Annotated in this window: 91 protein-coding genes, 1 tRNA gene and 1 rRNA gene (1 of these 93 cut by a window edge); 41 read left to right on the forward strand and 52 right to left on the reverse strand. The window is 49.7% G+C overall.

The genetic code is table 11. The features are described 5' to 3' along the window. The 11 genes from porK to BM318_RS07645 all read left to right on the forward strand — a co-directional run. Positions 1 to 317: the 3' portion of a T9SS ring complex lipoprotein PorK/GldK gene (gene porK, locus BM318_RS07595; protein WP_092981905.1), read on the forward strand. Its footprint begins 1,033 nt before the window's first position; only the last 317 of its 1,350 coding nucleotides appear in the window; its start codon lies beyond the left edge, outside the window; the stop codon is at positions 315 to 317. A gap of 79 nt (positions 318 to 396) precedes the next feature. Next, positions 397 to 1,047: a type IX secretion system motor protein PorL/GldL gene (porL, locus tag BM318_RS07600; RefSeq protein ID WP_092981906.1), complete on the forward strand. Its 651-nt coding sequence runs from the start codon at positions 397 to 399 to the stop codon at positions 1,045 to 1,047. A 59-nt stretch (positions 1,048 to 1,106) separates the two neighbouring features. Further along, on the forward strand, positions 1,107 to 2,675 hold the full coding sequence (porM, locus tag BM318_RS07605) for a type IX secretion system motor protein PorM/GldM (protein WP_092981907.1): 1,569 nt from the start codon (positions 1,107 to 1,109) through the stop codon (positions 2,673 to 2,675). Between the two features lie 76 nt (positions 2,676 to 2,751). Next, positions 2,752 to 3,654, forward strand: a complete 903-nt coding sequence (porN, locus tag BM318_RS07610; RefSeq protein ID WP_092981908.1) for a type IX secretion system ring subunit PorN/GldN — start codon at positions 2,752 to 2,754, stop codon at positions 3,652 to 3,654. 68 nt (positions 3,655 to 3,722) lie between these two features. Then, entirely contained in the window at positions 3,723 to 4,781 is a 1,059-nt protein-coding gene (locus BM318_RS07615; RefSeq protein ID WP_092981909.1) for an NAD(P)/FAD-dependent oxidoreductase, read from the forward strand. Between the two features lie 15 nt (positions 4,782 to 4,796). Then, a complete protein-coding gene (locus BM318_RS07620) occupies positions 4,797 to 6,773 on the forward strand; it encodes an ABC-F family ATP-binding cassette domain-containing protein (RefSeq protein WP_092981910.1) in 1,977 nt (658 codons plus the stop codon). Between the two features lie 111 nt (positions 6,774 to 6,884). Next, positions 6,885 to 7,775 carry a leucine-rich repeat domain-containing protein gene (locus BM318_RS07625; RefSeq protein WP_092981911.1) on the forward strand — a complete coding sequence of 297 codons (891 nt, stop codon included), beginning with the start codon at positions 6,885 to 6,887 and terminating at the stop codon, positions 7,773 to 7,775. Positions 7,776 to 7,940: 165 nt separating this feature from the next. Then, entirely contained in the window at positions 7,941 to 9,089 is a 1,149-nt protein-coding gene (locus tag BM318_RS07630; protein ID WP_092981912.1) for an efflux RND transporter periplasmic adaptor subunit, read from the forward strand. Positions 9,090 to 9,095: 6 nt separating this feature from the next. Continuing rightward, complete coding sequence (locus BM318_RS07635; protein ID WP_092981913.1) at positions 9,096 to 12,380, forward strand: efflux RND transporter permease subunit; 3,285 nt, start codon at positions 9,096 to 9,098, stop codon at positions 12,378 to 12,380. Next, on the forward strand, positions 12,377 to 13,759 hold the full coding sequence (locus BM318_RS07640) for a TolC family protein (RefSeq protein ID WP_092981914.1): 1,383 nt from the start codon (positions 12,377 to 12,379) through the stop codon (positions 13,757 to 13,759). The genes BM318_RS07635 and BM318_RS07640 overlap by 4 nt, the downstream gene beginning before the upstream one ends. A 12-nt stretch (positions 13,760 to 13,771) precedes the next feature. Next, positions 13,772 to 13,954 (forward strand): CPXCG motif-containing cysteine-rich protein, encoded by a 183-nt coding sequence (locus tag BM318_RS07645; RefSeq protein WP_092981915.1) that lies wholly within the window; start codon positions 13,772 to 13,774, stop codon positions 13,952 to 13,954. A gap of 20 nt (positions 13,955 to 13,974) precedes the next feature. Here the strand turns inward: BM318_RS07645 and BM318_RS07650 are convergent, their stop codons facing one another. Continuing rightward, on the reverse strand, positions 13,975 to 15,021 hold the full coding sequence (locus BM318_RS07650) for a metallophosphoesterase family protein (protein WP_245759767.1): 1,047 nt from the start codon (positions 15,019 to 15,021) through the stop codon (positions 13,975 to 13,977). A 42-nt stretch (positions 15,022 to 15,063) separates the two neighbouring features. On the opposite strand from BM318_RS07650, the gene BM318_RS07655 reads away from it, so the two are divergent. Further along, complete coding sequence (locus tag BM318_RS07655; RefSeq protein WP_092981917.1) at positions 15,064 to 16,089, forward strand: formylglycine-generating enzyme family protein; 1,026 nt, start codon at positions 15,064 to 15,066, stop codon at positions 16,087 to 16,089. Between the two features lie 42 nt (positions 16,090 to 16,131). Next, positions 16,132 to 16,941: an NIPSNAP family protein gene (locus tag BM318_RS07660; RefSeq protein WP_092981918.1), complete on the forward strand. Its 810-nt coding sequence runs from the start codon at positions 16,132 to 16,134 to the stop codon at positions 16,939 to 16,941. Positions 16,942 to 16,948: 7 nt separating this feature from the next. Here the strand turns inward: BM318_RS07660 and BM318_RS07665 are convergent, their stop codons facing one another. Together BM318_RS07665 and rpiA are read right to left on the reverse strand one after the other, a co-directional pair. Beyond that, entirely contained in the window at positions 16,949 to 18,190 is a 1,242-nt protein-coding gene (locus tag BM318_RS07665) for an aminotransferase class V-fold PLP-dependent enzyme (protein ID WP_092981919.1), read from the reverse strand. A 79-nt stretch (positions 18,191 to 18,269) separates the two neighbouring features. Continuing rightward, complete coding sequence (gene rpiA, locus BM318_RS07670; protein WP_092981920.1) at positions 18,270 to 18,953, reverse strand: ribose-5-phosphate isomerase RpiA; 684 nt, start codon at positions 18,951 to 18,953, stop codon at positions 18,270 to 18,272. A 40-nt stretch (positions 18,954 to 18,993) separates the two neighbouring features. On the opposite strand from rpiA, the gene BM318_RS07675 reads away from it, so the two are divergent. Then, entirely contained in the window at positions 18,994 to 19,737 is a 744-nt protein-coding gene (locus BM318_RS07675) for an HAD family hydrolase (RefSeq protein ID WP_092981921.1), read from the forward strand. On the opposite strand, the gene galK is transcribed toward BM318_RS07675, so the two are convergent. After that, positions 19,706 to 20,824 carry a galactokinase gene (gene galK, locus BM318_RS07680; RefSeq protein WP_092981922.1) on the reverse strand — a complete coding sequence of 373 codons (1,119 nt, stop codon included), beginning with the start codon at positions 20,822 to 20,824 and terminating at the stop codon, positions 19,706 to 19,708. The genes BM318_RS07675 and galK overlap by 32 nt on opposite strands. Positions 20,825 to 20,928: 104 nt before the next feature. Between galK and BM318_RS07685 the strand changes: the two genes are divergently transcribed. Beyond that, positions 20,929 to 21,882, forward strand: a complete 954-nt coding sequence (locus BM318_RS07685) for a hydroxypyruvate isomerase family protein (protein WP_092982119.1) — start codon at positions 20,929 to 20,931, stop codon at positions 21,880 to 21,882. Positions 21,883 to 21,909: 27 nt separating this feature from the next. Here BM318_RS07685 and BM318_RS07690 read toward each other — a convergent pair whose 3' ends face one another. The 3 genes from BM318_RS07690 to BM318_RS07700 form a co-directional block, all read right to left on the reverse strand. Next, positions 21,910 to 22,200, reverse strand: a complete 291-nt coding sequence (locus BM318_RS07690; RefSeq protein ID WP_092981923.1) for a hypothetical protein — start codon at positions 22,198 to 22,200, stop codon at positions 21,910 to 21,912. A gap of 116 nt (positions 22,201 to 22,316) precedes the next feature. Beyond that, positions 22,317 to 23,951: a phosphoenolpyruvate carboxykinase (ATP) gene (pckA, locus tag BM318_RS07695; RefSeq protein ID WP_394333328.1), complete on the reverse strand. Its 1,635-nt coding sequence runs from the start codon at positions 23,949 to 23,951 to the stop codon at positions 22,317 to 22,319. A 10-nt stretch (positions 23,952 to 23,961) separates the two neighbouring features. Further along, positions 23,962 to 24,753: a universal stress protein gene (locus tag BM318_RS07700; RefSeq protein ID WP_092982121.1), complete on the reverse strand. Its 792-nt coding sequence runs from the start codon at positions 24,751 to 24,753 to the stop codon at positions 23,962 to 23,964. A gap of 159 nt (positions 24,754 to 24,912) precedes the next feature. Here BM318_RS07700 and BM318_RS07705 point away from each other — a divergent pair, with 159 nt between their 5' ends. Next, a complete protein-coding gene (locus BM318_RS07705; protein WP_092981924.1) occupies positions 24,913 to 25,638 on the forward strand; it encodes an energy transducer TonB in 726 nt (241 codons plus the stop codon). 69 nt (positions 25,639 to 25,707) lie between these two features. Here BM318_RS07705 and BM318_RS07710 read toward each other — a convergent pair whose 3' ends face one another. Further along, a complete protein-coding gene (locus tag BM318_RS07710) occupies positions 25,708 to 26,862 on the reverse strand; it encodes a succinylglutamate desuccinylase/aspartoacylase family protein (protein ID WP_177218271.1) in 1,155 nt (384 codons plus the stop codon). Continuing rightward, on the reverse strand, positions 26,862 to 28,709 hold the full coding sequence (locus BM318_RS07715) for a CBS domain-containing protein (protein WP_092981926.1): 1,848 nt from the start codon (positions 28,707 to 28,709) through the stop codon (positions 26,862 to 26,864). Before BM318_RS07715 ends, BM318_RS07710 begins: the two co-directional genes overlap by 1 nt. A 144-nt stretch (positions 28,710 to 28,853) precedes the next feature. Here BM318_RS07715 and hemN point away from each other — a divergent pair, with 144 nt between their 5' ends. Both hemN and BM318_RS07725 read left to right on the forward strand, forming a co-directional pair. After that, positions 28,854 to 30,212, forward strand: a complete 1,359-nt coding sequence (hemN, locus tag BM318_RS07720) for an oxygen-independent coproporphyrinogen III oxidase (RefSeq protein ID WP_092981927.1) — start codon at positions 28,854 to 28,856, stop codon at positions 30,210 to 30,212. A gap of 18 nt (positions 30,213 to 30,230) precedes the next feature. Then, positions 30,231 to 31,061 carry a universal stress protein gene (locus tag BM318_RS07725; protein WP_092981928.1) on the forward strand — a complete coding sequence of 277 codons (831 nt, stop codon included), beginning with the start codon at positions 30,231 to 30,233 and terminating at the stop codon, positions 31,059 to 31,061. 9 nt (positions 31,062 to 31,070) lie between these two features. On the opposite strand, the gene BM318_RS07730 is transcribed toward BM318_RS07725, so the two are convergent. The 9 genes from BM318_RS07730 to BM318_RS07770 are packed head-to-tail and all read right to left on the reverse strand — an operon-like array spanning position 31,071 to position 39,991. Beyond that, the gene (locus BM318_RS07730) at positions 31,071 to 31,343 is read right to left on the reverse strand and encodes a heavy-metal-associated domain-containing protein (protein WP_092981929.1); all 273 of its coding nucleotides are present in this window, start codon (positions 31,341 to 31,343) and stop codon (positions 31,071 to 31,073) included. 9 nt (positions 31,344 to 31,352) lie between these two features. Beyond that, a complete protein-coding gene (locus tag BM318_RS07735; RefSeq protein WP_092981930.1) occupies positions 31,353 to 32,060 on the reverse strand; it encodes a sulfite exporter TauE/SafE family protein in 708 nt (235 codons plus the stop codon). 15 nt (positions 32,061 to 32,075) lie between these two features. Beyond that, positions 32,076 to 32,522 (reverse strand): FixH family protein, encoded by a 447-nt coding sequence (locus tag BM318_RS07740; protein WP_092981931.1) that lies wholly within the window; start codon positions 32,520 to 32,522, stop codon positions 32,076 to 32,078. 5 nt (positions 32,523 to 32,527) lie between these two features. Then, a complete protein-coding gene (gene ccoG, locus BM318_RS07745) occupies positions 32,528 to 33,943 on the reverse strand; it encodes a cytochrome c oxidase accessory protein CcoG (protein WP_092981932.1) in 1,416 nt (471 codons plus the stop codon). Positions 33,944 to 33,945: 2 nt separating this feature from the next. Continuing rightward, the gene (locus BM318_RS07750) at positions 33,946 to 34,953 is read right to left on the reverse strand and encodes a cbb3-type cytochrome c oxidase N-terminal domain-containing protein (protein WP_092981933.1); all 1,008 of its coding nucleotides are present in this window, start codon (positions 34,951 to 34,953) and stop codon (positions 33,946 to 33,948) included. An 11-nt stretch (positions 34,954 to 34,964) separates the two neighbouring features. Beyond that, on the reverse strand, positions 34,965 to 35,141 hold the full coding sequence (locus tag BM318_RS07755; protein WP_092981934.1) for a CcoQ/FixQ family Cbb3-type cytochrome c oxidase assembly chaperone: 177 nt from the start codon (positions 35,139 to 35,141) through the stop codon (positions 34,965 to 34,967). A 12-nt stretch (positions 35,142 to 35,153) separates the two neighbouring features. Next, entirely contained in the window at positions 35,154 to 37,349 is a 2,196-nt protein-coding gene (ccoN, locus tag BM318_RS07760) for a cytochrome-c oxidase, cbb3-type subunit I (RefSeq protein ID WP_092981935.1), read from the reverse strand. Between the two features lie 3 nt (positions 37,350 to 37,352). Then, positions 37,353 to 37,544 carry a cbb3-type cytochrome oxidase assembly protein CcoS gene (gene ccoS, locus BM318_RS07765; protein ID WP_092981936.1) on the reverse strand — a complete coding sequence of 64 codons (192 nt, stop codon included), beginning with the start codon at positions 37,542 to 37,544 and terminating at the stop codon, positions 37,353 to 37,355. After that, entirely contained in the window at positions 37,541 to 39,991 is a 2,451-nt protein-coding gene (locus BM318_RS07770; RefSeq protein WP_092981937.1) for a heavy metal translocating P-type ATPase, read from the reverse strand. The genes ccoS and BM318_RS07770 overlap by 4 nt, the downstream gene beginning before the upstream one ends. Before the next feature lie 132 nt (positions 39,992 to 40,123). Here BM318_RS07770 and BM318_RS07775 point away from each other — a divergent pair, with 132 nt between their 5' ends. Both BM318_RS07775 and BM318_RS07780 read left to right on the forward strand, forming a co-directional pair. Beyond that, complete coding sequence (locus tag BM318_RS07775; RefSeq protein ID WP_177218272.1) at positions 40,124 to 40,813, forward strand: Crp/Fnr family transcriptional regulator; 690 nt, start codon at positions 40,124 to 40,126, stop codon at positions 40,811 to 40,813. 95 nt (positions 40,814 to 40,908) lie between these two features. After that, positions 40,909 to 41,808 carry a universal stress protein gene (locus BM318_RS07780; protein ID WP_092981938.1) on the forward strand — a complete coding sequence of 300 codons (900 nt, stop codon included), beginning with the start codon at positions 40,909 to 40,911 and terminating at the stop codon, positions 41,806 to 41,808. Here BM318_RS07780 and BM318_RS07785 read toward each other — a convergent pair. Beyond that, positions 41,805 to 42,029, reverse strand: a complete 225-nt coding sequence (locus BM318_RS07785) for a hypothetical protein (RefSeq protein WP_092981939.1) — start codon at positions 42,027 to 42,029, stop codon at positions 41,805 to 41,807. The genes BM318_RS07780 and BM318_RS07785 overlap by 4 nt on opposite strands. A 132-nt stretch (positions 42,030 to 42,161) precedes the next feature. Between BM318_RS07785 and BM318_RS07790 the strand changes: the two genes are divergently transcribed. Both BM318_RS07790 and BM318_RS07795 read left to right on the forward strand, forming a co-directional pair. Continuing rightward, complete coding sequence (locus BM318_RS07790) at positions 42,162 to 42,677, forward strand: (2Fe-2S)-binding protein (protein ID WP_092981940.1); 516 nt, start codon at positions 42,162 to 42,164, stop codon at positions 42,675 to 42,677. Between the two features lie 3 nt (positions 42,678 to 42,680). Then, entirely contained in the window at positions 42,681 to 44,858 is a 2,178-nt protein-coding gene (locus BM318_RS07795; RefSeq protein ID WP_092981941.1) for a xanthine dehydrogenase family protein molybdopterin-binding subunit, read from the forward strand. Between the two features lie 45 nt (positions 44,859 to 44,903). On the opposite strand, the gene BM318_RS07800 is transcribed toward BM318_RS07795, so the two are convergent. The 3 genes from BM318_RS07800 to BM318_RS07810 form a co-directional block, all read right to left on the reverse strand. Next, a complete protein-coding gene (locus tag BM318_RS07800; RefSeq protein WP_092981942.1) occupies positions 44,904 to 46,211 on the reverse strand; it encodes a Kelch repeat-containing protein in 1,308 nt (435 codons plus the stop codon). Positions 46,212 to 46,309: 98 nt separating this feature from the next. Beyond that, complete coding sequence (locus BM318_RS07805) at positions 46,310 to 46,522, reverse strand: hypervirulence associated TUDOR domain-containing protein (protein ID WP_092981943.1); 213 nt, start codon at positions 46,520 to 46,522, stop codon at positions 46,310 to 46,312. 4 nt (positions 46,523 to 46,526) lie between these two features. After that, entirely contained in the window at positions 46,527 to 46,979 is a 453-nt protein-coding gene (locus BM318_RS07810) for an arsenate reductase family protein (protein ID WP_092981944.1), read from the reverse strand. A gap of 225 nt (positions 46,980 to 47,204) precedes the next feature. On the opposite strand from BM318_RS07810, the gene BM318_RS07815 reads away from it, so the two are divergent. Further along, positions 47,205 to 48,284 carry a DNA topoisomerase IB gene (locus BM318_RS07815; RefSeq protein ID WP_092981945.1) on the forward strand — a complete coding sequence of 360 codons (1,080 nt, stop codon included), beginning with the start codon at positions 47,205 to 47,207 and terminating at the stop codon, positions 48,282 to 48,284. Here the strand turns inward: BM318_RS07815 and BM318_RS07820 are convergent. Beyond that, on the reverse strand, positions 48,269 to 49,513 hold the full coding sequence (locus BM318_RS07820; protein WP_092981946.1) for a hypothetical protein: 1,245 nt from the start codon (positions 49,511 to 49,513) through the stop codon (positions 48,269 to 48,271). The two genes, BM318_RS07815 and BM318_RS07820, sit on opposite strands and share 16 nt — an antisense overlap. Before the next feature lie 116 nt (positions 49,514 to 49,629). Here BM318_RS07820 and BM318_RS07825 point away from each other — a divergent pair, with 116 nt between their 5' ends. After that, the gene (locus tag BM318_RS07825) at positions 49,630 to 50,730 is read left to right on the forward strand and encodes a hypothetical protein (RefSeq protein ID WP_092981947.1); all 1,101 of its coding nucleotides are present in this window, start codon (positions 49,630 to 49,632) and stop codon (positions 50,728 to 50,730) included. Positions 50,731 to 50,734: 4 nt separating this feature from the next. Here the strand turns inward: BM318_RS07825 and BM318_RS14415 are convergent, their stop codons facing one another. The 5 genes from BM318_RS14415 to BM318_RS07845 form a co-directional block, all read right to left on the reverse strand. Next, the gene (locus BM318_RS14415) at positions 50,735 to 50,875 is read right to left on the reverse strand and encodes a hypothetical protein (protein WP_177218273.1); all 141 of its coding nucleotides are present in this window, start codon (positions 50,873 to 50,875) and stop codon (positions 50,735 to 50,737) included. A gap of 158 nt (positions 50,876 to 51,033) precedes the next feature. Further along, the gene (locus tag BM318_RS07830; protein ID WP_092981948.1) at positions 51,034 to 52,773 is read right to left on the reverse strand and encodes a glycoside hydrolase family 9 protein; all 1,740 of its coding nucleotides are present in this window, start codon (positions 52,771 to 52,773) and stop codon (positions 51,034 to 51,036) included. Further along, entirely contained in the window at positions 52,770 to 53,645 is an 876-nt protein-coding gene (locus BM318_RS07835; protein ID WP_092981949.1) for an AraC family transcriptional regulator, read from the reverse strand. Before BM318_RS07835 ends, BM318_RS07830 begins: the two co-directional genes overlap by 4 nt. A 7-nt stretch (positions 53,646 to 53,652) precedes the next feature. Next, entirely contained in the window at positions 53,653 to 54,822 is a 1,170-nt protein-coding gene (locus tag BM318_RS07840) for a glycoside hydrolase family 130 protein (RefSeq protein WP_092981950.1), read from the reverse strand. Further along, the gene (locus BM318_RS07845) at positions 54,819 to 56,219 is read right to left on the reverse strand and encodes an MFS transporter (protein ID WP_092981951.1); all 1,401 of its coding nucleotides are present in this window, start codon (positions 56,217 to 56,219) and stop codon (positions 54,819 to 54,821) included. Before BM318_RS07845 ends, BM318_RS07840 begins: the two co-directional genes overlap by 4 nt. A 141-nt stretch (positions 56,220 to 56,360) precedes the next feature. Between BM318_RS07845 and BM318_RS07850 the strand changes: the two genes are divergently transcribed. After that, positions 56,361 to 57,149, forward strand: a complete 789-nt coding sequence (locus BM318_RS07850) for a phytanoyl-CoA dioxygenase family protein (protein WP_218154992.1) — start codon at positions 56,361 to 56,363, stop codon at positions 57,147 to 57,149. 232 nt (positions 57,150 to 57,381) lie between these two features. Here BM318_RS07850 and BM318_RS07855 read toward each other — a convergent pair. Next, positions 57,382 to 57,454, reverse strand: a tRNA-Met gene (locus BM318_RS07855). Between the two features lie 70 nt (positions 57,455 to 57,524). After that, complete coding sequence (locus tag BM318_RS07860; protein ID WP_092981953.1) at positions 57,525 to 58,289, reverse strand: SDR family NAD(P)-dependent oxidoreductase; 765 nt, start codon at positions 58,287 to 58,289, stop codon at positions 57,525 to 57,527. Between the two features lie 135 nt (positions 58,290 to 58,424). On the opposite strand from BM318_RS07860, the gene BM318_RS07865 reads away from it, so the two are divergent. After that, a complete protein-coding gene (locus tag BM318_RS07865; RefSeq protein WP_092981954.1) occupies positions 58,425 to 59,789 on the forward strand; it encodes an alanine/glycine:cation symporter family protein in 1,365 nt (454 codons plus the stop codon). Further along, positions 59,789 to 60,727 carry a GTPase Era gene (gene era, locus BM318_RS07870; protein ID WP_245759769.1) on the forward strand — a complete coding sequence of 313 codons (939 nt, stop codon included), beginning with the start codon at positions 59,789 to 59,791 and terminating at the stop codon, positions 60,725 to 60,727. Before BM318_RS07865 ends, era begins: the two co-directional genes overlap by 1 nt. On the opposite strand, the gene BM318_RS07875 is transcribed toward era, so the two are convergent. Beyond that, positions 60,699 to 61,229 carry a GTP-binding protein gene (locus BM318_RS07875; protein ID WP_092981955.1) on the reverse strand — a complete coding sequence of 177 codons (531 nt, stop codon included), beginning with the start codon at positions 61,227 to 61,229 and terminating at the stop codon, positions 60,699 to 60,701. The two genes, era and BM318_RS07875, sit on opposite strands and share 29 nt — an antisense overlap. An 81-nt stretch (positions 61,230 to 61,310) precedes the next feature. Here BM318_RS07875 and der point away from each other — a divergent pair, with 81 nt between their 5' ends. After that, the gene (gene der, locus BM318_RS07880) at positions 61,311 to 62,612 is read left to right on the forward strand and encodes a ribosome biogenesis GTPase Der (RefSeq protein ID WP_092981956.1); all 1,302 of its coding nucleotides are present in this window, start codon (positions 61,311 to 61,313) and stop codon (positions 62,610 to 62,612) included. Positions 62,613 to 62,659: 47 nt separating this feature from the next. On the opposite strand, the gene BM318_RS07885 is transcribed toward der, so the two are convergent. The 6 genes from BM318_RS07885 to BM318_RS07910 all read right to left on the reverse strand — a co-directional run bounded on the left by BM318_RS07885 (position 62,660) and on the right by BM318_RS07910 (position 66,465). Then, entirely contained in the window at positions 62,660 to 63,124 is a 465-nt protein-coding gene (locus BM318_RS07885) for a hypothetical protein (RefSeq protein WP_092981957.1), read from the reverse strand. A 46-nt stretch (positions 63,125 to 63,170) separates the two neighbouring features. Further along, a complete protein-coding gene (locus tag BM318_RS07890) occupies positions 63,171 to 63,941 on the reverse strand; it encodes a TPM domain-containing protein (RefSeq protein WP_245759770.1) in 771 nt (256 codons plus the stop codon). Positions 63,942 to 64,050: 109 nt separating this feature from the next. Next, positions 64,051 to 64,488 (reverse strand): TPM domain-containing protein, encoded by a 438-nt coding sequence (locus tag BM318_RS07895; protein WP_092981959.1) that lies wholly within the window; start codon positions 64,486 to 64,488, stop codon positions 64,051 to 64,053. Positions 64,489 to 64,491: 3 nt separating this feature from the next. Beyond that, positions 64,492 to 65,091: a LemA family protein gene (locus tag BM318_RS07900; protein WP_092981960.1), complete on the reverse strand. Its 600-nt coding sequence runs from the start codon at positions 65,089 to 65,091 to the stop codon at positions 64,492 to 64,494. A 67-nt stretch (positions 65,092 to 65,158) separates the two neighbouring features. Continuing rightward, positions 65,159 to 65,488 (reverse strand): MerR family transcriptional regulator, encoded by a 330-nt coding sequence (locus BM318_RS07905; RefSeq protein WP_092981961.1) that lies wholly within the window; start codon positions 65,486 to 65,488, stop codon positions 65,159 to 65,161. Continuing rightward, on the reverse strand, positions 65,488 to 66,465 hold the full coding sequence (locus tag BM318_RS07910) for a M23 family metallopeptidase (RefSeq protein WP_092981962.1): 978 nt from the start codon (positions 66,463 to 66,465) through the stop codon (positions 65,488 to 65,490). Before BM318_RS07910 ends, BM318_RS07905 begins: the two co-directional genes overlap by 1 nt. 93 nt (positions 66,466 to 66,558) lie before the next feature. On the opposite strand from BM318_RS07910, the gene alaS reads away from it, so the two are divergent. From alaS to BM318_RS07925, 3 genes are all read left to right on the forward strand, one after another. Beyond that, on the forward strand, positions 66,559 to 69,171 hold the full coding sequence (gene alaS, locus BM318_RS07915; RefSeq protein ID WP_092981963.1) for an alanine--tRNA ligase: 2,613 nt from the start codon (positions 66,559 to 66,561) through the stop codon (positions 69,169 to 69,171). A 57-nt stretch (positions 69,172 to 69,228) separates the two neighbouring features. Beyond that, positions 69,229 to 69,846 carry a DUF4230 domain-containing protein gene (locus BM318_RS07920; RefSeq protein ID WP_092981964.1) on the forward strand — a complete coding sequence of 206 codons (618 nt, stop codon included), beginning with the start codon at positions 69,229 to 69,231 and terminating at the stop codon, positions 69,844 to 69,846. 64 nt (positions 69,847 to 69,910) lie between these two features. Continuing rightward, complete coding sequence (locus BM318_RS07925; protein WP_092981965.1) at positions 69,911 to 71,599, forward strand: M1 family aminopeptidase; 1,689 nt, start codon at positions 69,911 to 69,913, stop codon at positions 71,597 to 71,599. Here BM318_RS07925 and BM318_RS07930 read toward each other — a convergent pair. From BM318_RS07930 to BM318_RS14420, 3 genes are all read right to left on the reverse strand, one after another. Next, positions 71,589 to 73,361, reverse strand: a complete 1,773-nt coding sequence (locus BM318_RS07930) for an aromatic amino acid hydroxylase (protein WP_092981966.1) — start codon at positions 73,359 to 73,361, stop codon at positions 71,589 to 71,591. The two genes, BM318_RS07925 and BM318_RS07930, sit on opposite strands and share 11 nt — an antisense overlap. A 35-nt stretch (positions 73,362 to 73,396) precedes the next feature. After that, positions 73,397 to 73,960 carry a DUF4136 domain-containing protein gene (locus BM318_RS07935; protein WP_092981967.1) on the reverse strand — a complete coding sequence of 188 codons (564 nt, stop codon included), beginning with the start codon at positions 73,958 to 73,960 and terminating at the stop codon, positions 73,397 to 73,399. A gap of 71 nt (positions 73,961 to 74,031) precedes the next feature. Beyond that, the gene (locus BM318_RS14420; protein WP_177218274.1) at positions 74,032 to 74,205 is read right to left on the reverse strand and encodes a C1orf53 family protein; all 174 of its coding nucleotides are present in this window, start codon (positions 74,203 to 74,205) and stop codon (positions 74,032 to 74,034) included. Between the two features lie 75 nt (positions 74,206 to 74,280). Here BM318_RS14420 and BM318_RS07940 point away from each other — a divergent pair, with 75 nt between their 5' ends. Genes BM318_RS07940 through hemL form a run of 4 tightly spaced genes read left to right on the forward strand, consistent with a single transcriptional unit; the run spans position 74,281 to position 77,599 of the window. Then, complete coding sequence (locus BM318_RS07940; RefSeq protein WP_092981968.1) at positions 74,281 to 74,625, forward strand: hypothetical protein; 345 nt, start codon at positions 74,281 to 74,283, stop codon at positions 74,623 to 74,625. Further along, the gene (locus BM318_RS07945; RefSeq protein ID WP_092981969.1) at positions 74,606 to 75,508 is read left to right on the forward strand and encodes a 1-aminocyclopropane-1-carboxylate deaminase/D-cysteine desulfhydrase; all 903 of its coding nucleotides are present in this window, start codon (positions 74,606 to 74,608) and stop codon (positions 75,506 to 75,508) included. The genes BM318_RS07940 and BM318_RS07945 overlap by 20 nt, the downstream gene beginning before the upstream one ends. After that, a complete protein-coding gene (locus BM318_RS07950) occupies positions 75,505 to 76,311 on the forward strand; it encodes a glucosaminidase domain-containing protein (protein ID WP_092981970.1) in 807 nt (268 codons plus the stop codon). Before BM318_RS07945 ends, BM318_RS07950 begins: the two co-directional genes overlap by 4 nt. 1 nt (position 76,312) lies before the next feature. Beyond that, positions 76,313 to 77,599, forward strand: a complete 1,287-nt coding sequence (gene hemL / locus BM318_RS07955; RefSeq protein WP_092981971.1) for a glutamate-1-semialdehyde 2,1-aminomutase — start codon at positions 76,313 to 76,315, stop codon at positions 77,597 to 77,599. A gap of 9 nt (positions 77,600 to 77,608) precedes the next feature. Here the strand turns inward: hemL and BM318_RS07960 are convergent, their stop codons facing one another. The 3 genes from BM318_RS07960 to BM318_RS07970 form a co-directional block, all read right to left on the reverse strand. Further along, positions 77,609 to 78,064, reverse strand: coding sequence for a hypothetical protein (locus BM318_RS07960; RefSeq protein WP_092981972.1), 456 nt, complete (start codon positions 78,062 to 78,064; stop codon positions 77,609 to 77,611). Between the two features lie 77 nt (positions 78,065 to 78,141). Further along, positions 78,142 to 78,567 carry a hypothetical protein gene (locus BM318_RS07965; protein WP_092981973.1) on the reverse strand — a complete coding sequence of 142 codons (426 nt, stop codon included), beginning with the start codon at positions 78,565 to 78,567 and terminating at the stop codon, positions 78,142 to 78,144. 637 nt (positions 78,568 to 79,204) lie between these two features. Next, positions 79,205 to 80,635, reverse strand: coding sequence for an SLC13 family permease (locus BM318_RS07970; protein ID WP_092981974.1), 1,431 nt, complete (start codon positions 80,633 to 80,635; stop codon positions 79,205 to 79,207). A gap of 148 nt (positions 80,636 to 80,783) precedes the next feature. Here BM318_RS07970 and BM318_RS07975 point away from each other — a divergent pair, with 148 nt between their 5' ends. Further along, positions 80,784 to 81,632 (forward strand): tetratricopeptide repeat protein, encoded by an 849-nt coding sequence (locus tag BM318_RS07975; protein ID WP_092981975.1) that lies wholly within the window; start codon positions 80,784 to 80,786, stop codon positions 81,630 to 81,632. Here the strand turns inward: BM318_RS07975 and lysS are convergent. The 3 genes from lysS to BM318_RS14490 form a co-directional block, all read right to left on the reverse strand. Beyond that, positions 81,622 to 83,313 carry a lysine--tRNA ligase gene (lysS, locus tag BM318_RS07980; protein WP_092981976.1) on the reverse strand — a complete coding sequence of 564 codons (1,692 nt, stop codon included), beginning with the start codon at positions 83,311 to 83,313 and terminating at the stop codon, positions 81,622 to 81,624. The two genes, BM318_RS07975 and lysS, sit on opposite strands and share 11 nt — an antisense overlap. Before the next feature lie 97 nt (positions 83,314 to 83,410). Then, positions 83,411 to 84,010, reverse strand: coding sequence for a TlpA family protein disulfide reductase (locus tag BM318_RS07985; protein ID WP_143099939.1), 600 nt, complete (start codon positions 84,008 to 84,010; stop codon positions 83,411 to 83,413). A 91-nt stretch (positions 84,011 to 84,101) separates the two neighbouring features. Then, a complete protein-coding gene (locus tag BM318_RS14490) occupies positions 84,102 to 85,160 on the reverse strand; it encodes a helix-turn-helix domain-containing protein (protein ID WP_092981978.1) in 1,059 nt (352 codons plus the stop codon). 83 nt (positions 85,161 to 85,243) lie between these two features. On the opposite strand from BM318_RS14490, the gene BM318_RS07995 reads away from it, so the two are divergent. The 3 genes from BM318_RS07995 to lipB are packed head-to-tail and all read left to right on the forward strand — an operon-like array spanning position 85,244 to position 86,901. Beyond that, the gene (locus BM318_RS07995; RefSeq protein WP_092982124.1) at positions 85,244 to 85,399 is read left to right on the forward strand and encodes a YqaE/Pmp3 family membrane protein; all 156 of its coding nucleotides are present in this window, start codon (positions 85,244 to 85,246) and stop codon (positions 85,397 to 85,399) included. Positions 85,400 to 85,403: 4 nt separating this feature from the next. Next, positions 85,404 to 86,168: a hypothetical protein gene (locus tag BM318_RS08000; protein WP_092981979.1), complete on the forward strand. Its 765-nt coding sequence runs from the start codon at positions 85,404 to 85,406 to the stop codon at positions 86,166 to 86,168. Positions 86,169 to 86,199: 31 nt separating this feature from the next. Further along, positions 86,200 to 86,901 (forward strand): lipoyl(octanoyl) transferase LipB, encoded by a 702-nt coding sequence (gene lipB / locus BM318_RS08005; RefSeq protein ID WP_092981980.1) that lies wholly within the window; start codon positions 86,200 to 86,202, stop codon positions 86,899 to 86,901. Here lipB and BM318_RS08010 read toward each other — a convergent pair. From BM318_RS08010 to BM318_RS08035, 6 genes are all read right to left on the reverse strand, one after another. After that, positions 86,898 to 87,632, reverse strand: coding sequence for a TapB family protein (locus BM318_RS08010; RefSeq protein WP_245759771.1), 735 nt, complete (start codon positions 87,630 to 87,632; stop codon positions 86,898 to 86,900). The genes lipB and BM318_RS08010 overlap by 4 nt on opposite strands. Positions 87,633 to 87,641: 9 nt before the next feature. Then, a complete protein-coding gene (locus tag BM318_RS08015; RefSeq protein ID WP_092981981.1) occupies positions 87,642 to 88,997 on the reverse strand; it encodes an OmpA family protein in 1,356 nt (451 codons plus the stop codon). A gap of 107 nt (positions 88,998 to 89,104) precedes the next feature. Then, positions 89,105 to 91,558: a hypothetical protein gene (locus BM318_RS08020; protein WP_092981982.1), complete on the reverse strand. Its 2,454-nt coding sequence runs from the start codon at positions 91,556 to 91,558 to the stop codon at positions 89,105 to 89,107. Positions 91,559 to 91,575: 17 nt separating this feature from the next. Continuing rightward, entirely contained in the window at positions 91,576 to 92,172 is a 597-nt protein-coding gene (locus tag BM318_RS08025; RefSeq protein ID WP_092981983.1) for a ribonuclease HII, read from the reverse strand. A gap of 35 nt (positions 92,173 to 92,207) precedes the next feature. Further along, positions 92,208 to 92,924: a hypothetical protein gene (locus BM318_RS08030; protein ID WP_092981984.1), complete on the reverse strand. Its 717-nt coding sequence runs from the start codon at positions 92,922 to 92,924 to the stop codon at positions 92,208 to 92,210. After that, positions 92,921 to 97,213: a thrombospondin type 3 repeat-containing protein gene (locus BM318_RS08035; protein ID WP_092981985.1), complete on the reverse strand. Its 4,293-nt coding sequence runs from the start codon at positions 97,211 to 97,213 to the stop codon at positions 92,921 to 92,923. Before BM318_RS08035 ends, BM318_RS08030 begins: the two co-directional genes overlap by 4 nt. Positions 97,214 to 97,374: 161 nt before the next feature. Between BM318_RS08035 and BM318_RS08040 the strand changes: the two genes are divergently transcribed. Together BM318_RS08040 and BM318_RS08045 are read left to right on the forward strand one after the other, a co-directional pair. Then, positions 97,375 to 99,387 carry a putative porin gene (locus tag BM318_RS08040; protein WP_092981986.1) on the forward strand — a complete coding sequence of 671 codons (2,013 nt, stop codon included), beginning with the start codon at positions 97,375 to 97,377 and terminating at the stop codon, positions 99,385 to 99,387. A gap of 491 nt (positions 99,388 to 99,878) precedes the next feature. After that, positions 99,879 to 99,987 (forward strand): 16S ribosomal RNA (locus BM318_RS08045); the annotation flags it as partial.

Consider the following 99,987-nt stretch of genomic DNA (forward strand, 5'->3'; position numbering starts at 1 on the left):
CTGATGCTGCCCTCTATACTGTAGAGGCCAAGTCTTACGAGCCGAACGATTTTAACCTGTATAACATGGCCGGGAATGTTTCGGAGTGGACCAACTCCAGCTACTTCCCCGGATCTTATGAGTACGCCTCTACCATGAACCCGAATGCCGATACGCAGAACAATACGCGTAAGGTTATTCGAGGTGGATCCTGGAAGGATGTGGCTTACTTCCTGCAGGTGAGTACAAGAGATTATGAGTACCGGGATTCCGCGCGAAGCTATATCGGCTTCCGTACGGTTCAGGATTACATGGGAGAGGAAGATTCCACCCAATAATAAAACCATCACGAGGACCTAAACCGTTTAAACTTTAACCCAACACTTATTCTTAACTTTTTTTATTAAACTTCAAATTATGGCACAGTCAAAATCAACTAAAAAGCTCTTTAACATGGCCTACGGCCTGGGTGCTTCGGTGGTAATCATCGGGGCCCTGTTCAAGATCCTGCACTGGGAATTCGGACCACTTACCGGTGGATTGCTTCTCGCAGTAGGTCTTATTACCGAAGCCTTGATCTTCGCGATCAGTGCATTCGAGCCCGTAGACGATGAATACGATTGGTCTTTGGTTTACCCGGAACTTTCCGGAGGACAATCCAAAGGAGGTAAAAATGCAGCTCAGGAAGCTAAAGAAGCCGAAGGTCTGCTTTCCAAGAAACTGGATGAAATGCTCAAGGAAGCTAATATCGACGCTAACCTTATGAGCTCTCTGGGAGAAAGCATCCGCAACTTCGAAGGTGCTGCTAAAGGAATTGCTCCTACTGCCGATGCGATCCAATCTACTAAGAAATACTCAGAAGAACTGACTCATGCAGCTTCTCAGATGGAGTCTCTGAACAGCCTGTACAAAGTTCAGCTCGAGAGCGCCAGCCGTCAGGCCAGCATCAACGAGGAAGTAGTACAGAATGCCGGAGCCTTGAAAGATCAAATGGAATCTTTGGCCAGCAACCTGTCTTCTCTGAACGGAGTATACGGTGGAATGCTGTCTGCCATGGCTAAAAGCTAATTAAGTTGTTGAAGGCTTAATCCCAAATCAAAGTAACAAGTAACAACTAATTAGATAAAATGGCATCAGGAAAAGCAACGCCACGTCAGAAGATGATCAACCTTATGTACTTGATCTTCATTGCGATGTTGGCATTAAATATGAGTAAAGAGGTTCTGGCCGCATTCGGATTAATGAATGCAAAGCTGGAGGCTTCTAACGTAAAAGCAAGCGAGAATAACCAAGCGTTCCTCGCTAGCCTCGAAACTAAATCCCAGGAGGATGCTGCCAAGTATGCTGAGCTCTACAAAGACGCGAAGCAAATTAAGCAGCTCTCTCAGGAATACTTCGATTGGCTCGAAGCCTTGAAGGCTGAGATGGTCGAAGGTATCGAAGACCCTACCGATTACCAGGTAATGGACAAATCTGATTATCTCGATCAGAAGTTCTTCCAGGGAGACAACCTCGGACCAACAGGTAAGGAGTTCATGGAAAGGATCAACAACTACAGAACTGAGGTAGTAGCGATCCTGGGTGATGGATTCCCAGATGTAAAGGATGCGGTTGAGACGCGTTTCCAAACCGGAGACGAGAACGGGAAAGTAGAAAAGCGTGATGGAACCAAGCAAGATTGGATCAATTACCACTACGAAGGTTTCCCACTGATTGCTTCTTTGACCAAGCTCACCTCCCTGCAATCCGATATCAAGGCTACTGAAGAAGCAGCTTTGAAATCCATGCTGCAAGGAGAGCTGACCAGCCAGGTTAGCCTGGAGAACTTTTCTACATTGTTAGAGTCCGAAAAGTCGGCCTTCTACGCTGGTGAAAAGTTCCAGGGAGATATCGTACTGGGTAAAACCGACAAGTCGGCTAAGCCGGTTCGCGCTGAGCTTACCCTGGACGGTCGCAAATTGTCTGAAGGTTCAGATTACCGCCTGAAAGAAGGTGGTGTAGAGATGCTGATCGGAGCCGGGAACCCTGGAGATCATACGATCGCTGGTACCCTGATCTATATGCAGGATGGGGAAGAGACTGAAGTTCCTGTGAAGAACTCTTTCTCTACAATCTCTAAGCCTAATGCGGCAGTGATCTCTGCTGATAAGATGAATGTGGTTTATCGCGGGGTTGCTAACCCAATGACGATTTCCATCCCAGGTATTCCTGACAATAAGGTTAATGCTTCTGCCGCCGGACTTTCCCGACGCAGTGGTAGCAACTATGTCATGAACCCGGGTACCGGACGTACGGTTACGATTACGGCTAGTGGTACACTGCCTGATGGTCAGAGCATCAGTACCCGTAGCGAATTCCGTATCAAGGATATTCCACGCCCAACCGGTTCCGTTCGCGGAGAAACTGGTTCGGTTAAAATCCCAAGAGGAAACCTCGAAGTGGCTACTATCGGCGTATTGCTGGAAGATTTCGACTTTGACCTGAACCTCGGTGTAAGCGGATTTAAATTTAAGGTTGCCGGACAGCCTACAGTTAGCGTAAATGGCAATAAGCTGGATGCGCGAGCTAAGTCTGCCCTGAAACGCGCCCGTCGCGGAGATGCTATTCAGATCTTCGACATCCAGGCGTACATCACCAACAACCGAAGCTATAAATTGAAGAAGGTATCTCCCGTATTTGTGGAGCTTACCAACTAGAAAGTGAAGATTACCGGGCGGTTTACGCTTAAAGTACGCTGCCCGGTTTTTATAGAATTCGAAATATCGCATGACAATGAATTGGAAGCATAGTTTAATCATCGGAGCGCTAGCCGTGTTACCTGTCTCAGGATGGGCACAGGCCAACATCCTGAATGCCAAAACGCCAGACCAGATCGGTCAACGGACTGAAGAGCAGAAGGGCCTTGACAATGACGCTCCCCTGGATTACGGATACGTAGATGACCGGGATATCCTCTGGTCTAAGACCGTTTGGGAAACCATCGATCTGGACGAGCGGGTAAACTTCCCCCTCTACTATCCAACGGATACCATCGATATCGGAGCAGACAGACGTTCGCTCTACGATGTATTCATTAAAAACATTAAGAATGGGAAACTCACGGATGTTTATGTGGATTCCTATTTCACCGAGAAGCGGAAATTCGAGGACCTCAGGGCTACCCTGAGTAAGATCGATACCACGGACCTCGGTTACGAGCAATTGAATGCCGGTGAGCAGATCTCTGCTGAGTTTATCAACAAGCGAGACCTGACAGCCGCCGACATCGAAGAGTATCGCATTAAGGGAATCTGGTATTTTGACAAGCGTCAAGGCGAACTCAAGTACCGCATGCTGGGAATTGCCCCGGTTGCTCCCGACGTAAACTTTATCGATGACGAAAGCATGGCCCCTGAGGATGCATTAGTTGAACTGTTCTGGGTATGGATTCCTTCTGCCCGTCAGATCCTGCACGATGCCAAGGTTTTCAACCAACGCAACTCAGCACAGCCGATTTCTTTTGATATGCTGTTGAACGCCCGTCGTTTTAATGCAGTGATCTATAAAGAAGACAACGTACACGGAGACCGTAAAATCCGCGATTATATCGCAGATAACGCACTCTTCCAGTTACTGGAAGCTCAGCGAATCAAGGAGCAAATCCGCGATCGCGAACAAGATATGTGGGCGTACTAAATAAACTGCCCTCCAATTCAAGCGAATAGACAAACCCGGCCCAGCGCCGGGTTTGTTATTTTTGTGCCATGCTCGATTACCTCATTGTCGGTTGTGGCCTTTCCGGAATGGCCCTGGCAGAAAAGCTCCGCCAGCGTGGCCGCAGCTTCAAAGTCGTGGATCAGGGTGGCAGTGGGGCGTCGCAGGTGGCGGCCGGACTTTATAACCCCGTTGTACTCAAAAGGCTGAACCCGATTTGGGAGGCGCACCGTCAGATGGCTACCTCCCCCGGATTTTACCAGGAATTGGAAAAACGATTGGGTATCCACGCCGTACACCGGGTGCCGATCTTACGCCTGCTCCACAATCCTGCCGAACAGAATGCCTGGTTTGAAGGGGCCGCTTCCACTAAATTACAGGCTTTCCTTGATCCTCAACTCGAGACCGTCCAGAACGGATCCATAAAGGCTCCCATGGGTTTCGGCAAGGTGCTGGGAACGGGATGGGTAGATACCTCCCTGCTGCTCAATGCCTTTGCGGAATGGTTGCTGGGCCAGGGTCACTTGTTGCGGGAACGCTTTGAGCATGATGCCCTGCAACCTGAGGACAATTCGGGAGGGGCTTCCTGGTCCTATCGCGAGCTAAAGGTCAGGAACATTATTTTTTGCGAGGGTTTTGGGCTCAAGGCCAATCCATATTTCAATTACCTTCCGCTCCAGGGAACCAAGGGGGAATATCTGACCATTCACGCTCCGGAATTACAGGAGCAACACATTATCAAGAGTTCCGTCTTTCTCATCCCTCTGGGCAATCATCGCTATCGGGTAGGGGCCACCTACAGCTGGAACGATTTTGAGGCGACCCCCACCGCAGCAGCGCGAAAAGAACTGCAGGAGAAACTCGAACGCTTTCTAACCTGCGGGTATACTATTGAGGGGCAAACTGCGGGTATCCGTCCTACGGTTCCGGACCGGCGTCCGCTTGTGGGGAAACACCCTGAAAAACCAGGACTTTATGTGATGAATGGCATGGGTTCCCGCGGGGTTCTTATAGCTCCTTTCGCCGCCGATGAACTCCTGCAGCATATTGAGAATGGAGCAACACTTCCACCTGAGATGGATATCCTACGTTTTCCCGGATATTTTTAGGATTTTTGCACCGCTATGCTCAATGTCCACAATCTTAGTGTCGGCTTTGCCGGTGAATACCTTTTCGAGTCGATTTCCTTTATGCTGGGCCCCGGGGACCGGGTTGGCCTTATCGGAAAAAACGGGGCCGGTAAGTCTACCTTGTTGAAGCTGTTGGCCGGCGAGCTCTCGCCTTCCTCCGGGACGATTGCCACGGACAAGGGCTTGACCCTGGGCTATCTGAAGCAGGATCTTGATTTTGAACAGGGGCGTACAGTTTTGCAGGAGGCTTACCAGGCCTTTGAAGAAATCCGGGAGCTGGAACAGAAGCTCGAGGAGATCAATACGGCCCTGGCCGAGCGCGACGATTATGAAAGCGAGGCCTATCACGATCTCATGGTTGCCCTCAGCGATTTAACGGCACGCTATGAGCTGATTGGAGGATATACCTATCAGGGGGAAACCGAAAAGATCCTCTTGGGGCTTGGTTTTCGCCGGGAGGATTTTGATAAACCCACCCATACTTTTTCAGGTGGATGGCGCATGCGCATAGAACTGGCTAAACTCCTCTTGCAGCAAAACGACCTGCTACTGCTCGATGAGCCTACCAACCACCTCGACATTGAATCGATAATCTGGCTCGAGGAATTCCTTAAGCAGTTTCCGGGGGCAGTGATGCTGGTTAGCCACGACAAGATGTTCCTGGATCAAATGACCAATCGTACGATCGAAATTTCCCTGGGCAGGATCTACGATTATAAAAAGCCCTATTCCGGTTTTATGGAATTGCGGGAGGAAATACGCGAGCAGCAGATGAGCGCTTTCAAGAACCAGGAGCGCGAAATCCAACAGGCGGAGCGCCTGATCGAGCGATTTCGGGCCAAATCCTCCAAAGCTTCCATGGCGCAATCCCTGATCAAGAAGCTCGACAAGATGGAGCGAATTGAAGTAGACCAGGAGGATGCCACCCGGATGAAACTGCGCTTTCCGATATCTGTTCAACCGGGGAAGGTGGTCGCGGAGATCAATAACCTGAGCAAGGCTTACGGCGAAAAGCGGGTACTGGATAATATAGACCTGCTCTTGGAACGGGGGAGTAAAATTGCCTTTGTGGGCCAGAATGGTCAGGGGAAGACTACCCTGGCTCGCATCCTTGTCGGGGAATTGGAGTATCAGGGGAAATGTAATTTGGGCCACAATGTACAGCTCGGGTACTTTGCCCAGAACCAGGCCGAATTCCTGGATGGGGAGAAAACAGTAGAAGACACCATGCTCGATGCGGCCAATGCCCAGACGCGTCCACGGGTACGGGACATTCTCGGAACTTTCCTTTTTCGGGGGGAAGAGGTTGAAAAGCAGGTAAAGGTCCTCTCCGGGGGCGAACGCAACCGCCTGGCGCTCGCGCGCATGCTCTTGCAACCCTTTAACGTCCTGGTCATGGATGAGCCCACTAACCACCTGGACATCCCCTCCAAGGAAGTCCTGAAGGAGGCCCTGAGGCATTTCGAAGGCACGCTGATTCTGGTCTCCCACGACCGGGATTTTCTCCAGGGGCTTACGGACACCGTTTATGAATTCCGGGACCGGAACATTAAGGCTTTCCTAGATGATATCGATGAATACCTGCAAACCCGGATGGCCGCTGATTTTCGGGAAATAGAAAGAGGTAAGCCGGCAGCTGCCGGTAAAGGCTCCGGAGCAGGTGAGACTAATTCGGTCGAATCCGGTGACGGGAACCCGGATAAAAAGGGCCAGAGCGGGGCTGAACAGCATAAGCTTCGCAAGAAAAAGAAGTCGCTGAGTAATCGCTTAAGCAGCACAGAAAAGAAGATTACAGCTTTGGAGCAAGAATTGTCAGAAATAGACCACAAATTGCTGATGAATTACGAGGAAACCATCGCCGAAGAAGGCTTTTTTGACAATTATCAACGTAGGAAAGACGAATTATCGGCGGCCATGGAGCAGTGGGAAGAGATATCTGAGGCCCTGGAGGCGCTCAGTTTCGACGATTAACCACAGGTTTTGTGCAATTCACAACAAATATTGGCGTTCTATACAAAATAAGCATGGCAGAAATTGGGGCAACTGCTATATTTGTAGGAAAATACGTTATAGTTGTAGGACATGCCATACAAAGCTCCCAAACTACTTAGCCTGATTACCTGCACCTTGCTCACTGCTTTTAGCCTTTTGGCCGAAGTACCTGCAGCAGAGCGTCAGGCCCTGCTGGATCTGCATGAGAGCACCAATGGTTTACATTGGGTTCACAAGTGGGATACTAAGAAGCCGGTGGCCTCCTGGCATGGTGTCACCGTAAAGAATGACCATGTTGTAGCGGTGGAACTCTTCCACAATAACCTCATGGGTCCCTTACCTAAAACGCTTTCCAATCTTAAAGAGCTACAAACGCTTAATCTGGCCTTTAATAATATCACCGGAGATTTACCTGAGGAGCTGTTCGAGTTGCGCAAATTACAGGTGCTGAAGCTGGAAATGAATCGCTTAAAAGGCGGTATTCCGGATACCCTGGGCGCTATGGCCGACCTTAGGGAATTCTCGGCCTTCAATAACTTTTTATCGGGCCGTATTCCTTCCAGTGTGGGGATGCTCAAAAAGCTGGAGGTACTCAACCTCTCAAGTAATCAGCTATTCGGGCGTATTCCTACCTCGTTGGGAGAAGTGAGTAGCCTGGAGGCACTGGGCCTATTCGACAATCAGCTATTCGGGGACATTCCCGAAAGCATAGGTAACCTGACCGCCCTTAAAGAACTGGTGCTGTCTAATAATGAACTAGGGGGGGCTATCCCGGAGAGTTTTGGTAACCTCGCCCAACTGGAAATCCTGCAACTGCAAAACAATCAATTCGATTCTTACGAGAATCTTGGGAAAATCAACAGTAAGGGCCTGCTGGTTTTTGACTATGATGTAGAGAAATCCGAAATCGATTACCGCAATTTGAATTTCAGCAGAACGCGTATGGCTGAAACCATTTTTGAAGACGATAATGACAATTAAGTTAGGTTAGTTAGTTTGGTTACAACGTAGCTGTTGGGGGTGCTTTCGGGCACCCTTTTTTTTGGCTTCCCCCTGACTACGGGGCCTTTTATGATAAGTTTAACGAAGCACCGTTAAACTTATGGATAATTTTACGGTCTTAAGCCTACCACCTAATACGGCTATATGCGAAAAATAATACTCTACATCCTCGGGGTGCTCGTTCTCGTGCTCTCCGGTTGGATTTCTTACCTTCTCGTAACTCAGGAAAAAGACAAACGCCCCGCCCCGAAATTGCAAGCCAAAACCGTTTTTGTTGACACGGTCAGAAATGGCTCTATTCCGGTGCGTCTCAGTGCCAACGGGAACCTAATGGCCAAGCAGCGCGTTGCCCTGTTCTCTGAAGTTCAGGGGATTTTCCTGGGCAGTGCGCATCCCTTTAAACCAGGCCAGGCCTATCGCAAAGGAGAGGTGCTTCTACGCATCGATGCTTCGGAGTATCAGGCCAGTGTGCAATCGGCCAAGAGTAACCTTTACAACCTTATCACCGCGGCCATGCCCGACCTGCGTCTGGACTACCCGGAAATCTATCCCAAGTGGCAGGCTTACCTCAACGGCTTTGACTTAAACAAAACAACACCCGTCCTGCCAGAAATGGCTTCTGAAAAGGAGCGTTACTTCATCAATGGCCGGAATATCGTAACCACGTATTACAACGTCAAAAACCTCGAGCAGCGCTTGGGCAAGTACGTTATCCGGGCACCATTTAATGGGGTCCTGACCCAGGCCGATGTCACTGAAGGCACCCTGGTACGTTCCGGACAATCCTTGGGGACGTTTATAAACACCTCCATTTACGAGCTGGAAGTAGCCGTTAATAAGAGTTATAGCGATTTCCTCAAAGTGGGCCGTGAAGTACAACTGGAATCCCTGGAAGCTTCCCAGTCCTTTACCGGGAAGGTTAGTCGCATCAACGCGGCTGTAAACCAGCAATCTCAGACCGTAACCGTATTCATCGATGTGGCCGATCCCAGCCTCAAGGAAGGCATGTATCTGGAGGCGCTCATCGCCGGAAGAGAAGAGGAAAATGCCATAGAAATCCCGCGACGCCTGCTTACGGAGCAAGGGGAAATCTTTATTCTACGGGACAGTGTCCTGGACCTGGCCGAAGTGGAGACCATTTTCTTTACCGATCAGACCGTGATCCTGCGCGGACTTGAGGACGGGACAACCTACCTTTCGCGCTCCGTACCGGGGGCTTATCCGGGTATGGTCGTGAAACCTTACAGCGACGAAAAGCCGGCTGAAGAAGTGAGTCAGAACCTCCAGAACTAGAACAGGATGCGCAAGATCATCAGTTATTTTATTCGCTACGACGTTGCGGTCAACGTCGTGATCATAGCCTTTGCAGTCTTCGGTATCATCGGAGTATTGCGGATGCGTTCGTCCTTCTTCCCCCTGATCGAATCCCAGACGATTACGATTAACATCAATTATCCCGGGGCAGCTCCCCAGGAAATTGAGGAAGGGGTAGTCCTGAAGATCGAGGACAACCTGAAAGGGCTGGTTGGTGTTGAACGATTTACATCGACCTCCCGTGAAAATGGGGGTTCTATTGTAGTCGAAATCGATAAGGACGAGGACATCGATGTCATGATCACCGAGGTCAAGAATGCGGTTGACCGGGTACCTAATTTTCCCGGGGGTATGGAACCCCTGGTGGTTGCCAAACAGGAAGCCATTCGGCCTACCATTAGCTTTTCGGTTAGTGGGGAAGGGGTGAATCTGAAAACCCTCAAGCAAATTGCCCGGGAAATTGAATATGACCTGCGGGCCATGGACGGGATTTCCCAAATCGAGATCAGCGGATACCCGGAGGAAGAAATTGAAATAGCCGTACGCGAAAGCGATCTTTTGGCTTATGAACTGACCTTTCAGGAAGTTGCCCAGGCCGTTGGTCAGGCGAATATCCTAACCACTGGCGGGGATATTAAAACCGAGGCTGAGGATTATCTGATCCGGGCCAGGGCCCGTTCGTACTATGGGGATGAGCTCAATAACCTGGTGGTACGTTCGGATATTTCAGGGAACATCATACGACTCGGCGATGTGGCCGATGTACGCGATCGCTTTTCTGAGAACCCCAACACCCTTTACTTCAACGGAAACCTGGCGGTAAACGTAGAGGTCAGTAACACCAACAGTGAAGACCTGATCCCTACGGCAGAGAAGATCAATGCCTATATCGAAGATTTTAATGCGACCCACAACAACATTCGCCTGGATGTGGAGTCGGACCGCTCCATTACGCTGAACCAACGGACCGAGTTGCTGCTGGAGAACGGGGCAGTGGGAATTTTGCTCGTACTCATATTTCTGTCCTTCTTCCTCAATACCCGCCTGGCCTTTTGGGTAGCCTTCGGATTACCGATCGCCTTTTTAGGGATGTTTATGTTTGCCGGCAGTTTTGACGTGACTATTAACGTGCTCTCGCTCTTCGGGATGATTATCGTAATCGGGATCCTGGTCGACGACGGAATTGTTATCTCGGAGAATATCTATCAGCATTATGAGGAAGGTAAGTCGCCCATACAGGCGGCCATAGATGGAACCATGGAGGTAATTCCACCGATTATTTCTGCGATCCTGACCACCGTACTGGCCTTCTCTACATTCTTATTTCTCGACAGTAGAATTGGGGAGTTCTTTGGCGAAGTATCTACCGTTGTGATCTTAACCCTCGTGGTATCCCTGGTGGAAGCCCTGATTATCCTCCCTGCCCATATTGCCCACTCCAAGGCTCTGGTTAAAGAAACGGAGGAGGATAAAGCGAAAAAGAAAGGGCCCATAGAGAAAGTCTTTGCCAAACTGCGCAGTTTTAATGTGCTGGGAGATCGTATTATGAATTATCTGAGGGAAAACCTCTATGCCCCCAGCCTTCGTTTTGTGCTGAATAACCGGTTTTTGTCCTTTGCCATTTTCCTGGGTCTCTTTATGGTGACTATCGCCTCTATTGGGGCAGGCTTAATCCGGATTACCATCTTCCCCAGTATTGCCAGTGATCAGGTGAACATTAACCTGCTCATGCCTGAGGGAACAAACCCGGAAAAGACCGCTGAGATCATCACTATGGTCGAAGCTGCAGCCTGGCGGGTAAATGAAGATTATACGGCGCGCCAGACAGAAAATAAACAGGTGGTGGAGAACATCATCAAGCGGGTAGGTCCGGGAACCAACAAGGCGTCCCTTCGGGTGAATCTCCTGCCCGGGGAAGAACGGGATTTCCCCAGCCCGGAAATTACCAATGCCATTCGCGAGGAAGTTGGCCCGGTTTACGGGGTAGAACGACTCACCTTTGGTTCCGGGGGGAACTTCGGGGGTAGCCCGGTATCCATTGCCTTACTCAGTAACGATAGTAAACAACTCGAAGCCGCTAAGGAAGAACTGCGCGCCTATCTGGAGAACAATCCTCGGCTGACGGACGTGACGGATACCGATCCTGAGGGGATTAAGGAAATCGATATCAAACTCCGGGAGAATGCGTATGCCCTGGGGCTTAACCTGCAATCGGTAATGTCGCAAGTCCGAGCCGGATTCTTCGGTACCCAGGCACAACGTTTCCAGCGCGGCCAGGACGAGATTCGCGTATGGGTACGCTACGACCGTTCCAACCGCTCATCGATCAACGACCTGGACGATATGCGGATCCTGACGCCTTCGGGTCAACGGGTTCCCTTCTCGGAGATTGCTACCTATTCCATTTCCCGCGGAGACGAATCCATCAGCCACCTCGATGGGCAACGTGAGATTCGGGTAGAGGCGGATATGGAAGACCCCAACGATAGCGCCACGGAAATCATACAGGATGTACAATTCAATTTTATTCCTGAGCTGCAATCGCGTTATCCCGGCCTTAAAGTGGCCTTTGAGGGTCAGAACCGGGAGGCCCAAAAGCTCTTTAATTCTCTGAACCGGGTTTGGCCGGTTATCCTCTTCCTGATATTTGCGGTGATTGCCTTTACCTTCAGGACCTACAGCCAGCCTATTATCCTGATTCTGATGATTCCATTCAGTATTATTGGAATTGCGTGGGGCCATTACCTGTTAGGATTCCCGATTAATATCCTATCCTTCCTTGGAATTATCGCCCTGATTGGGATTATGGTGAACGACGGCCTGGTACTAATCGGCAAGTTCAATTCGTATTTGAGGAAGGGAATGAAGTTTGAAGACGCGCTGTTTGCCGCGGGGAATTCCCGTTTCCGCGCAATCTTCCTAACTTCGCTGACCACCATCGCCGGATTAGCCCCGCTGCTATTGGAAAAGAGCCGTCAGGCCCAATTCCTGATACCCATGGCCATTTCTATCTCCTTTGGAATTGCCATAGCCACGGTTCTCACCCTTTATCTCCTTCCGCTATCGCTCTCTGTAGTGAATAATGCCAAGGCGCGAATCAAATGGTTAAAGACCGGAGAAACGGTCAACCGGGAGGAAGTGGAGCGCGTAATCAAAGAGATCAAAATGCAGGAGGATTTGGAAGGCGAACTCAGCGAGGCGAACAACGTGGCCCGGGATACAAAAAGGCGCCGTCAAAAAACTCAAGCATACCAACACCAGGACAAATGAAGCAATTTGTTTCACTGACACTTTTATTGATTAGCGTTGCATTTCCCGCCTTAGGACAGGAAACCAACGCAGTTCCCGGCGGACCTTCATCAGAAGAAGAACTCCGGGAAGCCGTGCAGATACCACTCTTAACCCGGGAAGATGCCGTAGGATTTACCCTGGAGAATAACCTGGGTATCCAGGTGAGCCGGAACCAGCGCGAGATCGACGAGAACAACGCAAGTTTGCTGAATTCGGGCTATCTCCCTACCGTGAGTGCCATCGGGGGCGGAAGTATCGATGTGCAGGATACCGAAGGGGTCCTTGCCAACGGGGAAACTCGTACGGCCGATGGCGCAGAAACCCGTCGGTACAATGCTTCTCTGAATGTTAATTATACCTTATTTGACGGGTTTGGTCGCTGGTACGATTACAAGCGGTTTAAGGAGCGATCTGCCCAATCGGAACTAGAGGTTCGGCAAACCATAGAAACGACAGTCCTACAACTGTTTTCGGTATATTATGAGGTCGCCCGCCTGGAGGAAAACGCCGCGAACCTGCAGGAGGCGCTTACCATATCCCGAAACCGACTGGAACGGGCCCGGTATCAGTTCGAATTTGGACAGAATACAGGGCTAGATGTACTCAATGCTGAGGTCGATGTGAATACGGACAGCGTAAACCTGCTCAACGCCCAGCAGTTTTTGCGCAACACCAAACGCGACCTGAACCTGATTATGAATCGGGAACTTACCACCGCTTTTGCGGCAGATACTACGGTCACTTTCCTGCCTCAATTGCAAATTGAGGACATCATGTCGGCGGCCCGGGAAAATAACATCCGGATGCTGCTGGCCGAAAAGGATATCCTTATTTCCGAGTACTCCATGAAGGCTACACGTAGCGGCTACCTGCCTACTATTGGGCTTACCGGAAGTTACGGGTGGAATGAATCCAATAACAACAGCCCGCTGGCCTTTGTACTCCAGAACACTTCCACCAATATCAACGGGGGGGTGAATGTTACCTGGAACCTCTTCGATGGCGGTAGTGCCATCAACAATGCGCGAAATGCGCGTATCACTTTTGAGAACCAGGAACTGATCCGCCAGCAGACCGAGTTGGAAGTGGAGCGCGATATCCAGAATGCTTACGGGGATTACCGCAACGCACTCTTTGTCCTCGACGTACAGGACAAGAACCTGCAAACTAACCAGGACAACTTTGAGCGTTCCCGGGAGCGGTACCAACTGGGACAGATTACCTCTATTGAATTTCGCCAGGCGCAGCTCAATTTGTTGCAGGCCGAACTGGCCCGCAGCCAGGCTAAATACAATGCGAAACTGGCCGAGCTACAGTTGTTACAGGTGAGCGGGGAATTGCTGAATCAGGAGTTTTAGTTCGAAACCTCCATGCTGGAACACTTCTTTCAATGTCCGTATTGCTGGGAAACGATCTCTATTCTCGTAGATACTTCCGTATCGCAACAGCAATTTGTTGAGGACTGTGAAGTCTGCTGCAACCCCATTGATTTTACGGTAAATTGTTCCGCCGACGCCCTCACCGCTTTTGAGGCCCAGCCCCTGGGACAGTAGTTCGTACGACACCCTGAATTTTATTCCATTTTCGGATCGATTGCCGGATTAATACGCCCGTCCGATTCCAGGATTCCGTCCATTTTTATATGAAGGATTTCAGGCTTTTCGGCCATACGTACCAGGGTAATGTGGTCGATGGCGGTGGAGTCATTTGGCCGTTGGCTTCCCCCTGTTGTCCCCAGGATCATATATTCCATGCCGTGACGCTCCCGGTGGGAGAGGCGGTGAAAGTGACCATTGAAGACCGTGTAGTTCCTTCCGGCCAGAGCCGTTTCCAGCGGTTCTAACGGGATATCTTCACGCTGCAGGATGTCCCCATCGTCATTGAGCCATAGCGGTTTATGCATGAGCAGGAAGGTCCAGCGTACATCCTGATTTTGGGTGAGTACCTCTTTGAAGTATGCGATTTGCTCTTCGCTCATGCCCCCAAGGTTGCGCTCGGGCATAAAGCGATAGGTAGAAGTGGCATAGTCGCCTTCCATCAGGCCGTCTAGAATCCGGATTGCCGTATCCCTTGCCTGGTAGATTTCTTCCATTCGCTTTTCGGTGTAATCCTCCGAGTCGAGCATCAGGAAAAGGACATCATCGTAGCGAAAATGATAGAAGCGTGGGCCAAAACGACCCTCCCAGAATTCCCGCATGGTCTTGTTGGTGAGGTCGTGGTTTCCACCTACGTAGAAAAAAGGCATATGCAGCGCACGCGCCCGTTGGTCAAAGAAATCCCACTCCCGTTTGAGTTGGTCCGTATCCGTAGTACCCCCGTCGATAAGATCTCCCACGCTCAGGACAAAAGTTGGATCGAGGTGGTTGAGCTGGGCTACCGCCTTACTAAAAATATGGGGTCGCTCGCCGCCATTCAGGTCGGAAATGATGGCGAAGGTAAAATCGGTTTCGGTCTCCTCGAAATGATCGTGGGTCCAGGGGAGTACTTCCCCGGTAAGCTCGTGGGTAAAGCGCGTGGTCTCCTGAGGTGCTTCCCGGGTATATTTGCAGGAAGTGAGCAGGATTAAAATAAGGAGTACACGAGAAAGCGGTTGGTATTTCATAAGATCAAGATAGCTCAATTTTAAGTATTTTGGATCAGAATCTGATCTATGCCCGCTCCAATGCCTGTGATTTTACGCCCCCTGGTTTTACTGATTTTATTTTGCGTAACGGGATGTAGACCGCAAGGGGAGGAGGTCGCGGATATGGAGGAGATGGTCCTGATTCCGGGGGGAACCTTTACAATGGGCGGAAAAAGCCCGCAGGCCGATCCGGATGAACTTCCCAGGAGGCAGGTTCAGGTAGCCGATTTCCTGATGGATAAAACGGAAGTAACCAACGCTCAGTTTTTAGAGTTTGTGGAGGCTACGGGATACATAACAGTGGCGGAGCGCGATGTCGATTGGGATGAGCTTCGCAAGCAAGTTCCACCCGGAACGCCGAAACCCCCGGATTCTGTATTGCGTGCGGGTTCCCTGGTATTCGTGCCAACTACAGGCCCTGTAGACCTTCGGGACTACAGCCAGTGGTGGGCCTGGACCATCGGGGCAAACTGGAGACACCCGGAAGGCCCCGGTTCGGACCTGGAAAACCGGATGGACCATCCCGTAGTGCATATTGCCCTTCAAGATGCCCGGGCTTATGCGGAATGGGCGGGCAAACGCCTCCCAACCGAAGCAGAGTGGGAGTGGGCAGCCATGGGCGGTCTGGACGACCCGAAATATCCCTGGGGGAACGAATCTATTGCCAATGCGACCGGTAAAGCCAATTTCTGGCAGGGAAACTTTCCCTATCAGAACAGTGTGGCCGACGGCTATCCGCGCACGGCTCCTGTTCAGAGTTATCCGCCCAATGGTTACGGGCTTTATGATATGGCCGGCAATGTCTGGGAGTGGTGTCAGGATAAGTATCGGGCCGATGCCTACAGACAGAAGTCATCAACAGCTGTTTTGGTAAACCCCCAGGGTCCGGCAAGGGCCTACGACCCCCTGGAACCCTATGCCGAAAAATACGTAATCCGTGGAGGATCTTTTTTATGTAGTGAAAGCTATTGCAGTGGGTATCGCGTTGCCCGCCGTATGCGTTCGACCCCGGATTCCTCCTTTGGCCATACAGGCTTTCGCTGTGTCCGCGATCCCGGTCCCTAGATTTTTCATACTTTGTAGGGTAATCTTCTCGAATTCTCCGACATGAAAGTTTCCAAGTACACCAAGGCTTCGTTTCTCCTGGCACTCTTTTTACTGCTGGTCCTGAGTTGCAAACAGGAAAAAAAGGCCGATGAAGCCCTTGAGGAAGAAGAAATGGCTGCGGCCCTTCCGGAAGCCAGCTTCTTTGAAATGCGTACCTACTACTGCGCCCCGGGACGACTGGATGCGCTGCAAACCAGGTTTCGCGATCATACCATGAAGCTCTTTGAGAAACACGGGATGACGAATTTGGCGTATTGGATACCTGTGGAGAACCCGGATAATAAGTTGGTTTACATTATTGGATATCCCAATGAAGAATCTCGGGATGCCATCTGGAATTCCTTTGCCGAAGATCCGGATTGGAAACAGGTTTGGGAAGCTTCTACCGCCGACGGGCCCATCGTGGATTCGGTTGAGCAGGTCTTTTTGCGGTATACGGATTATTCCCCCAAGATCGTTGCCGGCGATGGGGGACCCAGAGTCTTTTCCCAGCGCACCTATTTCACTCCTGAAGGTAAATTACCCAATCTGCACGCGCGTTTCCGGGATCATACTCTTAAGATTTTCGAGAACAACGGAATGACCAACGTGGCCTATTTTGATTTGGACGACCGGCATGAAATGGGAGATCGCACCCTGATCTATTTTATCACATTTCCCGATACCACGGCGCGAAGCACAAGTTGGGCCACCTTCCTGGAGGACCCGGATTGGTTGGAGGCCCGGGCCAATTCTATCGCCGATGGCCCCATCCTCGATTCCCTGAAGTTTGAGTTGTTTACCGCAACGGACTTTTCGCCTCTGAAATAAGTGAGTACTATCCCAGAGCCGATTCCAACCCTGCGATCAATTGCTGTATTTCGGCTGGGGAGGTATAGTGCACAAAGGATAAGCGGATAACTCCTGGATCACGGGGGATATCCATATCGATTAGCGGTCTGACGGCATAAAAATGCCCGTATCCAGCCATGATCTGGTTTTTGGTAAGTCCGTCATATACGGTTTTCAAATCTTTTTTAAGCGGGAGGAAGGAGACGATTGGAGCCCGATTCTCCAGTGACGAAGGACCTATTATCCTCAGGTCCTTACGCGAACCCAGAAACTCCAGTAGCGGCGCCAGAAGTTCCATTTCATGACCTCGAAATAAGTCGTTCAACAGCTCTCGTTTTTGGTTTGCCTCAGCCTGACCGGGCTTTGCAGTATCCCTGTGGTGTTCATAAACAGCATCCCAGTAATGGGCCATCCCCGCCGCTGCCGCTACCTGCGCATGATCCGGTCCGGCAGGGGTTAAGCGGTGCCGCGGACTTCCATCTTTGAAGAAATGACTTTGGTTGGCCATTTGAAGATTGAGCTCATGACGAACGTACATGACCCCAAGATGCGGTCCAAAGGTTTTATAGGAGGAGAACAAATAAATGTCCGCACCGAGTGACTTGAAATCCGGGATTTCATGGGGCGCCCATCCTACACCGTCTACTACACATAATGCGTCGTGATAATGTGCCAGGGAGGCAATTTTACCAACTGGGTTTACGTGGCCGATGACATTAGAGCAATGGGGAAAGGCTACCATCCGGGTACGTTTGGAGAAAAGCTTACTGAGGTCCTCTATGGGCAAAACTCCGGTTTGCTTGTCTACGTGCCATTCCACGATTTTGATCCCGGTAGCTTCCAGGCGCCTCCAGGCACCAGCGTTGGCTTCATGATCCTGGCAGCTTACAATGATTTCGTCCCCTTCATTCCACATCGACCGCAAAGCGTGGGAGAGCACATAGGCATTCTGGGTGGTGGAAGGACCGAAATGAATCTCCAGCGGATCGGCTCCCAGGTAAGAAGCCATAGACGCATAGGCCTCATCCATCTGCTCACCGGCCTTAATGGAGGCCGGATAGGGATAGTAAGGCTGTACTTTGTGGTGCGTGTAAAAATGATGCAAGCGGTCTACCACCTGTTGACACGGATAAGACCCTCCGGCATTTTCAAAAAAGGCCCAACCCTTGAGGTCAGGGTCTCGAAACGCGGGGAATTGGGATCGGATGAAACTGAGATCAAGTGCCATGGTTAGGGGTTTTTTCAAAGTAAACAGATTGTAAAAAGATAAGAAAAACAACCCAGTTGCCCCGAGCCCGTCAGCAGGGTTATTTCGGATTCTCCAGGATTCCAGCCCCAGTCAGGTTGCCGACGATGAGCACATCGACATAATCCAGGAATAACCCGGTTTCCACGATACCCGGAATAGCTAGTAATCGCGAGTTGAGCCTTTGGTAATCCGAGAACCCACGGATATCTGCGTCGAGGATTGCATTGCCCTCATCAGTTTTGAAAGGAGCGCCATTTTGCAACCGTAACTGCGGGTTCAAGTCTATTTGTTGTAGCTGAATAACTACGCTTTCCAAAGCGAAGGGTACGACTTCCAGGGGAAGTGGAAAAGCCCCCAGTTCATGCACCTGTTTCCCCTGATCCACAATAAAAATATTGCGCTTCGCACTTTGGGCCAGGATCTTTTCCCGAAGGAGTGCGCCACCCCCGCCTTTGATCATATTAAACTGCGGATCCACTTCATCGGCACCATCGATGTTCAGGTCAAGGACAGGGGATTCTTGCAGCGAACTAAGGGGAATACCCAGTTCTTGAGCCAGCTGGGCCGATTGATCGGATGAAGGTACCCCGGTGATGTCGAAGCCCTGGGCGACCTGCTCCCCCAGCAAACGAATCAGTTCAGCGGCTGTAGATCCCGTCCCCAGACCGAGGATCATCCCGGGTTCGACGTACTTCAGGGCGGCCTTCGCGGCTTGTTGTTTGGCCTGGGTGGTGTGATCCATTTACTTACCTTTAGCAGAGGTCCTAAAATATCCAATTTAAATGATACGAGCAGTGATTTTTGATCTGGATGGTACCCTGATCCAGACCGAAGTACTCAAGGCTGAGTCGTACGCCCGAGCCATGTTCACGCTAACAGCTGGCCATGTTCCCAAAGAACAGACGATGGGGGTGTTTGATCGTTTTGTAGGCCTATCCCGGCAGGAGGTGGTCCATGGACTTGCAACGCACTTTCGAAGTGAGCTCCAGGCCGCTCTCGGGGAATCCAATATGGCCACCTTGGGGGAAGCACTCATTGAGAAACGGCTGGAGATTTACCACGGCATTCTGGACAATGAGGAGCTGCTGTCCCGGCATTTTTGCTCAAATACCCTCGGCTTGTTCCACCGGCTTGGTCAGGAAGGGAAGACCCGGGTTCTGGCGACCATGTCGCATTTACCGGAAGCCAGGAAGGTAACTACGGCCATGGGCATTTTCGGAGACTTTGATTTGATCTGTACCCGGGACGACGTGGAAAACGGGAAACCGGCTCCGGATATCTATCTGAAAGTACAGGAGCATTTTGGTCTTAAAACGGAAGAATTCCTGGTAATCGAGGATTCTGTAAATGGGATCAAAGCAGCACAAAATGCGGGGATGCCTGTTTTTGCGGTTACCAATGCAATTACCCGGAAATCTGTTCACGATTGCAAATTGCTCCCATCCGAATTCGTGGTCGACGACCTGACCCAATTGGAAGCCCGGGTAATTGCCTTCATAACAAACGGGTCCCTGCAGAAGGAGTAGCTTCAAACCAGTTTAAATCTAGACTAAAACGATTTTTATAGGCCGCTGCAGCCCTGGAGACAAAGGCTTCGATGGCTTCCTGGTGGATCAGGTTCAGGGTACATCCTCCAAATCCTCCCCCCATCATACGGGCACCGGCAATACATTTGTTGTTACGAGTGAGATCCACAAGAAAATCCAATTCCGGACAGCTTACCTCATATCGGGTACTCAGGCCTTCATGACTCTGATACATCAAGGCTCCGAATTCCTCCAGGTCGTTCTCCCGAAGGGCTTGCACGGCCCTACGCACCCGTTCAATTTCTGCCACTACGAAAGTGGCACGCTTGTACTGGTTCGGCGATAACAGCTGCTGGGCTGCTTCGATTTGCGCCCGGGTTAAGGCGCGATAACTGGGGGGTGATTCGTAGTAATCCGAAAGCAAGGTAAGTGCAGTGGCACTTTCTTCCCGCCTGCTATTGTAGCCACTGGACGCCAGGTTATGCGAAACATTCGAATTCAGCAGCAGTAGTTTGTAGGACCCGAAAGCAGCAGGCACATATTCGAATTCCAGACTTTTACAATCCAGCAGCATGCAATGCCCTGATTTACCCATTACCGAGGCAAATTGATCCATAATCCCGCATGCCGTGCCTACAAAATTATGTTCGGCATCCTGGCCAATATGGATGAGGTCCCAGGGGCTGAGGCCCAGATCAAAGAGTTCATTCAGGCCAAAGGCAAGTCCGCTTTCCAGGGCCGCGGAAGAGCTCACCCCGGATCCCACCGGGATTTCGCTGTGCAGGGTACAGCTAAAACCCCGCAGGCCATCGGATCGTTTCCGGATTTCACTTAGGACCCCCAGAATATATTGGTGCCAGCCCGCACCGCCCTTTTCAAGTTGGTCCAAATCCCCACTAAAGGTACTCCCGAAGTCCTCGCTGGTGACTGTAAACGAGGTGTCATCTCCGTTGGCCGTCATGGTGAGGTATATACAGCGGTCAATTGCCGCAGGCAGTACCCATCCGTCGTTGTAGTCTATATGCTCCCCAATAAGGTTGATCCTTCCCGGGGCAGCTACCCGAATTGTTCTGGACTTATTCGCCATGGGGTTTTGGTTTGCAAGCCGAAAATTACAAAATCCGGGCTTCCGCCACGGGTACGTTTGGTTTTGATTATCTTTTGGGACGAAACATATTTTGTCGGGAACCTATGGAACGAAGAAAATTTATTCAGAATAACGTGATGGCCTCAGCCGCTTTGGGACTGGCCGGTTTGGGGACGGCCCAGGCAGCCGCAGCTGTAAATGGAGCTTCCCGGGAGGAAAACCTGAAGCCTTCCCTGTCCAAAACAGATTTTAAGTTGAAATACGCACCGCACCTGGGGATGTTCCGGCATTCGGCAGGGGAAGACCCACTGGATCAGTTAAATTTTATGGCCGATCGGGGGTTTACCGCGTTCGAGGATAATGAAATCAAAGGGCGAACAACTGCTTTGCAGGAGTCTATGGCTAAAGTGATGGCCGACCGCGGGATTGTCATGGGGGTCTTCGTAGCCCATGAAATTTACTGGACCGAACCCAACCTGGCCAGTGGGGATGCGGCTTTACGAGAAAAATTCCTGAAGGAAATAGCGGAATCCGTGGAGGTGGCCAAACGGGTCAATGCCAAATGGATGACCGTTGTCCCGGGCCATGTAGATTTGAGACTCAATATGGCCTATCAGACGGCTAATGTGGTCGAATCCCTGAAACGCGCTTGTGAAATACTGGAACCCCATGGACTCGTCATGGTACTCGAACCCCTGAATTTCAGGAACCACCCCGGCTTGTTCCTGGCCGAAAGCCCGCAGGCCTATCAAATATGCAAGGCCGTAAACAGCCCCTCCTGCAAGATCTTATTTGACATCTACCACCAGCAGATTCAGGAAGGGAATCTAATTCCGAATATTGAAGCATGTTGGGAAGAAATCGCCTATTTCCAGATCGGTGACAATCCGGGAAGGAACGAACCAACAACCGGGGAAATCAATTATGCCAATGTTTTCAAGTTTATCCATTCCAAAGGCTATCAGGGAATTCTGGGAATGGAACACGGGAACAGCCGGCCCGATAAAGCCGGGGAGGAGGCAGTAATTGAGGCCTACCAAAAAGTGGACACCTGGTAGGAATGTAATACCTTCCTCCCGGCTATTTTAGAGCTGCAGTAAATAGGCGCCCAGGATAATTGCGAGATTAACCAGGGTGCTGACCACCAAAAGGCGATAGATCATAGTAGGCTTTTGCACCGTAAGTATGGCGGCGTTATGCGCACTACAAACCGCAACGGTCAGCAGGACAATGCCCATTTGCAACAATCCGTTACCAAAACTCAGGGTCATCATAATGGCGAATGCCCCGAGGCATGTGGAAAGCAGGATACCCATGGAAGAATATCCGGCGATATTTCGTGTGAAATCGTTTTTGATATTGGTTAAAGCACTCATAGCTCAATGATTTAATTACGCTTAATTACTGATCCAAAAATAGGGCCACGGCTATGGGGATTCTATGACATTTGTCAGCTCCCGCAGTATAGCCGTGGCCTTAATTATTTACTGGTTTATATGTGATCTTCCAGTTCGTGGTGGGAATCGATCAGCGGTCCGCCGTTGATGATTTCCTGCGAAGCCTCCCGGGCAAACTTGTCAAAGTTCAGGTGGAAGGAGTGCGCCAATTGTATAGCCTTACTGATATAGGCACCTTTTTGGAGCCAGGTATTCATGGGATCCAGCATTTCAGTCGGTACCCCGGGACAGTATTTAGGCATGTGCAATCCAAAAATCGGGTGCGCCTGATATTCGACATTGTCGAGTTCATCATTCAGGATGGCACTGATCATGGCTCGGGTGTACTTCAGTTTAATCCGCGATCCTACCCCGTAAGGTCCGCCGCTCCAACCGGTATTGATCAGCCAGACCCGGGCTCCGGATTCTTTCATTTTATCGCTTAGCATTTCCGCGTAAATGGTGGGATGCAGGGGCATAAATGGCTCCCCGAAACAAGCCGAGAAGGAGGGAACAGGCTCATTAATGCCTGCTTCCGTACCCGCCACCTTGGCGGTATAGCCGGAAATAAAGTGGTATGCCGCCTGTCCGGGAGTCAGTTTAGATACGGGAGGTAGTACCCCAAACGCATCACAGGTCAGGAAAAAGATGTTCCTGGGATTCCCGGCCCGGGAGGGCACCTGAATGTTATCGATATGTTCAATCGGGTAGCTTACCCGGGTATTCTGGGTAATACTGCTGTCGAAAAAGTCAACTTCCCCGGTGCCAGGTTTAAAGACAACGTTCTCGAGGAGGGCGCCGGGTTTAATTGCCCGGTAAATATCGGGTTCGGATTCTTCGGTCAGATCGATGACCTTGGCATAACATCCCCCTTCGAAATTGAAGATCTGGTTATCCGCCGTCCATCCGTGTTCGTCGTCTCCGATGAGTTTGCGATCCGGGTCTGCGGAGAGGGTAGTCTTCCCGGTTCCGGAGAGTCCAAAAAAGATGGCTGTATCCCCGTCCTGACCTACATTGGCGCTGCAATGCATGGGCAATACATTCTTTTCAGTGGGGAGGATGAGGTTCAGGGCTGAAAAGATACCCTTCTTCATTTCTCCTGTATAGGCAGAACCGCCTACCAGCGCCACTTTTTCGGTGAAATTTAAGATGGAAAAATTACCGGCAATGATTCCGAATTCTTCCGGATTTTCCGGCTGGTATCCGGGGGCACAGAGCACGAGCCATTCCTCTTCGAAATTAGCCAGCTCCTCCTCAGAAAGCCTCAGAAACATGTTCTTGATAAAGAAATTGGACCAGGGATATTCGGTAATCACCCGAACATTCATCTGATACCTCGGGTCGGCACATACTGCAGCATCCCGGACATATACAGTTTTATCTGAGAGATAGTTAATGACTTCCTTATGTAAAGCCTGAAAATGCTCCGTACTGATGGGTTTATTGATGCGTCCCCACCATACCAGGTCGCGGGTATAATCGTCCCGGACCAAAAAGCGGTCTTTGGGAGAGCGACCGGTGAATTTTCCGGTATTTATCGCAAGGGTTCCTTCTGAGGTTTCCACCCCCATTCCCAAATCCAGGGTAATTCGCTGTAATTCTTCTCCGCTGAGGTTCCAATGGGCATCGGCATTGCCCAATCCGTATTTTTCCAATGATCTCATCGTTGTTTTCAAAGTTTTCATATTCATTATTTATGCGTTAATCAAGGCTTAAGATTGGCACCCGTGAATGCAGGGTCAGCAATTTTGTCAAGCGTCCGTCGGAAGGTTCCGTTTTGCGAGCATGGTTCCTGGGGATAATGACAAGCAGGTCTATATTCTTATCTTCCAGGTAGTTGTATATGCCCTGCTCAACATCCTGGTTTTTCTCGAAACTGTGCTCCACATAGAAGTTTTCCAGATAGTACTCCAGGGAATCCTCGTTGGAGGCCACCTCAACTTTTTCTGCATAGACCGATTCGGCGTAAATGGTCAGGACGTGTACTTTGGCATTGAAGCTGCGGGCCACTGCCAGGAGGAAATCCAGTACGCTAGCATCCTCTATTTCCTCTTTCCCCAGTACCAGAGCGATTTCTTCCGGCCGCTTGGACTCACTGCCCATAGGGACTGAAATAACCGGGCACTCTGCTTCCAGGACCAGGTTGGAGGTATTGGTTACGTGCTGATCCAGACTGGTATCGCCCATGGTCCCCATAATGATCAAATCGGCTTCGGATTCCGTCTGAAGCTCCAGCAGGGCGCTTGGTAGCGCTCCCTCGGTTACCCGGAGTGCCGGTGAAATCATAGGTTTCTTATTAAGGTCTGCTACAATATTCCTAAAGGAGGTTTGGGTCTCTTGTAATTCGTATTCGGAAACCGGTTTTGAACTGAGGTAAACTGCAGTAATGGCAATGGGTTTATCGTAGCCAGCAAATTCCAGGGCATAGTCCAGGGCATTGATGGCGGCCTCGGTGAAATCGAAAGGAATCAGGATCTTATTTATGGTCTTCATGGCGAAGGATTTTAATGGATTAATACCCCAAATGTAGGTGCTGAAAACAGTATAAAACATGATGATTGTCAGTTTGTTACCAAAGAATCAAACCTGATTTATATCATATTTTTTACGTGGGGATCGCTTTACATTTAAGAGAATTTAATCCAGAAGATCATGGAACTAAAGAAGAACCCTCAGGCAGATTTAAATAGGAATAGCCGACTCTATTTTTTGATCGGGCTTGCCCTTGTATTATTTACCACTTGGCGCCTCCTGGAGCACAAGACCTATGATACCGTAAAGACTTACGATACCAGTTTCAACATGGAAGAGGTACTATTGGAGGAGGTCCCACAGACCCAGACGGTGAACACCCCGCCACCCCCAGCTCCACCAACGGCACCAGCAGTTATCGAAATCGTGGATAACCTGGAGGAAGTGGAGGAATCCATAATAGAAAGTACCGAGAGTAGTCAGGATATGGCCGTCGAAGAAGTGGTTTACCGCCCCGACGATATCGAGGTAGAGGAAGTGGAAGAAGATGTAACCGTTCCCTTCGCCGTTATTGAAAATGTACCGGTGTTTCCCGGATGTGAAGGATTGAGTTCAGAAGCTGAGCGCAAGGCTTGTTTTAATCAAAAAATGCAGGAACACGTTCAGAAGCAATTCAAGTATCCGGCTACCGCTCTTGAACTCGGTATCTCTGGAAAAGTCTTTGTGCTGTTTTCCATAAACTCCGACGGGTATGTTACCAACATTAAAACCCGCGGCCCGGATAAATTACTGGAGGAAGAGTCTGTGCGAATAATCACAGCGCTTCCCAAGATGAAACCTGGCATACAGCGCGGAATTCCTGTAAAAGTGGGATACAGCATCCCGATTACTTTTAAATTGGAATAAATAGTTTCAGGATGTGAACCTCTTGGGATAATTCTTTGAGCCCCGGACGATATTTTCGTTCGGGGTTTTTTAGTACCAGGGGGCTGCTGCATAGGACTTTGTTCGCGCATTGCGTTCCCGGCTGCGAAGTAACAGATGGTCGGCATCTTGCTTACGAGCCCGATATCCCAATAAATGGAAGAAGGATTTGGCCATAAACCGCGCGATTCGCGTATTGGCCAATAGCGTGGTCCGCTCCTTATCGGCCCAGTCGATTCCGGGTAACCGGGTTAGCAGACCATCCATCCGGGACCAACGCAGGTACTTGGATAACAGGAGGAAGAATCCGGGTATTTTACGGATAAAATAATACGCTTCGTGACCCTTCTTCTGATAAAGCGGCATAAAGATCTGCCTGGCTTTTTTAGTCGTGACCAGGCCGTTGGAATCCGTAGCGAAAGTGGTGCCTCTTGGAATCCATTGAAAGTTCTCAAAATTGGGTTGCATTTTAAAATATTCCCCCTCCGTCAGGAGGCGCTGGAAGTAGATTTCATAAAAGGTTTTACGAGCTTTTCCCTGGTTCCATATGTCGTTGCGCAAACTGCGCTGGATAGCCGCATCCAGTTTTAAAAAGCCGGTGATAGCCAGGGTAAACCAAATAAAATGACGGGCATTTTCAATAGCCTCCGGAGCCTCGTGTTGCCCGGATTCAAACCCGATAGAAACATATCCCTTATCGTTTAGGTAACTGAGCAAGGCCCCCCCCAGGTACTCTTCAATCCCAAGGATAGTGGGCAGGGGGTAGTTGCGGGTAAACCTGCGGTTGAGCAGGGTATCATTCATTATTACGAAAGGCTCGGTTGGTCCTGAGGTCGTATGCAGGTCAAAGAAGTAGAAGGGGGGATTGCAATTTTCGAAAATCAGGTGGATTTCCCGCAGCAATTCCAATAGCTCCAATTCCTCCTTGCTGGAAACGGCACCTGTACTGAGTAATTGCTCCAACCGCTCGTGGTGCCAAATACGGTTCAGGTCTTCCTCGTGGTAGCGGATATTTTTCTCCAGCGCATTCAAGTTCCCCGCCAGGGCTATAAAATTGCCATGGAAAGAATCCTCCCGGGCACTCAAACGGTCACTAACCTCCTGGAGGGCGGTAACACCTGCCGGTTCATTGCCGTGCAGTCCTGCAAAGAAAACAAGGGTCGGTCCTGGTTTTTCACCAGTAATGCGTGCTAAAATTCGCTCCACTAACTCAGATCCCTTTTGCTTAGTATTCCAATAAGCACTCCCTGGGAACAAACCGGCAGGCAACCGATTTGATGGGTGTCGATTAGCCTGCGCACTTCCTCCAGCGTTGTTTCCGGGCTAACCGAAACGGGATTTTCTATCATCACTTCGCCTACAGTGGTTGTGGAAAAGGAATAGGAATCCCGCAAATCTTCGAGCATGCTCCAACTGAGTAATCCGACCAGCTCCCCATTTTTATTTTCAATGGGCAGGTGATGGATGTCGTTCCATTGCATTAAGGCTTCGGCCATATTCAGAAAATCTTCCGGTGCGGCTTTGATCAAACGGGTAGACATCAGGTCTTTGATCTGCATCCCCTGCTCACCGAGAGCTGTGGATGTTATTTCAGGCCATTCCTGAAGGGATTTGCCCGTGGTTTGGTTCTCGATCATCGCCCGTGTTAACGCTTTCAGGGCCGGGCCCGTTTTGGTTTCGGACAGCAGCTTGCGGTAGTTGCGGATTTGCCACTGGTCGGGACTACTACCACTGAGGCGCTTTTCGATAATTCCCAGATAATGCTCCCGGTCTGCATCGGAAATTCCACGTTTCTGCAATCCCAAATGCGCAATAGGCAGCAGGTGATTCCTGAGCAACTTTTTGGCTGGCATCAATTCTCCACACCAGGAAAAGAGTGATTCTTTACCGTAGCGGGCCGCCTTGATAAAATTGGACTTGGCAGCTTTGAAATCCATTTGGCTGGCCATATCGTCGAATTTAGCTGGTCTGCCTGCCATCAATCCAATCCAAAAGGCAAAATTCGCCACCTGGTCCGGGATACTCGGGCCTGCTGGGATATAGCGATTTTCAATACGTAAATGTGGCTTTCCTCCACCTACCCCGTAACAGGGTCTGTTCCAACGGTAAACGGTGCCGTTATGCAGCCTCAGGGCATCCAGGCCAGGAGCTTCGCCCGCTCCTATTTGCTCCAGGGATCCGGTTGCAATGTCCTTAGTGAGCAGGATATTGTGCGTAGAAATGCTCCTTTTGAAGATGTCGGCAAGGGTCCCGGTTTCCCACTGCTCCCCGAAACCTACCCGCGGACTTTGATCGACCAGGGCATACGAGGATTTACGGGTATCCAGGCTTTGCTGAAAAAGTGCGATCCGCGTTTCCTTCCACAATTCCCGACCCATAAGCAGGGGGGAATTACAGCTTACGGAAAGGACCGGGCCAGAAATAGCCTGGGCCCAGTTGTAGCTCGCGATGAAATCTTTGGAAGGAATCTGAAGGTGAAGTTGGAAGCTGGTATTGCACGCCTCGAACATAACCGTATCATGATCGAGGAAGAATTCGTCGGCTCCCCGGATTTTCAGGCTAAAATCACCGCCCTTATCGGACTTCAGCCGATTGTTGAGTGCAAAGTACCTGGGGATCGGGGTCAGGAAATCCTGACCTACTTCCCGCTTCCCAATGGTGGGCAGGATTCCTGCAAGCAAGGGAGCGGTCTTGAGCATGGCGGCCTTTTTGCGAACCACTGCCATATTGCTTTTCAGCAGGGATTCGGTTTTGGACAGGCATTCCCCGGTAAAGGCCAGGGGATCCAGATTCAACTCAATATTATAGGACGCCAATTCCGTAGTGAAATGGTCATCGCCGAGCATGTCGAGTAGTTCCATATTAACCGGTGCCGGTTGAAAGTTGGAATCGACCAGACATATTTCCTGCTCTGCGCCAATACGCACGACATCGTCTTCGAACAGGCCGTTTTCGAGTAAATACTCCAGGGCGTGAACATCGTCCAGCAGGTGGCGTACGAATTCCCGTTTGTCGTCAAGTGAGGTTTTCTCGTGCAATAGTTTTTCGCCCATAACGCAAGTACTTTGAACAAAACTAAAGACACCAAGCGGCTGAAAATATGATTTTTATCAGATAAGGAAAGCGCGCTACCCCCTGACATTTATCATATTTTAAACAGGGTTTCCAGACTAGCTTTGATCTGAAAAAAACAACCTATGTGCAGTCTGACCCAAAAATATAATGTTGCCGGACCCAGGTATACGAGTTATCCCACAGTACCCTATTGGAACGAGGAATCTTTTTCATCGAAACAATGGCAGTTTTCGGTCAGGAAAAGCTACGACGAATCGCGGGAGGAAGGTATTAGTCTCTACATTCATCTGCCTTTCTGCGAAAGTATGTGCACCTTTTGTGGGTGTCATAAGCGTATAACCAGGCGACACGATTTGGAGAAGCCTTATATCCAGTCGGTTCTAAAGGAATGGTCTCTGTACTTGCAGCTGTTGGGCACACGCCCGCTGATTCGCGAGATTCACTTAGGGGGAGGGACACCAACTTTCTTCTCAATGGAGAACCTGAGATTGCTCATCGAAGGGTTGCTCAGAAGGTCCAGGCTGGCTGCGGGCGCTGCTTTGGGATTTGAGGGCCATCCGAATAACACCACCCGTGAACACCTTCAGGGACTGTACGATTTGGGGTTCAGGAAAGTGTGTTTCGGAGTGCAGGATTACAATGAGCAGGTGCAGACGGCTATCAACCGGCACCAGTCCTTTGAGCAGGTGCGTGATGTTACCCAACTTGCGCGGGACATTGGCTATACCTCGGTCGGACACGATATCATTTACGGTTTACCTTTTCAAACCCTTGAGCATGTCAAAAACACCATTGCCCGCACTCAGGAAATCCGTCCGGACCGCATCGCTTTCTACAGCTATGCCCACGTTCCGTGGCGGAAGGGTAACGGCCAGCGCGGCTATAAGGAAGCCAACCTTCCCAGCCCGGCGGACAAGCGCCAACAATATGAACAAGGCAAGGCCCTGTTGACCCAACTCGGCTATCGCGAGATAGGCATGGATCACTTTGCACTGGAGACCGATTCCCTGTACAAAGCCCTGGAAACGGGAACCCTACATCGAAATTTTATGGGATATACCCCCGAGCGTACCCAACTCATGATTGGTCTCGGGGTATCGAGTATCAGTGACAGCGGTTATGCTTTTGCACAGAATGTGAAGAGTGTGGAAGAGTACCAGCACCTGGTCGCCTGTGATATTCTTCCCGTTTATCGCGGACATATCCTCACCGAGGAGGATCGCATAATCAGGCAGCAAATACTAAACTTAATGTGCCAGTTCCGGACAAGCTGGACGGCGCAGGACGCGACGCAAATCGATTTTGAGGGTATCGTTGAAAACCTCTCTGAATTGCGCGCCGATGACCTGCTGACAATGTCCGAAAAGGGCCTGGTGGTAACCGAGGCCGGAAAGCCTTTTATCCGCAATATAAGTATGGCTTTCGATTTACGGCTGCAACGCAAGCAACCGGAAACCCAATTATTCTCAATGACTGTATAACCCCAAAATAAGTGTGTTATGAAATCAATAATAGTACCTGTCGATTTTTCCAATCAGTCCGAAAAAGCGCTCAAGATTGCCGCCGGACTGGCAAAGGCCAATAAGGCCGAGTTGCTTGTGCTGCATATGCTTGAAATTTCCCCGGCGATTATTTCCAGGGGGGAAGAATATGTGCCGCAGGTACAAATGGTTCACCTGATTAAGGCGATTGAGGAAAGGATGGCCGCTTTTTTGGATAAACCCTATTTAAGTGATGTTCATCTTACTCCGGTAATCAAACACTATAAAGTGTTTTCCGAGGTCAATGACCTGGCCGAAAAACACAATGCCGACCTGATTGTAATGGGTTCGCACGGAACGGATGGTTTGGACGAGATTTTTATCGGTTCCAATACCGAACGTGTGATTCGCAATTCCTCCATACCTGTGTTGGTGGTCAAAGGCGACCATCCCGAGGACTATGCGATCGAGCGATTCGTTTTTGCCTGTGATTTCCGGGAGGAAAACATCACCGCAGCGCAACAGGCCAAAGATTTTGCCAATGCCCTTGGCGCTTCTCTTAAGTTGGTCTATATCAACACGCCCGGAGACGGCTTTTTAAGCACTCCTGAGGCCTATGAGAAGATCAATCACTTCCTGGCGAAAGCAAACCTGGGAATTGAAGTGGAAGTCTTTAATGACTACACCGTAGAGCGCGGGGTTATCAATTTTGCGGAATCCTATGGAGCTCACCTGATCGGTATTCCCACCCATGGTCGTAAAGGCCTCTCCCACTTCTTTATGGGAAGTATCGGAGAAGATGTGGCCAATCACAGTGGGATCCCGGTGATTACCTTCAGGATTTCGTAAGAAGTAGCTCTAAGCCTTATCGAGTCGGCCAATGCCACAACTCACGAAGGATTTGGCTTTATCCCTTAGGCTGTTGCTCACTTCGGCCAGCGGATAGCCCAGGCTTTTCAGAATTTTGGGAGCCTGGTCAAGGGCGGCTTCCTCCTGGTGCTCCAGGATTATTTTGCCTTCGGCCGGATCGACCATTACCTCACTAACGCCTTCAAGTTTTTGGAGGCGTTTGCTTATTGTAGTACCGCATCCTCCACATTTCACGTTTTGAACAAAGATCTCAGTTTTCATAGTCACGGTTTAATAACATTCAAAGCTAGTGGAAATCGCCTGGACTGGTGCCGGATCCGCAGGAGAAATATAGGGTATGCCCAGACCCAGTCCGCGTAGGATAAAAAACAATCCCAGCACAACCACTATGGCCGGGATCCATCGGTTCAGGTTGAATTTGAGTTTGTTCCCCATCAGCGACCTCGAGAAAATTACTCCTGTCATCATAGGAACGGTTCCCAGTCCAAAGACAGTCATATAGAGTCCTCCCTCCAGCGGGTTGCCCATGGCAACAGCGCCCAAAATAGCCATGTAAACCAGGCCGCAGGGCAAAAGTCCATTGAGGATACCCAGGGAAAGATACGTATCCGGGGTCTTCTTCTGAAGCGCTTTACCCAGACCGGACTTTACCTTGCCAACGAACGTATAGAGGAATCGCGCCGGGCCAAACCGGGACAGGTATTTCCCCGGCAGGAGTACCAGCAGGATCATCAATACCCCGATTCCTATGGAGAGTTTCTGCTGTACCCCAAATAGTTGCAATCCCCGACCAACCAGGCCAAATGCTATCCCCATTAGGGCATAGGAAAATAATCTTCCCGCCTGATACAGGGTTACCAGGAGTAGTTTTTTAGGCATGCGTTCCTGACCGAGGGGTAGCATAAAGGCAATAGGCCCGCACATGCCGAGGCAGTGCAGGCTTCCCAATAGTCCCAGTATCAGTGCAGCGAGTAGCATGGTTAGGGTATACGCTTAATAGATTAATTTTTCTTTCTGTAGGAATTGCTTCCCCTGATATGCCCATTCGATGGTAATATCCCAGCGGCCCTCCAGTAATTTTGAGGCGGGAATCAGCAATTCGGCGCTTTCTAACTGCAGCGGGATTTCCACATCCAGCCGCCTGTTTGAAGGGCGATACAGCCCAATAGTACCGTTGATATCCTCGGGCTTAAACCCATCCGGGAACGCGACGAGCAGCCCTTCTTCGGTTTTCGTAAACGCCAAGGAGGCGTCGTTGTCCAAAACGGATCGCTGTGCGTCGATCTCCTTTTGATAGCCCAGTTCCTTCTTATAATAGGATTCGGTGACCAATTCATGGTTTGCACGTTCATCGGTGCTCACCCGGATCACGAAATACAGGATAAAGGCGATAAAACCTATAAAGGCCAATACGATTGCGGTTCCCCAATTGATTTTCATAAGCTTTAGTTATAGCTGCGCGGCGCGAGGAATTGGGTGGTGGTGGTTTCGATGAGTTCATCGCCACTATAAACTCCTATTTTGAGTTTATCCTTGTCCCCGGTTAAGGCGGCATTGTTTATTTCTATAAATAAGGTGCCTTCGGCAAGATCCTGCGCCGGCACTTCAAAATAATCCTGGGAAACCATGGTAATAGTCCCCTTATGTGAGAGCAGCTTAAAATTCACCTGCTCTACCGGATCTACGGTCTTATTGACCAGTTTGTAAGTATATACATTGCTGATCACGTTGTTTTCTTTCCGCTCGTACAATTGTCCGGGAAGTCGGAGGATGTTGGCCTCGAGTTCATTTCTGAGGAACAACATCCCTACCAGTAGTCCGGTCAGGATGGTAAGTACAGCGGCATAACCTTTCATTCGGGAGGTAACCCGGAACTTTTGCTTGGTGTTGATCTCGTGTTCGCTGGCATATCGGATGAGTCCTTTGGGCCTGTTAATCTTCTCCATAATAGTATCGCACTCATCGATACAGGCGGTACAGTTTACACATTCCAGCTGGGTACCATTTCGGATATCAATTCCCGTGGGGCAAACATGAACACATTGGAAGCAGTCGATGCAGTCGCCATGACCCAGGGCTTCGCGATCCTCATTTTTGCGGAACTTTTTTCGGCCGTTGGGTCCTTCCCCGCGCTTATGGTCATAGGCTACCACAATGGATTTGTCGTCTAGCAGCACGCCTTGTAACCGGCCATAAGGACAAGCGATAATGCAGACCTGTTCCCGGAACCACGCAAAGACAAAGTAGAACACCGCTGTAAAAATCAACAGGGGGATGATTGTCCCCGTATGGGCTGCAGGACCGTCCTGGATGTAACCGATCAGTTTATCGCTGCCGATGAGGTAGGCTAGGAAAATGTTGGCGATCAGAAAAGAAATCAGCAGAAAGACGCCCCACTTCAGCGTCCGCTTCCAAATTTTCCTGAAATTCCAGGGGGATTTATCCAGTCGTATCTGTGCCCCGCGGTCGCCGTCGATCCAATATTCGATCCGCCGGAAGACCATTTCCATGAAAATGGTCTGGGGGCACATCCACCCGCAAAAGATCCTTCCAAAGCCCACGGTGAACAGGGCAACGAAGACTACACCAATGATCATGGCGATCACCACCAGGTGAAAATCCTGGGGCCAGAAGGGAAATCCGAAAATATTAAACCGACGCTCCAGGACATTGAAGAGCAGGAATTGATTTCCCCCGACCTTGATGAATGGGGCAGAAAATAGAAAAGCCAACAGGGCATAGCTCACCCATTTGCGGTAGTTGTAGTAGCGACCACTTGGCTTTTTTGGGAACATCCAGGCCCGCTTCCCTTCTTTGGAAATGGTGCCAATGGAATCCCTGAAATTTTCTTCCCCGTCCATGGTCAGTTATCGCTTTCCGTTGAGGAGGATTCCCCTTCCCAGTCTGTATTGGTTTCCCCGGAATACGAATCGGGATCCCATTGTTCGGATTCCGTGGCAGTAGAATCGGCTTGTACTTCTGCAGGAGCCGGGGCGTCAGGATCTATCCAAATTTCGCCTTCGGGAGCTTTAGGATTTGCAGCAGTGGTGCCCTGAAATTGCAGGACATAACTGGATACCTGAGCCATCTCTGCAGGTTTCAGGCTGGTTTTCCAGGCTACCATCCCCTTACCGTCCCGACCTCCTTCGGAAATGGTGCGGAAGACATTTTTGATACCCCCACCCAAAATCCAATAGTCGTCGGTCAGGTTGGGTCCGATCCCCCCGCCGCCATCGGCCATATGGCAGACCACACAGTTCGTCTCGAAAATAGCCTTACCCGCGGCCAGATCCCCGGCATCGGTAAGTACCACTACCGTATTGACATCGACCAGGTCCTTGGCGGTCTTTTTATACTCCTCAATGGCCAGGCGCGCCTCGGCTACCTCCATCTCGTATTCCTCTGCCTGGGTATAATCGTCCAGGATGTGGAAGCGAACCAGGTAAACCGCTCCGAATACGATGGTGGCATAAAACAGCCCAACCCACCAGGGGGGTAAAACATTATCCAATTCCCGTATCCCATCGTAGTTATGGTCCAGGATAATCTCTCCTTCACGTTCAATGGAACGGCTCCGGGTAAGGCGTTTGTACATATCCTTTCCCCATTTCCATTCCCGCTTCTTGTTCTTGTTGGCGAGATAGCGCTCCTGTGCCTCAGGCGACAAGCTGCGGAACATTACGTTTTCCACCGCCGCAACAATGGCCTCAATCGCAATGAGCAATACAAGGGCCAGCAACAGGAAGAACAGCGTAACCGGGTACTCCATGACCGCGGGTTTGCCGGAGGTGTCGACAAAATATTCCAATAGGATCCAGATTGCGAAAAACAATAGTGGTACGCGAATCCACCAGGGCATTCTGCTTATCATAATAGTATCTTTTAGTGGTTATCCTTATCCAGGGGGAGTTCCCCCATTTCTTTTATATGTGCCTTACTCGCCGTAAATACCCACCAGAAGAGGAGGGCAAAAAAGACGAAGAATATCAGCAGGGAAATCATGGGGTAGGTGGCTACCCCATCGATTGTTTGCAGGTGTTCTTTTACAAATTTCATCATGGCTGCTTGTTCTTAATTTTCAGATTGTGCTGTGGCGTCATTCACTTTTATGTCGGTTCCCAATCGCTGTAAATAAGCGATCAGGGCAACAATCTCCCGATCCCGCATTTCTACGAAATCCTCACCGTTTTCCCGGGCATATTGCTTGTCTGCCTCATAAGTCCGGGCAAACTCGGGATCGGTGTACAGGTTCTTTTCGATTTGCTCGGCCTGACTGGCCATAGAAGCCTGAGCCCCTGCAATATCTTCCTCCGTATAAGGAACCCCAAGGGTAACCATGGCTTCCATTTTGGCTTCCACATCGCTGCGGTCATGCCTGCTGGTCACCAGCCATTGGTAGGCGGGCATTATCGATCCGGAGGAGGTACTCTGCGGGTCGTACATGTGGTTCAGGTGCCAGCTGTCTGAATACTTTCCACCTACCCGCATCAGGTCGGGGCCGGTACGTTTACTACCCCACAGGAAGGGGTGGTCATAGACGTATTCCCCAGCTTTGGAATATTCCCCGTATCGCTCGACTTCGCTTCGGAAGGGTCGGATCATCTGGGAGTGGCAACTCACACATCCTTCCCGGATATACAAGTCACGTCCTTCCAGTTCCAGAGGGGAATAGGGTTTTACACTGGTAATGGTCGGGATATTGGAATCTACCATCAGGGTTGGAACGATCTGGATGATTCCCCCGATCAGGATAGCTACAGTAGCCAGGATAGTCAGTTGAACCGGCTTTCTTTCCAACCAATTGTGGAAGGTTTCTCCGGCCAGTCTGCGCTTGGAAACACGGGTCAGGGCAGGGGCTTCGGCCAATTCGTCCTCGACGCTGCTTCCCTTGCGGATGGTTACGACAATGTTATAAACCATAACCAGCATACCGACGATATACAGGCTTCCTCCGATAGCGCGCATCCAGTACATCGGGATGATTTGCGTTACGGTTTCCAGGAAGTTTCCGTAAACCAGGGTTCCATCCGGGTTGAATTCTTTCCACATCAGGGCCTGGGTAAAGCCAGCCACATACATCGGCAGGGCATAGAGGACAATTCCAAGGGTTCCGATCCAGAAATGGAAATTTGCCAATCCTTTGGAGTGTAGTGTGGTTTTGAACATTCGGGGTACCAACCAGTAGATCATCCCGAAGGCCAGGAAACCGTTCCAGGCCAGAGCTCCCACGTGTACGTGTGCGATAATCCAGTCGCTGAAGTGTGCAATCGCATTGAAGTTTTTAAGCGAAAGCATGGGCCCTTCAAAGGTGGCCATCCCGTAGCCGGTGATGGCCACCACCATGAACTTCAGTGTTGCATCGCTGCGCACCTTGTCCCAAACCCCACGAAGGGTGAGCAGACCATTGATCATCCCACCCCAGGACGGTGCAATCAACATTACAGAGAAAACAACTCCGAGATTCTGTGCCCAATCGGGCAATGAAGAGTATAACAAGTGGTGCGGTCCGGCCCAGATGTAAATAAAGATCAGGGACCAGAAGTGCACTATGGAAAGCCGATAGGAATAAATCGGTCGGTTCGCTGCCTTAGGGACAAAGTAGTACATCAGTCCCAGGAAAGGCGTGGTCAGGAAGAAGGCCACCGCATTGTGTCCATACCACCATTGTACCAGCGCATCCTGCACCCCGGCGTAAACCGAATAGCTTTTTAAGGCCGAAACCGGCAATTCCAGGCTGTTGAAAATATGGAGTACTGCAACCGTAACGAAAGTGGCCAGGTAAAACCACACCGCCACGTATAAATGGCGCTGCCTGCGCTTGAGAATGGTCCCGATCATATTCCACCCGAAGACCACCCATACCAGGGCAATTGCGATATCGATTGGCCATTCGAGCTCAGCGTACTCCTTGGAAGTAGTGTATCCAAGGGGAAGGGTAAGCGCTGCCGCCACAATGATTAACTGCCATCCCCAGAAATTGATATTACTCAGGGTGTCGTTGAACATCCGAGCCTTTAAGAGCCGTTGCAGGGAGTAATAAACTCCGGCAAAAATGGCGTTCCCTACAAAGGCAAAGATTACCGCGTTGGTGTGTAATGGACGGATCCGTCCAAAACTCAACCAGGATATCCCATCGGTGAGGTTGGGGAACAGAAACATGAAGGCCAGCAAAAGGCCGACGACCATTCCAACCACCCCCCAAAGCATCGTGGCATAGAGGAATTTTTGTACGATTTTATTATCGTAGTGAAACTGTTGTACTTCCATGATTTAATTGGTTTGACTAGACTTTTGGTTGTTTTCATTATTGGATTCTTCCACCAGTTCGTCTTCAAAGAGAATCCGGACCGAAGGCGTGTAGGCATCGTCGTATTGCCCCTTTTTTACCGAAAGGATAAAGGCGGCGAAGAACACGATGGCCACGCAAACGCTGATGGTTAATAAGACGTATATCACACTCATTGTGGTATGGAATTAAGGGAGCAATACTCCGGTTTGGCAGCGCCCTGGGTTTTTGGCTTTTCAGTTGTTGCTGCCTTGGTTTCAAATCGGAGCCTGCGGGAGGTGGCCCACACCATAAGGGTGGTAAACACCACGATGCTTATGGAGCTCAAAGGCATTAATATTGCGGCAATGACGGGTTTTAATTGACCGGTAACGGCAAAGTACAGCCCGATACTGTTGTAGCAGAAGGACAGTATAAAACTGGCGTGAATAATGCTGCGGGCCGCCCTGGAAAGGGACAGGAATTTGTCGAGTTGACTGAGGTTTTCGGCCGATAGGATCGCGTCGCATGCCGGGGTAAATACGTTGATGTCTTCTGTTATCGCCACACCCACATCGCTTTGGGCTAGGGCGCCGGCGTCGTTGAGCCCGTCCCCGATCATCATGAGCCGGGAATGCTGCTGGGCTGTGCGTACATATTCCAGTTTGTCTTCAGGTTTCTGGTTAAAGAACATGGGAACTTCGAACGGGAATAGTCGTTGCAGCCTTGATTTTTCCGAGGGTTTATCGCCTGAAAGGACAACCAGGGCGTAGCGCTTTTTAAGCTTTTTAAAGAGGCGGGAAACACCTTTGCGGAAGCTACTCTGAAAGACATAGCGCCCTTTGTAATTATTCCCGGCGGCAATGTGAACTGCCGTGGCGGCGGAATCTTCATCGGGATGGCCCACAAAGGTTGCAGACCCGACTTTTATAGTCGCTCCTTCCAGGGTACCTGAAATCCCCCGTCCAGGTTCTTCCACGATCTCGTCCAGGGTTTGAATCTGGTGTTCTTTCAGGAGGGCATACAGTTCCCTGCTCAACGGGTGATTTGAGGCGCGTAAGGTATTGCTGAGCAGGATTTCCTGCTGCCCGCTTACCGCCTCTCCCTCATAGTGTATCTGGTTACCCCGGGTCTGGGTAAGGGTGCCGGTTTTGTCGAACACCAGGGTGTCTACCGCAGCCATGCGCTCAATGGTGTCGCTATCTTTGACGTAAAAGCCAAAACGTCCGAAAATCCTGAGGATATTCCCCAGGGTAAACGGAGCTGCCAGAGCAATGGCACAGGGGCAGGCAATAATGAGTACCGCCGTAAATACATTCAGCGCCTGGGAGGAATCGAAGTACAACCAGAAAGCCGCCGATAAGGTCGCAATAGTCAGTACGACCAGGGTAAATCGTTTTCCAATGGCATCCGTAAAGGACTGGAAAGAGGTGGATTTGTTATGCTTAAAGGCCGAGTGACTCCACAATTGGGTGAGATAACTTTGGGAAACGGATTTGAGTGCTTCCACTTCCAAAACCCCGCCAATTTGCTTTCCTCCTGCATAAACCCGGTCCCCGGCAGCCTTTTCGACCAGGGCCGATTCCCCGGTCACAAAACTGTAATCGATATTCGCTTTCCCGGATTTCAGAATAGCATCGACGGCAATGATTTCCTGATTGCGAATCAGGAGGCGATCGCCAGCCTTGATTTTGTGAATCTCGACGATTTCCTCTCCGGCCTCAGCTCCAATCCGGGTAACGGAGATAGGAAAGTAAGACTTGTAATCCCGCTCAAAGGAAAGGAAGGCGTAAGTCTTTTGTTGAAAATACCGGCCCACCAGCAGGAAAAAAACCAGGCCCGTCAGGCTGTCAAAAAAGCCAGAACCCAGGTCAAACACAATATCGAAGGTACTGCGCAGAAACAGGGTAACTATCCCCAGGGCAATGGGTACATCGATATTCAAATATCTGGATTTAAGGCCATTATATGCAGCTATAAAGTAATCCTGGGCAGCGTAGAATACCACCGGAAGGGAAAAAGCAAACATGAGCCAGCGAAAGAATGTCTTGTACTGGTCCAGCCAGAATTCCTGGGTTTCGAAGTATTCGGGAAAGGAAAGGAGCATAACGTTGCCAAAGGCAAATCCGGCCACTCCGAGTTTGTAATACAACCCTTTGTCTGAGGCCACCTTCTTGTCCTGGTAATCCTCCAGGGTAATGGTAGGCGGGTACCCGATTCGGGCCAGTAATTCGGCCAGTTGCTTGAGGCTCAGGGCCTCCTTGTCAAAAGTGATTCGCACCTTTTTTCTGGGAAAATCGACCTGGGAATTCCGAATTGAAGGATGCAGGCGATGTAAATTCTCAAGCAGCCAGATACAGGAGCTACAATGGATGTTGCTTATGTGAAGTTCTACCAGTTGCACGCCTCCTTCGTCAAATTCCAATAGTTGCTCCTGGATTTCTGGAAGCTCAAGGAAGTCGAATTTACCACTGGCGCTCACCGAGCTAAAGCCAGGGCTGCCTTCCCGCTGGTAATAGGCTTCAAGGCCATGGACCTGGAAAATTTCATAGACGGCATGGCAGCCTTCGCAGCAGAATTTCTTCTCTTCAAAGACTACCGGGGTTCCCAGACAGGAATCTCCACAATGATAACAGGTGTCCATTAGTAAGCGATACCATTCAATTACGCTACAAATGTTGAACTAACTGGGCAGCTAAAACATGATAAAAATCAGCTGTAGTAATCTTCTTGTGGTAAGATTCTTATTTTTGTGTAGCAGCCAATGATTTGAGCCATGGAAGAGAGTCGATGTGAAAATTGTATCGTACGGCAGTTCAACGCCCTGCGGGCAATGACCAAAGAGGAGTTGAAAGCGGTCTCGGACTCCAAAGAAACCCGTACCATCCGCAAAGGCGAATCGCTCTTTGAAGAGGGCGATAAGTTAGGCGGGGTTATGTGTGTCCGCAATGGGGTTTCCAAGCTCAGCAAGCTGAGTGCGAATGGCAAGGATCAGATCGTGAAACTGGCTACCAAAGGGCAGGTAATGGGACAACGGTCCGTTGTTGCCGAGGAGGCTACCAACCTGTCTGCTGTGGCAGTGAGCGATATGGAAGTCTGTTTTATCCCCAAGGATAGCATCAACAGCGCCCTGCACAAGAATCCGGATTTTACCCTGGAGGTGCTCCGGCATATGGCCCACGACCTCCGGGAGGCCGACGATGTTATTGTAAATATGAGCCAAAAAACGGTCAAGCAGCGCATGGCGGAGGCCTTCCTGTATCTGCAAAGATTTGGCGTTGACGAAGACGGGTACTTTAACCTCCGACTATCGCGTGAGGACATTTCCAATGTAGTGGGAACCGCCACGGAATCGGCCATTCGGATCATTTCTGAATTCAAGAAGAAGGGATTGATTATCGCCTCCGGAAAACGGCTCGGCGTCAAGGACGAGAAAAAACTGCGCGACCTGGCCGAGGGCTTCTAAAACTGCCCGCTACCCTCTTTTTTACAAACCTGACATTTATCATGGCCTGGGCAAGAAGGCGATGGTAGTTTTATACCATCCAATAGTGTGAGCCCATGAAGCAGGTACTCATTCCTACAGACTTTTCTTTACCCGCCCAGGAGGCACTGCAGTACGTGCGCCGCATTTTCTGGGAGGAAGCCTGCACCTTTACCCTAGTCAACACCTATACTCCGTCGATCCCGAATAGCCGTTTCATGTCGCGGGGCAACACGATACAACCTTTACAAAATGCCGGTCCTGAAGCCTCAAAACGGGGTTTGGAACAGGCGATTGCGAATAGTTACGAGGCGCTCCCGAATCCGAAACACGTTTTCAAATATTTCTCTTCCTATAATTTACTGGCCCAGGAAGTAGCTGATCTTGCGGCATCCCTCGGGGTAGATTTAATCGTGCTGGGGAGTCGCGGAGCGGGGGAGCAGGAATCCGGAATACTGGGGAGCAATACGATCCGAATCCTGAATCGTGTCCGGTTTTGTCCGGTACTATCCGTACCTGTATATCACAATCTGGAACTCCCTCAAAAAATAGTCTTGTTAACAGACGGGATGCGTCCGGTGAGCCGAAAAGAATTATCTCCCCTGGTAACCCTGGCAACCTTTCTGGATATTCCGGTTAGTCTGTTTTGCACCGGAAATGCCCAGGACAGTCTGTGCGAGGTGCGCTCCTTAAACATGAAATGCCTGAAGGAACAACTTTGCCTTCCGGATCCATACGGAAATGTTCTGCCTGTGGATCGAGTAATCGAGGAAGGGCAATCCGTTATTTTTTCTACTGCCGGCGAGCACTTACTTTGCCTGCCAAGGGATCCCTACGCACCGCTCGAAAAAACAGTGGGGCTTTTGCCCTTACCGGATAACGCAGTCTCGCGACTTCCCATAATTTTCCTCCCCCACCTCCCTGAATATAGTAATTCGAGCCAGGTTCGAGATACCTATATGATCGGCAGGGTTTAAGGTTTGCGGCCTACAGGATAGTCTTCGTAAAAGTCATCGAATGTCTTCTCGGTAGTATAATCGTCTTTAAGGACACGGTAGACCATTACTACAATGAGCGCCTGTCCAAAAACCGTTAAATAAAAGATCCAGTTAAACGGAAAGTTCATACTGGCCATAATCACTAAAGTAATGAGGACAAAGGTGGTCAGCGCTACCCAGCCCATCACAGGAATTTTCATATTCTTTTTATTTTAAGATACAGGATAACCGAAATAGTTCGCGTTAAAATTTTCCTATAATCCCGAAAGATTATCAAATGGGGAATGCCCGGGAATCCTTACCTTCATAAGGCGAATTAACGGAAAGCAAGAATGAAAATAAGGCTTCTAATTAACGGACGGGATCAGGAAATTGAAACAGATCCGCAAACACCATTGCTCTGGGTTATTCGGGACATACTGGATCTCAAGGGCACTAAATTCGGATGTGGGAAAGCTGCCTGCGGTGCCTGTACCATACATGTAGACGGGCAAGCCGTTCGTTCCTGTTCCTATCCCGTGCAACTGGCGGCAGGTAAGGCCATCACCACTATCGAAGGGTTGGGCACGCCTGAAGCTCCCCACCCGGTGCAAGAAGCGTGGATAGAAGAAATTGTTCCGCAATGCGGATACTGCCAGCCTGGATTTATGATGGCAGCGGCTGCCCTGCTCGAAAAAACGCCCGCCCCCACTGATGCAGAAATCGATGCCGGGATCACAAATATTTGTCGCTGCGGCACGTATTATCGGATGCGGAAGGCTATTCACCGCGCTGCGGAATTAAAAGCGCCTGTTCTTCCCGAGGAAGCCGAGGCTATTGCCATTCAAGATAATTCGGACAATTCTTAGGCTATGAAAGGAAAAGCAAAGAAAATTTCCCGAAGGAAATTTGTAGTACGCTCCCTACTGGGTGGTGGCGGCATCCTACTCGGAACGGTGATTCTGGCCAGAAACCCTTTGAGAAGGGCCCTGTACGGGGTGCTGGAGAATCCGAAAAACCTCACCTATTTAGGGGATATCAGTGATCCCATGCTCTGGTTCGAAATCAGACCGGAATTGCCAATCATCCTGCATAGCCCCAAAGTTGAAATGGGCCAGGGGACTTTTACCGGTATGGTCCAGCTAGCCGCCGATGAATTAGAAGTAAGGCCTGATCAGATCCTGATAAAACACGCCGAATCGGCCAGTGGTAATATCGACGGGCTTAGCACAGGTGGAAGCACATCCATCGCTGGTTTCTGGCAACCATTACGGGAGTTATCGGCTACCCTTCGGGAGATGCTTCGAACCGAGGCAGGTAAAAAGTTAGGAGTTGCCACGGCCGACATCCGCCTGGAGGAAGGGGTGGCCAGTGCTGGATTAAAATCCTTACCCTATGGGCAGATAGCTCAGGGGGTCACGGAATGGGAAATCCCGGAGACACCAGCTTTAAAGGAAATTAAGGACTACAAATTTATAGGAAAGCCCGTTCCCAGGGTAGATCTGGAGGCAAAGGTAATGGGGGAGCCTATCTTTGGCATGGATGCGGTGCTTCCCGGGATGCTCTACGGCGCTGTCGTACAGCCTGATAAAGTCGGAGTAGTATTTGGAGGGGCGGAAATCACTCAAGCCGAAAAGATGCCCGGAGTGGTAAAGGTCGTAGTAGAGGACGATTTTGTAGGGGTAGTGGCTAACTCCTACACCGAAGCGGAAGCGGCCAAAGCGGCCATAAAAGTCGATTGGAAACGCGAAAGGGAATGGACCACGGCAGACATTAAGTCCGCGATACAAATTGGCAAAGGGGATAAAATGCTCATTCAGAAGGAAGGCCGTCCGGGCGGAATCCTGGAAGATGCGAAAGATGACTCCAGCCTGATCACAGCTACATATAGTAGCCCGCTCGGCGCGCATGCCCAGCTGGAACCCAATGGGGCTGTCGCTAGCGTGGAAGGGGGAAAAGCCACTGTAATCCTCTCTACTCAGGTCGTAAAACTAACCCGGAAAGAGGTTGCCGACAGACTGGGATTCAAAGAGGAGGACGTAAATATCGTACCTACCTACCTGGGAGGTGGATTCGGGCGCCGGTTACATACGCCCAATGCCGTGCATGCTGCGGTATTATCCCGAGCGGTTGGCAAACCCGTAAAGTGTTTCCTGAATCGGAAAGAGGAATTCCAAAAGGATACCTTCCGCCCGCCTACCCAACATCAGTTATCCGCCAAATTGAGCGAAGCCGGTTCGATCGAGGCTATAGAACATCAGTTTGCCTCTTCAGATGTCATGTTCAATGCTGCATTGTTGCCAGGATTCCTTTCTACAATCGTGGGTTCTGATATCGGTACCATGCGCGGTGGCCGAATACAATACTCAGGAATCCCCAATTACCGCGCAATTTCCTGGCATTGTGAATTGCCTTTCGCTACCAGTTGGTGGCGAAGCCTCGGACTCCTGGCCAATACCTTTGCCATTGAGAGCTTTATGGATGAACTGGCGGTGGCCGCCGGAAAGGATCCTATTGCTTTTCACCTCGATCATATCGCCGACAATGAGGAAGGGAAGCGTTTGAAAAATGTGATTACCGCAGTTCGGGACCTGGCCGCATTCCGGGATTCCGCCCGGGATGGACGGGCTATGGGATTTGCCTGCTCCACCGATGCGGGGACTCCTGTGGCCATGGTCGCTGAGGTTCGGATGGAAGGAAAGGAAATTCGGGTAGATAAGGCGTGGATGGCCATAGACCCGGGCTTTGCAGTCAATCCCGACCAGGTTCGCGCGCAATGCGAAGGCTGTATCATTATGGGGATAAGTGCTGCGATGTACGAGGAAATGCGGGTGGAAGACAGCGAACTCAAGCCGATTATTTACGGCCCCTATCGCATGGCGCAAATGAAACACTCCCCTAAAGAAATCGAGGTGGAAATCATCAACGGAACCGGCAAGCCGGGAGCTGTTGGGGAACCACCTTTGGGCCCGGTTGGAGCCGCGATAGCCAATGCCGTATTCCGGCTTACTGGCCAACGCCTTCGGGAGATGCCACTTGCGAGGGGTTAATCTTTAGATAGAATAAAGAGAAGTTTAAGTATTAAACCATCCATACTATTGGTCGACTACTTCTTGTAGTTTGAAAATCCGCGCTTCCCGGTAGCTAGCATTCAGGCCTAAAGCAATAATGTCTCCCGGGTCGTTCAAGTCCAGTGCCCAAATTGTTCTGGGTTTCTCCTCTGTCAAAACATCGGCTAGTGGCATCCAAGCATTCTCGGAGGCTGAGAACTCAAAGCTATGTACAAAAATTTCTACCTCGTTCACATTACTCTTACGTATTTTTTGGTAGGCCAGCGCTATTCGGCTTCCATCCCTGCTAATGGCGGCAACTCCCTCATATTGTGCATAATATTCTTGATCCGAAAGCCAACTAATCTCCTGTCCTTTTTGCTGCCAAACACCGCCAATATTCTCGTAGACAACATGAAATGGCTGTGCCAAACCTGTACAATTGGTACAATCCGTAGTAGGTATCCTTCCTCCAAGCAGTAAGGTTTTACCGTCTCCGCTTAGCTCCATACTAGAGCCCAATCTATCGGTGTCTAACGTACCACTGATCTGACCTGCAGGCTGCCAATTGTCTTGGCCGATTGAATAGAACTGAATGAGGCCAGCACCCGTTGAATTTCCGATGGCCAGTAGAGATCCCTCGGCATCCAAAGATACTTTAACGCTGTATTCACCTGGAGACATATCTTCCCCGATTTGATCCCATGCATTACCATTTTTCCTAAAAATTTTGACAAGGTCATTCCCGCTATTCTTGGGCATGGAAACGACAAGAATGGTTCCCGATTCATTGATCGCTATACGATTACCCCGTCCGACCTGATTAAGTATGTCGGAGCCTATCTGTACCCATTCTCCGTTTAGATTTTCGTAAACGCGAGTATAGTAGTCGTTAAAACTATCGGGGTTCGGTTCCGATCCTACTACCAGGAATTGTCCATCAGCGGCCAGGGCAATCTCTTCACCAATGAAGTCTGTGGTTAAATTGTAATTGCCAACCATATCGTCGTTATACTGTACCCAACTGGAGCCGTCAAATTCGTAGGAACGCACCAGACCTTTGCAAAAAACACTGCAACCGTAGTTCCATTTACTACTACCGACAGCAAGTCGATTCCCAGAGCTACTGAGGTCCAAAGATCCGCCAAACACAGGTACTGAAACGTCCCAAATTTTTTCCCCTTGTTGAACCCAGTGGAGGTTTTGTGAGGTTTCTTCCGGTTCGCTTTCTTCCGTTGGGATAGCTTCTTCCTCTTCCATCTCAGAAATAGGATCTGAGGATGTACAGGCCACGGCCAGTATTATTGAAAATAAAAGATAAAATTTAGAAAAAGAGGTTGGGTTGGTTGACATCGCTTCTAAGTGGTTGGATTTAAGATCAATTGTCTTATCCTAACGATCTTGTCCAGTCAATAGTATAAAGTAAAGGGTCGGTTTGTAGCTGCTTTTTCCTAATCCGCCCGCGCTACCTCATTTTCCAATTTCAGTACCTGGGTTCCATCCTCCTGTTCTATTACTAGTGCCTTGTTCCCTTCTTCCCCTTTGCGGGTAACGTCCGTGCCCTCGAAGGTGCGGGTGATTTCGGAGGAATGTGACTCCACGACTTTCCCTTGGGCGTAGCCGTTTCCCCATTTCCATTTTACTGTAGTTCCTTCTCGTATCATTGCATTAAAATTTTTCGTGGCCGGTAGTATCCTTGTGATCGGCCATTTTTATTGATTCAGGGTCTTTATCCATGTTGGCACCGTCCGCGCCGAGAAATACATCGAAATCGAATCGGTCATCCGCTTGAACAATTTTCGATCCCATGATAATTATGGGGCGGTAGATCAATTCTGGGTTTTTATCGATTAATTTGAGCCAATCGTGTTCTTCAAGCGCTTCTGAATCGCTTATCTCCCGAACGAGTTCGTGTGTCGGATCAAGCATGTCCAGATAAGAAACACCAAGGCGTTCGCGAATTTCGGTCCAGATAGTCTGAGATATGCCGTAGGGAATCAAGCTGATTTCCCGTAAGGATTTTTTGGAACTTCGGGCGTAGGGCAAAAGTCTTTTACCCATTTCAGATTGGTCGCTGTAGATGTAAATGAGTTGGTTGTCATCAGTAGCAAGCAAATTCATAGAATTTAGGGTGTATTTAAACGGGGAGGGTTTCAGGTTAAGGCTGTTTACAGCATAGTGAATTCCCCGATTACTAGCTGTTTCCTTTAATATCGGGCATTCTTCATTAGTAATGAGCCTTTTTAAGTTTTCCTTTAGAGGGTTTTATTCATATGGACAAAGATTCTTCGCATATGATGCCATATCCTTAGGTCAAAAGAATAATTTGAAGCGCATTTAAACGAAATGAGTAGTAGCAATCATCAGCGCCTGTTGGCAGATCCCGACGAGCTTTTAGAAATCCATGACCTTGTATACAGCACCCCGGAGATCCTGGCTATACTAAGGCAGCGCCATGGAGAGGACTTTGAATATTCCGTTTCTGGAAGCGGAAAAATTAGCCAGAAGGATTTGGATCGAATCACCAGCCTGGTAATTCCACCTGCCTGGTCAGATGTTCGTATAGCAATCCTGGAGAATGCGCACCTGCAGGCTGTGGGAAGAGATGGTAAACGACGCAAGCAATATAGGTACCATCCTTTGTGGGCTCGATTGAGGAATCAGACCAAGTTTTACAAGATGGTTGTCTTTGGCCAGCGGCTACCAAAGATTCGAAAACGGGTAGAGGAAGACCTAAAGCAAAAGCGATGGACGCGAACCAAGGTACTGGCTCTGGTCATTCGATTGCTCGAGGAATCGCATATCCGAATCGGGAATGATTATTACGCAAAGCGCAATAAGACCTACGGTTTGTCTACGCTTAGAACCAAACACGTCGAGGTGTATCGCGACAAGATAAATTTTGAGTTCACAGGGAAACGAGGCAAGAAACACAACGTTACCATCAGAAATAAAAAATTAGCACGTCTGGTAAATCGTTGTGAAGAAATTCCCGGGTGGCAATTGTTCCAATTCTTCGATGAATCCGGGAATAAACACCGCATCGATAGCGGGATGGTAAATGAGTATATAAAGGATTCCTGTGGGGAGCTATTTTCTGCCAAAGACTTCAGAACCTGGGGGGCAAGTATAATAGCCTTTGATACCCTGGCCGAATTGGGCTTAGCCGAGGATCAAAACACGAGAGATAAGTACTTGTTACAGGCGATAGATGTAGCGGCAGAAGCCTTGAATAATACTCGAAATGTATGTCGTAAATATTACGTTCATCCCGTAATTCAAAACCGTTTTCTAGATGGTAGTATTACGCCTTTTTTTGATAAAATTGGATCGGTGAAGCGAGAACCCGGATCCACGGATTTACAAAACAATGAATATGCCTTGATCGAGTTATTGAAGTCATATGATCCTCAATTGAAGTTGTGATCTAAGACTACTTTTCCGCCGCTATCCATAAGTTTTAACTTCGAGACTTCCCCGGCGCCGACAAAACGGTAACGAAACCCGGCTATCCTCCCGATACTTTGGGTATACGATCCTGAGTAGAGCAGGGTGTCTTCTGCGAAAACCTGAATGTATTTATCGGTTACCTCAATCCGAATATCCCTGGATTCAGAAAAATCGATGCCCAGACCGGACAGGTCGTTTTCCTTTCCACCTAGATAGACCTCACTCATCATTACCCCTATTTCGGAAATGCATCCGGGAATCGAAAAAGGGATGATGATAGCACTCCGGGAACCCAGGATAAGCAGGTTTACTCTTTGGCAAACGGCCCATTTTTCATGGTATATATTGCGGATGGAAGTCTCCAGCACAAAATCGTCCCCCGAAACGGGTCCGAAGTCATTGACGTAATGGAAGGCGGATACCAACGGGTCTTCCCGGCTCATTAATTCTTGCAGGGCATCCTCAGGCAAGCGCAGCCCGCCCCGGACCACTTCCGCTTCACTAAAGTATTTGGGGATGGGGGAATAGTCCAGTGTGCCCAACCAGCCATCCGATTTTATAAATAAGTCGTGCTCCTTGATGATGGAACCGTCGATTCGCAGCTTAGACCGGAAATAACCCGGATAGTAATACTGCGCAGTGGCTTGCGTTTGTCCGGGCTCCAATCGGACGGTACGGGTCTCGTCCCAGGATTGCTGGATTACCACATCGCCCGATTCAATACCGTCCAGGTCCAGATTAAAGACCACCGAGTTCGGCAAGTCTCCGGTTATGGGTTGGCTGGTAAATTCAATGCGGTCCGGATCAATAGCCGGTCTCTCCGGATCGCTCAAGGAAAACAGGGAAATAAATACAATGGTCATAAAGGCAGCGGAGAGCATGATAACCCCAACCTTTTCGTCTATGATCTTTCGGAACCTGGAGGGTTTCTCCTCAGGTTGGCTGGTTTTAAATTCCCGCCAGTTTTGGAAGCCGGCGAATTGGGCAAGCGCGTTCAGGGTCGAAATACTCGGGGCGCTTTTATAATTGATCCTACCCCAGATCCGCTTTAAGGTAGTCGGGCTGAGTAGTACCTGGGTTTCCTGGTGGATGCGTTCGCTAAGTTCAATAAACACGTCGTTGTGCCAGCTGGCGGCATCTCCCCATCCCAGTTGGGTTTCGATCCGTTTCAGGCACTCCTGCACATATTTATAATCGGTATACATTGTAAGGCTAAGGTCTTAAAAAATATTCGTTGTGAACCCCTTTGTCCATACTTGCACGAACTTGTTTTCCTCCTTCCTCCTGCATTTGATTACTTCGTTTTGTAAAACAAGGTATCATGAACAAGACCACACTACTACTAATTGCTTTTCTGGGTTTTCAAGTTATTTATGCACAACAAAATATTCCGATCGATACTGCCCATTGGGATATTCAGGCCCGCGCCCATGTGCTAGAAAAATTCCGGGAGCAGGATGCCATTTATCTACAGGGTGGGAGTATGACACTCCGCGATCAGACCTTTTTGAATGGGACTATTGAGTATGACGTGTTCCTCAAGGAGGATCCGGCTTTTCCCGGTCTTTACTTTCGTTTGAGAGAAGGCAACGCAGAACACTTTTACCTGCGGCCGCATCAATCGGGGAATCCCGATGCCAATCAGGCCATTCCCCTTACCTACGGCATAGCGCCCTGGCAGTTGTACCACGGATCCAAATACGCCTATCCCTATCGCTATACTTTTGACGATTGGACGCATGTAAAGATCGTGGTCAATGGAAATCGGGCTCAGGTGTTTTTGGATCATGCGAGCTCCCCGATGCTTTCCTGGGATCTCTTCCACGAGGCAGTACCCGGTCAGGTAGTGCTTACCGGTGGAAATGCAAGTGGATTGCATATTGCCAATATCCGCATTGATTCCCAACAGCAAGAATTGGTAGATTTTAAGCCAGGCGAAAAGAAACCCCTGGCGAATCTGATTCCCCAGTGGCGTGTTTCGGATAAATTTGAGGAGAAGCTACTCGATAATCCCCAAGGAATTCCCGGCCTGATTGCAGCCCGTAACTGGGAGGGTACTATTCAGGTAGAAGAAGGGACAGCGGCTAATATTAGCCGAGTGGTGAATTTGTTCGACGATACCCCAGGGAACACAGTCATGGCTCTAGTAACGGTTCGCTCGGATGGGGAGCAGCTCAAGTATTTTGAATTCGGCTATAGCGACCGCGTCGTGGTTATCCTCAATGGGGAGCCGGTATATCGGGGCAATAATACCTTCCGATCCCGGGATTACCGCTACCTGGGTACGATTGGCCTCTTTGATGGCGTGTACCTGAAGTTAAAACCCGGCAATAACGAACTGATGCTGGCTGTTTCAGAAAATTTCGGGGGATGGTTGGTCACAGGTCGCTTTGCTGACCCGGACGGTCTGAGTATCCGGTAGGGATTTACTTGTCCTGACTCGAAATCTCGATGTCCAAAGCACTTTTGTGCCTGGAATCGAAGGTGCGTCCCGCGTTGAACCGGTGATCAAAGTGCACCCCGTCGGTGTGCATGTCTGCCAGTAGCGGAGGGTAATTCTGTTCCATTTTGATGCATTTTTACAAAGACTAGGAATATCTTGATGTATTCTTATAGTCCCGGTCAGGTGTTTAGTAATGCTACAACAATATATGCATTTTGTTTAACAAAATGAAAAAAAGATTAAACATTATGATGAGTTTAGGTTTTGGGGAATTGCGTATTCCTAATCTGCCTGGTTCTCCAAAAACCCTAGAATGTAGGTTAGTGGGGCGTTCCAATTCAGGCATATTTCGTTGCTCGCATAACTGGGTTCCTGGTCTACCCAGGCCTTCATCGGTGCAACATTTTCCGGATAAACCGTACCATTGGTCGTATCCTGTAATCTACTGTTGGGACCGCCGGATAACAGCCCAGGTACAGGTTCAGGGATACTATCTGCCGCGCTTTGCCTATGGTGGATAAATAAAGGTGTCCGATCTCCGAAACCGGTAACATAGCTATAACCAACGGGATTGTTTCCCAGGATATAATCGGCTGCCTGGCGTACCCCTTGCAAATATTTGGGATCGGGATCTAATTGATAAGCCTGAGCGAGTATCATTGCCGCGTTGAGCACATCGCTGTTACTTCCCCAGTGAAAATCATCGATGGGCTGAAAATAGGGAAGTTGCCCGGACCTGCGGAGGAGCTCATCGGCGCTGCCCAGGAGTCCGGCTCGAAGGTGTTGATAGTTGCTATCACTGGTTTCGAAACTCCCGGAGTCCAGCATGGAAAATACACCCAGGAACCGCATAAATCCCGTCCAGCTTTCCCCAGGGCGAAACTCAAAATCGAAGGCTTCCAGATCCATTTGCTCCAAAAAGGCGGAGTCGCCGGTGGAAACAAAGAGTTCTGCATTGGCCCAGAACCATTCGTCAGCTACATCATTATCCCCGTATTCTCCCGTATGCACATCCTCCGGGTTGGAAAACAGGACTTCAGGGTTTTCTCTCGCCCAACGGTAAGCCTTTAAGGAGGCATCGAGACAAGCCTTGGCATATTCGGGATTAATGTCCTGATAAACGCGGTAGGCCTGAGCCGTACAAGCTGCAAAATCCAGGGTGGCGGCCGTACTTTTTCCTACGATAAATCGTTCGGCCGTTGCCTGATGTGGCATGACCATTCCTTCAAAATTCTTGGTAGTCAGTTTATGAAAAAGGCCCCCGTCTTCATCTTGCATAGTAAGCGCCCAATCCAATTCGTATTTCAGCTCGTCGAGGTAATCGCTTACTCCATTGCCGCTCTCCGGGATATTTAATGCATCGTCTGGAATCGTTTCCGGATATTCCTCATACAATCGAAACCATTGACCCAAAGGAAAGGTCGCATTGATAATATACTTATTGTAATCCCCCGCATCGTACCAACCTTTTGGAGAGGCTATTGTACCCGGTTGCTTGCCACTGGAGGGGTGGAAGGCTACCAAACTGTCGGGGTGCCCTGCGGGTCGGTGCCATTTGCCGGCATGCTTTTCGTCCAGGGCCATTCCGGTGCGTTGAAAATACAGGCCTTTTACGCTACCTTCAAGTACGGGGTTTAAAACATCAGACCGGATCTCAAAAGGATGGGAATTACCCAGGTTTGGAATGTACAATACGTATTCCCCCGGATCCTGAAATTCGGTAAAATCCGCGATACGAACCTGCTCATTAGCCAGGGGCCAATCGAATACTTCGGATAGCTGACCCTGGTATACCGTGCGTTTAGAACCGGAATCAACCAGTGCGAATTCCAATGTAGTGGGTTCAACTGCAATCACTGCTTTTTTGATTCCATTTGGATAATAGCCGATTTGATTTATACGGATATCGGAGCTGCCGGGTCCAATAATGGGACCGGGTTCCGGCTTGCACGCCAGCAGAAACAGAGACGAGATAAAGCCTATGAGCAAGAACTTAAAAGGGAGCTTCGTTAGTGTTCTCATGATGGGTCAAAATGATTGGATAGTTTACGAAATTTGAGCGGGGTTGTTCCATATGTCCGTCGGAAAGAACGATTAAAATGAGAGACGTTCTGGAACCCGCTTTCCATACATACATCTCCTATGGGGATATCGGAATGGTGCAGTAACTGTGCAGCCTTACCTAACCGCATTTCCATAATATAGTGGGCAAAACTCTTTAAGGTGTGTTTCTTGAAATAATGGCTGAATGCCGAGGGGGACATATGCAGGAGTTCTGCGACCTCAGCAACCATTAATTTTCGGGTGTAATGCTTTTGTATGTAATTCAATACCGTTTCGAGCCGGGTTGATCTGTTCTTATCAATAAGGGGAACATATCCCTGGCTGCAGAGCTGTTCGGTGTCCCGGGTTGAACCGAACAACTCAAGGATACGGGTCAGGAAGATAAAATTCTCAAATGGGTCCTGGAAATCTGCTTCGGATAACAAGGCCAATGCCTCTTGCTTATTCTTGCCTTTCAATTCGAGGCCGCGCCTGGAATGCTCAAGCCCCCGGGATACCTTTTTTAGGGCAGATGTCGCACCTAAAGGCCCGGAATACAATCGTTCCAGGAATTGAATAACAACGATTTTTGCTTCTGGAGGATTGGCGATTCCATGATCCTGCCAGCAATGGGGAATTCCGGGAGCAATAAGCACCACATCTTCACCTGAAAATGGTTTGGTTTGATCGCCAATCATTCGGGTTCCTGTAAGGCCAAGGGTAAACGTTAACTCAAAGGCTGCTTTGTGCTGATGAAAAGGGTAGCTCAAATCTATCTCTTCTCCTTGAAAAAGGTGAACCACAAATAGTTCATTTTCACCCAGGGTCACGTGTTCTCGTAAGATCTTCATAAGCGACTTATTGCAAGTTCCTACGGTTTGCCCGGATCAACTCCAGTCGCTGCTTTACGGATGCTGCGGATCGCATCGCATCCTCCGGAGTACTCTGGACATAGTCTAAAAGTTGTGCTACCGTGCTGCGCGCGACGTGAACCCGGGTATCCGAACTTGCATAATAGATCAGTACTTCACCATCCTTTTCCACCCAACCATTTGAGAACAGCACGTTAGAAACGTCACCCACTCGTTCGTTGCCCATAGGAGCCATGAAATGTCCCCCCGGTTTTTTAATTATCTTCCAGGGCTGCTCCAGGTCCGTTAAAAAAAGGTATAAGACATAGCGTAGGCCTGCTGCTGTATTGCGTACACCATGTGCCAGATGCAACCAGCCGGAGTGAGTTTTTAGCGGGGCGGGTCCCTGACCATTTTTGACCTCATTGATGGTGTGGTACAACCGCTGGTCAATTATTTTTTCTTCTTCAACTACGGCGTGCTCCATAGAACCCGTAAGGCCCCAGGCAATTCCACCTCCACCACCAACCTGAATGAATCCATCCTGTGGACGCGTGTAAAGTGCATATTGGCCACCGACGAATTCCGGATGCAGCACTACGTTGCGTTGTTGCCCGGAATGGCTTATTAGATCGGGTAGACGCTCCCAATTCTTAAAATCCTTCGTTCGGGCAATCCCGCAAGCTGCCACTGCAGAAACGGTATCATTTTCCAGAGCTTCAGGATCTTTTCGTTCGGTACAAAAGGTACCATAGATCCACCCGTCTTCGTGCTGGACCACCCGCATATCGTAAACATTAGTGTCTGGGTCCTGCGTTTCAGGCAATTTCAGCGGTTCGTCCCAAAAGCGAAAATTGTCCGTCCCGGAAGTACTTTCGGCGATGGCAAAGAACGACTTGCGATCGTGACCTTCCACCCGGGCTATCAAGAGTATTTTTCCATTCCAGAAGATTGCCCCCGGGTTAAATACGGCATTTACGCCGAGGCGCTCCTGTAAATAAGGATTCGATATTGGGTTGAGGTCGTAGCGCCATTCCAGGGGGACATGATCTGCAGTCAAGACAGGGGATTCGTATCGACGGTAAATCCCGTTATCATCCTTACAGGGATGGTTCGCGCGATTGAGCAGCTGGAGGTGCTGCTCCCTTAGTTGGAGTAATTTCTCAGCAAAGGTCATTTCCGCATAATTTTTAAGTCTTTTTGGATTTGCTCCATGGTAGATTCATCCAGTTTGTAGGAGCGAACGAAAAGGGCAGCAATTATCCCGGCTACACCTGCCAAAACACTAATCATTAGACGAATCCCCTGAATGGCCACATCGGTTTGTGCAACGTTCGCTTCGAATCCCAGAAAAGATAGAATCCAACCGGTGAGGGCTCCGCCAATGGTCCAGCCAAATTTCTGGGACATGGAGGAAGAAGAAAAGATCAGCCCGGTAGACCGCTTACCGTTTTTCCACTCCGAATAGTCTGCTATATCTGCATACATTGCCCACAATAGGGGCATCACGATACCTGCAGAGATTCCAATTAGGATGTTCAGAGCAAAAATTGCAACCAATTGATCGGCCTGCAGGAAATAAAAGGCAATACTTAAGAGGGAAGACAGGAGGATGGAGTAAAAGAAGGTTCTTTTTTTTCCAAACCGGGTTGCCAGAGGTTTGGCAATGATGACTCCAATGATATTGGTACCTACCCATACCGACAAGTACGCAGAGGCCAGTGCTCCGTGAGAAAAATCATAGCTTTCGCCAAACAGTGCCAGGCTCTGATCTTGAATAAAATACTTGAAATAATACAAGGTGGTACCGTCGCGAAGGGTGTTGAAGATATTATTGAAAATCGCAGCGCCAAGAAGGATAAACCACGGTCCATTTCTCAGCAGGTTCCGAATATCTTCCTTTAAGGAACTCTGCGCCTCCTTCGGAGGTTCTAACCGCTCACGGGTACCCAAAAACGTAAGTATTAACAGGGTCGCAGCGAGAATACCAAATACAGTGATCGCCCACTGATAACCTTTACCGTAATCGACTCCTCCGGAGCTATTTGCCCCGAAATATTCAACGAGATAGTTCGCCGTTAGCGTTACAAAAAGCCCTCCGGAGAATGCGCCGATTAGCCTCCAGGAGGCCAGGGAGGTACGTTCACCAATATTACTGGTCATCACTGCCATGAGAGACGCATACGGCACGTTTACCCCGGTATACACCATCATCATCAAGGTGTAAGTTACATAGGCATAAACGACCTTAGCGGTTCCTGAGAGGCCCGGATTTGTAAACGTAAGGACTCCGATAAGGGCAAATGGAATTGCCAAATAGAGTAAATAGGGTCGGAATTTGCCCCACCGGGACCGGGTCCGATCACAAATTACCCCCATGACCGGATCGTTTACTGCGTCCCAGATTCTGGTGACCAAAAACATGGTTCCCACCGTGGCTGCAGATATCCCAAAGACATCGGTGTAAAAAAATAGGAGGAACATGGAAAACAATTTCCAGAACATGGAGGAAGCGAAATCTCCCGCACCATAAGCCAATTTTTCTCGAAGGCTGATCTTTACATTGCTTTCCATTAATAAATAATATTATTATGAAAGTATATAACCTAAATATGCTTATTATAATTCATTAAAGCATAGTAAATTCAGAAAACCATCAAAATTCAATCATTTACATCAAGTTGAGCGCAAATATTAGTGCGAATTTTGTCACAGATGAGACAATTAGAAAATCCAGGGACTATGACGATTGCCAAAACCTTGAAAGGCTTGAGTAAAGAACAAGTTTCATTTTACAGGGAACAAGGTTACCTCTTGCCGGAAAAACCACTCTTTGACGCTGAAAAACAACAGGCGCTTACCACTATCTTTGAAGAGCATCTGATCAATAAAGGGAAGAAGGCTTCCGATGAATTGGATACCCCTCATTTTCACGATCCACGACTCCTCGATTATTTGCTGGCTCCTGAGGTGCTCAACGTGGTTGAAAGCCTTATCGGACCCAATATTGGGTTATTCAGTAGTCATTTTATTTCTAAGGAACCTGGAAAGGGCCGCAGGACCCCTTGGCATGAAGACAGTGCCTACTGGGAAGGAAAGTTCGATCAACTCGATAAAATCGTAACCATATGGCTGGCCATAGACCCTTCTAATATTGCTAACGGGTGTATGGGTGTGGTTCCCGGTACACATAACAATGGATTCTCTGAATACGAGGACGTGTCCGACCCTGAGAACAGTACATTTTCGACGGAAATTAAGCAGGGGACTTTTGACCTGGACGATGTAGTTTGGTTTGAATTGGAAAAAGGCCAGTACTCCCTTCACGACGCACGCATTATTCACGGTGCCAACGCCAATACTTCAAAATTCCGTCGATGCGGATATACCATGAGATTTTTTGATTTAGAAATGAAATTTGACCAGGTCAACAACCCTAATCATAAGTTGTTTCATGCGCGGGGGGTAAATGTTGCAGGCAACGAATTGATATACAGGAAGTAGGAATAACGGGATTGCTTTCTCGCTTAGCTCGAAAGCGGCCGGCATGACTGTCTTTGGACAGGATTGCTTTCTCGCTTAGCTCGAAAGCGGCCTGAGAAGGGGGAGCTTTACTAAGAAAGCCATTCGCCTCGCTACCGCGAGCCATCGCCTTTTCCTTTCACTCCCGAGCCGAAGCAAGCTTCGCTCTTTCGGAAAAGAAAAAGCCACCAACTTTCGTTGATGGCTTTCTTAGTAGCGGGGACAGGACTCGAACCTGTGACCTTCGGGTTATGAGCCCGACGAGCTACCTACTGCTCTACCCCGCGATGTGGACGGCAAATATACGAAGGATTCTCGGTTAAATCAAAATTATAATAGCGAATTCGAGCGTGTCCCTCAGATCAAACTTCCGCCGGAAACTTCTATGCGTTGGGCATTGATCCATTTGGAATCATCGTTACACAGAAAAGCGACAACCCCTCCGATGTCGTCTGGCAATCCGACCCTGCCCAATGCCGTCAAACTGGAGATCATGGCATTGAGTTCCTTGTTATCGCGGACAGCTCCACCGCCGAAATCAGTTTCAATCGCGCCGGGGGCAACGGTATTTGCCCTAATCTTTCGTTGCCCCAATTCCTTGGCCAAATAATGGGTAAGCACTTCGATTCCTCCTTTCATGCTGGCATACGCCGCGTACCCGGGAAATGTAAAGCGCGTCAAACCCGAGGAAATATTCACGATACTCCCGCCATTTTCCATCATTGGAAGCAATATTTGCGTTAGAAAGAAAGGTCCTTTCAGGTGGATGTCGAACATGGCTTGGAACCCTTCATCCGCGGTGGCCTCAAATGTTGCATGATATCCGGTGCCGGCGTTGTTAACCAACCCAAAAATTTTAGCAGATGGGAATTTTGAGCTCAATGTTTCTTTCAGGGTTTTGGCAAAATCCCCAAAACTTGCCGCATCTGAGACATCCAGCTGAAGGGCAGCACCTATACGATCCTGACTCTCTATTTCACTTACGACCTCCGCTGCCTTGCTTGCGTTACCTTGGTAGGTAAGTACAACATGGAAGCCTTTTGCCGCCAAGGAGATGGCCATATCTCTTCCCAGTCCCCGACTTCCACCGGTAACCAAAACTATTCTGTCAGACTTTTCCATTGGAGTAGTTTTTAAATATTTATTACAGTATTATCCCTGATCTCTGCTCCTAGAAAGATACGATTCCAAGGACAAAATCCGATCCGAGGTTCGTTATAAAATCTTTACCTTCGGCGCAGACCAGTCTGCTGATTCATGGAAGCAATCAATGATTTTTTAGTGGCCGCTAACGGGTATGCCGAATGGCCGATGTTTATTTTGCTTATCGGAGGAGGTTTGTTCCTGGTCTTTTATTCCGGCTTGCTCCCGTATCGGTTTTTTCGCCATGCCATTGCGATAACTGCCGGAAAGTACGACGATCAGAAGGCCGAAGGCGAGGTAAGCTCATTTCAAGCCCTGTCGGCTGCGGTTGCTGCCACGGTTGGTCTCGGGAACATCAGTGGGGTAGCCATTGCCATTCACGACGGGGGACCCGGGGTGGTCTTCTGGATCTGGATGACGGCCTTGATCGGCATGTGTATTAAGTATTATTCCTGTAGCCTTTCGATCATGTATCGGGGGGTAGATTCCGAGGGGAAGCGCCAGGGCGGCCCCATGTTTTATATTACCCAGGGACTAGGGCCCAAAGCGAAGCCGCTAGCGATATTCTTTAGTATTTGCGGGCTTTTCGGATTTCTGGGGGTCTTTACGGCCAACCAGTTTACAGAAACCTTTATGAGCGTGGTGGAACCCACCGAAACCCTGATCGAGACCAGCACCTTTAACTGGCAACTCGGCATCGGGATTGGCCTGGCCATCATTACTTCTTTTGTGATCTTTGGCGGCCTCAAAAAAATTGCCCGGGTGGCCTCGGCCATTGTGCCCTTTATGGTCCTGCTTTACCTGATTGCCGTTCTGGTTGTGATGGGAATGAATGCCGGAGAGGTCTGGCCCGCCCTGAAAATGATCGTTTCTGAAGCCTGGAATTTTAAGACAATTGTAACCGGAGGGTTCTGGGGGTTGGTTATTATCGGGGTTAAGCGCGCTATGTTTTCCAACGAGGCCGGTCTGGGAAGTGCACCCATGTATCACGGGCAAAGCCGGAACGACGAACCCATTCGCGAGGGGCTGGTAGCCATGCTCGGCCCGTTTATCGATACCATCCTGGTGTGTACGTTTACCGCAGTAGTCATTATCCTCAGCGGGGCATATTTGGAGGAAGGCAGCGGAATTGTTATGACCCTGAGCGCCTTTAGAACCACCTTATTCGGTTTCGGGGACGACTTGCTCATGCTCATTGTGACCGCCTTTGCGCTTTCCACTCTATTTACTTATTCCTATTACGGAGTAAAGAGCCTTAGTTTCCTGACCAATGCGCGCATCGGCAAATTGTACAATGTCTATTTTGTGTTGATGATTGTCTTTGCCGCCGTGGCATCCCTGGAGTTGGTAAAGAATCTGATTGACTTGAGCTACGCGCTTATGGTTATTCCGAATATGATTGCCGTTCTCCTGCTGGCACCTCGGGTGAATAAGGCGGCCAAGGAGTATTTGAAGAAATTGAAAGCGGAAAAGGCCTGATGATGGAAGACAAGGACAACAAATCGAAGGCTGGAATGGGTCAATCCAATTCCACACCGCACAAATCCGGCTTTGTTAACATTATCGGGAATCCCAATGTGGGAAAATCGACCCTGATGAATGCCCTGGTTGGGGAGCGCTTATCTATTATCACTTCCAAAGCCCAGACTACCCGGCACCGTATCCTGGGTATCGTTAACGGGGAAGACTTTCAGGTGGTACTCTCCGATACCCCGGGAATCATAAAACCGGCCTATGAGTTGCAGGAATCCATGATGGATTTTGTCCGCAGTGCTATGGACGACGCGGATGTGTTGATTTACATGGTGGAAATCGGAGAACAAGCCCTGAAAGATGCCGCTTTCTTTGAGAAGATTAAAAACTCCGATATCCCGGTGCTGCTGCTGTTGAATAAGATCGATAAGAGTAGCCAGGAGGAATTGGAAGCGCAGGTAGCCTACTGGACTGCGCAATTGCCCAAAGCGGAGATCGTACCCATTTCGGCTCTGGAAGGCTTCGGGATAGAAAACGTTTTCAAACGCTTATTGGAGCTTTTACCGGAAGCACCGCCGTTTTTCCCCAAGGATCAGCTTACCGACCGGCCGGAACGGTTTTTTGTCTCCGAGATCATTCGGGAAAAAATCCTCCAGAACTACAAAAAGGAGATCCCTTATGCTGTTGAGATCGAAACGGAATCCTTTAAGGAGGAAGAAGCGCTCATCCGCATCAATGCGGTCATCATGGTTGAGCGGGAAACCCAGAAAGGGATTATCATTGGCCATAAGGGCAGTGCCTTAAAGCGGGTGGGGGTAGAGGCCCGGAAGGATTTGGAGACTTTCTTCGCCAAGCAGGTACATCTGGAGCTCTTCGTAAAGGTGAATAAAAACTGGCGCAGTAATCCCAGGCAACTCAGGCGCTTCGGGTATTCACAGCAGTAAAGCTCGATATACGACTCTTATACAGCTCATATAAGGCGTTCATCTGCGGCTTTCCCTTTGCTTTTCCGGCCCTTCCCAGAAAATAGAAGACAATCCATAACACCACCATCAGCACCATTATACCTACCTGTATCCCGTAAGGGCGTCCGAGGGAAGCGGCACTGTAGGCCCAAATGCCGAAGATCACAAAGAGGGTGGCGATCCCGAAATGCAGGAACATAAAGAAAGTCCATAGGGTAGGATTGGGCCCAAAGAGCCCGGAAATCCGCGTGGTTCCCGGCTTGCCCCCAAATTCTTCCTCGTCCAGGAGTTCGAGGTGTAATTGGGGAGACCAGAGGTGGGTCTCTTCTTTAAGGAAACGCACAAAGACATGGTTGTCTGAGCGTTTGATCTCGAAGGGAGGCTCCGTTTGGGCACATAGTTGTTCCAGAACCCGCGCTACCGGAGCTCCCAGAACCGTTTCGAAACGGGGTCGCAATACGATTTCGTTGGATAGCGACATGCCAAGAGATTTACAATCAAGGTAAAAGGAATTCCCTGGATTTCAAACCAGAAACGTACCTTTGTCGCTTAAAATCAGGTCATGGCCGGAATTGTTGCCGTTGTCGGACGTCCCAATGTTGGGAAATCCACCTTTTTTAACCGTATGATCCAGCGCCGCGAAGCTATCGTGGATGCGGTGAGCGGGGTTACGCGCGATCGCCATTACGGTAAATCGGATTGGGCCGGGAAGGAGTTCTCGCTGATCGATACCGGGGGCTACGTGGTCGGGAGTGATGATGTCTTTGAAAAAGAGATCGACAAGCAGGTAGAACTCGCCATTGCCGAGGCCGACGCCATTCTTTTTATGGTCGATGTTGAGGCCGGGATTACCGGGATGGACGAAGATGTTGCCCGACTCCTTCGTAAGGTGGAAAAGCCCATATTTCTGGTAGTCAATAAGGTAGATAATGCTGCGCGCCTTGAGGATGCTGTAGAGTTTTATAACCTAGGTCTGGGAGACTACTATCCCCTTTCCAGCATCAATGGAAGCGGAACCGGGGAGCTTTTGGATGCCCTGGTCAAAGTACTGCCCGACGAGGAAATCCCGGAGGAAAACCTGCCGCGGTTTGCAGTAGTCGGCCGTCCCAACGCTGGAAAATCATCTTTTATCAATGCACTAATCGGGGAAGACCGCTATATCGTTACGGATATTGCCGGGACCACCCGGGACAGTATCGACACCCGCTACAATCGCTTTGGTTTCGAGTTCAACCTGGTCGATACGGCCGGGATTCGACGGAAATCCAAGGTCAAGGAGGATCTGGAATTCTATTCGGTGATGCGATCGGTACGGGCAATCGAGCATTCGGATGTTTGCTTGCTCCTTCTGGATGCCACCCGTGGATTCGACGGGCAGGTACAGAACATTTTCTGGCTCGCTGAGCGAAATAACAAGGGGATCGTGATCCTTGTCAATAAATGGGATAAGGTGGAAAAGGAAACCGCCTCTGTGAAAGAATACACCCAGAAAATCAAGGAGGTGATTGCGCCGTTTACCGATGTGCCTATCCTCTTTATTTCGGCTACCAACAAGCAAAGGATATACAAGGCGATAGAAACAGCCGTGGAAGTCTACAATAACCGCAGCCGGCGTATTCCGACCCGCAAGCTCAACGACCTGATGCTTCCCATTATCGAAAACCGGCCCCCGCCGGCGACCAAGGGAAAGTACGTGAAGATCAAGTTTATTACCCAATTACCCACGCCATATCCGCAGTTTGCCTTCTTCTGTAACCTGCCGCAATATGTAAAGGATCCCTACAAGCGCTTTTTGGAGAACCAACTCCGGAAGCACTTCGATTTTACCGGGGTACCCATGAGCATTTTTATGCGGAAGAAGTAAGGGGAATTTTCCGCAAATGCAACGGGATAAGTTATCTGTTCTGATTGTTAATCCAGGGTCAGGGTAAAGTAGCCCGCATTGGACGAGACCGGCACTTGTTGAGACTGCAGCTGTTCTACGGTAAGGGCTCCCCCGCAACATTCCCCCGTTGTTTCTCCAAAAACCGTGGAGAAATCAATACTCCGATCCCCGGGCAGGCTTAAGCTGAAAGTGCCATTTCCCGGTTGCCAACTGCTATCACTAATTTCCAGTAAGGCTTCTGTATTGCCCTGTAATCCCCGCGAAAGAAAAATGGTGACCTCCGTGCCAACATCCCCGGATATACTGAAGTCTGCTTCGGTATAGGTGGGATCGGCAAGTAAGTTGGTGCCATTTTCAATGAGCTCCAGACGAATAGGGCTGTCGCCTACGCAGAGAACTGTCGAGCAATCTATCGTGGTTTCGCTACAGCCTTGTAGGACCGCTGCGATAGTGATCAAAATTGTAAATAAGCGTTTGAAAGGGATAGCCATACTCCAAAGATACGCCGCTGCTGCGTTGGTTGCTTGTAAGTTGCTACTACCAGCCTCCAGAGGCGCCACCGCCGCCGAAGCCACCGCCGCCGAAGCCGCCGCTGAAACCACCGCCGCCGAAGCTTCCGCCACCGCCGAAACCACCAGACGAACCGGACCGTCCCATGTTACTCAGGATAATCACATCCCAGATGTCAAGCCCCCTGCGACGCCTTCCCCCTGAGCCACCCCGGCCTCCGCGATTGCGTCGGGATGCGAGGATTATTACGATGATAATGAAGATAAGTATCGGGAAAAACGCACCGATGGGTGGCCCACCCGAACCTTGCGGGCCTTCTCCCTGGAACTCCCCATTCAGGGCTCGAAAAACGGCATCGGTACCCTTATCCAGTCCGGTATAGTAATCCCCGCGCTTAAATTCCGGGATGATCACCTGGTCAATGATACTTTTAGAGCGGGCATCGGTTAGGAATTCCTCCACCCCATACCCGGTATTGATGGCGATCCGCCGATCGTCACGAGCCAGTAGGATCAGCACCCCGTTGTCTTCCCGTTCCTGCCCAATTTTCCACTCGTGCCCCCAACGCGCGCCCAGGTATTGGATGTCTTCCCCCTGGGTAGAGGGAATGATGGCAATCACGATTTGTGTGGAAGTTGAGTCGCTGTAGCGGATCAGTTTTTGCTCCAACGCGCTGGCCTGTCCTTCAGAAAGGAGCCCGTAATAATCGTACAGGCTGGTCTGCTTTCCTTTTGGAGGCACTTCGGGAATGTCGTACTGGGCCTGTACAATTGAGGTTACCAGCAGCGCCAGGGTCAATACTATTACCGGTAGCAGCCTGCGGGGTGTTCTCCTCAGAAATTTAGGAGGTGTCTCCCACAGTCTACACCGCGATTTTTGATAAACCGCAGTGACGCTTGCCCCGCAATTAACCTTTGGATACCGCATCGCTCAATTCATTAGTGTCGTCGGGTCGGAATGGAAAATGGGCTTTTAGCTCCAGCCCGGCCGACTCGATGCCCGCGAGGATTCCCGCTTTGAAATTGCCTTTGCGAAATTCCTCCTGAATGCGGTCCCGGGTCGTATCCCAAAACCCTTCGGGCACGACCTTGTCGATACCTGCATCCCCGATGATTGCAAAATGGTGGTCATGGACGGCAATGTAAAGCAAGACCCCATTACGTTCCCGGGTGTTTTCCATCTTGAGTCGGTAAAAAACATCCCAAGCCCTACGGATGGGTTCCCCACGATCGGTGTATTCGAGATGCACACGGATTTCCCCTGAAGTCAGGGTTTCGGCACGCCGTATGGCTTCTACGATTTCCTGCTCTTCTTCGGGACTTAAAAAGGCCTCGACTTCGGACATGGTCTAGTCGAAATTAAATTCGACATCCACGGGTTGTTCTGCGCCTTCCACAGATTCAAAGAGGGTCATGGCGTCAAAACCTGCAATGCCGGCAACGATATTGGCCGGTATCTTATCGATATAGATGTTGTAATCCCCGGCAATTTCGTTAAACCGGTTGCGCTCTACATTGATGCGGTTTTCCGTGCCTTCGAGCTGGGTTTGCAATTGCACAAAATTTTGATTGGCTTTGAGTTCGGGATAGCGCTCCACGGTAACCAGTAATCGGGAAAGTGCGGAACTCAGACCCGCCTGGGCTTGCTCAAAAGCGGCAATTTTTTCAGGAGTCAGGTTATCCAGGTCCAGATTAACAGAGGAGGCTTTGGAACGGGCTTCGATAACGTCGGTCAGGGTCCCGCGCTCAAAATCGGCGGCTCCCTGTACGGTTTTAACCAGATTTCCAATCAGGTCATTACGGCGCTGATAGGAGCTTTCCACGTTCGCCCACTGCTTGGTGGCTTCTCCTTTCATCTCGACCATGGTGTTGTTGGTGCGTATGTAGTATCCGACCAGGATAAAGGCCAGGATTCCAAGCACGACCAGTGCAATAAGTCCTTTTTTCATAGTGTTTAAAATTATGGTTAGCGAAATATTAGTAGTACAAAAAGGGGGAATGTTACAGGGGTTCCTGTCAGAGTTGATCCTTGATTTTGTTCAACTCGGCTTTAACGCGTTCGAGCTTCCGGATAATCTCGTAAGTATCCAAAGCTTTCTGGCGGTTTTCCTTCAGATGGGTCTTGGCTCCTTCCAGGGTAAATCCGCGTTCTTTGACCAGATGGTAAATGAGTTCCAGGTTGCGAATGTCTTTAGGTGTGAACTTCCGGTTCCCCTTGGCGTTCTTTTTGGGTTGGAGCACATCGAACTCCTTCTCCCAAAAACGAATCAATGAAGTATTGACATCGAAGGCCCGGGCCACTTCTCCGATGGCATAGTACCTTTTTTCTGGGAGGTTTACCTGCATTAATCCAAACTTTGGTTCTCCTGGTTTGCCGTCTTGAGCATGTTGGTAAACTCTTCGGCAGAAAGGCTACCGTAATAGAAGTTGATCGGGTTAATCTTGTCTCCGTCTTTCCAGACTTCGTAGTGCAGGTGAGGGGCTTCGCTTCGTCCGGTACTACCGACAAAGCCGATCAGGTCCCCGCGTTTTACTTTCTGCCCCTTCTTTACATTGTATTTGCTGAGGTGGGCATATATGGTCATGTAGCCATATCCGTGCTGAATGCGAATGTGTTTTCCGAAGCCTGAGGCGTAATTGTCGGCCCGGGTTACTTCCCCATCTCCGGTAGCGTAGATCGGGGTTCCCCTTGGGGCGGTGAAGTCCATTCCCCAGTGCATTTTACGCGCCTTGGTAAAGGGGTCGGAACGCCAGCCGTATCCGGAAGCCATGCGTGTCAGCTCCTCATTGGAAACGGGCTGGATGGCTGGGATAGATGCCAGCAGTTTTTCTTTTTCAGCAGCGAGTTTGGTGATCTCATCCAGGGAACGACTTTGGATAACCATTTGTTTCTGGATTACCTCCATTCGCTGGGTGGTAGCGATGATCATGTCGGAATTGTTGAAGCCTTCCAGCGACTTGTAGCGGTTAACTCCTCCAAAACCTGCCCGACGTTGCTCTTCGGGGATGGGATTTGCTTCGAAATAGAGGCGGTAAATATTGTTGTCCCGGTCTTCGATGTTGGTGAGGACCTCTTCCATCTGATCCATCTTGCGATTGAGGAGTTCAAAACGCAGTTCGTAGTTGTTGAGCTCCCGTTGCAGGGCCAACTCCTGCGGGGTATTGAACAGGTCTGTGTTTAAAAGCAGTAACAGGCCAAGGGAGCCGGCAATAACGGAACCCACGATAAAGAGGAAAGCATTTCGGTATTTCCTCGATTTTTTCGGTTCGATTTTCCGGTAGGATAAGGTATCGGGATCGTAATAATATTTGACCTTATTCATGACGGTAAATTATCCTATTTTTGTGGCGCAATACGCAAATATAAAAATTGTTCCGCACAAAAAGCGGAATATAAGGTTAGTCCCGCTTAAACTATGAATTCCAGGGAGATACGTTCAAAGTTTTTAACTTTTTTTAAAGAAAAGGAACATAAAATCGTCCCTTCCGCCCCGCTGGTGATGAAGGACGACCCAACACTGCTATTTGTCAATGCCGGGATGAATCCTTTCAAGGAATTCTTTCTCGGGATTGCCCGGGCCGAACATCCCAGGGTTGCCGATACTCAGAAATGCCTGCGCGTGAGCGGCAAGCACAACGACCTGGAAGAGGTTGGCCGCGATACCTACCACCATACCCTTTTCGAGATGCTCGGAAACTGGAGTTTCGGGGATTATTTCAAGGCGGAAACCATTGCCTGGGCCTGGGAGTTCCTTACCGAAGTCTGTGGTATTTCAAAGGACCAGCTCTACGTTACCGTTTTTGAAGGTAGCGAGGATGAGGACAAGCTGGAGATGGATCAGGAGGCTTACGATCACTGGAAAAAGATTTTACCCGAGAGCCGGATCCTGATGGGCTCCAAAAAAGACAACTTCTGGGAGATGGGCGACCAGGGTCCTTGCGGGCCGTGTTCGGAAATCCATGTAGACATTCGCCCGGAAGCCGAGCGCAAAGCCAACCCGGGTGCGGAGCTGGTCAATAGGGACCACCCCCAGGTCGTAGAGATCTGGAACCTGGTATTTATGCAGTACAACCGCAAAGCCGATGGTTCCCTGGAACCGCTGCCGGAAAAACACATCGATACCGGGATGGGATTTGAACGCCTGTGTATGGTGCTGCAGGGGGTAAGCTCCAGCTATGATTCTGATTTATTCGTTCCCATTATTCGGGAAATAGAGACCATTAGTGGCGTTTCTTACGGCAAAGCCGAGGACACCGATATCGCCATCCGGGTCATTGCAGATCACATTCGCGCAGTGTCCTTTGCGATAGCCGATGGGCAACTGCCCGGGAATACCGGAGCGGGATATGTGATCCGCCGCATTTTGCGCCGGGCCATTCGCTATGGATTCAGTTTCCTGGGGATGCATTCCCCTTTCATGTTTAAGCTGGTCGATGTTTTGACCCGCATTATGGGCGAGGCGTTCCCCGAATTAAAAGCACAACGGCAATTAATAGTAAACGTGATCCGGGAAGAGGAGAACTCATTTTTGAAAACCCTTGAACAGGGATTGAGCCTCCTGGACCAGACCCTTAAAGGAACCCAGGGCAAAACCCTGGACGGGGAAAAGGCATTCGAGCTTTACGACACCTTCGGTTTCCCCATTGACCTGACGTCTCTGATCTTGAGGGAACGAGGATATAGCCTGGATCAGGCCGGTTTTGAAAAATCCATGCAAGCGCAAAAAGACCGCTCCAAGGCTGCCTCGGAAATTAACCGGGACGATTGGGTGCAGGTGCATCAGGGAGAGGGCTCCCAGTTCCTGGGGTATGATACCCTGGAGGCCGAGGCTCGCCTGATTAAGTATCGCAAGGTCGAGAGTGCAAAGGATGGAGAGCGTTACCAGCTGGTATTTGACAACACGCCTTTTTACCCGGAAGGGGGAGGTCAGGTTGGAGATAAAGGGTATCTGGAGGCCAGCAACGGGAATGTCACCTATATCCTGGATACCGTTAAAGAAAACAACGAAATCCTCCACATCACTAAAAATCTGCCTAAGGATACCAAAGCTGAATTCAGGGCGGTGGTAGACGAGCAGCAACGCAAGCGCACCGCTTCCAACCATACGGCTACGCATTTACTCCACCAGGCCTTGCGCAAAGTGCTGGGCACCCATGTGGAACAAAAGGGATCGGCTGTGCATTCCAACTACCTGCGTTTTGATTTTTCGCATTTTGCCAAATTGAGTGAGGAAGAGCTGGAAGAGGTGGAGGCCTTTGTCAATGCGCGGATTGCTGAAAAACTTCCCCTTGAAGAAAACAGACAGGTACCGGTAAAAGAAGCGCTGGCAGCAGGGGCGATGGCGCTGTTTGGCGAAAAATACGGGGATACGGTCAGGACTGTACGCTTTGGTAAATCCATAGAACTCTGTGGCGGCACACACGTGGCGAACACCGCAGACATCTGGCATTTCAAGATTACTTCTGAGAGTGCGATCGCTGCCGGAATCCGAAGGATAGAAGCCATAAGTTCCGACGCAGCACGGGATTTTTATCTGGAAGCCGGGACTACCCTGGAGGCATTGAAAGGAATACTGAAAGGCTCCAAGGATCCGATCAAGGCGGTTAGCCAATTGCAGGAGGAAAACGCCGGTTTACGCAAGGAACTGGAACAGTTAAAAAAGGAACGCGCCGGCAACCTGAAAGAAGACCTTCGCAGTCAAATTCAGGAGCAAGCCGGAGTTAATTTTCTCTTGAAAAAGGTAGACCTCGATGCTGCCGGGATGAAGGATATCGCCTTCCAGTTGGGAGGAGAAGTAGATAACCTCTTTTTGATCCTCGCGGCTGACCAGGGGGGTAAAGCCCTGCTTACCTGTTACATCTCCAAAGACCTGGCTGCAGACAAAGGACTCAATGCCGGACAAATTGTCCGGGAACTCGGCAAACATATCCAGGGCGGGGGAGGCGGACAACCGTTTTTTGCTACCGCCGGAGGTAAGGATCCCGGGGGAATCCCGGCTGCACTGGAGGCAGCTAAGGCCTATCTCTAGGCCGTTCGAAACATCTGAGCCCGGCCTGAGCGCGTATATAGAATAAGCAAGGACTTTATGAAGCGATTCTTAGCCGGTGTTATCATTACCCTTGGGGTAATCCTCATTTACCGTTCCTGTACGGAGGATGCCATGGAGCAGCAAACTATTCGGGAAGAATCCAGGCTCATCGAAAAGGAAATTTCCCAGGTTTCCAAACTCATTGTCACTGAGGGCCATTTTGCCGAGGTCTACTCCTATGAAGATTCCCGTGAATTATTCGGGGCCTTGCTTTCTGCGAAAAAAAAGGCCCTTGTAGTGGTGAATGCCCAGGCGAGTATTAGTTATGACCTGAAGCAACTCACCTACGAGCTCGATCCGGAAACAAAAACCCTGCGTATTGTGCGAATTCCGGAGCCGGAAATTGCCATCCGGCCTGAACTGGAATATTACGATGTAACGGCCGACTATCTGAACCCTTTCGGTGCCGAAGATTACAATGCAATCAAGGATCGCGTGAACAACTCCATAGAAGAAAAAATCCTGCGTTCCGGGCTTAAAGAGAACGCCCAAAACCGGCTGCTTACGGAACTGGCAGGCTTCTTTGCCCTAAGCCGGGAACTGGGTTGGACGGTTGTTTATGGGGACGACCTCAGTGGGGTTCTTCCTCCCCCGGAAAAATTACTTCTCGATTAAATTAATGGCCAAGTTTTGAAACAAAGCGGGTCGGAACTCGTCTACTATTACAAACTGATTTTAGATGAGACAACTAAGCATCCTGCTGCTGACCCTGCTATTCATATCCTGTTCTCAACAGGACGCCCACGTGGAATACGAGGTAGCCTCAACGACTTATGAGGGACAACCTGCCCTTGAGATTACCCTGACCACATCACCTGATCCCGACGGTACAACGGAGATTCTATACCAAAATAGCGCCTGGGGCCAGGAAGACCTCTACAATAGCCTCAAAGACCCGGTGCTGCTCTCTGCCCAGGGCGCGTTGGAAGTGAATCGCGACAGTGGTTGGATCGCTATCAAGCACGGGAATAATGACGACCCTTTGCGATTACAATACACCTTGATTCAGGATACCCCATTTTCCCGGGAAGGTCGGGATCCTACCTACCGTCCGATCATTCAACCCGAATACTTTCATGTCTTTGGTCACAACCTGTTTGCGATACCCAAACACCTGAGTGAGGATACCCAAACAGAGGCTCGCGTAGACATCGAATGGGAAGGCTGGTCCGATAAGCAGATAATTCACAATAGTTTTGGCAGCCAGGAGCGCAATCAGGCTTTACGCGGGATAACCTGGCAAGAATTCCACAGCTCCATTTTCGTCGGAGGCGATTATCGTATCCACGAAGAAGAGATCAACGGGAACCGGCTTCTGTTGGCCATACGCGGCGACTGGATTCCATTTAACGATACCGAAGTTCGCGAAGTACTGCTCAAGACGGTAACTGCACAGCGAAATTTCTGGAAAGATCACAGCCAGAATTATTTTACCGTTACCATGCGCCCCTTTTCCCTGGATCGCGGCAGTAGTTACGGAGGAACCGGCCTGACCAATTCCTTTGCAACTTCCATGTCTAATAATTCGGAAACCGACTTGTCACAATTGGTGCATCTATTCAATCATGAGTTAATGCACAACTGGATCGGACATGCCATTGAAAATGCCGATGAGGAAGCCCAATACTGGTTCAGCGAAGGATTCACAGAATACTATGCGGTAAAGAATATCGCTAAAAACGAAATTGGCGGATTCGACATCAATTACCTGCTCGATCATATCAATGAAAAGATTCGCCTGCTTAAGGCTTCTCCGATAGGGGAGGCGCCCAACTCTGAAATCAATTATGAGAATTTCTGGAGGGACAGGGAATATTCGGAATTGCCTTATCGGCGCGGATTCCTATATGCCTTTTACCTGGATTCGGAAATTAGCCGTGCCCATCAGGGGGAGAAAAGCCTTGATGATGTTATGCTTAAGATTCTGAAAAACGCTAATGAATCCGATGAAAAGATAGACAGAGTGAGCTTCCTCAAGGTACTGAAGGAATTCCTGCCGGAAAACCCGGAACCTTTCTTTGAGGCGCATATCGAACAAGGCAAATGGATCGACTTCACTGCCCATTTTGAAAAGATGGGACTCGACTTTGAAGTAGGAGCAGAACTCTTTGACCTGGGATTCCAAGCGTCTGAAGACGGGACGGAGATTATTGCTGTTTCGCCTGGGTCTGCTGCAGAACAAGCCGGGCTCAAGGCGGGAGATCAGCTGGCCTCCAGAAGTATTTATTACGGGAGAACGGATATTCCAGTGGAACTGGGTGTACGTCAGGGCAAGGCCGTCAATAAGCTATCCTTCTATGCCGTTCGCAACGCCGACATTCCTCAGCTAAGCGCGGCAGATAAAAATAGGGTACTCCTTACTCCTTAACCGGTACCCCGGTAATCAGGGCCAGCCCGTCGTCGATTAGGTGGCCTACTTCCGGGCGATTTCTTTTTACAGATTCCAGGTGTTCCAGGATCTCGGAAGCGAACTCCTGGTCTCCGCCGCTGTGGGCCAACTCGTATAGTTCCAGGGGCAGTAACCACTGCTCGGGGTATTCTTCCTGAACAACCTTAAAGACCTTGTTTCTGGAAATGGTGGTGTTCCTGCCCTCCCGGAAATCCCTGATCTGGGCATAAAGCAAATGGAGTTTTTCTTTCGCAGGGCTCATTTTAGCCTTGATGGTTTGTTCGGAAGGAACGTGGCTGGTGAGATCAAAACTCCTCAGATCGGCCGGACCGTTGAAAGCAGAGACAATCTGTTCGCCCACGGCCATATCGTAACGCCCCCATTCGGGTTTAAAGAGTACGGTATCCCCATGGGTCACGGTGCAATCCTGAAACGTAATCAAAATGATTTCCCCACGCAGATTTCGGGTACCGGTAATAATTTCTCCTTCCACAACGATACCCCCTTCAAATTCCAGACGAACGCGTTCCCCTTCATAGATTTTGTAAGCTTTCAGGTCTCGAGGACTCATATCCTCTATTGCCAGGTTAATGCCTTTAAGCTTCCCGACCGGAGAGCCAAATCCATCGGCATGCCCGGCGCTACCATGTCCGATCAATTCCTTTTCCCGGTAACTGAGGGCTGTTTTTCCGTTGGTCTGCAGGTAAACCGGCTTTCCATCATGGGCGATCACATTGCTGAATACCCCTGAAATTTGCAGCCCGGTGCTGAGTTCGACCGTTCCCAGGGCACCGGAATGAATTAGTTTCTCAAGCCCGTCCAGGCCGCCCCGACGCAGCGCCATTGTATTGGCAAATTCTTCGAGTACCTGGCTCAGGAATGCGAAATCCGGAGTCACAAAGAGCTGTGGCTGTGGTTTGGTAATGTCAAACGAGGTATGTGCAGCTTCTATAGAATACGAGATTTTCTTAACCTTATCGGTCATGCACCAACTGCTTTCCCCAATGGAGGAAAGCAAGCCTGCCCCATAAATCTTTGGATGCTCCGGGGTTCCGATCAGACCGTATTCCACGGTCCACCAGTGCAGGTTCCGGATCAGTGCCATCTCGCTGGGCTGCCCCATATTGGCCTGTAATTCTTCGATATGCTGTTCGGCTTCGAGGATATCCGATTCAGGGGTTCCCTCCGCTTCCTTGATAATCGATAGGTGTCTTACGGCTTCATAGAGTTCGTAGTCCTTGGCGCTTGAGATGGCCTTACACCCGATCTCTCCGAATCGCCTGAGGTATTCGGCATATTCCGGATTGGCGATGATCGGAGCGTGTCCGGCACCTTCGTGGATAATATCCGGGGCCGGGGTATATTCGATATGTTCCAGCTGTCGGATATCCGACGCAATAACCAAAACATTGTAGGCCTGGAATTCCATGAAGGCGGCAGGAGGAATAAACCCGTCCACGGCAACAGCCGCCCAGCCGATTTCCTTCAGGATGCGATTCATCCCGTACATGTTCGGGATGCTATCGATGGAAAGTCCGGTTTTCTCTAACCCGGGCAGGTAGGATTTGTGGGCTACCTTACTGAGATAGTCTACGTTTTTCCGCATTACATACCGCCATACTGCCTGGTTAACCGGGGTGTATTGCTCGTAGTGCTGCGGCTTGATATACTGCCTTAAGTGCAGGGGCAACCGATCCAGGATCGGGTTGCTTTCATAGCCGGAATTCAAGGTGTTTTCCATGCTACTAAGGTACGAAAAACAAGGCGTTGGCGTGCCTAGTTAGCCGCGACCACAACCGGGGGATATTCCTCCAGTATTTTAGCCACAAATTCCCGGATACGCTCCTCCTTCTTTTCGACATTGGAGGTGTTGTTCAGGCTTCCGGTTCCCTTACCCTGCCAGACTAGCTCCTGGCGATCCGCATCGATAAGGTCTATATACAGGGAGCCAACGGTTTGGGTGTTGACGGTGGCAAAGTTTCCGCCGCCCCAGAATCCAGGGCCCCAGCCCCAACCCCAGCCCCAACCCCAGCCCCAGCCGAAGTTGTTGTTGACATTGACCTGCTCCCGTTCGGTCGTGAAAATACTAATGAGTAAATCCGGATTCTCTGAGCGAACAAAGCCGCGTTGCTTCATTTCCGCATCGATAGCCCTGAGGATACGCCTTTTATCCAGGTCTGAGATTTCTGCTTTATCGATCCCGGGCTTGAAGAAAGCGTAGGAACGATATTCCGTAAAATTGGCCTGCCTGTCGTAGTCCGCGGCAACACGGATTGAGATACAACTCGTGGCAACCAATAAAATGGCAAGGGCGGGTAAGAGACGTAAAAGGGATTTCATATCGATCGTTTTTAGCAATTTTTCTTTTAAAAATAACAACAAAGACCATGCCGAACCCTACTATTTTAGGGCTATTTTGAGTCTCTTTTGATCTGCCCGGTGCCCGGATCAAATCCGTAGGGGCAATGCCGGCATCCACTTTGGCAACAATACCCGCGTTTCAGGTGATATTCTTTGGTGAATACGCGATATCCTTCAGGACTCCAATAAAAATCTTCAGGTTCCAATGGGGGGCGTTCATTCATAAGCTCAGCTAATCTGCTCCCACAAATTTACGCCGGGAAAACAATATATTTGTAGGAAACCGTTTCATAAAGAGCATGATAGTCGTATTCAGGCATCTTTTCTACCGCAATTATGTCGGGCTTAGTTTGTGGCCCTTCATTATTTTGCGGGAAGCCAAACTTCGGGAAGATGCAGTGCTCATAAATCACGAACGGATCCACCTGCGCCAGCAAGCCGAATTGCTGGTAGTCTTCTTCTATATCCTTTACGTTGGGGAATGGCTGGTGCGAACCCTGCTTTATCTCGATCCCTATCGGGCCTATCAGAATATAAGTTTTGAGCGCGAGGCTTATGGATTCGAAAAGGACATGGAATATCTGCAAAACCGAAAGCCTTACGCCTTCCTGGACTTTTTAACCCGTGACGGGCAGCCCGCATAATCCAAGAACAGATCGCCTTGTACTAAGCGCGCTGCGCGATTTTGAGATTACCCTTGATCTCAGGCGGGAGGACTTATTCTTTCCCGGATTATCGGGAAACAAATACCGAAAACTCAAATACAATCTGGCGCAAGCCCGGGAGGAGGGTGCCAGGCAACTGTTGACTTTTGGGGGAGCTTACTCCAACCACATTCACGCTACCGCAGCAGTGGGCAAGGCCTTTGGTTTTGAAACCGTAGGCCTGATCCGCGGGGAGGAACTCGCGACTCAACCCTTAAACCCGACCCTTGCTGAGGCGCAGGAAATGGGGATGCAACTGGTTTTTACTTCCAGGCAGGACTACAGCCGGAGACATGAGCCCGAGTACTTGGAAGTACTGGCTAAGGACTATCCCGATACATACATAATCCCGGAGGGAGGGACCAATGCCCTGGCCATTAAAGGATGCAGTGAGATCTTGCAACCCGGGGATGCCCACTACGATCTGGTGTGTTGCCCAGTGGGTACCGGAGGCACAATGCTGGGTTTGCGAGAAACCGGAATGCTGCCCGTTTGGGGATACGCTGCGCTCAAAGGTTTATCCGACTCAGACGCTTCCTTGACTGGGCCCGAAGCAACCTTAAGAACCGGATATCACTTTGGGGGTTATGGAAAGATTACGGAGGAATTAGCTGCTTTTATACGAACGGTGTATGAAGAAACCGGGGTGGTCCTGGATGGCGTTTATACCGGCAAGATGCTCTTTGGGATATGCGCCGACATCCGGGGAGGTGTCATTCCCCCTGGATCCGGAATACTGGCTATACATACCGGGGGTGTACAGGGAAATCGCGGACTAAACGCAGGTTTGCAAAAAAAGGGCTTAACTTTGCTACCGTTATGAGAAGAATCTGGATTCCGGTACTGTTTGCGGCGCTTATACTGAGCGGCTGCGGTGGAAAAAAACGCTCTTTTAGCGCTTCTTCCGCCCGTGGTGCAGAATCGATCCGAACGGCAGAGAACGCCAGCTCCACAGTAATCCCGGAAGACAAAGGCAAATTCGTTTTTATATCCGTCGATTCTCCCGATGAGTATATTCAAACCTTTTCCCGGATTGCTCAATCCGAAATGCGCACCTATGGTATCCCCGCAAGCATTACCCTGGCTCAGGGGCTCTTGGAGAGTGGTTTTGGTCGTGGGGAGCTCACGCGCAAGACCAATAACCATTTCGGGATAAAATGCCATACAGGTTGGGAAGGGGAATATGAAGAGCACGACGATGACGAAAGAGGAGAATGCTTCCGCAAGTACAACCACCCGATCTATTCCTTCAGGGACCACAGTATTTTCCTGAGCAGCCGATCCCGGTATGCTTCACTTTTTGAATTAAAAAAAGACGACTATAAAGGTTGGGCCCGTGGTTTAAAGGCCGCCGGTTATGCCACAGACAGGCGCTATCCTGCCAAACTCATAGAACTCGTAGAACGCTATCGTCTCGACCGTTTTGATGCGGAAGTTCTTGGGAAGCGATTCAAACCGGGGAGGGCCTACCTTACCCACAAAGTTGAGCCCGGGGACACCCTCTTCGGTCTCTCCCGGAAATACGGTTTGAGCGTGGAGGAAATCATGAAGCTGAATTCGCTCGAAGACAGTTCGATTTCTGTTGGTCAGATCCTGAGAGTACAACCTGAAAAAGCCCGAAAATAACATGCGTTATCAAAGAAGCAGCGCCTTGTTCCGCGAGGCGAACACCGTTCTGCCCGGGGGTGTTAATTCCCCGGTAAGAGCATTTAAAGCGGTAGGAGGAACCCCTGTTTTTGTCAAAGAGGCCTCCGGTGCCCACTTCACCGACGAGGACGGGAACCGCTATATCGATTACATTTCCTCCTGGGGTCCCCTTTTATTTGGTCATGCGTTTGAACCCGTGCTGCAAGCTGTAATCCAACGCGCAAAAAAAGGTACCTCTTACGGGATGCCCACTGCCCTGGAAACCGAATTGGCTTCCCTGGCCGTCTCCATGGTGCCCAATATCGACAAGATCAGATTTGTCAACAGTGGTACTGAAGCGTGTATGAGTGCCATTCGCTTGGCGCGTGGCTATACGGGGAAACATAAGATCATAAAATTCGCCGGATGCTATCACGGACATGCCGATGCTTTCCTGATTCAGGCTGGGAGCGGCGCCGTTACCTTTGGTAGCCCGAATAGCCCGGGGGTCACTCCGGGAACCGCCCAGGACACCCTGCTGGCGCGTTACAACGATTTGAATAATGTACGGGAGCTGGTAGCCGCGAACCGAGGAGAAATCGCTGGAATTATTCTGGAGCCTGTTGCTGGAAATATGGGGTGTATTCCCCCTGCCTCCGGGTTTTTAGAAGGGATTCGGGAACTCTGTGACGAGGAAGGTATTCTCCTGGTGTTCGATGAGGTAATGACCGGGTTTCGCCTGGCAGCAGGAGGGGCTCAGCAGGCCTTGAATATCAAGGCGGATATTACTGCTTTTGGAAAGGTAATAGGGGGTGGCTTACCCGTAGGTGCTTTTGCTGCCTCTGCGGATATTATGTCCCACCTGGCTCCGGAAGGACCGGTCTATCAGGCCGGAACGCTGAGTGGAAACCCGCTGGCTATGGCTGCGGGATTGGCGATGCTCACTGAAATGAATCGGGATCCTGAGGTTTTTGAGCGTCTCGCAGATAAGACTGCCTATTTACATAAGGGCCTTGAAAAAACGCTTCAGGAGAGAGGAATCCCCCATACGATCAACCGATTTGGATCGATGATCAGTTTACATTTTACGGCGGAAGCGGTAGTCGATTTTGATTCGGCTGCCCTGGGAAATAACCCGGATTTTAACCGGTATTTCCACGGGATGCTGGATCGGGGTGTTTATCTTCCCCCAAGTGCGTTTGAAAGCTACTTCCTGAACGATGCGCTTTCCTATGAAGATCTCGACAATACCATAGCGGCAGCCGAGGAACTGTTTTCGAATTGGTAGTATCTTAGATTAGCCCTCAGGCAATACTTCGCGTAGTTCTTCGCCATAAGCCGTTTCCAGTGCTTTCAGGCGATTCCGGTACAAAGGCGATCTTTTTTGTTTCTTCCTGCCATAGGCGTTGCCCTGTCCGCGATTCAATGCGCCCTTTAACGTAGCATTGCGACCTCGGGCCGCCCCGCTTTTAACTTGTTCCTCCCCGTATGAAGATTCCAGTAACTCCCGGGCTTCAAAGTATTTGATACTGGCCTTCTGGAGTTTCTTTATTTTCCCCGGATTTTCAATTCCGTGTTGACGGGCCAGTCGATTTGCCTCTTCAATTCCTTTTTGCGCTGCAGATTCCACTACAAGAGTGGGTTTAGCGTTGGATTTTCTTTTGCCCTTTTTTCCGGAGGACCTTTGAGCAACCGCTACTGTAGAACTCAATCCCAAGACCAGGAGTACTGCAATTTTGAAGAGGTATTTCATCGATAAGACTTTATGACAGAACGCTTTCCCTGTCGGTTTCGTATAAAAAAAGCAGGACCGCAGTCCTGCTCCTCGGGTTAACCCCGATGCTGTCCGCGGCGGTGATGGCCATCCCGTTTATGTGGGGAACGGTTCCTGCGTTGAGCCATTTTGCGGTGCTGATGTTTTTGCCACCGCTCGTATTGCTCATCATTCAGAATGTTTTTTAGCTCAGCCTTTAGGGCCAGTTGCCGGTTTAGTTGTGCATTGCGGCGCTCAAAACGATCGATTTCGCTTTTGTCACTCGCTTTCTGAGACTCCCGGATTTTCCGGGCTTCCGCAAACTCCGCTTCCAGGAGACGGGCTACTTGCTGTTGCTGATTCTCACTAAGATCCAGGTGCAAGGCCATTTCTTTGCTTTTGAGCGTGGCGCGTTGCTCTGGACTTAGTTGCTGGCGCTCGCCTTTTTGAGCACTCAGGGTCAGGGTAGCCAGCAAGGCGCTGGCTGCGATCAAATGTTTCATATCATCTGCTATTAAAGGTTATGTCCTTTAGAAGTAAATGCGTACGAAACGTTTAATGTCCTTTCGTGTTTTGTGAAGGAATTAACAGGGGGAAAAAGTTAGAGAGCAGGAAGCTGGTCGGCTACTACCGCTGTTTTCGCCAATTCCGTTTGCGATTGCTCAGCTTGAACATGCTGGTTACTTTCAACGAAATAGCAGATGGAGGCACTCATTAGAAAACAAGCAAAGTAGATTAAGCTTTTGGTTTTGTAAGTTTCCATGATTCGGGGGTGATTTTGTTTGAATCAAACTTAGTTTCTAAAAAGGTCTCATTTTGTGATTTGTGGCGAATCTGCCCTTTTTTGATGTTAAAACCCCTCCTCTTGTTGTCAGCTCGATGAATGGAAACCCCCTGAATATGGGAGGTTTGGCCGTTTATAGAAGATATGTGCATTTTATCGGAATGCTAAGAATAGGTTAAACTACCGCTGCGGATGTAACAATTAATTCTGACCGCCGTCTTTTAAATAGAAGCCCTGGGGAACAGGGTTTACTTCTATTGATAGCATATTCTCATTTTGCGTCAATTATTTGAATTAGTCAGCGGTAAAGCCCTTGCATCAGCAGGGGCTTTACTTTTGTGGTAACCGGGGCACTATTAGAAAAGCAGTGGGATCACAAACTGGAAAAGCAAGACGAGGAGTGCAATAGATATGCAATTCAGGATAAAGCCCACCCGGGCCATCTGATGCACTTTGATATAGCCACTGGCAAAGACTATGGCATTGGGAGGTGTGGCCATGGGTAGCATAAATGCACAACTACTGGCTATCGTAACCGGGATCAATAAGTGCAACATAGGGATTTCCAACCCGATAGCAATTCCCGCCACCACGGGGGCCAGCACGGCAACCAGGGCAACATTACTCATGAGTTCCGTCATGAACAACATCAGGGAGATTAACAGGAAGGCTGTAAAAAGTATACTGATCTCGCTCTGTGCGATGGCGCCTGAAACGATATCGACCAGTCCGCTGGCCGACATTCCCCTGGCCAGCGCCAACCCACCCCCGAAAAGGATGAGTATCCCCCAGGCCAGGCGGGAAGTGTCTTTCCACTCCAAAATAAATTCCCCCCGCTTAAAATTGAAGGGTAGGGCGAAACACAGGATGGCACCAAACATACTGATCGCTGTGTCTGTCAGGCCCAGACCAGGAATCAGGTCGTTGATCAGGGTGCGGAATATCCACAGGAAGATCGTGATGCCAAAAATGAGTAGTACCCGCCTTTCTTTGGCACTGGCCGGTCCTAATTTGTGCAACTCGTCTTTTATGACATCCCGGGAAGCTGCGAACTCCAGACCCTTACAGGGAAACATCCATTTTACGAGTACGAGATAACAAATGGTGATCAGGATGAGCGATACCGGAAGGCCAATGGTCATCCACCGCAAGAAGGAAATTTCGATGTTATACTCGTTTTCCAGTAACCCGATCAATACGGAGTTCGGCGGTGTACCAATCACCGTGGCAATTCCTCCTGCATTCGCGGAAAAAGCAATCCCGAGCATGACGCTCAGGGCAAAATTCTTATCCTTGGCGGTGAACCCGTCTTCGTCGGCAATGAGCAGGTGGATGACGGATAGGGCAATAGGAAGCATGACCACCGTACTGGCCGTGTTGCTAATCCACATGGAAAGGGTAGCCGTGGCAATCATAAAGCCCAGGATCACACGCTGCGGCCCGGTTCCTGTCTTATTGATTATCGTTAAGGCAATCCGACGGTGCAGGTTTACTTTTTCAAGGGCAAGGGCCAGCACAAATCCACCAAAAAACAGGAAGATGATCGGGCTGCCATAATTGGCCCCGACATCCGGAAGTTCCATAATTCCCAGCAAGGGAAAAAGCAGTAGCGGGAGCAGGGCTGTAACGGAAATGGAAACGGCCTCGGTAATCCACCAGATTACCATCCAGGCAGCCATGGCCAGCACCTTGTCGCCTTCGGGGGAGACCAGGCCCCCCGGCCAGAAGGCCAGTAGTAAAAAGACGAGCGGCCCGGCTATCAGGCCTATTCCCTTTGTGCGTTCCATAGATGGAAGAATTGCTGGCCTAAGCTAGGGTTTTTTTTTGTGACACTGGCCGGTAATATGCGCTGGCCCAACCAAACGTCGCGTTCACTCAAAGTCGCTTGATTTGCCTGGTTGGGTTTTTCAAATTGTGATTCCAAAGCAAGAAGTTATGAGAAATCTGGTCCTTTTAGTTGCAATTTTTTCTGTATTCACCGGGATTGCGCAGTCCACTCCCAGAACACCGGAAAGCTGGTTCGATGATTTAACGGATTTATACTACGACGGGGATTACTGGCCCGCCCTCCTGGGGTTTGAACGATTTCTCGCCGCCCATCCTTACTCCGAATTGCGACCCAGGGCCATGTACAATCGGGCTAGTTTGCTCCGGGAACTCGGTAAATCCGAGGAAGCCATAATCGCCTTTAAGGAGATTATGAAATCTGATTTTGATGAATTGGAGCCCTATGGAGGCATTATGGAACAATATGCGTTGTTCAAGAATCGAAGCGCTGCACACCTGGCCGAGCTCTACCTGGAAGCCAGGCAATACGACAAGGCGGAAACCTATGTGTATCTATACGACAAGGTGTATCCCTACAAGCACTTCTGCGGAAATGAACTTACAGCAAGTGCCATTTACAAGGCTTCGCTTTATGCGAGGGTCTACTTTGGTCAGGGGAAATCCGAGAAGGCCATCAAGACCCTTTTACCCCATGTTTTTTACAACGGCCTGGCCGATAATGGCCAGATTACCGAACTTCTTGGAGAATATTTACCCAAGACCTACGATCGCGATCAAATGATTGCAGCCCTGGAGGAAGCTATCGGTAACTTCCGCCCCAAAAACAAAGAATTTGGCTATCTCAAACTGTATGGCGTCAAGATACCCGTGCAATCTTATGCCTTTTACGATTGGCAGTATCCAGTAACCGAAGACGTTGAAAACTTAAGCTGGAATGCGAAACTGAGTATGCTACTCGAGAATCATCCGGTTTTCGGGAGGTATTTTAACCTGTAAACCGGGCGATCAGGGCATCGTGGTCTTTTGAAATTTCGAGCAGTTCTTTCTGGCGCAATCCTTTGGTTACTTTGTCCCACTTTTTGTTGCTGAGGCCACTCTGGGATTTCAAAGCTCCCAGTTCCATCTCCCCTTGGGTTTTTAAGATGTCAAGCACTGCTTTTTCCTCTTCGCTCAAAGCGATCGGTTTCTTTTCAGGCTTCATTTGTGGAAAGAACAGCACTTCCTGGATGGAAGCGTTGTTGGTAAGCAACATTACCAGCCGATCAATTCCAATCCCGATACCCGAGGTGGGGGGCATTCCAAATTCGAGGGCGCGCAGGAAATCCTGATCGATAAACATGGCTTCATCATCGCCTTTTTCAGAGAGACGAAGTTGTTCTTCGAACCGGCGCCGCTGGTCGATCGGGTCGTTCAACTCGGAATAGGCATTGGCAATTTCCTTTCCATTGACCATAAGCTCAAAACGCTCCGTAAGCCCCGGTTTGCTTCGATGTGCCTTGGTCAGCGGGCTCATTTCCTCCGGATAGTCAATAATGAATGTAGGCTGGATGTAGTGGTGCTCACAACATTCCCCGAAAATTTCATCGATGAGTTTGCCGACACCCATGGTTTCATCTACCTCCAGATTCAGCGATTTGGCAACCTCGCGCAATTCCGATTCCCCCATGCCGCTAACGTCATGGCCGGTGTGTTCTTTGATAGCATCTAGGATGGGTACACGAGGGTATGGTGCTGTAAAGTCAATCAGGTGCTCTCCTACCTGTACCCGGGTGCTCCCGTTGGCTTCGGTAGCCACCCGCTCCAGTAATTGCTCCGTGGTATCCATCATCCAGAAATAGTCCTTGTAGGCCACATAGAGTTCCATTACGGTAAACTCCGGGTTGTGGGTGCGGTCCATTCCTTCGTTTCGGAAATCCTTGGAGAATTCATAGACGCCGTCAAAGCCCCCTACAATAAGGCGCTTTAAGTAGAGTTCGTTCGCAATCCTCAGGTAAAGGGGAATGTTGAGGGCATTGTGATGCGTAACGAATGGCCGCGCTGCTGCTCCCCCGGGAATGGGTTGCAGGATAGGGGTTTCTACTTCCAGGTATCCTTTCTCATTGTAAAAGGAACGAATCGTGTTGGTAACCTTGGTGCGTTTGACAAAAGTATCCCGGACTTTGGGATTTACGACAAGGTCTACATAGCGCATCCGATAACGTTGCTCCGGGTCATTGAATTCGTCATAGACATTCCCTTCGGCATCTTTCTTGGGCAGGGGGAGTGGACGCAGGGCCTTAGCCAGCACGGTAAAATTTTTGACCAAGACGGATTTTTCGCCTACCTGTGTGGTGAAGAGTTCTCCTTCCACCCCAAGGATATCCCCGATATCCAGTAGCTTTTTGTAAACCTCGTTATACAGGGTTTTGTCTTCCCCCGGGCAGATCTCGTCCCGGTTAAAGTACACCTGTATCCTGCCCGTACTGTCCTGCAGTTCCGCAAAAGAGGCCTTCCCCTGAATCCGTCGTGACATGAGCCGTCCGGCCAGGTTTACCGATTTGCCTTCCTCGTAGTGCTCGCGAATATCTCGCGTAAGGGTGTTGACCGGGTATTGGGCTGCGGGGAAAGGTTCGATCCCTAAATCCCTGAGCTTTTTTAGCTTATCTCTGCGAATGATTTCCTGTTCGGATAGTTGCATGCCTTGAAAAAGTAAAGTGCAAAATTACGTTTTTGCCGGCATATTTTAGAAGCGGACTTCAATTCCGATTGAGGGATAAGCATTCGAAGGCTACAGACTATTCCCCCTGTGCGTCCGGTAGCTTTGGGCTGCAGCTCAGCAGATCGCAAAGGTCGGCTTCCAGACTAATATTCGGGCGTTCGATAATCCTGCCGATTTCAACACCATTTTTCAGTAGAATAAAGGTAGGCACGCGCAGGATATTCTTACCGATGTGTTCCCCGTTTGGACTTTGCTTGTAAAATTCACTACGCCGATCCACGCCGATGAACTGGAGCTGCTCCATAGGGTAATCCAAACTTTGGAGCAGTTTCATAAATCGGGGAACTTCCCGTCGGCTATCTCCACACCAGGTACCCAGGAATACCTGTATGGCTACGTCGTTAAGCAAGGGTTTGAGATTCTTCAGCAGTGGGGTATCTGGGGTGTATTGTTCAACACCTGGGGTATACCAGTTTTGGTAGCTACCCTGTTCAAGGTCTTCCGGATTCATCGGTCCTACCAGGAAACGCCGCCCATTCTCCAGAACAATTTCCTCCGGATAGGTTTGGGCCGATACCCCGGTATTTAATGCGGATACGAGCAGGGTAAATAACAACATAAAAGGGTACAGGGTTGGCCGGGATAAAGACCCGGTAATCTTTGAATTCGCAAACATAATCGTATGGTTTTGCTTGCGAATATGCAGGAAGCCAGGGCCTGGAATCAAGGAAAACCGGGTGGGTTTAGGGACTAGACCCGGGGTGGATTTATAGTTTCAGCTGTTTTTTCAGTTCCTCCCGATTGCTTACACCAACCTTACTATACAGGTTATTGATATGGGTTTTAACCGTACTGTGGCTAATGAATAGTTGCTGGGCGATCTCTTTGTTCGTGGCATCGGAAAGGATGGCTTCGGCAATGCGTCTTTCCTGGGAAGTCAGTTTATCAGTTATCGGGGTGGAGTTCGTTTTGGCTTTGCGAAGGCCGCGGTATAAGCCCGCATTTAGAAGCAATGAAAGGAGTAACAGGCCTGCCAGCAACAGGGTAGGCCAGGGCAGTAAATCCGCATCGCCCATAAGCATGGCCTGATCGGCCTGTAATTCCCGGGCGTATAATTCGGTGAAGGAAGCTTCGGGATACTTTAGCTGCAGCCTTTCCAGTAAACCCTGGAAATAGGTGTCCGTTTGCAATTTATCGAGGTAGTGCTCCCGAGTAAGGCTGCTTCGCTCGGATAGGAAGGTATAGATATACAGTTCCGTAAGGGGTTCTCCACTGGCCAACCCCATCGCTTTCCACTTGTCATACCAGTGTTCGCTACGGAGTTTCAGACTTGCAGGACTTTGAACTTCGGCAAAATCCTGAGCCATAAACAGTCGTTCCTCTTCTACCGACAGCAGGTCCGCTGCGTTTGGGTTGGCAGCCTCAATAGTACAGAATATTTGGCCGGCAAAACTGCTGGGAAAATACAGGGTGTCCTGGTTGGAAGCGATAAAATTTATGGATTGTATCTGATCACATTGGGTAGCACTGTGTCCATTTTCCAGGGATTCCGAGGCGCATCCATCGAGGTGTATGCTGTAGATGCGATTGGAAATATTGAGCATGTTCCCCCGGAATTCAAACCTCCCCAGGGAATCGCTGCGCGTGCGGCTCACAAATTGATCCGCGTAGGGGCGGGAAGACTTCCTGAAATCCTCGATCAGGGACAGGTACACCTCCTTATTTGCATTTTCAGCGCCCAGTTCACCCGCGAAATAGTACTGGGCATGTAGCACACCACAGCTAAGCCACAGGCCAAGGAGAAGGATGTTTTTCCCGATAGTCATAGTTACGATTCTAAAAGTAAGGGAAAATGTAACATTTTCCACCCTGCTGCGACCTATGGTTGAATCGTATCTCCATTATCGTTTTGAGTCTGCTTCGTGTAATCCTGGCCATCTTATTCCCGCCGCTTGCCGTAATTGGTAAGGGTTGTGGATCGTTTCTGATTGTATTACTTTTAACATTATGCGGTTGGGTGCCCGGCGTTATTGCGGCCCTGATTATCCTCAACAATCCGAACTGACGACATGATTCTGAAAACAGCACAATTACGCGGAAGGGCATTGGCCTTTATCCCCTGCCTCGCCCTGACCCTTACAGCCTGTAATTTTACGGAGGACATCTACATAAATTCGGATGGTACCGGAAGTGTATCCCTGAGTTTTGATGCTTCGGAAATGATGGCCATGGCGGGGGCACTTAACGATACGGTGGAAAAAACCAAGGCTATGGATTCCGTGATGTATTTTTCCGATATTCTGGACGAGAAGAAAGATAGTATCGCCCAGTTATCTGCGGAGGAACAAGAGCGGCTGGAGAAACTGCGACCTTACCGTATGCATATAAAAGCAGATCCGGAGACGGAGGAGATGACCCTGTCCTTTGGACGTGATTTCGATGATATCGCTGCAATTGGGGATACTTTCGAAACTTTTCAGGATGCCAGTGCTCTGGAAAATACTCCGGGTGCGGGAGGAACACCACCTACCCCGGAAATTCGTGGCACCAGTGAAATGGAATTCAGCTTTAGGAAAGGGGTCTTTAAAAGGCAGACTACTATTACCGACCCGGAGCGGCACAAAATGAAGGCGGATAGCCTTGCGGAATCCGCATCCTTCCTTTCCGGATCTACCTATACCCTTAAAATCCACTTCCCTTCACGGGTTAAATCCACTACAGCATCTGAAGCTACCCTGAGTATTGATGGGAAAACCCTCATCCGGCAGGTCGACCTGGTCGACTACCTCAAGGATCCCAAAATCCTGGATCTGGAGGTAGTCCTTGAAGATTGAAGCTCTCGCGGCGGATGCCTACCTTTGCACTATGAATAAACAGGTAGCTGTCGAAGATCTCGGACTCATGGATTTTGGCGTGTGCTGGGAAGAGCAGGAACGTCGTTTTCAGGGTATCCTCGATATCAAAATTCGCAACAGGCGGGAAAACGCTGGTTTGGTCACCCCGAACTACTTTCTTTTTGTGGAGCATCCCCATGTGTTTACCCTGGGGAAAAGTGGGGATAAGACCAATTTACTGGCCAGTAAGGAAATCCTGGAATCCAGGGGGGCTTCCTTCTACCACATTAACCGTGGGGGCGATATTACCTACCATGGCCCCGGTCAAATTGTAGGCTATCCGATCCTTGATCTCGAGAATTTCTTTATCGATATCCATAAATACCTGCGCCTGCTGGAGGAAATGGTGATTCTCACCCTGGCCGATTATGGGCTTAAAGGGGAGCGTTCCAAAGGAGAAACCGGAGTTTGGCTCGATGTTGGAACATCTCGTGCGCGAAAGATCTGCGCCATGGGCGTGCGCGCCAGCCGCTGGGTTACCATGCACGGCTTTGCGTTTAATGTAAACACGGACCTGAGCTATTTTGATCTGATGATCCCCTGTGGCATACGGGATAAAGGCGTGACTTCCCTGCAAGCCGAACTCGGCCGCGCTGTGCCCACCCGGGAGGTAAAAGCACGCCTCCTCCATCATTTTATGGAACTTTTCGAGGCGGAGACCCAGGCGGTTTAACGGGAAATGCCACTCAACTCCATGCGGCTGATCAGCTTGCCATTCTGATTGTACGTTTCCGTCTTGACCATGCCCACTCCTTCGGCCAACCAAAGTTTCGAAGGAAAGGTTTTGTCGGCCATCATCATTTTTGATTGGGTGTTGCTGGAGATCACATAGCACTCAAAAGTTCCGGCCTCTGTGGTAATGGATTCCTTGGCTTCGACCTTGCGGTCAGTAGTGTTCACCTCCATATTCATGTTCATCGCTCCCATACTCAGTTTCATCTGAACATCAGCATCGGGGAGCTCCATGCCTACTTCCAGATTATTGGGAAGTTCCAGGTCGGTTCCTGTTATTTCTGCTTCCATTTGTTCCTGCTGGAGTAGCATGGCGCTGGAGAGTAAGGACTCGAAATCGATATGGACCACGTTGTCGTTACAGCTCATGGAATAAGACGAAGTGAATTCTTCTTTCCCCTTGGCGTTGGCAAACCCCATTTGCACCGTAGCTTCCACACCACCAGCGGTGGATGTTACCTCGGTGAATTCCTGCCATTGTGTACCTTCCAGTTTATCTTTCTTCCCGTAGAGTTTGTATTCCAAACGGACCCCTTCTTCGATGGGATAGTACGTGCTGCAATTCTGTGCCTTTAGGCCAGGACCTAAAAAAAATAACAAGAGGGTGGTTAAGGCAACAAGTGAGGCGGGCTTTAAGGGCTTCAGATTTGCAGGGTTTAGTAAATTCTTCATGGGATTGGCTTATTGGATTTTAATAAATTCAACGCGGCGATTCTTGGCCTTGCCGCTAGGACTGGAATTATCACTTACGGGTTCGGATTCGCCTTTACCAGCTACTTCGAGGCGTTCCCCGGAGACATTGTAGATGGTTACCAGGGCATCTTTAACAGCTGCAGCCCGGGCTTCGGATAGCGATTGGTTGGCTGCATCCTCGCCATCTGAATCGGTATGACCGATAATTTGAAGTCGCATGGCCTTATCCTGCATTAATACCTGCGAAATCTGTCGGATAACCCCCATAGATGTCGGCTGCAAGTTGGCCGATCCGGAATCGAAAAGGATGGCATTCGTGGAGATTTTGCCCTCTGCAAGCAATTTACGGCGCAAGTCTTCACCCCCTTTGGCTATTCTTAAGTTGGTAACGAATACCCTTTCTTTACCCAGTTTGGTTCCGGATAATTGCAGTTTGAAGTAGTCTACTGGGCTGCCGGGACCAAGCATCCTGGGGACGTCTACATATTTTTGTTCATTGATATACAAGCGATACCGTTGTTCATTAACGGCAATGGAGATATGTGGTCGACTGGTCATGATGGAACGAAGATCCGCCTTGATCGTATTGCTAATGGTTCGTTGTCGATCTACCTGGTTCCAAAGTCTTACGCCGATTGGGGTGTACTGGCAAAATGGAAGATAGACCCAGGCTGTATTGCCACCATATCTAAAGGTGTCGTTGTCGTCCAGTATTACCTTTAAAAGAGCGTTGGATGAAGTCTGTTTGTCCATCCCGATGCTCTCTATATCGAACTCAATAGTGTAATCATCGGGAAGGCCGCTTAGGTTTGCCACATAATAGGTGCTACTACCTGGTTGCAATTCGAACCATTTTCCACTGCCATCGTCAAAGCTTACGACTTCTCCTGTTCCATTCGTATTCCACTTGGCCGGAAAGTCGCCTATGAAATCATCTCCAAAATCATCGAAGAACAGGATTTCATCCCCGGGGACAAAATCGAATTTGCTGTACACTTCCAGGGATCGGGGTCCGGAAGCACTGCCCCCTACATTTCCGGTGGTACTGCCGCCTCCGGCATTTGGAGACTGCCCCTCATTTTGGCCGGTATTGGTATCGGGGGTGTCTGGAGGTACGGGGTTATCGGGTGCTTTGGATCCGGGTTCCAGGATACTGTCGAGTACCTGGTCTGTCTTTTCTGAGGTTTCCTTGTCGACACGGCGCTCAATGGTGCGTTCCGCGGCGCGCTCGGCGCGCTTACCTAATTTCTTCAGGAGCTGCCCATGTGCAGCAGGCAAACTAAATAGGCTAAACAGGATAAATACACCCAAAATCCTCAGGTGCTTTGTAGTATTGGTTTTCATGGTGTCTCGTAAGAAAGGATTAACTATTTGGAAGGTAAGGATTTCCTTCTAAAGTGATCCCTGTCGTTGTATAAGTCGCAGTCCAGAGCGTATCGATGGTAGCGACGCTATCGTTGGAGTCGATAGAGTGCAAAAGCACTGTCCCGGTAGCGCACTACCAGTTCGGGGTTACGATCCCCGTCGGTATCGGCCATATCGGGAATGCCGTTGGCTTCTACTGGGAAGCCGCTAACTCCCGAGGCATCGCTTCTAAACAAATAGAGCCGCTGACTTTGGATATCGGTCAGGGCCACATAGATGATATCGTAGAGGTAAAAGATAACAGGTCCGGTATACACCCCGAGATCCAGATCAGTGGTGTTTCCTTTTACCCGTAGCTGATTTTCATTGACCAACGCCAGGGTTTTGGCTGTCGCGAACATACCGTGATCCCCAGCCAGGCTAAAGGGGTTTCGGCCTATTTTGCCCCGGGGCGTTATGGTGACTAAAGTTCCATTCTTTTCGGTAAAGGCAAAGGCATCCCGGTAGTAGTAAACCCCATTCCCTGAAAAATCAAAGCGATCTTTAACACTTACCCGGGTATCTCCAACGCGGTTTCGAATTTCCAAACGTCCACTTTCTAACCGAAAAACAAGGTAATCACGGGTGCCAACCCTAAAGTGTTGGGGCGCACCGAGCACCGAGCTTCCCGCATCGGTGTATTTAAAGCCGCGAACTACTTTACCCTGTCCGTCATACATGTGTATTTTACTCCCCTGGCTAAATACCAGGCGGTAGTTTTGATTTCCTTCGTAGTCAAATACAGCCAGGGGTCCCAGATTTCCACCTGGAAACTCCCTGGGGAAAGGCGCGACATTTCTTCCATTCCGATCGAGGATCCAAAGGTTGCCGGGTGTGGTAAAGGCCATTTGCCAACGGCCATTTTTAAAGAGATCTACCTGCCCGATTTTTCCTTGAATGGGTCCTGACAAGGACTTTTTCCAGAACAATTTGCCGGTATCTGAATACAGGTATAACTGATGCTGATCGTCCTGTACGGCGATGTCCAGGCGACCGGTCAGGTGGTTTTTCAGGAAGAATGGCCCGGCCAGAATAGTACCTTCCAGTTTTTGGTTAAATACCATTCGCGTTCCGGTTCCACTGCCGGATGGACTCGCTTTTTTGCGAAACTGATATTCCAGTAAGTCCCGGGTCAGCGAGCTGTTGAGCTGAGCGGTGTATAAATAGCTGTCCGGGAGGGGTGACTGCAATGCCGCCGGTAAGGCAAGGATATTAGCGCTATCGGTCAGGTATCGGGACGATCCGGGTTCCAGGGCTATTGCAAGGGCAGAGGATTCTGAAGTAATGAATTCCTCCAGTTGGTCAAAACGCTCGCTATAACCAAAAGTACTTTTCCGGCTGTAGGCGCTAATCAGGTCTCTCAAAGCTTCCAAATCCTCAGAGAACACAAAATAGGAATCCAGTTGGGCCATATAAGGCAATTCGGGAACTGTATTAAGCAGGGGTTCAAAGGCTTCGGTTAACACCTCATTTGCCGTTAAGGCATAGAGTTGTATACCCTGGAAATCCTCAAGGGCACTGCTGAAGGGCCTGAAGGTTTCCAGGACCACATCGGGATTCAGGCTGCCCAATACAGTCAGGGATTTCGTCCCCGATTCCAGCAGACTCAGGGATTCTGAGCTTTCCACCAGGGCGGGGTAGGCGTTGCCCCGGGCCAGCCACTGCTCCTGGTTCGAAAGAAAGACCTGAGGTTCCTGAAGGGAATAGGAAAACATGGCCCGGGCGTTTTCCGGCATAAGGCGGAAGCTTTCCTGAAGGGGTAAAACCGGGATGCCACGCAATAATTTTCGTTGGTCCCAAAGGCTGTCGGGACGGATTTGCACCCCTTGTACCAATAGCGCATCCGAACGTAAATCCAGATCAAATGCCGACCAGTTTATCTGGTTTTGCAGGGGTAATTCCCCCAATTGAACCGGAAGCTTGCTAATGGGAGTGAGCAGCAGGTCCTTTAGCGGATGTTCTCCAGCTTCGGGAAGTAAAAGCGTAGCCGAAGCCCGCGGATTGGCCGTTTGCAAGGAGCGCTGGAGCAGGGGGCGTTGCTCCGGGGCAATTCGCTGCCCATTTACTAGAGCTTCTACAGGGCTTATCCTAACGAATCCTTTTTCCTGTTTCCGATGTAATCCCGTGGAGTCCGGCGCCACTGGGGAGGCCGATTCGGGCATGATAAGCAGCCAATGCTGTGCGGCTGTTCGCGTGGAATCTTCTGGAAGTATGGCGAGGAGCGCACCGTTTTCGATTTCTAGATTCAACACTTCCTCGACCAGGTCCATAATGCGAAAATTCTCGCTGGCCTTCCGGTAGGACAGGATCAGGCTGTTATTTCTGAAATCGGAACGAAAGCGTTCCGCATCGTGGATTTTTATGAGTGCAGTAGTCTGGGCAGGAATCCATTCCTCGGCCGCTGGATTATCCTGTATTTCTGGCAGACAGCCGCCTATGACAAGCACCAGGGAAAGCAGGGCCAGGGATCTAAGTACGAGTGACGGAAACCGTAGTTGCATTACCGTAAAAGTACTGCCTAGAATTCAATTTTCAACTGTTCTGGCAATAATCGAAACGATTTGCGATGGAAGGGTGTGGGGCCGAATTTCCGCAAGGCGTCTCGATGGGCTGCGGTTGGATATCCCTTGTTCCGGTCCCAGGCATAATCGGGATATTCCTCATGAAGTTCCAGCATATAATTATCCCGAGCAGTCTTAGCCAGAACAGAGGCCGCCGCGATATTGAGAAAGCGCCCGTCTCCTTTGATCAGGCAATGATGGGGGATGGTTTTGAAGGGTTTGAATTTATTCCCATCCACAGCAATCGCAGCCGGGGTTACCGTAAGCTGTTCCAGGGCCAGGTGCATGGCTTTGATAGATGCTTGCAGGATGTTTATGGCATCTATGGTTTCTGGAGGAAGGTGGATTACTGCAAAACTGAGGGCGGCCTCGCGAATTATCGGAGCCAACTCTTCCCGATGCCGTTCGGATAGCTTTTTGGAATCGTTGAGCAATTCATGTCGGAATCCAGGAGGAAGGATTACAGCAGCAGCCGTAACCGGACCCGCCAAACAACCTCGCCCTGCCTCATCAGTCCCTGCTTCACATTCGCAATGGTAGTAGGGTTGAAGCATGAGGCTGACAGGTATTCAGGATTACCCTTTTTTGTTTAATTCACCCGGAATTCGAACAATTCAGAGGTTGAGGTATTCCCCTGGGAGTCCACGCTCAATACTTGCCAGTAAAAGGTGGTGCCGGCTGTGAGATCGACTTCGATTTCCTGAACATCCGAGGTGCCTACGGAAGGCAGATCATTCGGATCAGTACCGAAGAAGACCTCATAACTTTCCAGGTCGTCGTCTACGTCTGTCGCTTCCCAGATAAGTACGAAGGTTGGCGTAAAATCAATAAAGCTTCCACGCTGTGGAGCAACAGCCTGTGCCGGGAAGGGGGCATAATTTTCAATACCGGGCCCCTCGTTAAAGAAGCGCCAGGTAGGACTGGTGGCCGTTTCGTTTACCCCATTAGCCCTGCTGATAACGAACCACTCAAACGGGGTTCCCCGGGCAAGGCTGATATCGGCTTCATTGGTACTGGCGACAAAGGTGCTTTCGTCGTTTGTATCCAGGTTACGAATAACCACCTCATAGGTGTCCGTATTCTCGGAAAGTGTCCATTGGAAAGGTATACGACTGATGTTTTCGTTCACCACGGTTCCTTCGGTACACTCCGTATTATTCTCAGGAAAAATTAAGGCAACTGCCGACGGTGGGGTAGCCTGTGGCCTTGGTTCCGGCTCAGGTTCCTCTCCGCCTCCGCCTCCGCCACCACCACAGGCGACCAGGCACAGTAAAGCACAAAATAAGACTCCTTTCTTCAAAATCATCGCTTCACTATTTTATAGATTTTCAATCCGTTATCGGTGCGTACATTCAGGACATAAATCCCTGAAGGATAACCGCTCATGTCAAATTCCACCTCCGTTTTATCCTCCTTGAGGGTTTTGGCAAATACCCGGGCCCCATTGAGGGAGTAGAGGGTTAGTTCGGATTCCACCGCCTCAGGCCCGAAATAGATATTCAGGATTTCATTACCTACCGGGTTGGGGTAGATCAGCGGCTCTGCCTGCAGCACAATTGTTTCTGTGTAGGCGCCCTGACAGCCCAGCTCGGTGCTCACTTTAAGCTCGTTTATCGGTTTATCCAGCGTCAGGCGAATGCTCGAATCCGTAGTTCGGAACGAACGCCCATTGAGTTCAATAAAGTATTCATTACCCCCTTGCAGATCGAGTTCTACCTCTGGTGCGAGGGAACTGATCCGGGAACTCACCGACAGCGGATCGGGCTCGGTTACGGTGAGGTTGTAACACTGCTGATACTCCGGCTGCCCTTCGACAGTTATGCAAAGGGTGTAGCTTCCGGCAACTAAATTTTCGAATGTAACCGCTTGTGTGAAAGCTTGCTCGCTCGAGCCGCTTCCGTCATTTAAAGTAGCGGTGTAGTTCAACTCCGTTTCGGCCATGACTTCGATAAAACCATTGTTGTTGGAAATACAGGTTTCACCTACTGCGCGAACGCGGAAATTACTTGGCGATAACGAAAAGACCTCACACCCATCCGTATCCACAATGGCGCCCAGCGGCGTTCCAGAACAAAGGTCCTGAGCATTCGGCACCCCGTCATTATCATTATCCGGATCACAGACGTCTCCAATGCCGTCGCCATCGGTATCGGCCTGATCGGCATTGGCCGTAAAGGGGCAATTGTCTTCAAAATCCAGGATTCCGTCGTTGTCGTCGTCATCGTCACAGACATCCCCGATACCGTCGCCATCGTTGTCGGCCTGATCGGCATTCGCCAGAAGCGGACAATTATCATTGATGTCAAGAACGCCGTCATCGTCGTCGTCCTCGTCGTCTATAAGTTCGGTAACACCTAGGTTGTCGATAATTACACCTTCCTGGAATACAGAAGGATCAGAATGGAATACAAAACGGAAAATAACGTTGTTTTCTCCGGTCAGATCTGTTTCTCCGTTAACCGCATTCAACGTGAAATTATATGCATATTCCCGAAGTTCGCCATCGGTACCGGTCCATTGTGCTCCCGGACAAAGTTGGCAGTCGTCTGCGTTGCCCGAGGAGGCATTCGTCCGATCGCTGTTGTACCAATTGGGCTGGCTGTTAACAGAACCCAGCACATTCCAGCTTTCTCCACCATCCAGGGTATACTGTACGTAAAGAATATCAAAATTGATTTCCAGGTCGTAAGCCATAGTAAACTCCAGGGTCGGAGCTCGCATGGCCGACAAGTCATAGCAGGAGGTCAGGAGGAAGGATTGGGTAGCATTGCTGTAGTTCCCATCCAGGTTGGTTCCGTAAACCTGCTCACCCGAGGCCGCCTGATTCAGGATATCCCCGGTCGGAATTCCGCGTTCCCAAAGGCTTCCACCCCCGGTACTATTAAAGGTAACCAGGTCACTATTGGCGCTTTCAAAGGTGTTAATAGAGTTCGCTGGCTGGTTGGAATTTACAATTACCTGGGTCTGCGAGGTATTATTATCCGTAAAGGCATCCCCCAGGATAGTTACACTGGCCTCGATCAAAATTTCCCCCACTTCACTGGCGGCAATGGCAGGTAAGGCAATGTTCCCTGTAGCACCGCTGGCCAGGTCAATTGTGGCTGTGAAGGGCGTCTGATTTACACCATTCAGGCTGTAACTGACTTCGACTTCGGTTATGGGGTCCTGTCCGCCGTTTTCTATTTGCAACTCCGGGATAACCTCCCCGCAAACAACCGTTCCACGTTCGGGAAGTACGGCTAACATACGTACGTCGGACGGGGGCAGTTCCACGGGTATTGGAGAGACCCATACTCCCCGACCATAGGTAGAGGCTGCAATTATTCCGTCATCCAGACTTATGCCGAGATCACTAATCGTTGTATTGGGTAAACCTGTAAAGTAATCCTCCCATTCCGTCAGGGTATCGTCGAGGCGATAAACCCCCAGGCTGGTACCTACATAAATCGGGTTGGTACTACTCCTACCCTGGTGAACGATACAGAAATAGGCCTGATCTTCGGGCAGGTTATTGGTAATTTCCTCAACGATTCCGTCATTCCCATCGATGGTAATTTTGAACACCCCGCGATCGACCGGTTGGAAGCGCTGAGCAGTTCCAACCCGGCTGGAAGTCACTACATAGGAAATCAGATTGTCATTCGAATTAATAGCGATGTCAGCGATCGGGGAGGGTAGGGTGGCCACTCGTAAAAAACTGGCCCCGGCATCCTCGGTGTAATACAGGTCACGCTCTTGCGCCACATACATCACCTGAGGGTCCGTGGTGGAAATTTCAATGTCGTCAACGCCTTCGCCAAGGCCCAAAGAGGCTTTTTCCCATCCGGAACCGGTAAAGCGATAAAGGGCATCGAAACCGGAGTATACCTCTCCATCGGGCGCAATGGCCAGGGGAGTAATCCAGTTTCCTTGTTGTGGGCGATTGTTATCGTCCCGCGGTGGACCAAAACGTCCCAGGGATTCTCCACTGTCTGCAGAAACATTCAGGGATCCTCCAAACTGAGTAAATCCATAAACTAAAGAGGGGTTGTTCGGATCAATGACATTGTCCATTCCGTCTCCTCCATGGTAATTGTTCCAGGCTCCTCCTCCGAGAATCTGTCCGCCATTGTCCTGCAAACCACCGGTCATTATTCCCGAATTCCCCGGGGCAACGGATAAGCGATAGAACTGCCCAACAGCAGCGTTTGCGGTTTTGTCAATAAAGGTCTGGCCTCCATCTTCGGAAACATAGATTCCTCCATCGGTACAGGCGAATACTTTATCGCCAAAAATCTTAATGGTATGGATATCCGCATGGCTGTAGGCTTCATCTTCAATGAACCACTCGTTGAGCTTGTCAAAATTGTCCCCGCCGTCTGTGGTTTTCCAGATGTTCAGACATCCCATATAAACTTCGTCCGGATTGGTTGGGCTCACTTCCAGGGCCAAATCAAACCAGGCTTGTCGGGACTCAATAATATCGTCACGGTTCAGGGCTACCTGAAAAGAATCTCCACCATCTGTAGACTTGTAAAAGCCCTGGTAGCTGTAGGCCTCAGCACCGGTATTTGTACTCAGTACATAGATTAATTCGGGATCTGCCGGAGTTACAGCCAGAAGTACCCGTCCATTATTGGCCGGGAGATCTTCCGAGCCGATTTCCTCAAAATCCTGCCCGCCATTGGTCGAACGGTAATAGGTTGTATTATTTCCACCCCCTAGTATGTAGGCATTGGTAACGGTATAAATGGTGTTCGGATCGTTTGGCTTTAGCTCGAGATCCGCGATGTAACCGTTGCGCATCAAGTCCCAGCTGTCTCCTCCATTAATGGTTTTGAACAGCCCGTCGCTGGTAGCTGCCCAAAGGATATCCGAGTTGGTTGGATCGATGATTACCTCAGAAATCAGAGAAGCGACATCGGTGGTTTCCGGGTTAATTCCTGTTTCATTCCAGGTTTGACCCCCATCGAGGGATTTGAATATTCCTATACTGTAGGAATCGTAGGCATCGTCGTCTCCGGTGCCGATATATATAATGTCTGAATTGTTGGGGTCTATTGCAATAGCGGAAACTCCGATTTGTGGAAACTCGTCGAAGAGGTTTTCCCAGGAATCCCCGGCATTGGTAGATTTCCAGATCCCCCCTGCAGGAGCTCCGATGTACCAGGTATTTTCATCGTTAGGATCTACGGCAATGGCGTTGATCCTTCCGGTACCGGACAACTGTCCGGGAAATACTCCGGGACTTTCGGGTCCTACCGAAGTCCAGTTACTGGTTGGGTTCTTGGCAAAAGCCGCGTTTTGTTTCGCTTGCCAGGCATTCCAGATCTCTTTTGGCGCCGGCAGGTATCCCTCTTCATCCATGAAGTGCTGCCAGTAGTATTCCCAGCGCTTGAAGGGTTTGTATCCACTTCCTTTGGCAAAGCGGTCTTTGTCTTCCCAATACTTCTCAAAAGCAGCAGAAATTTGCGGGAGGGTATAGTTTGGGTTGGATTGCCTCGCGGCAGGAGAAGCTTCCTTGTTGAGGGATTGCATCCACGGTGTGCCCGGGTGGTGCTGACTCATAAGGGGTACAGCCGCAAGCAAGCAGCCTATCAAAAGCAGGCGTTTCATAACCAATTTTTCCGGTAAATATGTTCAAAATTATTGAGATCAGCAATTCCGTTCGGTATGCTGGGTTCAAATACGGATCAGCGGTAAGCTTTAACTTATGTCGCCGTCAGGCGATTAAACTTTCACAAATTCTTTAGAACAAAAAAGATACCTTTGACCCTGTGAAGGTCGCACATCGCAAGTTATTACTCAGTCTTGCCCTGCTTTGGCTTACTGCTTCCGGGGCCCAGGTGGTCAATCCTACCCTCAGGCAGGACGATAGTTTTCCTCAGAATAACAACTTTCCCAATGACCCAAATCGGGAAACGCGGGATGTCGGACAGGTCATTACCGATCCCAATCTGAAAATAACCGATTACAAAATTATCTCCCATCAGCGGGATACCACTTTCCTCGATACTACGCTTACCATAGAAAAGGAATACCGCTACAATTTCCTTCGACAGGACGATTTTGAATTGATGCCATTCGCCAATATTGGCCAGCCTTATAATCGGCTTGGAGCAGACTTGCGAAGGGTTAGTCCCTTCCCGGGAATCGGCGCCAGCGCTCGAGATCCGAATTATATCGATCGGGAAGAGGTGTCGTATTACAATGTAGCCACGCCCACCACAGATTTGTTTTTTAAGACCACCCTGGAACAAGGACAACTGCTGGACGCTATGGTAACTACAAATTTCAGCCGGCGCACAAATTTGTCCCTTGCCTTTAAGGGGTTCCGATCTCGTGGAAAATACCAGCAGGAGGAAGTAACGTCCGGGAATTTCCGGGCAACATTTAACCATCAAAATAAAAAGGGAACCTATACCATGCGCGCCCATATCGTAGCTCAGGATATACTGGCGCAGGAAAATGGGGGGCTGGCCAACTCGGAAGCGCAATTCGAAAGCGGGGATTCAGATTTTACCGATAGATCCCGCCTCGATGTTCGTTTCAACAACGTGCAGAACCAGCGCAATGGGAAGCGGTATTACCTGGATCATTCCCTTAAGTTACTGGGCAAAAAATCCGATAGTACCGTATCCTCAAGCGGAGTGTACCTGGGGCACCAGCTCACTTACGAAACGCAGTGGTTCCAATACAATCAGAACACCAATAACACGGCTTACTTCGGAGACGCCATTTTTACACCAGTTAAGGACCAGGCTTATCTGAAGACTTTTGACAACCGCTTGTCGCTGCATTGGGAAAACAAATACCTTGGGAAGTTGGGCGGCTTTGCACAGCTTTTTGACTACCAGTATTTCTTTCGCAGTATCCTCATCACTGAAGAGCAAACCATCCCGAGCAACCTGAGCGACTCAGAAGTCTTGACCGGCGCATTTTGGGAAAAGTCTTTTGGTCCGATCTCGCTGCAAGCCGAAGGGGGGCTGGGCTTGATCGGGGACCTGACGGATTCCTACCTCAATGCGCATATTAGGATGCCCCTGGGAGAAAAGTTTAGCCTGGATGCCGGGATACACCACAGCGCCCGGAAGCCGAACTTTAATATGCTCTTATATCAGTCGGGTTATGTCAATTTCAATTGGGACAACAGCAGTTCTTTTGAAAATGAACAGGTCCAAAGTCTGTTCGGGCGATTGGAATCTGATCGCTTCGGTACCATCGAGGCGCGCTTGAGCACGATCAGCAATTTTTCCTATTTCGCCTCTTCAGCTACTGCAGAGCAAATCGGGGAAGGAAGGGAGCGGGAGTTTATCCGTCCGGTCCAACAAAGCGATCAGGTGAGTTACCTGCGCCTGAAGTATCAGAAGGAATTTAAGTTTGGATCCTGGGCTTTGAACAATACCGTTTTATATCAGGAAGTAGATCAGTCTGCGGATGTGCTCAACCTGCCAACACTGGTAACCCGCAATACGCTTTATTTTTCCAGCGAGGTTTTCAAAAAGGCCATGTACCTGCAGACCGGGGTAACCTTCAAGTATTTTACTTCCTATTATATGGATGCCTACAATCCGCTCATGGCGGAATTCTATGTACAGAACCAGGAAAAGCTCGGCGGCTTCCCGATGCTCGACTTCTTTATCAATGCCCGGGTACAGCAGACCCGGATATATTTGAAGGCCGAACATTTTAATTCCTTCTTCAGCCAGAATAACTTCTTTGCAGCACCCGATTATCCCTACCGCGATTTTGTGATCCGGTTCGGGTTGGTTTGGAATTTCTTTTCATAACGATTTTTTCTCCTGCTTCTGCAGTCTGAGCCCTTTTGGGATGTTACAGGTTTCCGAGCCTAGGTCTTTGAGGCTGAATGCTTTGGGTTTTCCGCCAGTTATTTTCAAATAATTTTCCACTGTAACTATTTGAAAAACAATCGCTTAATTCTTTAAGACAATTTTAAATCAAAAATTTCTTCATGCAGTTTGTGGAAGCAAGAAATACCTCCTATATTTGCACCCGCTTTTGAGGGGAACCTTGGGGGCGAGAGAAAAAGGAAGCCGTCGTGAGGCGGTTTGTTTTTTGTTCATTGACATAATGACATACAGCATTAAGTGTAGATCCCTTCCTAGCCGGGGGGAGCTATAACTTGGTAAGTACAAACAACATCCGTCAAGGAAATATTAAAAAAACCTGGACCGAGTTGGGAGGGCTTTTGATCGGGGGTTTTGCTGGTGGTAAGAGGATTTTAAATAATCTTTTATGATCTCACCAAATTTAAGAATCTACGATGAAGAGTTTGATCCTGGCTCAGGATGAACGCTAGCGGCAGGCCTAACACATGCAAGTCGAACGGTAACATAGAGAAGCTTGCTTTTCTGATGACGAGTGGCGCA

Origin of the sequence: Robiginitalea myxolifaciens, assembly GCF_900115205.1 — a bacterium.
Classification (GTDB): Bacteria; Bacteroidota; Bacteroidia; order Flavobacteriales; family Flavobacteriaceae; genus Robiginitalea; species Robiginitalea myxolifaciens.

What these genes read in the sequence shown, in the direction of transcription:
- der (WP_092981956.1), top strand. Translation starts at nt 61,311, where the DNA reads ATGGCCGGAATTGTTGCCGTTGTCGGACGTCCCAATGTTGGGAAATCC.
- BM318_RS07910 (WP_092981962.1), bottom strand. Translation starts at nt 66,465, where the DNA reads ATGAATAAGGTCAAATATTATTACGATCCCGATACCTTATCCTACCGG.
- BM318_RS07895 (WP_092981959.1), bottom strand. Translation starts at nt 64,488, where the DNA reads ATGTCCGAAGTCGAGGCCTTTTTAAGTCCCGAAGAAGAGCAGGAAATC.
- BM318_RS07795 (WP_092981941.1), top strand. Translation starts at nt 42,681, where the DNA reads ATGAAAGGAAAAGCAAAGAAAATTTCCCGAAGGAAATTTGTAGTACGC.
- BM318_RS07925 (WP_092981965.1), top strand. Translation starts at nt 69,911, where the DNA reads ATGAGACAACTAAGCATCCTGCTGCTGACCCTGCTATTCATATCCTGT.
- BM318_RS07640 (WP_092981914.1), top strand. Translation starts at nt 12,377, where the DNA reads ATGAAGCAATTTGTTTCACTGACACTTTTATTGATTAGCGTTGCATTT.
- BM318_RS07920 (WP_092981964.1), top strand. Translation starts at nt 69,229, where the DNA reads ATGAAGCGATTCTTAGCCGGTGTTATCATTACCCTTGGGGTAATCCTC.
- BM318_RS07625 (WP_092981911.1), top strand. Translation starts at nt 6,885, where the DNA reads ATGCCATACAAAGCTCCCAAACTACTTAGCCTGATTACCTGCACCTTG.
- BM318_RS08035 (WP_092981985.1), bottom strand. Translation starts at nt 97,213, where the DNA reads ATGAAACGCCTGCTTTTGATAGGCTGCTTGCTTGCGGCTGTACCCCTT.
- BM318_RS07935 (WP_092981967.1), bottom strand. Translation starts at nt 73,960, where the DNA reads ATGAAATCCCTTTTACGTCTCTTACCCGCCCTTGCCATTTTATTGGTT.
- BM318_RS07810 (WP_092981944.1), bottom strand. Translation starts at nt 46,979, where the DNA reads ATGAATTTGCTTGCTACTGATGACAACCAACTCATTTACATCTACAGC.
- BM318_RS07805 (WP_092981943.1), bottom strand. Translation starts at nt 46,522, where the DNA reads ATGATACGAGAAGGAACTACAGTAAAATGGAAATGGGGAAACGGCTAC.
- BM318_RS08000 (WP_092981979.1), top strand. Translation starts at nt 85,404, where the DNA reads ATGATTCTGAAAACAGCACAATTACGCGGAAGGGCATTGGCCTTTATC.
- lysS (WP_092981976.1), bottom strand. Translation starts at nt 83,313, where the DNA reads ATGCAACTATCCGAACAGGAAATCATTCGCAGAGATAAGCTAAAAAAG.
- BM318_RS07800 (WP_092981942.1), bottom strand. Translation starts at nt 46,211, where the DNA reads ATGTCAACCAACCCAACCTCTTTTTCTAAATTTTATCTTTTATTTTCA.
- alaS (WP_092981963.1), top strand. Translation starts at nt 66,559, where the DNA reads ATGAATTCCAGGGAGATACGTTCAAAGTTTTTAACTTTTTTTAAAGAA.
- BM318_RS07885 (WP_092981957.1), bottom strand. Translation starts at nt 63,124, where the DNA reads ATGGCTATCCCTTTCAAACGCTTATTTACAATTTTGATCACTATCGCA.
- era (WP_245759769.1), top strand. Translation starts at nt 59,789, where the DNA reads ATGATGGAAGACAAGGACAACAAATCGAAGGCTGGAATGGGTCAATCC.
- BM318_RS07725 (WP_092981928.1), top strand. Translation starts at nt 30,231, where the DNA reads ATGAAATCAATAATAGTACCTGTCGATTTTTCCAATCAGTCCGAAAAA.
- BM318_RS07960 (WP_092981972.1), bottom strand. Translation starts at nt 78,064, where the DNA reads ATGAAATACCTCTTCAAAATTGCAGTACTCCTGGTCTTGGGATTGAGT.
- BM318_RS14490 (WP_092981978.1), bottom strand. Translation starts at nt 85,160, where the DNA reads ATGACTATCGGGAAAAACATCCTTCTCCTTGGCCTGTGGCTTAGCTGT.
- BM318_RS07740 (WP_092981931.1), bottom strand. Translation starts at nt 32,522, where the DNA reads ATGAAAATCAATTGGGGAACCGCAATCGTATTGGCCTTTATAGGTTTT.
- BM318_RS07950 (WP_092981970.1), top strand. Translation starts at nt 75,505, where the DNA reads ATGAGAAGAATCTGGATTCCGGTACTGTTTGCGGCGCTTATACTGAGC.
- BM318_RS07775 (WP_177218272.1), top strand. Translation starts at nt 40,124, where the DNA reads ATGGAAGAGAGTCGATGTGAAAATTGTATCGTACGGCAGTTCAACGCC.
- BM318_RS07830 (WP_092981948.1), bottom strand. Translation starts at nt 52,773, where the DNA reads ATGAGAACACTAACGAAGCTCCCTTTTAAGTTCTTGCTCATAGGCTTT.
- BM318_RS07630 (WP_092981912.1), top strand. Translation starts at nt 7,941, where the DNA reads ATGCGAAAAATAATACTCTACATCCTCGGGGTGCTCGTTCTCGTGCTC.
- BM318_RS08025 (WP_092981983.1), bottom strand. Translation starts at nt 92,172, where the DNA reads ATGCTTCAACCCTACTACCATTGCGAATGTGAAGCAGGGACTGATGAG.
- BM318_RS07820 (WP_092981946.1), bottom strand. Translation starts at nt 49,513, where the DNA reads ATGTATACCGATTATAAATATGTGCAGGAGTGCCTGAAACGGATCGAA.
- BM318_RS07930 (WP_092981966.1), bottom strand. Translation starts at nt 73,361, where the DNA reads ATGGAAAACACCTTGAATTCCGGCTATGAAAGCAACCCGATCCTGGAT.
- ccoG (WP_092981932.1), bottom strand. Translation starts at nt 33,943, where the DNA reads ATGGACGGGGAAGAAAATTTCAGGGATTCCATTGGCACCATTTCCAAA.
- BM318_RS07715 (WP_092981926.1), bottom strand. Translation starts at nt 28,709, where the DNA reads ATGGGCGAAAAACTATTGCACGAGAAAACCTCACTTGACGACAAACGG.
- BM318_RS07900 (WP_092981960.1), bottom strand. Translation starts at nt 65,091, where the DNA reads ATGAAAAAAGGACTTATTGCACTGGTCGTGCTTGGAATCCTGGCCTTT.
- BM318_RS08030 (WP_092981984.1), bottom strand. Translation starts at nt 92,924, where the DNA reads ATGATTTTGAAGAAAGGAGTCTTATTTTGTGCTTTACTGTGCCTGGTC.
- hemN (WP_092981927.1), top strand. Translation starts at nt 28,854, where the DNA reads ATGTGCAGTCTGACCCAAAAATATAATGTTGCCGGACCCAGGTATACG.
- BM318_RS07780 (WP_092981938.1), top strand. Translation starts at nt 40,909, where the DNA reads ATGAAGCAGGTACTCATTCCTACAGACTTTTCTTTACCCGCCCAGGAG.
- BM318_RS07785 (WP_092981939.1), bottom strand. Translation starts at nt 42,029, where the DNA reads ATGAAAATTCCTGTGATGGGCTGGGTAGCGCTGACCACCTTTGTCCTC.
- BM318_RS07655 (WP_092981917.1), top strand. Translation starts at nt 15,064, where the DNA reads ATGCCTGTGATTTTACGCCCCCTGGTTTTACTGATTTTATTTTGCGTA.
- BM318_RS07970 (WP_092981974.1), bottom strand. Translation starts at nt 80,635, where the DNA reads ATGGAACGCACAAAGGGAATAGGCCTGATAGCCGGGCCGCTCGTCTTT.
- porN (WP_092981908.1), top strand. Translation starts at nt 2,752, where the DNA reads ATGAATTGGAAGCATAGTTTAATCATCGGAGCGCTAGCCGTGTTACCT.
- hemL (WP_092981971.1), top strand. Translation starts at nt 76,313, where the DNA reads ATGCGTTATCAAAGAAGCAGCGCCTTGTTCCGCGAGGCGAACACCGTT.
- BM318_RS07675 (WP_092981921.1), top strand. Translation starts at nt 18,994, where the DNA reads ATGATACGAGCAGTGATTTTTGATCTGGATGGTACCCTGATCCAGACC.
- lipB (WP_092981980.1), top strand. Translation starts at nt 86,200, where the DNA reads ATGAATAAACAGGTAGCTGTCGAAGATCTCGGACTCATGGATTTTGGC.
- BM318_RS07835 (WP_092981949.1), bottom strand. Translation starts at nt 53,645, where the DNA reads ATGAAGATCTTACGAGAACACGTGACCCTGGGTGAAAATGAACTATTT.
- BM318_RS07790 (WP_092981940.1), top strand. Translation starts at nt 42,162, where the DNA reads ATGAAAATAAGGCTTCTAATTAACGGACGGGATCAGGAAATTGAAACA.
- BM318_RS07615 (WP_092981909.1), top strand. Translation starts at nt 3,723, where the DNA reads ATGCTCGATTACCTCATTGTCGGTTGTGGCCTTTCCGGAATGGCCCTG.
- ccoS (WP_092981936.1), bottom strand. Translation starts at nt 37,544, where the DNA reads ATGAGTGTGATATACGTCTTATTAACCATCAGCGTTTGCGTGGCCATC.
- BM318_RS07865 (WP_092981954.1), top strand. Translation starts at nt 58,425, where the DNA reads ATGGAAGCAATCAATGATTTTTTAGTGGCCGCTAACGGGTATGCCGAA.
- BM318_RS07815 (WP_092981945.1), top strand. Translation starts at nt 47,205, where the DNA reads ATGAGTAGTAGCAATCATCAGCGCCTGTTGGCAGATCCCGACGAGCTT.
- BM318_RS07690 (WP_092981923.1), bottom strand. Translation starts at nt 22,200, where the DNA reads ATGAGTGCTTTAACCAATATCAAAAACGATTTCACACGAAATATCGCC.
- BM318_RS14420 (WP_177218274.1), bottom strand. Translation starts at nt 74,205, where the DNA reads ATGAATGAACGCCCCCCATTGGAACCTGAAGATTTTTATTGGAGTCCT.
- BM318_RS07825 (WP_092981947.1), top strand. Translation starts at nt 49,630, where the DNA reads ATGAACAAGACCACACTACTACTAATTGCTTTTCTGGGTTTTCAAGTT.
- BM318_RS07700 (WP_092982121.1), bottom strand. Translation starts at nt 24,753, where the DNA reads ATGAAGACCATAAATAAGATCCTGATTCCTTTCGATTTCACCGAGGCC.
- BM318_RS07940 (WP_092981968.1), top strand. Translation starts at nt 74,281, where the DNA reads ATGATAGTCGTATTCAGGCATCTTTTCTACCGCAATTATGTCGGGCTT.
- BM318_RS07705 (WP_092981924.1), top strand. Translation starts at nt 24,913, where the DNA reads ATGGAACTAAAGAAGAACCCTCAGGCAGATTTAAATAGGAATAGCCGA.
- BM318_RS07965 (WP_092981973.1), bottom strand. Translation starts at nt 78,567, where the DNA reads ATGAAACATTTGATCGCAGCCAGCGCCTTGCTGGCTACCCTGACCCTG.
- porL (WP_092981906.1), top strand. Translation starts at nt 397, where the DNA reads ATGGCACAGTCAAAATCAACTAAAAAGCTCTTTAACATGGCCTACGGC.
- galK (WP_092981922.1), bottom strand. Translation starts at nt 20,824, where the DNA reads ATGGCGAATAAGTCCAGAACAATTCGGGTAGCTGCCCCGGGAAGGATC.
- BM318_RS07730 (WP_092981929.1), bottom strand. Translation starts at nt 31,343, where the DNA reads ATGAAAACTGAGATCTTTGTTCAAAACGTGAAATGTGGAGGATGCGGT.
- BM318_RS07735 (WP_092981930.1), bottom strand. Translation starts at nt 32,060, where the DNA reads ATGCTACTCGCTGCACTGATACTGGGACTATTGGGAAGCCTGCACTGC.
- BM318_RS07755 (WP_092981934.1), bottom strand. Translation starts at nt 35,141, where the DNA reads ATGATGAAATTTGTAAAAGAACACCTGCAAACAATCGATGGGGTAGCC.
- BM318_RS07875 (WP_092981955.1), bottom strand. Translation starts at nt 61,229, where the DNA reads ATGTCGCTATCCAACGAAATCGTATTGCGACCCCGTTTCGAAACGGTT.
- rpiA (WP_092981920.1), bottom strand. Translation starts at nt 18,953, where the DNA reads ATGGATCACACCACCCAGGCCAAACAACAAGCCGCGAAGGCCGCCCTG.
- BM318_RS07905 (WP_092981961.1), bottom strand. Translation starts at nt 65,488, where the DNA reads ATGCAGGTAAACCTCCCAGAAAAAAGGTACTATGCCATCGGAGAAGTG.
- BM318_RS07665 (WP_092981919.1), bottom strand. Translation starts at nt 18,190, where the DNA reads ATGGCACTTGATCTCAGTTTCATCCGATCCCAATTCCCCGCGTTTCGA.
- BM318_RS14415 (WP_177218273.1), bottom strand. Translation starts at nt 50,875, where the DNA reads ATGGAACAGAATTACCCTCCGCTACTGGCAGACATGCACACCGACGGG.
- BM318_RS07685 (WP_092982119.1), top strand. Translation starts at nt 20,929, where the DNA reads ATGGAACGAAGAAAATTTATTCAGAATAACGTGATGGCCTCAGCCGCT.
- BM318_RS07620 (WP_092981910.1), top strand. Translation starts at nt 4,797, where the DNA reads ATGCTCAATGTCCACAATCTTAGTGTCGGCTTTGCCGGTGAATACCTT.
- BM318_RS07850 (WP_218154992.1), top strand. Translation starts at nt 56,361, where the DNA reads ATGAGACAATTAGAAAATCCAGGGACTATGACGATTGCCAAAACCTTG.
- porM (WP_092981907.1), top strand. Translation starts at nt 1,107, where the DNA reads ATGGCATCAGGAAAAGCAACGCCACGTCAGAAGATGATCAACCTTATG.
- BM318_RS07860 (WP_092981953.1), bottom strand. Translation starts at nt 58,289, where the DNA reads ATGGAAAAGTCTGACAGAATAGTTTTGGTTACCGGTGGAAGTCGGGGA.
- BM318_RS08010 (WP_245759771.1), bottom strand. Translation starts at nt 87,632, where the DNA reads ATGAAGAATTTACTAAACCCTGCAAATCTGAAGCCCTTAAAGCCCGCC.
- pckA (WP_394333328.1), bottom strand. Translation starts at nt 23,951, where the DNA reads ATGAATATGAAAACTTTGAAAACAACGATGAGATCATTGGAAAAATAC.
- BM318_RS07845 (WP_092981951.1), bottom strand. Translation starts at nt 56,219, where the DNA reads ATGGAAAGCAATGTAAAGATCAGCCTTCGAGAAAAATTGGCTTATGGT.
- BM318_RS07975 (WP_092981975.1), top strand. Translation starts at nt 80,784, where the DNA reads ATGAGAAATCTGGTCCTTTTAGTTGCAATTTTTTCTGTATTCACCGGG.
- BM318_RS08020 (WP_092981982.1), bottom strand. Translation starts at nt 91,558, where the DNA reads ATGCAACTACGGTTTCCGTCACTCGTACTTAGATCCCTGGCCCTGCTT.
- BM318_RS07985 (WP_143099939.1), bottom strand. Translation starts at nt 84,010, where the DNA reads ATGTTTGCGAATTCAAAGATTACCGGGTCTTTATCCCGGCCAACCCTG.
- BM318_RS07840 (WP_092981950.1), bottom strand. Translation starts at nt 54,822, where the DNA reads ATGACCTTTGCTGAGAAATTACTCCAACTAAGGGAGCAGCACCTCCAG.
- BM318_RS07635 (WP_092981913.1), top strand. Translation starts at nt 9,096, where the DNA reads ATGCGCAAGATCATCAGTTATTTTATTCGCTACGACGTTGCGGTCAAC.
- BM318_RS07645 (WP_092981915.1), top strand. Translation starts at nt 13,772, where the DNA reads ATGCTGGAACACTTCTTTCAATGTCCGTATTGCTGGGAAACGATCTCT.
- BM318_RS08015 (WP_092981981.1), bottom strand. Translation starts at nt 88,997, where the DNA reads ATGAAAACCAATACTACAAAGCACCTGAGGATTTTGGGTGTATTTATC.
- ccoN (WP_092981935.1), bottom strand. Translation starts at nt 37,349, where the DNA reads ATGGAAGTACAACAGTTTCACTACGATAATAAAATCGTACAAAAATTC.
- BM318_RS07770 (WP_092981937.1), bottom strand. Translation starts at nt 39,991, where the DNA reads ATGGACACCTGTTATCATTGTGGAGATTCCTGTCTGGGAACCCCGGTA.
- BM318_RS07660 (WP_092981918.1), top strand. Translation starts at nt 16,132, where the DNA reads ATGAAAGTTTCCAAGTACACCAAGGCTTCGTTTCTCCTGGCACTCTTT.
- BM318_RS07750 (WP_092981933.1), bottom strand. Translation starts at nt 34,953, where the DNA reads ATGATAAGCAGAATGCCCTGGTGGATTCGCGTACCACTATTGTTTTTC.